Genomic DNA, 111,835 nt, shown 5'->3' with positions numbered 1-111,835 from the left:
GCAGCGCGTCCAGCTCGTCGTGACGGATCACGCGCTCGGCCCCGTACTCCCGCACCCGGTCACGCGCTCAGTCCCGTACGCAGACGAAGATCGCCGTCCCCGGGATCAGGTTCCCGCGCAGGGGCGACCAGCCGCCCCACTCGGACGTGTTCCAGGACGGCCACTCCGGCTCGACCAGGTCCACCAGCCGCAGCCCTGACGCCACCACGTCCCGCACCCGGTCCCCGACGGTACGGTGGTGCTCGACGTACACCGCGCGCCCGTCCTCGTCCTGCTCGACGTACGGCGTGCGGTCGAAGTAGGAGCCGGACACCGACAGCCCCTCCGGGCCGGGCTCGTCCGGGAACGCCCAGCGGATCGGGTGCGTCACCGAGAACACGAACCGCCCGCCCGGCCGCAGCACCCGCCGCACCTCCCGCAGCACCGCGCACGGGTCGGCGACGAACGGCAGCGCCCCGTACGCCGAGCACGCCAGGTCGAAGGAGCCGTCCGCGAACGGCAGCGCGCCCGCGTCGGCGCACACCAGCGGGAACGCGCCGCCGATGCGCAGCGCGTGCTGGAGCTGCCGGTGCGACAGGTCCAGAGCCACCGGGCGCGCGCCGAGACCGGCCAGCCAGCGCGAGCACTGCGCCGCGCCCGCGCCGATCTCCAGGACGTCCTTGTCCTTGAGGTCCTCGGGGTCGCCGAGCAGCCCCGCCTCGATCTCGTCCAGGCCCTCCGGGCACCACACGAAACGGTCGTCGCCGAGGAACGTGCCGTGCTCGATCTGGTACTCGTCCGCGTTGCGGTCCCACCAGCCCCGGTTGGCCCGGGAGCTCTCCGTGGCACCGGCCTCGCGCCGGGTGGCCTCCGGTTCGGCCGGTTCGAACTGTTCGGACGGTGCTGGCTCTTGGATGATCGGCTCCCTCGTACTAATCTGCGGGCTCTCCCGTCCGACCGGTTCCCGCGGTGGTGACCGCGGGGACTCGCTCGGGTCGGCGTGGCCTCGGGAGACGGTTTTTCTGCCGGAAATAGGGCGATTCGCCCCGGCTGTGCGGCTTCGCGCATTGACCCTGTCCGGCTGCCCCCGTATGCTACAAGTTGCGCTGCGGGCCTGCGCGACTCAGACGGAGCAGGCTGCGCTCGCATCTGTTGTATGTCCCCTCGGTTCTCGAGGCGTCACCGTGTTTTGTGTGGCGCTTCCTTGGCTGTCCGGCTTCTGCAGAGCGAAACGGGCTCCCGGCGTAATGCAGTACCTACGACTTCAATGTCCGCACCGGAGCCCTTTCCCACATGACGAGCAGCACCGAGACCACCGCCACCACCCCGCAGGTAGCGGTCAACGACATCGGTAACGAGGAAGCCTTCCTCGCAGCGATCGACGAGACGATCAAGTACTTCAACGACGGCGACATCGTCGACGGCGTCATCGTGAAGGTCGACCGGGACGAGGTCCTGCTCGACATCGGTTACAAGACCGAAGGTGTCATCCCGAGCCGCGAGCTCTCGATCAAGCACGACGTCGACCCGAACGAGGTCGTGGCCGTCGGCGACGAGATCGAGGCCCTTGTTCTCCAGAAGGAGGACAAGGAAGGCCGCCTGATCCTCTCGAAGAAGCGCGCCCAGTACGAGCGTGCCTGGGGCACCATCGAGAAGATCAAGGAAGAGGACGGCATCGTCACCGGTACCGTCATCGAGGTCGTCAAGGGTGGTCTCATCCTCGACATCGGCCTCCGTGGCTTCCTGCCGGCCTCCCTCGTCGAGATGCGCCGTGTCCGCGACCTCCAGCCGTACGTCGGCAAGGAGCTCGAGGCCAAGATCATCGAGCTGGACAAGAACCGCAACAACGTGGTCCTGTCCCGCCGTGCCTGGCTGGAGCAGACCCAGTCCGAGGTCCGCCAGACGTTCCTCACGACCCTCCAGAAGGGTCAGGTCCGCTCCGGCGTGGTCTCCTCGATCGTCAACTTCGGTGCCTTCGTGGACCTGGGTGGCGTCGACGGTCTGGTGCACGTCTCCGAGCTGTCCTGGAAGCACATCGACCACCCGTCCGAGGTCGTCGAGGTGGGCCAGGAGGTCACCGTCGAGGTTCTCGACGTCGACATGGACCGCGAGCGTGTCTCCCTGTCGCTGAAGGCGACGCAGGAAGACCCGTGGCAGCAGTTCGCCCGCACCCACCAGATCGGCCAGGTCGTGCCCGGTAAGGTCACGAAGCTGGTTCCGTTCGGTGCGTTCGTCCGCGTGGACGAGGGCATCGAGGGTCTGGTCCACATCTCCGAGCTGGCCGAGCGCCACGTGGAGATCCCGGAGCAGGTCGTCCAGGTCAACGACGAGATCTTCGTCAAGGTCATCGACATCGACCTCGAGCGTCGTCGCATCAGCCTCTCGCTGAAGCAGGCCAACGAGTCCTTCGGTGCCGACCCGTCGGCGGTCGAGTTCGACCCGACCCTGTACGGCATGGCCGCGTCCTACGACGACCAGGGCAACTACATCTACCCCGAGGGCTTCGACCCCGAGACCAACGACTGGCTCGAGGGCTACGAGAAGCAGCGCGAGGAGTGGGAGCGCCAGTACGCCGAGGCGCAGTCCCGCTTCGAGCAGCACCAGCAGCAGGTCATCAAGTCCCGCGAGGCGGACGCCGCTGCCGCCGCCGAGGGTGGCGAGGCCGCCGCTCCGGCCGCGTCCGGCGGTTCGTACTCCTCCGAGGGTGGCGACACCTCCGGCGCCCTGGCGTCGGACGAGGCGCTGGCTGCGCTCCGCGAGAAGCTGGCCGGCGGCCAGAGCTGAGCTCCCGCACAGGGGCCCAGCCGCTGAGGCTCAGCCGATGACTTGAGGGGCCGCACCCGTTCCGGGTGCGGCCCTTCGAGCTGTTCGGAGGCTCTTGCCGGAACCCGCGTCCGGCGGGGAATGCGAACGTCCCACAGCTCGTTGTGAACCTACGAATACGAGGAGGGGCGGTCACACAGTGCTTGATCCGCAGGGTTTGTACGCATGGGAGCCGAAGGGTCTGGCCGTCGTCGACATGGCGCTCGCCCAGGAGTCGGCCGGCCTTGTCCTGCTCTACCACTTCGACGGATACATCGACGCGGGGGAGACCGGCGACCAGATCGTGGAGCGGCTGCTGGACGCGCAGCCCCACCAGGTCGTGGCGCGCTTCGACCACGACCGGCTCGTGGACTACCGGGCCCGCCGCCCGCTGCTGACCTTCCAGCGGGACCGCTGGACCGACTACGAGGTGCCGGGCATCGAGGTGCGCCTCGTCCAGGACGCCACCGGCGCGCCGTTCCTGCTGCTCTCCGGGCCCGAGCCCGACGTGGAGTGGGAGCGTTTCGCGGCGGCCGTGCGGCAGATCGTCGAGCGTCTCGGCGTACGCCTGTCGGTGAACTTCCACGGCATCCCCATGGGCGTCCCGCACACCCGTCCGGTGGGCCTGACGCCGCACGGCAACCGCAGTGACCTGGTGCCGGGCCACCGGAGCCCCTTCGAGGAGGCGCAGGTGCCGGGCAGCGCCGAGGCGCTGCTGGAGTACCGCCTGATGCAGGCCGGGCACGACGTGCTCGGGGTGGCCGCGCACGTGCCGCACTACATCGCGCGCTCCGCGTACCCGGACGCGGCGCTGACGGCCCTGGAGGCCATCACCTCGGCCACCGGACTCGTCCTGCCGGGCGTCGCCCACTCCCTGCGCAACGAGGCCCACCGCACCCAGACCGAGATCGACCGGCAGATCCGCGAAGGCGACGAGGAACTCACCTCCCTCGTCCAGGGCCTCGAGCACCAGTACGACGCCGCCGCCGGCGCGGAGACCCGGGGCAACATGCTCGCCGAGCCCGTCGAGATCCCGTCGGCGGACGAGATCGGCCGCGAGTTCGAACGCTTCCTCGCGGAGCGGGAGGGCGAGAACTGACGAGGAGAGGCGGGATGTGCCGCCCGCCGGGCGGGCCGCCGCCGACAGGGCCTAAGCTGCCGCTCATGCTGAAAGTGGGCCTCACCGGGGGCATCGGTGCCGGTAAGAGCGAGGTGTCGCGGCTCCTCGTGGAGTGCGGGGCCGTGCTGATCGACGCCGATCGCATCGCGCGCGAGGTCGTCGCCCCGGGCACGCCCGGCCTCGCGGCGATCGTCGACGCCTTCGGTCCGCAGGTGCTGGCCGAGGACGGGAGCCTGGACCGGCCCGGGCTGGGTTCCGTCGTCTTCGCCGACTCCGCGAAGCTGGCCGTCCTGAACGCGATCGTGCACCCCCTGGTGCGCGCCCGCTCCCGCGAACTGGAGCAGGCCGCCGCCGAGGACGCCGTCGTGGTCCACGACGTCCCCCTCCTCGCGGAGAACGGCCTGGCCCCGCTCTACGACCTCGTGATCGTCGTGGACGCGCGCCCGGCGACGCAACTCGACCGGCTCCTGCGGCTGCGCGGGATGACCGAGGAGGACGCACGCGCGCGCATGGCCGCGCAGGCGACCCGGGAGAAGCGCCTGGAGATCGCGGACATCGTCATCGACAACGACGTACCGTTGGACCGCCTCGAGCGGCGGGTGCGGGAGGTGTGGGCGGAGCTGGTCCGGGCGGAGCCGGGCCACAGGGCGCACGGGCCTCGTCGGCCACATGAGCACCAGGGGCCCCAGGAGCAGCAGGGACCGCAGGCATAGAGGGGCGCCGGGAACAGGGCTGGCCCGTCCGGGGCGTTGAACCACTGCGGCGTGGGAAGGAAGCATGAGTGTCCGAACGTACTCCGGAGACCGACATCATCGACTACCGCGCCGCGGAGAAGCTGCTCGCCGCGCGGGATCCGCGGGGCGCGGTGAAGCTGCTCGACCGGGTCATAGGCGCCCACCCGGAGAACACCTCGGCCCGGCTGCTGCGCGCCCGTGCCTTCTTCGCGGCGGCCCAGCTTCGGCCCGCCGAGCTGGAGTTCACCATCGTGCTGGAGCGCGAACCGGACAACGCGTACGCGCACTTCGCGCTCGCCCGCACCTACGAGCGGCAGGGCCGCCCCGACGAGGCCAGGCGCCACTTCCGGCTGGCCGCCGCGCTGGACCCGAACCCGGAGTACCTGCAACGGGCCCGGTTCGACACCTGACGCCCGCGGGCCACCGGCCTCCGGCCTCCGCCGACGGCTACCGTCGCCGGTCGTCCGGCGGCCAGTACGGCGGCACGTCCCGTCCCGGCTGGTAGTGCGGACCCTGCCGCAGATGCCGGACGACCAGCATGAAGTCGACGGCCATCACCAGCCACAGCACACCACAGGCCGCCGCCCATCCGGGCCGTCCGACCAGCACGAACACCACCGTGCCGAAGCACGCCCAGACGAGCCCCCACACGCACAGCCAGAACCGTGCCCGCAGGGCACTGCGCGCGGTGGTGGGTTCACTGCCGGTACGCATCGCCGATCACCACTCCTCCTTGCAACGTACTCTCGCCCGGCCCGCACACCAAGGCGGTGCCGGCCTCACCCCGGCCTCACCTCGGCCTCACTCGAACGGGTGAAGTGCGCCGGGAGGGGAACGGCCGTGCGGAGGTGGGCCGTTGTCCGGGCATGGAGCTGAGAATGCGCGAGGGTCATCAGGGGACGGGTCCGGGAGCGATCACGCCGGACGGCTGCGCGGTGGAGCTGTACACGCGGCTGCCCGTGGGGAGCGAGCCGGACGTCATCGCCGCGGCCGTGCCCGCGGGAGCGCACATCCTGGAGCTGGGCTGCGGTGTGGGCCGCGTGACCCATCCGCTGCTGGAGCGCGGCTTCACCGTCACTGCGGTGGACGAGTCACCGGACATGCTGGAGCGGGTGCGCGGGGCGCGGACCATGTGCGGCCCGATCGAGAAACTGGAGACCGGGGAGACCTTCGACGCGGTGATACTCGCGTCGTTCCTGGTGCACACGGGCGACCCGGAGGTACGGCGAGGGCTGCTGCGCACCTGCGCGCGGCACGTGGCGGAGGACGGCTGCGTACTGATCCAGCGGGAGGGCGGCGACTACCACGTCAATCTGCCGCGCGAGCGAAGCGACACATGGGTCCCCCCGGCCGAGGACGGGGAGAAGGCGGACCCGGTGGACTTCACGGTGCGGATCGTGTCGGCGGACCCGGTCGGTGGTGGGGTGAACGCGGTGCGCGCGGAGTACGTCTTCCCGGACGCGACCTGGACCCAGACCTTCCGCTCCCGGCCGCTGACCAAGGAGCAGTTCGAGGAGGCACTGGGGGAGGCGGGCCTGAGGGTGGACAGGTATCTGACCGAGGACGGGATATGGGTGCGGGCGGTACCGGACAAGCGCCTCTGACGGAGCCGCCCGGACAGCGATGAGTTCGGGAGCGCGGACCGGTCTGCCTCTGTGACAGCACGACGGCCTTTGACTACGACGGCCGTTCCTCATCCCCGCACGCAGGAGACCCACATGTCCGTGTCCGAACGCACCGTGCCCACCGCACCCACCACGTCGCCGGCGTCCGCCTCCGGCCGCCGCGCCGCTCGTGTCGCGCTGCGCGCCGTGCAGGTGCTGCTCGCGCTGTTCTTCGTGTTCGCCGGCGCGTTGCCCAAGCTCATCGCGCATTCGACGGCGGTCGAGACCTTCGAGAGGATGGGCTGGGGCGGCTCGGGCATGTACGGCATCGGGGTGCTGGAGCTGGCCGGGGGCGTGGCGCTGCTGATTCCGGTGCTTCAGTCGGTGTCGGCGGTGGCGCTGAGCGCGCTGATGGTGGGGGCGTTCATCGTGCAGCTCACCGCCTTCGACGGGCAGAACGCGGCGACCCCGGTCGTCCTGATCGTGCCGCTGGCGGTCATCGCCTGGGCGCGGCGGGACCACAACGCCCGGTTGCTGCGGCTGGTGCGGCGACAGCCGTGACGGACGCGACCGCCCGGACCGGTGTCACCGGTCCTTGGGACGGCTGGCCGGTGCGCCTCCGAAGCCGCCCGGGCCGCCCAGGTCCCGCAGGCGCTCCAGCTCGCGGCGGTCGCGCTTGGTGGGGCGGCCGGTGCCGCGGTCGCGGATGCCGATCGGGGCGACGGCCTCGCGGGGCGGGGGCGGCGGGGAGTTGTCGACGTAGCACTGGACGGCGATGGGGGCGCCCACGCGCTTGCGGATCAGCCGCTTGACGACGACGATCCGCTCGCGGCCCTCGTGCCGCAGTCGCACCTCGTCGCCGACGCGCACCGAGTAGGCGGGTTTCACCCGCTCCCCGTTCACGCGCACATGCCCGCCCCGGCACGCGGTGGCGCCGATGGAGCGGGTCTTGACCAGCCGGACGGCCCAGATCCAGCTGTCGATCCGTACGTTCTCCCCGCTCGCCGGCCCGGCCGCCTCGGCGGCGGCGACGGCGGCGGTCGTCTTCGGATCCACGTCTCGGTCCTGGTCGTCCTGCGAAGCCATGCATCCGACCTTAGCGGCCCGACCGCCTCGACCCGGAGGTAATTACCGTGGAGTCATGGACGACAGCAGCCTCGCCGCCCTCGACGGGCGGATCGCCGACTGCCGGGCCTGCCCACGGCTGGTCGCCTGGCGGGAGGAGGTGGCGCGCACCAAGAGGGCCGCGTTCGCCGACTGGACGTACTGGGGCCGCCCGGTGCCGGGATTCGGACCGGCGGACGCCCGTCTGCTGATCGTCGGACTCGCCCCGGCGGCACACGGCGGCAACCGCACCGGCCGCATGTTCACCGGCGACCGTTCCGGCGACGTGCTGTACGAGGCCTTGTACGAGCTGGGGCTGGCCTCCCAGCCCACCTCCACGTCCGCCGACGACGGCCTGGAACTGTACGGGGTACGCGTCACCTCCCCCGTGCACTGCGCACCACCCGCCAACAAACCCACCCCCGGCGAACGCGACACCTGCCGTCCCTGGCTCGTCCAGGAACTCACCCTGCTGCGCCCCACCCTCCGCGCGGTGGTGGTCCTGGGCGCCTTCGGCTGGCAGGCGGCCCTCCCGGCCTTCGCCGAAGCCGGCTGGCCCGTCCCCCGCCCCCGCCCGCCCTTCGCCCACGGCACCCGGGTGTCCCTCGACGGCCTAGACCTCTTCGCCTGCTTCCACGTCAGCCAACGCAACACCTTCACCGGCAGACTCACCCCCACTATGCTCCGAGACGTCCTGCGCACAGCGGCCCGAACGGCAGGACTGCCGGTGAAGCCGCCGACGGGGTAACCCCCGGTCACCTGGAGAAAGGAGACGACGCGGACGCCGTAGAGCCGTTACGGTGCCCCGATGGGCGCGTACCCGGAGATCGAAGCGTACGACCAGGGCCTGCTCGACGTCGGCGACGGCAACCACATGTACTGGGAGGTCTGCGGCAACCCCCGCGGCAAGCCGGCGGTGATGTTGCACGGCGGGCCGGGCTCCGGATGCACAGCAGGCCACCGGCGCTACTGCGACCCCGCCGCGTACCGGATCGTGCTGCTCGACCAGCGCGGCTGCGGCCGATCGACACCGCACGCCAGCGAGTACGGCACCGACATGAGCGTCAACACGACCGCGCACCTGATGGCCGACCTGGAGCTGCTGCGGCGCCACCTGGGCATCGAGCGGTGGCTGGTGTGGGGCGGCTCGTGGGGATCGGTGCTGGCGTTGCGTTACGCGCAGACGCATCCCGGCGTGGTCTCCGAGCTGGTGCTGACAGGGATCGCGACCGGTTCCAACCCGGAGGTGACCCTGCTGACCCACGGCCTGGGGAGGATCTTCCCCGAGGCCTTCGAGCGGTTTCTCGCCGAACTGCCGGAGCTGGACCGCACCGGAAACCTAGCGGCCGCCTACAACCGGCTGATCGAGTCGCCCGACCCAGCCGTGCGCGAGCGGGCCGCGCGGGCCTGGACCGACTGGGAGACGGCGATCATCCCCGCTCCGCCCCGCTCCGTCGGGCGCTACGAGGATCCCGCGTTCCGCATGGGCTTCGCGCGTACGGTCACGCACTACTTCGGCAGCGACCACTTCCTCGGCGAAGGCAATGACCAGGGCGTGGTGCTGGGTGACGCCCGCAGGCTCAGGGGCGTTCCCGGCACCCTCGTCCAGGGCAGCCTCGACTTCGGCAACCTTCTCGGCACCCCCTGGCGCCTCCACCGGGCCTGGCCGGACAGCGAGCTGATCCTCGTGACCGAAGCCGGACACGACTCGGGAGCGCCGGGAGTGGTGGACGCCCTGGTGGCGGCTACGGACAAGTACGCTCGCCGCTAGCCGCCCCGGCGTGGTCTCAGGGCTTCCACACGTATCGCACGTCCGGTTCCCGCTCCTCGTTTCCGCTGCCGTCGGTGTGTTCGGTGGCTACGAAGCCGTGGCGCTCGTAGAAGCGGTGGGCGGGGTGGTTGATCTGGAACGTCCACAGGGAAAGGCCGTGCGGCCTGCGCTCCTTGGCGAGGGTGACGAAGCGGTCGCCGAGGCCGTGGCCGCGCCAGTCCGGGGCGAGGTACAGCTGCTCCAGCACGTCGTCGCCGAGCACCATCAGGCCCACGACTCCGGTGTCACCGCCCGCGTCGGCGACCCAGGTCTCCTCGCGAGGCACCAACACGTCACGGAACCAGGCGCGCACCGCGTCGTCGGAGTGCGGCCGGGCGACACTCGGCAGCGCGGCGGCGAAGGACCGCAGCCAGACGTCGGCGGCGGCCCGGGCGTCCGTGTCACACGCCCGACGCAGAGCGACGGTGCTCTCAGTGCTCATGGGGGCTGTGGCGACGCGTCGGATCACGGCAGTTCCTTGGACGGACGGACGGACGGACGGTCGGGGCCGGGCAACTTTTCCATCCTCCACACGCGTCCCCGATGGCGCAGCCGAATTTCTCGGCCCGGCCCGGCCCCGTCCGCTCACGCCGCCCCGCTCATGACACAGCCGTCAGCCGTCAGCCGTCGGACTCCGGTGAGGGGATGTAGGCGCCAGGTACGTCGTCCGGTGTGAAGATCTTCTTCTCGCCGGGGTACGGCGTCTTCCACCCGTGCGTCTCGTACCAGGTGAAGTGGTTCATCTGAGCCGGGTTCGCGAAGTCGGGCCTGGCGTCGGGTCCGGTCAGGCGCTGCTTCGACTTCCAGGCGTCCCACTTCGCCGCGACCGCCCGCTGGTCCGCCGGTACCGTCACCGACGGTACGGCCGCCGCACGCGGGTTCTGCGGAGCCGGGGTGTCCACCCCGCAGGCGGGCGGGGTCTTCAGGCCTTCCGTCAGCGGGACCCGGTTGGGCACGGCCGTGAACGGCGTGAGGTCCGGCTTCCGCGTGAACGCCCCGGTCATCGGGCTGGCCGCGCTGTCCTTCTGGTTCATCGGGTGGATCCCGAGGATCTGCTCGATGGTGCGGATCATTGTGATCTGCGAGTAGTAGCGACTGTCGACGACTCCGTGCCGGGCCCAGGGGCTGATGATCTGGATCGGGGCCCGGTGGCCGTCGACGTGGTCGAGGCCGGCCTGGGAGTCGTCCTCGACGACGAAGATCGCCGAGTCCTTCCAGTACGGGCTGTGCGAGATCCTGTCGATGATCCTGCCGGTGGCGAGGTCGTTGTCCGCGACCTGGGCGGTCGCGTTCGCCGGTCCGCCGGTGTGGTCGCTGGAGAGCCAGAACATGTTCAGGTTCGCCGGGCCGTTCTTCTCGAAGTCGCGCTTCCAGATCTGGTACCGGTAGAGGTCCGGGACGCTGAGGTCGTACTTCGGGAAGCCGTGCACCGACACGTCGTTGAGCGACGGAATCGGAGAGGACGAGTGCAGGGTGTAGGCGGTGTCCTGCCCGGTCGCGTCCATGTTCCTGGCGTCGCAGTACAGGTTCTGCCAGGTGGCGTCCGCCGGCTTGGTCAGGAACTGCTGGAACTCGCCGAAGTTCCGCACGGACCTGCCCGCGGCCTGCGCGCCGGTCCAGAGGAAGCCGCTTCGCTGGTGGCCGAGGGCGTCGTCCTCGGTGTCGTAACTGCGCGCGTACTCACCGGCGGAGGACTCGGTGTACTCCGGGTTGTCCGCCTGCATCAGCCAGTTGTGGCCCTCGGCGGAGTTCGTGCCGATGTCGTACGTGTTGTCGTACAGCCCGAACTGCTTCGCCAGTGCGTGCTGGTTCGGCGTCACGTTCTCGCCGAACTGCGCGAGGGCGGGGTCGCCGTTGCCCTGCGGAAGGTCACCGAAGACCTGGTCGTAGGTCCGGTTCTCCTTGACGATCAGGAAGACGTGCTTGATCGTCGAGGGGTCGCCGATCCGGTCCGGGACCGGCACGGCCTTCGTCTTGCCGCCGCCCTTGCCCCGGGACAGCTCGACCGAGTTGCCGGTCCAGCCGTTCTGCCGGAAGACCTTCCTGGTCTCGGACTTGATGACGCGGTCGTTCGGCAGCCTGAACCGCTGGAGGCTCGACGTCGTGTCGTGGGTGCCGCGCCCGGCCGCGGTGGTGGGGCGGCGGGCGTCGATGCCACGGGTGTTGGAGACGACCACCTCGTCGCCGACGGTGGCGATCTCGGAGGGGAAGTAGTCCGTCGGGAGCAGGCCGACGTAGCTGACCGGTTCCTGCGGGGTCGTGTACCGGTAGACGGCGACCGCGTTGGCGCGGCCGAGCGTCACCAGCAGACGGCCGTCGTCGGTGAGCGTCACCGCGTCGGGCTCGTAGCCCACCGACGCCTCCGGCCACGGCCGGGTGGCGATGGTCTGCACGACCTTGCCGCGGGCGGTGTCGATGACCGACACGTCGTTGGTGGCGGTGTTGGTGACGAACACCGCCCCCTTCCTGGCGTACAGGGCGGTCGGGTGCAGACCGACGTCGATGCTCTTGACGGCGGAGTCCGGGCGCGCCAGGTCGATGACGCTGACCGTGCCGGTGGTGGTGGCCGCGGTCACCGGGTCGGCCGGCACCTGGGTGCCGTACGAGTTGATCGTGGTGTCACCGGGCTTCGCCGGACGCCCGCCCTCGTTGCTGACGTAGAGCTTGTCGCCGGCCCTGACGATGCCCCGCGGGGCGTTGCCCACGGCCCAGCTGCGCTGGACGGCGCCGGTCGCCGCGTCGATGGCGACCACCCGGTTCTGGCCGTTGACGGCGGAGTACACGGTGGAGCCGTCGGGCGCGAACACCGCCGCACCCACCAGCGCGTGCTTGGACCCGTCCGCCGGGATCCCGATGAACGTCGGGTCCGCGACGCTGCCGTCCGGCCGCACCGTGAACCGGGTGTAGCCGTCGGTCTGACCCAGCCACAGCTGCGAGCCGTCGGGCGAGTACGTGGGGCCTTCCTGGCCCACGTCGTTGCCGCTGATGCGAAGATCCGCCGAGGCGCTGTTGCCGACGAGCTGCTGCACCTTCCAGTTCTTCAGGTTCACGATGGACAGCGCCATCCCGCCGTCGGTGACCGACGCGGCGAGGTGGGTGCCGTCCGGGCTGACCGAGGACGACATGATCTTGCCGTTGTCGATGACGAGGCGGTCGCCGTACGGGGCGATGAACTGGTCGCCGGAGACGACCAGGCCCTGATCGGTCATCTGGCCGACCTGCCGGGTGCCGAACTGGTGTGTCTCGGCGAAAGCGGTACCGGAGACCACCAGCGTGGCCGTGGCGATGCACGCCGTCACCAGCGAGTTCCGGCGGCCGAAGCGTCCGCCGGACAAGCCGGCCCGCTCCTTCTCGACGTGCCGACGGCGCCTGGTCACCTGCATGGATCATCCCTTCGGAGTGGTCGGGAGCAGTTCGACGTTGCCGTCGAACTGCCAGAGGGGGTTCGGTGTGTCCCCGGCCGGGGACCGCACCAGGAAGTAGCCGTTCACTTCCTTCGGCCCGTCGCCGTCGGCCACGAACCGGCCGTCCGCGGTGACGTCGAGCTGGTAGATGGCCGTCCCCGGGGCCTCGACGCCGGGGAGATGCCAGGTGACGACGCAGCGCCAGTCGTTGCCGGGCCCCTGCGCGGCGACCTGGCCGGCGCCCTTGTCGCACGCCGCCGTGGCCCGGAGCTGCGCCTCGGTGACCTCCGGGCGGTTGAGCTGCTCGGTCTGCATGCGGTACAGGTGTGCGAACGCCGTGGCGACCGACCGCTGCACCTTGTCCTGCTCGATCCCGGAGCCCGTCGACGGTGTCGCCATGGCGATGACCGCGACCGTGAGGGCGGTCAGTCCGGCCGGTGGCAGGAGTCCGATGGTGATCGCGCGGCGTCCGGAGCCGTCGTGGGCCGGGTTGGTGAAGTCGCGTCGCAGGAAGAGCAGATACGCCAGGGCCGTGGCGGCCACCGCCCACACCAGGGCGACCGCGACACCGATCAGCAGCGGGCCGAGCTGCGCCGGGCCGGTGAACAGGCCGTTCCAGGCGATGAAGGCGTAGCCGGGCAGGGCGAGGCGCAGGGCGACCGGCAGCGGCAGCATCTGAAGGAGCTGCATCGCGAGCGCGGTGAGCGCGGGCAGCAGCAGCCCCATCGGGGACCGCCCCAGTGCGATGGACCCGAGCAGCCCGATCGCGGCGAGCGCCAGGGTGGGGGCGAGCGCGCAGAGCCAGGCGAGCAGGACCTTGCCGGCGGCGTCCCCCGGCGTCAGCAGGTGGCCGTCGAGGCCGACCAGTGGCCGGTTGCCGGCCGTGAGGACGCCGCCGACCGTGCTGGAACACGCCAGCCCGGCCACGAGCAGCAGGACGACGGTGAGGCCGGCCAGCGCCTTCGCCGCGAAGATCCGCCGGGGCGAGCGGACCGCGACGAGCAGATGGCGCCAGGTGCCGAGCCGGTCCTCGGAGGCGAACACGTCACCCGCGACCACCGAGGTCAGCAGCGGGAGCGCCCAGGTGCCCGCGAAACCGAGCATCACCAGCGGACCGGCCCACCCGGTGGCGTGCATCCAGCGGCCGAAGAGGGTGTCGGAGGGGAGCGTGCTCTGCAGGCTCACCGCGGCGACGAAGAGCCCCGGCACGGTCCAGCAGGCGAGGACCAGCAGACGGATCCGCCACTGCGAGACCAGCTTGACCAGTTCGAAGCGGTAGCAGCGGGCCACCGGGACGCGGCGGGCGACGGTGGCGTGCTCGTGGACGGCGGTGGCGGTCATCGGACGTCCTCCCGCTGCTCGGTGAGGGCGAGGAACGCGGCCTCCAACGGCGACATCACGGGGGCGAGTTCACGCAACGCGACGCCCGCGCCCACGAGCCGCACCACCAGTTCGTCGAGAGCCGGCTCCGGCGCGCGTACGACGAGCGTCCCGGCGCCGTGTCGTGCCACGGCGTCGTCGACGACGCGGATTCCGGGCGTGCCGTCGGCCAGCTGGCGGGCGGCACGCGGATCGGAGGTGAGCAGCCGGTAGTCGAGTTCATGGTTCTGGGCGGCAAGCTTGCTCAACGGGCCGGAGAAGACGACCCGTCCGGTGGCCAGGATGGTGACCTCGGAGCACAGCGCCTCCAGGTCCTCCATGCGGTGGCTCGACAGCACGACGCAGGTGCCGTCCGCCGCGAGCCGGGTGAGCACACCGTGCACGTGCCGCTTGCCGGCCGGGTCGAGGCCGTTGGCGGGCTCGTCGAGCACGAGCAGCCGGGGCCGGGTGAGCAGTGCCGCCGCGAGTCCCAGCCGTTGACGCATCCCGAGGGAGAAGCCCCGGGCCGGGTCGTCGGCGACATCGGTGAGCCCGACCTGGTCGAGCACGTCGTCGATCCCCGCCGTCCGCGTGTCGAGGCCGCGCAGCGCGGCCAGCGCGGCGAGGTTCTGCCGGGCGGTGAGCGAGGGGTAGAGCCCGGGCCCGTCCACGAACCCGGCGACACCGTCGGGGGCAGTGAGCGCCCGCCCGACGGGCGTCCCCAGGATCTCGAGGGAGCCGCTGTCGGCGACGGCCAGCCCCAGCAGGAGCCCGAGCAGTGTCGTCTTCCCGGCGCCGTTCGGTCCGACCAGGCCGTGGATCCTTCCCTGCGCCACGGTCAGGTCGACGCCGTCGAGCGCGACGACGTCGCCGAAACACTTGGTCGTCCCGCGGGCCCGGATCGCGAGGAGTGTGTCCATGAGTCCCTTCCTTCGCAGCCCTCAAGGACCGTAGGGACGGCACACGATGCGCGCAGGACCGGCGAGTTGAACGCTCAGGGAACGAAAGGAAGGTCGTGCTCACGACAACTTCACGCCAAGTCGTGGCGTACGGAGTCGGCTTGGGGCCCGTGCGGCGGTACGGGCGAGCGGCTCAGGTCCGCGTCTCGCGCGGCGGCGGACTCACTGATCGGCCGGCGTGAGGCGGTTGACGCGGTACACGTCCGGGACGCAGAGGTTGAGGACGGTGGTCGCGGCGATCAGCCCTGCGCACGCCAGCAGTACGTCCCGGGTGTCCCACGAGCGGGCCGCGAGGGCGGTGATGAGGTAGCCGAGAGGGATGGCGAGGCGTTCACCGACGCCGTTGAACGCGCTCATGCGGCCCTGTTCGGCCCGGGGCACGTGCTGTTGGAACGCGGTGTTCCAGGCGACGATCGCGATGTCGAGCCCGATCCCGGCCAGCGAGGCGCTCAGCAGGACGAGGAGCAGCGGTGAGCCGCAGGCCATGGCGGTCAGGGGGAGCGCGAGGGCCCCGCCCGCCGCGACCGCGACGGTGAGCAGCCGGTGCGGCTCCCAGCGCAGGCACACGAGGGTCCCCGCCAGCAGTCCGGAGGCGAGGGCCGCCTGGATCAGGCCCCAGTCGCGTGCCCCCGCATACCGCTGAGCGGTGACGAGCGGGCCGAGGAGCTGGAAGCCCGCCAGCCATGCCGCGACGAGGACGGTCCCGGCAGCCGTGTAGGTCCACAGCCAGGTGCGCGACCAGAAGGCGCTCCAGCCCGCACGCAGGTCCACCAGGACGCCGGCGGCCCTGGTGGGCGGGGCGTCCAGACGCAGTCCGAGAAGCAGGACGGCCGCGGTGGCGAACGTGAACGAGTCCCAGGCCAGTGCCCACGCCGCGCCACTGGCCGCGACGATCAACCCGCCGACCACCGGCCCCAGCACCTTGACCGCGTTGCTCGGCAGTCTGAGCAGCGCGTTGGCCTGCTGCAGGTGCTCCGCGGGAACGATCTGGGCGACGGCACCCCGCGTGGCTGGCGCGGTGAAGGACGCCGCGGTTCCCGAGACGAAGCCGCATGCCGCGATCGACGCGGTCGTCGCATGCCCGGTGGCCACGGTGACGGCCAGCGCGCCCTGCGCGCCGGCTGCCAGCAGATTGCCCAGGAACAGGATCCTGCTCCGGGACAGCCGGTCCGCGAAGACGCCTCCCACGAGGAGGAACACGATCGTGGGGACGGTGTTCGTGGCGAGGACCAGGCCGAGGGATCCTGCTCCGCCGCCCTGCTCGATGACCGAGTAGGCCAGTGCGAGCGGGGCCATCGCGGACCCGGTCGCCGAGATGAGGTTGGCCAGCACGAACCGCCGGAAGGCCGCGAGCCTGAGCGGCGTGCGGAGGACCGGCGTCGACTCGGGGGCGGTCTTCATGATCTCCCTGAACACGGGCTGTGCGCGGATCGACGCGGATGGTGCTGGTACTGCCCGGAAATGTGAGGCGCGACGCACCTTCGGCGGTGAACTGGTGTCACGTACGTCTCAGTAGGGTCATCAGAAGGGGCGTTCGCCCCCTGCTTGGCGGTTAAATCTGCACGTACGACATTGAACGTGGAGGTGCAGCGTGAACGGGCGAAAGGTGCTCGAGCGCTTTCCCGCCGGCGGTCCCCGCGGGTCGTGGCCGGCGGAGGAGTTCGCGCATGCGCGACGTCTGGAGGGCTTGCCCGCCGAGGTTGTCATGGACCTCGCGACCGACACGTTCCTGGTGATCGTCCGGAGCGGAGAGCCGGGCGGTGACGCGACGGCGTGAACCGCCCGCCTGCCCGCCCCTCCGGCCTCCTTACGCGTTGACCGTGCTGGACCAGGCCGGGGTCGTCCCCGTGATGCGGCACAGGGCCAGGTAGAGGGGGATCGGCGGGGTGTAGGGGATCGTGCCCGCCGGGCGGTGGACGAGCGTGGGCGCCGTCGGCGAGGCCGGGAGCGTCGCGCCCGGGGAGTAGTGGGCCGGGGCGGGCCAGCGCAGGGCGTAGTCGGAGTCCGCGGGGACGATCCACCACCAGTGCCCGCGGTCGGCGTAGACGCAGCCCACGCGGGGCAGCCGGGGCATCAGCTGTGGACCGAGGTGGGCGGGGACCGCGACCGCGTCGCAGCCCAGGGGTGCGGTCATGCCCTCGGGCAGGGACAGTCGCCGGGGTGTGCCGTGGGTGCGCAGGCGGCGCCCCAGGCGTACGAGCGTGTCCAGGTTGAGCGACTGGCCGGTGCCGCCCAAGGCGCCGGCGTCGGTCACAGCCATGCGGTCCCCGTTTCGTGATGTGCCTGCCGGTGGGTCTGCCGGTGCGCCTGGCCGTGCACCTGCGTGCCGTTCTTGTCGCCGGTGTCGCGGGCCGGTACCGGCTTCGGGCGGGCGCCCCAGCCCAGGTCGCTCCGGGCGGGCGTGGTGCGGCGCGGCAGTTCCGCCCACACCACCAGGCCGGTGCCCTGCTCCTGGGCTCCCCAGGCCAGGCACATGGCGTCGACGAGGAGCAGTCCCCTTCCGTGCTCCTCCTCGGGCTGCCGTGGCGACGGCTGGGGCTCGCCCGGCGCGCATCCCTCGTCCCGTACGGCTATGCGCACCCGCTCGTCCCCGTCGTGCAGCTCGCACACGATCTGCGTGCTGGCGGTGTGCACGATGGCGTTGGTGACCAGCTCCGAGACGACGAGGGCGGCCGCGTCGCAGGTGTCCTCGCACACGGACCAGCCGGTCAGCCGGTTCCGGGTCAGGCGTCTGGCCTGCGCGGGGGAGCCGGGGTGCGCGGCCAGCTCGAAACGGAACCGACGCTCGGCAACGTCCCCGCCGGGGCCCGCGCTCGTACTCGCGCCGTGGCTCGGCGAGCTCGCGGCGGCGTCTGTTCCTAAGGGCGGAGACGGAATCACGCTTGCCACTATCGCCCCGCCGTGAACACTTGGCAAGTGGCACTCTGAAAATTGCAGAGTGTTGGAGTCATGCTCAGGCGCCATGGCACACTGCTCGCAACAGCACGTCGAACGGCGCCAGTTGAGACCGCCGGGCCCCCGGATTTTCGAACAGGCTTTCGAGCGATTGCCGTGGGTCGTGCGGGATTCATGACGGGAACCTCCGGAATCCTCACGTCCGTCCGTACAGTTCGCTCCTGGGTCAGTGGAGGTGGAGTGTGAGTGAGCCGCGGTCCGCGCCGACCGTCGGGCAGGTCGTACTCGGCCGGCGCCTGTGGGACCTGCGGGAGGGGGCGGGGCTCAAGCGTGAGGAAGCCGCTCGCATCCTGCACGTGGCACCCGCCACCGTGCGCCGCATGGAGATGGCCGAGGTCGCCCTCAAGATCCCGTACCTCCAGCTGCTCCTGAAGGCCTACGGCGTCTCCGACGAGGAGGCCGAGGCCTTCACACGGCTGGCCGAGGAGGCCAACCAGCCGGGCTGGTGGCAGCGGTTCCACGACATCCTGCCGGGCTGGTTCTCGATGTACGTCAGCCTGGAGGGCGCCGCCGCGCTCATCCGGTCCTACGAGCCGCACTTCGTCCCCGGACTGCTCCAGACCGAGGACTACGCGCGCGGGGTGCTCAAGTCCGGCGCCGTCGGCCAGACCAGCCCCGAGGACATAGAGCGCCATGTCGCGCTGCGCATGCAACGCCAGGCCCTGCTCACCCGTCCGGACGCCCCCAGGTTCTGGGTGGTGATGGACGAGACCGCGCTGCGCCGCCAGGTCGGCGGCCCCGAGGTGATGCGTGCCCAGATGGACAGGCTGCTGGAGGCCGCGAAGCTGCCCAACGTGACGTTGCAGGTCGCCCCGTTCTCCGCGGGGCCGCACGCCGGCACGTACGGCCCCTTCGTGCTGTTCCGATTCGCCATGCCCGAACTGCCGGACATGGTCTACAGCGAGTACCTGACCGGCGCGGTCTACCTGGACGCGCGTCAGGAGGTGGCGAGCCACCTCGAGGTCATGGACCGCATGGCGGCGCAGGCCGCTACTGCACATCGCACGAAGGAGATCCTCCGGGATTTCCGCAAGGAGCTGTGAATGGAACGCATCACGTACCAGCCCAAGCCGCGGCCGCGCGCAGGCATCTACAACGGCATGCCCGCCCGCGAACTCGGCAGTGAGGGCTGGCACAAGCCGTGGAGCGGGGGCAACGGAGGCAACTGCCTGGAGGCCATGAAGCTGGACGACGGCCGGATCGCGGTCCGTCAGTCGACCGACCCGGACGGACCGGCGCTCATCTACACGACCGACGAGATGACGGCGTTCATCGAGGGCGCGAAGGCGGGAGAGGCGGACTTCCTGCTGGCTTGAACCACCCCTGTCTGTTGACTGTCTCAACTCCCTAATCTTGGTAACGACTTGATCATGACCACTGCTCACTTCAGACGCTTACGAGGTGCCGTATGAGCGAGATCGACACCAGCAAGCCGCATCCGGCGCGGATGTACGACTGGTACCTCGGCGGCAAGGACAACTACCCGGTCGACGAGGAACTGGGCCGGCAGATGCTGGCACTCGACCCGCGGGTGCCGGTGATGGCCAAGGTCAACCGCGCGTTCATGCACCGGGCGACGCGCTGGCTGGCCGGCCGGGGCGTACGGCAGTTCCTGGACATCGGCACCGGCATACCGACCGAGCCGAACCTGCACCAGGTCGCCCAGTCGGTCGCGCCGGACGCCCGTGTCGTCTACTGCGACAACGACCCGATCGTGCTGGCCCACGCGGCGGCCCTGCTGCGCAGCGCGCCCGAGGGCATCACCGAGTACGTGCAGGCCGACGTCCGCGACCCGGCCACGATCCTGGAGGGCTCCGGGAAGGTCCTGGACTTCAGCCGGCCCGTGGCGCTGTCCCTAGTGGCGCTGCTCCACTTCATCACCGACGAGGACGGCGCCCACGACCTGGTCGCCCGTCTCCTCGCCGAACTGCCCTCGGGCAGCTACCTGATGATGACCCACGCCACCTCGGACTTCACTCCGGAGGACTCCGAGAGGGCCACGGCCAAGCTGAAGGCGGCGGGCGTCACCCTCGCCCTGCGCTCCCGCGAGGAGTTCAGCCGCTTCTTCGACGGTCTGGAACTCGTCGAGCCCGGAGTGGAGGTCGTCCACAAGTGGCACCCGGAACTGGGCGACCCGATCCCGGGCCAGGACGACGGAGTCATCCCGGGCTACGGAGCGGTGGCGCGGAAGCCGTGACCGCGAATGCCCTGACCGCGGTGGTCACGACCGCGGCGGTCCTGGCGCAGTGAGGCGTCCGTGGCGCCCCGCCGGCCGGGCGGGGCGCCACGGACGTCACACCCGCATCGGACGGTCGTACGGGCCGATCGGGGACGGGAGGCTCCAGGCGCCCGTCAGATGGTGGTCCACGGACGCCGCGACCGCGCGCCCCTCGGCGATGGCCCAGACGATCAGCGACTGGCCGCGGGCGGCGTCCCCGGCGGCGAACACACCGGGAACGTTCGTCGCGAAGGCGGGGTCCCGGGCGATCGTGCCCCGGGGGGTGAGCCGCAGCCCCAACTGCTCGATGAGGCCGTCCTCCCGGGACGGACCGGAGAAGCCCAGCGCGAGCAGCACCAGATCGGCCGGGATGGCGCGCTCGGTGCCCGGCAGCGGGCGCCGTTCCACGTCCACCTCGGCCAGGTGCAGCTCGCGCACATGCCCGTCGGCGTCGCCCGTGAAGCGGAGCGTCGACGCGGCGAACAGCCGCGCGTCGGCGTCCGCGACCGGCGCGGTGCCCAGGTCGCCCGCCTCCTGGTGCGCGGGCGACAGCCGGTAGATCTTCGGGTACGTCGGCCACGGTTCGAGGTCCTCGTCGCGCTCCACGCCCGGCTGGGCGTAGATGTCGAGCTGGGTCACGGACGCGGCGCCCTGCCGCACCGCCGTGCCCAGGCAGTCGGCTCCCGTGTCCCCGCCGCCCACGATCACGACATGCCGGCCGGCCGCGCACACCGGTGAGGTCTCCACGTCGCCCTCGCACACCCGGTTGGCCAGCGGCAGATACTCCATCGCCTGATGGATGCCGGTCAACTCCCGACCGGGAACGGGTAGTTCACGCCACGCCGTGGCACCCGTGGCGATCACCACGGCGTCGTAGCGCGCCCGCACCTCCCCGGCCCCGACGTCCCGCCCGACCTCCGTCGACGCCCGGAACTTCGTTCCCTCGGCCAGCATCTGCTCCAACCGCCGCTCCAGATGGTGCTTCTCCATCTTGAACGCGGGGATGCCGTACCGCATCAGACCGCCGAGCCGGTCGTCCCGCTCGTACAGGGCGACCGTGTGTCCCGCACGGGTGAGCTGCTGGGCCGCGGCGAGCCCGGTCGGCCCCGACCCGATCACCGCGACGGTCCGCCCGGAGAGCCGGTCCGGCGGGCGCGGCGGGGTGAACCCCTCCTCCCAGGCACGGTCGGCGATCGCGCACTCGACGTTCTTGATGGTGACCGCCGGCTGGTTGATCGCGAGCACGCATCCCGCCTCGCACGGCGCCGGACACAACCGCCCGGTGTACTCGGGGAAGTTGTTCGTCGCGTGCAACCGGTCGGCAGCGGCCCTCCAGTCCTCCCGGGACACCAGGTCGTTCCACTCGGGGATCAGATTGCCCAGCGGACAGGCCTCGTGGCAGAACGGCACCCCGCAGTCCATGCACCGGTCGGCCTGCTTGCTGATGATCGGAAGCAGCCCGCCCGGCACGTACACCTCGTGCCAGTCCCGTACCCGCTCCTCGACCGGCCTGCGGGGCCACTCCTGGCGGGGTGTGGTCATGAAACCCCTGGGATCGGCCATGGCCGTCCCCCTTGCCTCGGGCACCACCTCTTTCCGGCCACGATACGTCCGCCGCCCACCAGGCGCAGAGCCCGGAATCTCCGGGGTACGGGGTCCCCGCTCGGGTGGGTGCTAGGCGTGCGGTCGCCGCTCCCGCCAGCCCAGCAGCACCGAGTTCACCACCGGCCTGATCCGCCGCCGTGCCTCGGGACGAGCCACCCCGCTCATCAGCAGCCGGTCGTAGGGCGTGTCCTGGTGGCGGACGGAGGCCGTGACCGCCGAGGTGATGGCGGTCTCGGACAGGGCGCGCCCCGACGCGCTGCGGCCGACCCGTCCGCTGCCGCGCAGAGAGGCGTGCGCGGCTATGGACCGAGCGCGGTCCGGCGGGCAGGAGGGAAAGAGCCGCAGGACCTCCGCCGCGAACGCGTCCGTGACGCGTATGTCCTCCGCCGCGCGCCGCCGGGCGTCGCGCGCCCGGCGCCGGCGCCGGGCCTCGGCGTCCGCCAGACACCGTTGCTCCGCGCGGGCCAGCGCCGCCTCCTCGACGAGGACGCCCTGCCGCTCGTAACGGCTCCTGCGCCGGTTGAACCGCACCACCACCGCCGACAGCGCGCTCTCCTCCCGCGACCGGCGCGTCAGCGCGGTGTCGCCCCGCGGCAGGAAGACCAGGTGCCCGAGGTCGGCGCAGTCCAGACACCGCGGCACCCCCTCCTCCAGCACGAGCAGCGGCAGCGGGCCGCGCCGGCACGCGGCGCAGTGCTTGCGGCGCACCGGCTGGACGACGAGAAGCCCGTCGGACGGCCGAGGCACGGGCAGCGGGACCGTACGTGAGGCCATGCGCGAGCCCGTGTGTGGGGCCATAGGTCGTACATTCCCGGGCCCGCGCCCGGACGCCCCTCCCGCCGCCTCCCGCTCCCGCCCTGGCGCATCATGGGCCGTGTGCGACTTCAAGCGATCACCTGGGAACGGCTCGGCGACCTCCTCGCGGAGCGCCTGCTCGACCTGAAGCCGGCCGACGGCAGCCCCTGGCCCCGCATCGCCTTCGACGGCGCCCCCGCCGCCCTCCCGGGCGACCTGGCCCACCGCGTCGCCGAGGCACTGCGGCCGCTCGGCCGGCCCGCGGTGGTGGTCGGCACCGAGGGCTTCCTGCGCCCGGCCTCCCTGCGCCTGGAGCACGGCCACCGGGACGAGGAGTCCTACTACAACGGCTGGCTCGACACCGGCGCCCTGTGGCGCGAGGTCTTCGGTCCGCTCGAACCCGGCGGTGACGGACGCGTGCTGCCCGACCTGCGGGACCCGGTGACCGACCGCGCCACCCGCAGCGACTACGTCCAGCTCCCGCCCGGCGCCCTGTTGTTGCTGCACGGCCCCCTCCTGCTGCGGCACTGGTTCCCCTTCGACCTGACCGTCCACGTCCTCCTCTCCCCGGGCGCCCTGCGCCGCCGCACTCCGGAGGCCGAGCACTGGACGCTGCCCGCCTTCGAGCGCTACGACGCCGAGACCGACCCGGCCCGCACCGCCGACGTCCTGGTACGCGCCGACGACCTCAGGCACCCGGCCTGGAACGGCTGAGCCCGGCGCCGCCTCGGGTCAGAGCCAGCCGTTGCGGCGGAAGCCGCGGTACAGCGACAGACAGATGGCGGATATCAGGCAGATGACCAGCGGATAGCCGTAGCGCCAGTGGAGCTCCGGCATCACCTCGAAGTTCATGCCGTACACCCCGCACACCATGGTCGGCACGGCGATCACCGCGGCCCAGGCGGTGATCTTGCGCATGTCCTCGTTCTGCGCCACCGTCACCTGCGCGAGATGGGCCTGCAGAATCGAGTTGAGCAGTTCGTCGAAGGCGGCGATCTGCTCCTTGGCCCGCGTCTGATGGTCGAGGACGTCCCGGAAGTACGCCTGTATCTCCGGGCCGACCACCCGCATCGGACGGGCGGAGAGCTCCTCCAGAGGTCGGCCCAGCGGCACGACGGCCCGCTTCAGCTCCAGCAGCTCCCGCTTGAGCTGGTAGATCCGCCCCGGATCGACACGCTCGCCGTCCTCCGCGAACACCTCGGTCTCCACCTCGTCGATGTCCTCCTGGAAGGAGCCGGTGACGCTCAGATAGTCGTCGACCACGTGATCCGCTATCGCGTGCAACACCGCCGCAGGACCCTTGGCGAGCTGCGCCGGAACGGACTCCAGCTCCTCGCGCAGCGGACCGAGCGAGCCGTGGCGCCCGTGCCGCACGGTGATCACGAAGTCCTGCCCGGTGAACACCATGATCTCGCCGGTGCTCACCACCTCGCTCGTCGCCGTCAGCTTCTCGTGCTCGACGTAGCAGACCGTCTTGAACACCGCGAACAGCGTCTCGCCGTACCGCTCCACCTTCGGGCGCTGATGCGCCTTGACCGTGTCCTCCACCGCCAGCGGGTGCAGGTCGAAGAGGTCCGCGATGCCCGCGAACTCCTCGTCCGTCGGCTCGTGCAGCCCCAGCCAGACGAAACCGTCACGGGCCTTGCGCACCCGCGTCACGGCCTCCACCAGATCGCCGGCGTCCGGGACCCGCTCGCCGTCCTGGTAGGCCACGCAGTTCACCACGGAGGAGCCCAGCGGGGACCGGGCAGGATGGCTCAGGTCGACCCGGCGCCGCCCTCGGGCCAGCCGAGCCACCTTCCGCAGATTCCCCGCCATGGACATCCGGATCTCCTCGCGTGCACCTTTTGCCGCCTGGTCGAGCCAGTCTGCCAGGCTCACATGAGTGCCGGGCAAGCCTGTGGAAACCGCACGTTCCGCTTTGTTCCCGCCTGTGGATGAACGCGGCCGGCGTCGAAGGAGGCTGGGATGATCGCGGTATGAGGAACAGCGACGGGCAGGCGGAGGGGCCTTCGGGCACGGACATGGAGCACGGCGAGGACGGGGGCGAGGGTCGGGACGAGAGCCAGGGCGCGGACCGGGACGGGGGCCGTCACGAGGGCACGGACGGCGGTGGATATCTGCTCGCCAACCGGCAGGCCGAGGCGGGCGAGCGCTTCGACGCCTTCGCGGCCCTCTTCGATCCCACGACGTTCCGCCACCTCGAAGGACTCGGCGTCGGACCCGGGTGGCGCTGCTGGGAGGTCGGCGCCGGCGGAACCTCAGTCGTCTCCTGGCTGGCCGAACGGGTCGGCCCCACCGGCACGGTCGTCGCGACCGACATCGACACCTCGCTGATCGCCGGGTCCGCCCGCCCGCCGGTGGAGGTGAGGGTCCACGACGTGGGCGCGGAGGAGCCGCCGGGGGAGGGCTTCGACCTCGTGCACGCCCGGCTCGTCCTCGTCCACGTGCCGGACCGGGAACGGGCACTGCGGTCCATGATCAAGGCGCTGCGCCCCGGTGGACGGCTGCTGCTGGAGGACGCCGACCCCGCGCTCCAGCCCCTGCTCTGCCCGGACGAGCACGGCCCCGCGGAGGAACTGGCCAACCGGCTGCGCCACGGCTTCCGCCGCCTGCTGGCCGACCGCGGCGCCGACCTCTCCTACGGCCGCAGACTCCCGCGCCTGCTGCGCGAGGCCGGCCTCCAGCAGGTGGAGGCCGACGCCTACTTCCCGGTCACCTCCCCGGCCTGTACCGCCCTGGAGTCCGCCACGGTCCGGCAGATCCGCGCCCGACTCGTCACCGCGGGTCTGGCCACCGATGAGGAGATCGACCAGCACCTGGCCAACGTGGCCTCCGGCACCATGGACCTGACCACGGCGCCGATGATCTCTGCTTGGGGCACCAAGCCGTAGCGCCTCGGGCCCGCCGACCCGAAAAGTCACCGGCTCCGAAGGCCTTCGAAGGTCACAGGGCTCGGAAAACCTCGGAAGAGCACCGGGCTCCCGGAGGCCTCGCGCCCACCTGTGCCACCGCGAGCGCGCCCGCCGCGCAGCCCTGGGCCGCCGCCGTCTCGGGAGTGGCGCCGGCCAGCAGGGCGGCGAGGAAGGCGCCGGTGAAGGCGTCACCCGCGCCCGTGGTGTCCCGAGGGACGGCCGGCACCGCGGGTACATGGGCGCGGACAGTGCCCGTAGACGCCACCCGCGCTCCGGCGGCGCCCTGCTTCACCACCACCAGCGGGACGCGGCGGCTCAGCTCGGCCGCCGCGTCCGCCGGATCGGGCAGGCCCGTCAGCAGGCAGGCCTCGTCGCGGCTCGGCAGCAGCACGTCCACCCCCTCGACGAGCGCGAGGAACCGGTCCACGCCCAGCGTGACGAGGAATCCGGCCGACGCGGGATCCAGGCTCACCGGCACACCACACGCGCGGGCCGCGGTGACGGCCCGCGCCACCAGTGCCCGGCCCGTTCCGGAGAACAGCAGGTAGCCCGACAGATGCAGCCGGGCCACCCCGTCGAGCAGCGGGTCGGACCAGTCGCCCGCCTCCAGGCGAAGCGATGCCCCGCTGTCCGTGAGGAACGTGCGCTCGGCCGCCGCCGAGGAGTCGACGAGGCAGACCGCCGTCCCGGTCGGCGCCCCGGGATCCACCACCAGGTGGGGACGCACCCCCGAGGAGATCAGCGCCCGTTCGTGCCAGCCCGCCGACTCCGCGCCCACCCGCCCCAGCAGCCGGACCTCCCGGCACCCGCTGTGGGCCGCCCAGCAGGCGACGTTGGCCCCCGCCCCGCCCGGCAGCATCCGGACCGCGGCGGAGGTGTCGGTGCCGGTGGCGAGCGGCCCGCGATGCCGTACGACAACATCCGTCACGACGTCCCCGACCACCAGCAGCGCTCCGCCGGCCGTCACGGCAGGGCCCACGCCGCCGCGATCAGCGCCGCCAGCCGTACGTTGCCGCGCACCGCCGCCAGGTTGGCGCGCAGTGAGGCGCCGTCGGTGTGCCGCACCAGGTAGTCGAGCAGGAACGGGGTCACCGCCTGCCCCGTGACGCCCTCCTCCGCGCACGCGTGCAGCGCGTCGGCGAGCACCCGCGCGTGCAGTTCGGGGTCCAACTGCTCCTGAGGCGGTACGGGGTTGGCGACGATCAGCGCCGACTCCGGCGCCCGGAGCGCGTTCTGCGCCCGCATGACCTCGGCCACGTCCTCCGGCGTCCGCAGCGTCCAGTCCACCGGGTGCCCGGAGTCGGACAGGTAGAAGCCGGGGAAGCGGTCCGTGCGGTACCCGGCCACCGCGACCCCCAGCGTCTCCAGCCGCTGCAAGGTCGCCGGAACGTCCAGGATCGACTTGACCCCCGCGCACACGACCGTGATCCGCGTGCGCGCCAGCAGCCCGAGGTCGGCGGACTCGTCCTGCGTCACGGTCCATTCCCGGTGCACACCGCCGAGCCCGCCCGTGGCGAACACACGGATGCCCGCCAGGGAGGCCAGCAGCGCCGTCGCCGACACCGTGGTCGCGCCGCTCGCCCGCGCGGCCGTCGCGAGCGGCAGGTCGCGGTGGCCGAGCTTGCGCATCCCCTCCTCGTTCGCGACCCGCTCCAACTGCCCCTTGTCCAGACCGATATGGGGATGGCCGTCCAGCACCGCGATGGTCGCGGGCACGGCACCCTCCTGCCGTACCGCGTCCTCCAGCTCCAGCGCCACCTGGAGATTGCGTGGGCGCGGCAGCCCATGGGCGATGATCGTGGACTCCAGGGCCACCACGGGTCGACGCGCCGCCAGCGCCTTCCGTACCTCTTCGGACACCACCAGCACGTGCCTGCCTCCCGTCTGTCGGGCTCTCCTCTCATCTCTGGCGGGTGCCGTACCGGGTCAAACCCCTGCAGCCCGCACCGCATGGCATCAGCCCAGGACGCGCGACCGGCAACATGCCTGCGTGAACGTGGTTGCCGGTGCGGCCGGCGTCTCAGAACAGCGGCTCGGGCAGCACGCCTTCCAGTGCGAGCAGCCTGCGCTTGGCCTCCAGGCCGCCGCCGAAGCCGCCTATGCCCCCGTCGCTCTCGACGACCCGATGGCACGGCACGACCACCGGCAGCGGATTGGCGCCCATCGCCGCCCCCACCGCCTGGGCGGCACCCGGCTGCCCCACCCGGTCGGCCAGATCGCCGTACCCGACGACCGAGCCGTACGGCACGCCCGACGCCAGTTCACGCAGCACCTGCCGGTTGAAGCCGGAGATCAGCGACCAGTCCAGCGGCAGCTCGAAGTCCTGCCGCTCGCCGGCGAAGTACGCCCGCACCTGGTGTATCGCCTCCGTGAGCAACGGGGAGTCGGGCGCCTCGACCGGTTCGGTGCCCAGCCGGGACGCCAGCCGGGCCAGCGCGCGCTCCCGTACCGCGTCGGTGGCGTGGAAGACGACGTTGACCAGGCCTTCGGGGGTCGCTGCCAGCAGCAGTGGGCCGATGCCGGTACCGACGACGGCCCATACGACCCGCTGTCCGTCCCGCACGGCCCGCTGCCCGTCCTGCTCGTGGCTGTCCATGCGATTACGGTACGACCCACCACTGACAACGCCCTCCGACCTGCGCCGTCGTGGGATCAGACGGGTTTGAGCGCCGCGCGCACCACTTCCGGCTTGTTCGTGATGATGCCGTCCACGCCGTAGCCGGCGACGGTCCGGGCGTGGGCGGCGTCGTCCACCGTCCAGACGAAGACCCCCAGCGGGGCGCCGTGCGGTCCCCGGTGCGCGCGGACGGCCGCCATGTAATCGGCCGACAGCGTGCCGTACGAAGGGTTGATCAGATCCACGAAGGCCGCGTACCGGTGCAGGTCGGCCGGGTCCGGACGGCCGAGGAGGGCGGTCCGGACAGCGGGCTTCAGCGCGTGCACGATCCGTACGCTGTCGGCGCTGAAGCTCTGCACGATGAGACGGCTCGCCAGGTGCCGTTGGTCGAGCCAGCCGTCGTTGGCGAGCACCTTGAGGGTCTGTGTCTCGATCCCCGGGTACAGCTCGGGGTTCTTGATCTCCAGGAGCAGCTTCTCGTGGTTGTGCTCGAGCCGGCGCATGTACTGGTCGAGCGTCGGCACGCGCGTGCCCGCGAAGGCGGGGGAGAACCAGCTGCCCGCGTCCAGGCGGGCGATCTCGGCGGCGGTGAAGTCCTTCACGTTCCAGGGAGCCCGGCCGGGAAAGAGCTGCTCGACGTTGGTCGTCCGCTTCAAGGTGGCGTCGTGGACGACCACGAGTTCGCCGTCCTTGGTGCGCTGTACGTCGTTCTCCACCCAGGAGAAGCCGAGCGCCTTCGCCTTGTCGACGGCGGGCAGCGTGTTCTCCGGGGCATGCGAGGACGCGCCCCGGTGGGCGACGACCACGGGCTGCGGCCGTTGGGTATCGGCAGCCCGTGCCCCCGAGGCGGGCAGGAACAGGGCGGCGGCCGCCGCGAGAGCGGTGGCCAGGGCGGCGACTGCGCGCGCGTGCATGCGTACTCCTCGCGACGAACGACCACGGTCAGCACAAGACTGACAGCACAGGGTCAACGAGGCGCTCGCAGATGGGCCACGGGTGGGATCGCAGCCCGCACGGATCCGCCCGAGCCCGCTCACGGATGCCGCACATCTGCGGCGAGGCCGTGCTTCTTTGCCGGAAAGTCGTTCGGCCATTCCGGTGGCAGTCATACTCTCAGCGTCAACCCTGACCGCGTGGCGGTCCTGGGACGGGGGCATTCACGATTTCCGGGACTCGAGAGGGCGGAAGGGCGACCGCGCATGCACGGAACCGTCGACGGATTCAGCTACGGGTTCGTCACTCCCCTGGTGGCCTGTCTCATGGCCTGCCTCGGCGGGGCCCTCGGCCTGCGCTGCACCACCCGCGCCCTGCTCGTCGACCGCTCCTGGCGCCCCGGCTGGCTCGCCCTGGGCTCGGCTGCGGTCGGCTCGGGCATCTGGACCATGCACTTCGTCGCGATGACCGGTTTCACCGTAGAAGAGGTGTCGATCGGCTACGACCGGCCGACGACGTACGCGAGTCTGGCCGTCGCCATCGTCATGACGGGGATCGGGATCTTCATCGTCGGCTACCGGGGCGCGACCGGCTCCGCCCTGTTCACCGGCGGCACGATCACCGGCCTCGGCGTCGCCAGCATGCACTACCTGGGCATGGCCGGGATGCGGCTCGACGGCACCGTCGACTACGACATTCCCCTCGTCGTGGCCTCCGTGCTGATCGCCGTCGTCGCCGCGACCGCGTCCCTGTGGGCCGCCGGGCGGGCGAAAGGGTTGCTCTGGAGCGTCGGCGCCGGCCTCGTGATGGGACTCGCCGGCGTCGGCATGCACTACACGAGCATGGCCGCCCTCGACGTCCACCTGCACACCACGGGCGGCGCTGTCGGCGGGGAGTCGTCGGCAGCCCTGCTCACGCCGATGCTGATCGGCCCGCTGATCTTCCTGCTGCTCACCGGTGCCGTCGTACTGTGCGACCCGCTGATGATCACCGGCCGGTCCGGCTGGATACCCGTCGAGCACAAGCCGGGCGTCCCGGCGCGCGAACTCGTCGCCCACTCCGCCCGCCGCTCCCCGGTCCGCGCCCACCGCGACCCCGACCGCGAGACGGTCCGCGAACGCTCCCGCACCCCGCAGAACCGCTGATCAGAACCCGTTGTCAGTGGCAGGTCGTACGGTGGATGTCATGCGGCCCGTCTCTCACATCGAACGCACGGTGGCGCCCTTCGAGGTCGTCAGCCCCTACCAGCCCAGCGGCGACCAGCCGCAGGCCATCGCCGAACTCGCCCAGCGCATCAAGGCGGGGGAGCCGGACGTCGTCCTGCTCGGCGCGACCGGCACCGGCAAGTCCGCCACCACCGCGTGGATGATCGAGAAGCTTCAGCGCCCGACCCTCGTCATGGCGCCGAACAAGACACTCGCCGCCCAGCTGGCCAACGAGTTCCGCGAACTGCTGCCGAACAACGCGGTCGAATACTTCGTCTCGTACTACGACTACTACCAGCCCGAGGCGTACGTCCCGCAGTCGGACACCTACATCGAGAAGGACTCCTCGATCAACGAGGAGGTCGAGCGGCTGCGCCACTCGGCGACCAACTCGCTGCTCACCCGCCGCGACGTCGTCGTGGTCGCCTCCGTCTCCTGCATCTACGGCCTGGGCACTCCGCAGGAGTACGTGGACCGCATGGTCCCCCTCCGGGTCGGCGACGAGATCGACCGCGACGAGCTGCTGCGCCGCTTCGTGGACATCCAGTACACGCGCAACGACATGGCCTTCAGCCGCGGCACCTTCCGGGTGCGCGGCGACACCATCGAGATCTTCCCGGTCTACGAGGAGCTGGCCGTCCGCATCGAGATGTTCGGCGACGAGATCGAGGCGCTGTCGACCCTGCACCCCCTCACCGGCGAGATCATCAGCGACGACCAGCAGCTGTACGTCTTCCCGGCCTCGCACTACATCGCCGGTCCCGAGCGCATGGAGCGGGCGGTCAGCGGCATCGAGAAGGAACTCGAGGAGCGCCTGGCCGAACTGGAGAAGCAGGGCAAGCTGCTGGAGGCCCAGCGGCTGCGGATGCGCACCACCTACGACATCGAGATGCTCCGCCAGATCGGCACCTGCTCCGGCGTGGAGAACTACTCGATGCACTTCGACGACCGCGGGCCCGGCACCCCGCCCAACACCCTGCTCGACTACTTCCCGGACGACTTCCTGCTCGTCATCGACGAGTCGCACGTCACCGTGCCCCAGATCGGCGCGATGTACGAGGGTGACGCCTCCCGCAAGCGCACCCTCGTCGAGCACGGCTTCCGGCTGCCGTCCGCCCTGGACAACCGGCCGCTGAAGTGGGAGGAGTTCCAGGAACGCATCGGCCAGACGGTGTATCTGTCGGCGACCCCCGGCGCATACGAGCTGTCCCGCTCGGACGGTCAGGTGGAGCAGATCATCCGCCCCACCGGCCTGGTCGACCCGCAGGTGGTCGTCAAGCCCACCGAGGGCCAGATCGACGACCTGGTGCACGAGATCCGCGGGCGCGTGGAGAAGGACGAGCGCGTCCTGGTCACCACGCTGACCAAGAAGATGGCCGAGGATCTGACGGACTACTTCCTGGAACTCGGCATCCAGGTGCGCTACCTGCACAGCGACGTCGACACCCTGCGCCGGATCGAGCTGCTGCGCGAACTGCGCAGCGGCGAGTACGACGTCCTGGTCGGCATCAACCTGCTGCGTGAGGGCCTCGACCTGCCCGAGGTGTCACTGGTGGCGATCCTCGACGCCGACAAGGAGGGCTTCCTGCGGTCGGGCACCTCGCTGATCCAGACCATCGGCCGCGCCGCGCGCAATGTCTCCGGCCAGGTCCACATGTACGCCGACAAGATCACCCCGGCGATGGAGAAGGCCATCGAGGAGACCAACCGCCGCCGGGAGAAGCAGATCGCGTACAACAAGGCGAACGGCATCGACCCGCAGCCGCTGCGCAAGAAGATCAACGACATCGTCGCGCAGATCGCCCGCGAGGAGGTCGACACCGAGCAGCTGCTCGGCACCGGCTACCGCAAGGGGAAGGACGGCAAGGGCGCGAAGACCCCCGTGCCGGCCCGCGGTGAGAACGGTGCCAGGGCCGCCGGTGCCGCCAAGTCGGCCACGTCCGCCAAGCCCGCGAAGTCCGCCAGGGGCAAGGCGAAGGAGACGGTGCCCACCGACCGCCCCGCCGCCGAACTCGCCGGGCAGATCGAGGAGATGACGGAGCGGATGCGCGCCGCCGCCGCCGACCTCCAGTTCGAGGTCGCGGCCCGGTTGCGCGACGAGGTCTCGGAGATGAAGAAGGAGCTGCGCCAGATGCGCGAGGCGGGGCTGTCCTGACCGACTGCGCTGTGTTGCAAGACCGACACAAAGTGCGGACCCGTGTGCGGCGTTGTCAGTGCCTCTGCGTAGGGTTCTTGACAGCCGCGGAACCGGCGGCGACAGGGGCGTAGGAGAGGGGAATCAGCCGTGACCGTCAACTTGACCAAGGGTCAGGCCATCAGTCTGCAGAAGAACGACGGGGGCAGCCTGACCGCGGTCCGTATGGGTCTCGGCTGGCAGGCAGCTCCGCGCCGGGGCCTGTTCGGCTCGCGCACGCGTGAGATCGACCTCGACGCTTCCGCCGTGCTCTTCGCCGAGAAGCAGCCGGTCGACGTCGTCTTCTTCCGCCACCTGGTGAGCGACGACGGCTCGGTGCGCCACACCGGCGACAACCTGGTCGGCGGCGCGGGCCAGGGCGGCGACGACGAGTCGATCCTCGTCGACCTCCAGCGCGTCCCCGTCCACATCGACCAGATCGTCTTCACCGTGAACTCCTTCACGGGCCAGACTTTCCAGGAGGTGCAGAACGCGTTCTGCCGTCTGGTCGACGAGACAAACGGCCAGGAGCTCGCCCGCTACACCCTCGCGGGTGGTGGCGACTACACCGCCCAGATCATGGCGAAGGTGCACCGCGTGAACGGCGCCTGGACGATGACGGCCCTCGGCGTCCCCGCCAACGGCCGCACGTTCCAGGACCTGATGCCGACGATCCTGCCGCACCTGTAGAACGGCCCGGACTGTCCGGACGAGTCAGGGCGGTCCGGTGAGTGGCGCACCACGGCACATGACAGCAGGGGGACGAGGGCGATGACGGCCGAGCTGGTGCGGGGGCAGAACCACCCGCTCTCCGAGGTCCGCCTGGAGATCCGGATCTCGGCCGGCCGGCCGGTCGTGGCGGCGGCCGCTCTCAGCGACGACAGCGGCAGGGCAAGGAGCGCCGAGTGGGTGGTGCACCCCGGCGCCCCCGTCCTGCCCGGTCTTGAGGTGTCCCGCCAGGCCGCCGCCGACCACCGGCTCGCCGTCGACCTCGGTGCCATGCCCGAGGCGGTGCACCGCGTCGACGTGCTGCTGGCCCTGCCCGCTTCTGGAGGAGGCCCGACCCGGTTCGGTGCGGTCGCCGCCCCCTTCGTCGCGGTCACCGGCCTGGACGGCACCGAGTTGGCCAGCTACACGATCACCGGCCTGGACGCGGAGTCCGCCGTGATCGCCCTGGAGCTGTACCGCCGCCAGGGCGCGTGGAAAGTGCGCGCCGTCGGCCAGGGCTGCACGGGCGGCCTCACCGCACTCCTCACCGACCTGGGGCTCACCGAGGCCGGTGAACTGGCCGCCGCCGCGGAGGAGGCGGTGGCCCGGGGGCTGGCCCGAGCGGTGGCGACACCCCCGCCCCGCTCGACGGACGACGCCCGTTCGCAGCAGGCCCCGGCGCCGCCCCTGCCGGACCCGGCTGCCGCCGTCTCCTCCTACGACGGCCACTCCCACGACGGCTCCTCCTACGAGGGTTCCTCCCATGAGGGACAGGTCTCCGGCACTGCCGGACCCGCGGTGGCGCAGCCCGCGAGCTCGGTGGGATCCGGGGGCGGGACCCCCACGGCCGGATCACCGCCCTCTCCGCCCGCGGGCGGAACCATCGACTACCGGCACCCGCGGCGACAGCCGGCACCCCCACCCCCGGCCGCTACCGGACAGCCCACCTCCCCGTCCCCGTCAGGACAACCCGCGGCGCCGACGGCGGCGGGCGCCGCGCCTGCCGGCCACGACGGGCAGCCCGCGCGGCCCGTCGCGGGGGACGCGACCGGGTGGTCGATGGGGGAACGGCTCTACAACCAGGTCTGGGGGATGTTCGAGGACCTGGCCCGCACCACGGCCGCCTACCGCAGCGCCGTCGACTTTGCCGACTCGCGCATGGACAGGGAGCTGGACCAGGTCCTGTCCGACCCGCGCAGCCGCATGGGCGGTCAGGGCGACGCCGCCCGGGAGGCGGCCCGCGCCAAGCACGCGCAGCTCGTCGACCAGGCCAGAGCGGTGCTCGACAGAGACCTCGCCCAGCTCACCGACGAGTCCGAGGTCGTCGAGCCGGCCCTGCCACCGGCGTACGCCCGCTGGGACAACCCGGTCTGGCACGGCTACCGCGTGCCGATGGAGAACCCCATGGCGGTCCGCCTCGGCGACCTCCACCTGCCCGAGGACCCGTCCCTGCGGATCCCCATGCTGATCCGGCTGCCGCTGGAGCGCGGTCTGTGGATCGACAGCGGCCGCTGGGCGTCCCCCGACGACTCCTTCGCCGACGCGGGCCAACGGCGCCGTCTGGCGATGGAGGCGGCCGTGGCGCACGCGGCCCGGCTGATCGCCGTCCATCCGCCGGGCGAGTTCGGCATCCATGTCATCGACCCGGCGGGATCCGGAGCACAGGCACTGGCGTCCCTGGTGGGCACGGGTGTGCTCGCGGAACCGCCCGCGGCCGGTGCGGCCGGGGTCGCGGACGTCCTGAGCCGGCTCACGGAGCGTGTCGACCTGGTGCAGATGGCCGTGCGCGGGGGCGCGCCGGACGCGCTGCCGCCCGGCTTCGACGCCGGTGAACGGCTGCTGATCGTCAACGACTTCCCGCACGGGTTCGACGACCGCGCCGTGACCCGGCTGCGCTACCTCGCCGACGAGGGCCCGGCCGTGGGCGTCCACCTGATGATGGTCGCCGACCGTGAGGACGCCGCCGCCTACGGCCCGTTGTTCGACCCGCTGTGGCGTTCGCTGCTGCGACTGACCCCGGTGCCCGACGACCACCTCGCCGACCCCTGGGTCGGACACGCCTGGACGTATGAACCGCCGGTGGTGCCGCCGGGCAGCCAGGTGCTTCAGCTGGTGCTCACCCAGGTCGCGGCGGCCCGTCGTGACTGGAACCGCTGAGCCACGCGACCGCTGAACCGGGGCGTGAGCCCCGGATCACCCATCTTCAAGGAATCGCAAAGCTGTCCTGACCTGCGACTTTGATCTTTTCTTGGCGTTGCTCTTTACCATTCCTTGGTCATTCCGGTACCGTTTTGTCCTGTGAACGTCTCGTTGTCCCTGTGGATCCTGACCATCGCCGGCCTGGCCGCCCTGATCGCTGTCGACTTCCTCATCGGCCGCAAGCCCCATGACGTGTCGATCAAGGAAGCCGGGATCTGGACGGCCGTCTGGGTCGTCCTGGCCGGTCTCTTCGGGCTCGGCCTGCTCGTCTTCGGCGGCGGCCGGCCGGCCGGCGAGTTCTTCGCCGGATTCATCACCGAGAAGTCGCTGAGCGTCGACAATCTCTTCGTCTTCGTCCTGATCATGGCCAAGTTCGCCGTGCCGTCGCAGTACCAGCGACGGGTGCTGATGATCGGCGTGCTCATAGCCCTCGTGCTGCGGGCCGGCTTCATCGCCGCCGGAGCCGCGATCATCGCGAGCTTCTCGTGGGTGTTCTACCTCTTCGGCGCCTTCCTGATCTGGACCGCCTGGAAGCTCATCCAGGAGGCCCGTTCCGGCGGGGACGAGGAAGAGGAGTTCGACGAGAACAAGCTGCTCAAGGCAGCCGAGCGCCGCTTCGGCGTGGCCGACCGCTACCACGGCACCCGGCTGTGGATCCGGCGGAACGGCAAGCGGATCATGACGCCGATGCTGGTCGTGATGCTCGCGATCGGCACCACCGACATCCTCTTCGCCCTCGACTCGATCCCCGCGATCTTCGGCCTCACCCAGGACCCGTACATCGTCTTCACCGCCAACGCCTTCGCGCTGATGGGCCTCCGGCAGCTGTACTTCCTGATAGGCGGCCTGCTCAAGAAGCTGGTCCACCTGTCCTACGGCCTGTCGGTGATCCTCGGCTTCATCGGCGTCAAGCTGGTGCTGCACGCGCTGCACGAGTCCGGCGCACACGTCCCCCAGATCGGCATACCGCTCTCCCTCGGCGTGATCTGCGCGGTCCTGGCCGTCACCACCGTCACCAGCCTGCTGGCCGCCAGGCGGCAGGCCGTGGAGGAGGTGCGCGAGACGCAGGCACGGGACGAGCACCACGGGGACACGGAGAAGGACCGGGTCGATGCCTGAGCGCGAGCGGGTGCGCACCCGCCCTCTGATCGCGCATGCGAACGTTCCGGGACTCTGCGACGATCGCAGCATGATCGCGCGGCTCAGGGGACTCTTGACGGCGTGGACGATCGTCGTGCCGGTGCTCGCGGTCGTCCTGCTGATCCTCACCTGGGGGCGTTCCCTCCCCGGCGCTGCCGTCGGCGTGATCACCCTGGTCCTCGCCGGCTCGGTGCTGGCCGCGGTGCACCACGCGGAGGTGATCGCCCACCGGGTCGGCGAACCCTTCGGGTCCCTGGTCCTCGCCATCGCCGTCACCGTCATCGAGGTCGCGCTCATCGTGACGTTGATGGCGGACGGCGGCGACAAATCCTCGACGCTCGCCAGGGACACGGTGTTCGCGGCGGTGATGATCACCTGCAACGGCGTGGTGGGATTGAGCCTGCTGGTCGGCTCGCTCCGACACGGCACGGCCGTCTTCAACGCCGAGGGCACGGGCGCCGCCCTTGCCACCGTGGCGACCCTGGCCACGCTGAGCCTGGTGCTCCCGGCGTTCACCACCAGCCAGCCGGGGCCGCGGTTCTCCGGAGTGCAGCTCACCTTCGCCGCGATCTCCTCGCTCGTGCTGTACGGCCTGTTCGTGACCACCCAGACCGTGCGGCACCGCGACTACTTCCTGCCGATCACCCGGCAGGGCGAGGTGATCACCTCCGAGGACCACGCGGCGGCACCGTCCGCCCGCACCGCCTGGATCAGCCTGGGACTGCTGGCCATGGCCCTGGTCGGCGTGGTCGGACTGGCCAAGGGCGTGTCGCCCACCGTCGAGTCCGCGGTGCAGGCGGCCGGTCTGCACCATGCGGTCGTCGGCGTGATCATCGCCCTGCTCGTGCTGCTGCCCGAGACCATCGCCGCCCTGCGCTCCGCCCGGCGGGACCGGGTGCAGACCAGCCTCAACCTCGCGCTGGGATCCGCGATGGCCAGCATCGGCCTGACCATCCCTGCCGTCGCGCTGGCGTCGCTGTGGCTGTCCGGGCCGCTCGTCCTCGGCCTCGGCTCCACCCACATGCTGCTGCTCCTGCTCACGGTGCTGGTCAGTTCGCTGACGGTGGTGCCGGGACGGGCCACGCCGCTTCAGGGCGGCGTACACCTGGTGATCTTCGCGGCCTACCTGGAGTTGGCCATCAACCCGTAGGAGGATCAAGGTGTCGTGATAGACCGGGGTTCCGAGCGGCGGTCGCCCATCGGCCGCCGCGGGACGAACGGACCGGAGGAACCGTGCCCCGTACCCTGGCCAACGCCCCGATCATGATTCTCAACGGCCCCAACCTGAACCTGCTCGGGCAGCGGCAACCGGAGATCTACGGTTCCGACACGCTCGCGGACGTCGAGGCGCTGTGCGCGAAGGCGGCCGCCGCGCACGGCGGCACGGTCGACTTCCGCCAGTCCAACCACGAGGGCGAGTTGGTCGACTGGATCCACGAGGCCCGGCTGAACCACTGCGGAATCGTCATCAACCCCGCCGCCTACTCCCACACCTCCGTCGCGATCCTGGATGCGCTCAACACCTGTGACGGGCTGCCGGTGGTGGAGGTGCACATCTCCAACATCCACCAGCGCGAACAGTTCCGGCACCACTCGTACGTCTCGCTGCGGGCCGACGGCGTCATCGCGGGGTGCGGAGTGCAGGGCTACGCGTTCGCGGTGGAGCGGGTCGCGGCACTGGCCGGGGCACGGCGGGCGGACGCGTAGCCGCCCGCCGCGTGCGACCGGGGCCGTCGGCCGAGGGCGGGAACAGGAGACCGGCGGCCCGTACCGTTCACCACCCGCGCGCGTGCCACTCGGGGAGGTGCGGGCGTTCGGCGCCCAGGGTGGTGTCGTTGCCGTGGCCCGGGTAGACCCAGGTCTCGTCCGGCAGGGCGTCGAAGATCCTCGTCTCCACGTCGTGGATCAGGCGGGCGAACGCCTTCGGGTTCTTGTGGGTGTTGCCCACCCCGCCGGGGAAGAGGCAGTCGCCCGTGAACACGTGGGGGTGCCCGTGCGGGTCGTCGTAGACCAGCGCGATCGAGCCGGGGGTGTGGCCGACGAGGTGGCGCGCGGTGAGTTCGACCCGCCCCACCCGGACGGTGTCCCCGTCGTCCAGGAGGACGTCGGTCGGCACTGGGATGCCCTCGGCGTCGTCCCGTCCCGCGTACGTACGCGCGTGTGTGGCCGCCACGACCTCCGCCAGCGCCTGCCAATGGTCGCCGTGCCGGTGGGTGGTGACGACGGAGGCGATGCCGTCGTCACCGATCGAGCCGAGCAGCGTGTGCGCGTCGTTCGCCGCGTCGATCAGCAGTTGCTCGTCCGTGGCCCGGCAGCGCAGCAGATAGGCGTTGTTGTCCATCGGGCCGACCGCGATCTTGGTGATCATCAGGTCCTTCAGCTCGTGCACGTCCGCCGGGCCGCCGACCTTCACCTCTCCGCTGTACGTCATGGCCGTCAGCCTATAGCGGGGGCAGCCGCCCGGGGACCGCGCCCGCGGCTAGCTAGAGCGGGGGCAGCGCCGGGAGCGTTCCGGCCGACGCCGTCAGGGCGGATCCGTCGCGGCGGCCCGCGAGCCAGCCGAGCAGGTCCGCCCGGCCCCCCGTCACGGTGACCGCGGGCTCGTCCGCCTTGCGGCCCGTGTCCCACGCGTGCGTGCCGTCCGTCAGCCGGGTCGGCGGCACGTCCGGGTGTCCGGAGAACCGCTGGGCCAGGAACTCGATCTCCCGCTCGACGAACTCCGCCGGAAGGTCCTCGAGTTCGTAGCCGATGCCGAGGTCCACGTGGTGCAGCTCGACCTCCACCCAGCGCCGGAACGGCACCCGGGACGCGGAGTCGGTGACGCCGTTGCGCAGCTCCACGGTCCGCGACCAGTCCGCGGGCCCGGCCGCAGTCCGCTGGAAGCGGTCCCCGCTCTCGCGCACGTCGGCGAGCTGGACGCCGAGGGGGCGCGGGGCGTCCCGCTCGATGTCGGCGTCCCGGGCCTCGGCGGACGCGTACATGGGGCGGCCCTCGAAGACGTTCACCAGCGCGTCGGCGTTGCGGGCGAGGTGGGCCAGGATGTGACCCCGCGTCCAGCCGGGGAGTCGTGACTCGTCGGTCACAGTCGCGTTGTCCAGCTTGCCGGCAGCGGTCAGCAGTCGTTCGGTTGCGTCCTGCACAGAGGCCAGGTCGCGCGCGTGATCAATCATGACGCCGACCCTAGCCCCGCCACACGTTCGGGTGAAGGCGGCGAAGGACGGCCGTAAATCGAATGTACGTGCTATAAGGTCGGGTGTGGCATCGGGCATGCTGGAGAGCCGGGGATTGTTGTGTATCCGGGCGGCTCCTGGAATCCCGCCCGGCGTTGTCAGTGGCTCCCCCTAGTCTGAGAAAGCACGGGGGCCCCGCCCCTGTCACTTCTCTCAAGAAAGGTGCGGACCGGCGTGGCCGACCGTCTCATCGTCCGTGGCGCGCGCGAGCACAACCTGAAGAACGTCTCGCTCGACCTGCCTCGGGACTCGCTCATCGTCTTCACGGGCCTGTCCGGGTCGGGCAAGTCCTCCCTGGCCTTCGACACCATCTTCGCCGAGGGCCAGCGGCGCTACGTGGAGTCGCTCTCCTCGTACGCCCGCCAGTTCCTCGGCCAGATGGACAAGCCGGACGTCGACTTCATCGAGGGTCTCTCCCCGGCGGTCTCCATCGACCAGAAGTCGACCTCGCGCAACCCGCGCTCGACGGTCGGCACCATCACCGAGGTCTACGACTACCTGCGCCTGCTCTTCGCCCGCATCGGCAAGCCGCACTGCCCCGAGTGCGGCCGCCCGATCTCGCGGCAGTCGCCGCAGGCCATCGTCGACAAGGTGCTGGAGCTGCCGGAGGGCAGCCGCTTCCAGGTCCTCTCGCCGCTGGTGCGCGAGCGCAAGGGGGAGTTCGTCGACCTCTTCGCCGACCTGCAGACCAAGGGCTACTCCCGCGCGCGTGTGGACGGCGAGACCATCCAGCTCTCCCAGCCGCCCACGCTGAAGAAGCAGGAGAAGCACACCATCGAGGTGGTCATCGACCGCCTCACGGTCAAGGACAGCGCCAAGCGCCGCCTCACCGACTCCGTCGAGACCGCGCTCGGCCTGTCCGGCGGCATGGTCGTGCTCGACTTCGTCGACCTGCCCGAGGACGACCCCGAGCGCGAGCGGATGTACTCGGAGCACCTGTACTGCCCGTACGACGACCTGTCCTTCGAGGAGATGGAGCCGCGTTCCTTCTCCTTCAACTCGCCCTTCGGCGCCTGCCCCGAGTGCACCGGCATCGGCACCCGCATGGAGGTCGACCCGGAGCTGATCGTCCCGGACGAGGAGAAGAGCCTCGACGAGGGCGCCATCCACCCCTGGTCGCACGGGCACACCAAGGACTACTTCGGCCGGCTGGTCGGCGCCCTCGCCGACGCCCTGGGCTTCCGCACCGACATCCCCTTCGCGGGCCTGCCGCAGCGCGCCAAGAAGGCCCTGCTCTACGGCCACAGGACGCAGATCGAGGTCCGCTACCGCAACCGGTACGGGCGCGAGCGCGTCTACACCACGCCGTTCGAGGGCGCCGTGCCGTTCGTCAAGCGCCGGCACAGCGAGGCCGAGAGCGACGCCAGCCGTGAGCGCTTCGAGGGGTACATGCGCGAGGTGCCCTGTCCCACCTGTGAGGGCACGCGCCTGAAGCCGGTCGTCCTCGCGGTCACGCTCATGGGCAGGTCGATCGCCGAGATCTCCGCGATGTCCATCAGCGACTGCGCGGAGTTCCTGCGCGGGCTGAAGCTCGACGCCCGCGACAAGAAGATCGCCGAGCGGGTCCTCAAGGAGGTCAACGAGCGGCTGCGGTTCCTGGTCGACGTCGGCCTCGACTACCTCTCGCTGAACCGCGCGGCCGGCACGCTCTCCGGCGGCGAGGCCCAGCGCATCCGGCTGGCCACCCAGATCGGCTCCGGCCTCGTCGGCGTCCTGTACGTCCTCGACGAGCCGTCCATCGGCCTGCACCAGCGCGACAACCACCGGCTGATCGAGACCCTGGTCCGGCTGCGCGACATGGGCAACACGCTCATCGTCGTCGAGCACGACGAGGACACCATCAAGACCGCCGACTGGATCGTCGACATCGGCCCCGGCGCGGGCGAGCACGGCGGCAAGGTCGTGCACAGCGGCTCCCTGAAGGAACTGCTCGCCAACGCCGAGTCGCAGACCGGGCAGTACCTGTCCGGCAGGAAGGCGATCCCGCTGCCCGGCATCAGGCGCCCGCTCGACCCGTCCCGGCAGCTCACCGTGCACGGCGCCCGGGAGAACAACCTGAAGGACATCGACGTGTCCTTCCCGCTCGGCCTGTTCACGGCGGTCACCGGAGTCTCCGGTTCCGGCAAGTCGACGCTGGTCAACGACATCCTGTACACCCACCTGGCCCGCGAGCTGAACGGCGCGCGCAATGTGCCCGGCCGGCACACGCGCGTGGACGGCGACGACCTCGTGGACAAGGTGGTGCACGTCGACCAGTCGCCCATCGGCCGCACTCCGCGCTCCAACCCGGCGACGTACACCGGCGTCTTCGATCACATCCGCAAGCTGTTCGCCGAGACCACCGAGGCGAAGGTCCGCGGCTACCAGCCCGGCCGCTTCTCCTTCAACGTCAAGGGCGGCCGCTGCGAGAACTGCGCGGGCGACGGCACCATCAAGATCGAGATGAACTTCCTGCCCGACGTCTACGTCCCCTGCGAGGTCTGCCACGGCGCCCGCTACAACCGGGAGACGCTGGAGGTGCACTACAAGGGCAAGTCCATCGCCGAGGTGCTCAACATGCCGATCGAGGAGGCGACCGAGTTCTTCGAGGCGGTCCCGGCGATCGCCCGGCACCTCAGGACCCTCAAGGACGTCGGCCTCGGCTATGTCCGGCTGGGCCAGTCCGCGACCACCCTGTCCGGCGGTGAGGCGCAGCGTGTGAAGCTCGCCAGCGAACTGCAGCGCCGTTCCACCGGACGCACGGTCTACGTCCTGGACGAGCCCACCACCGGTCTGCACTTCGAGGACATCAGCAAGCTGCTGAAGGTGCTGTCCGGACTCGTCGACAAGGGCAACACGGTCATCGTCATCGAGCACAACCTCGATGTGATCAAGACCGCCGACTGGGTCGTCGACATGGGCCCCGAGGGCGGCGCCGGCGGCGGTCTGGTCGTCGCCGAGGGCACGCCCGAGCAGGTCGCCGGCGTCCCGACCAGCCACACCGGCAAGTTCCTGCGCGAGATCCTCCAGCCCGACCGGATCAGCGACGCTGCCTCCTCGGTCAAGGCTCCGCGCGCGGCCACCGCCAAGAAGGCCGTCGCGGCCACGTCGGCGACCCGCAGGACGACGGCCAAGGCCGCCAACAGCACGGCGAGCAAGAAGGCGACGCCCGCGAAGAAGACGACGCGGGCCCGCAAGGCCTGAGACGCCGTCCAGCAGCACGAGCGGCGCCCCGCGGACACTCCCGCGGGGCCCCGCTCACGTCTGAGGCCCACAGGAGCCGAAGGCCCGGCGTCCTGGGCTACGGTGCGCCGACCTCCGACGCGTACGGCGGCTCCGCTCCCGCCCGCGAGCAGGTGATCGCCGCTGCGCGGGCCGCGAACCGCAGAAGCCGGGTCCAGCCCGTGGCGCCGAGGTCCGCCAGGGCCTCGGGGGACAGGGCGTCCTGGACGGACAGTCCGTGCAGCAGGGCCGCGTTCACGGTGTCGCCCGCGCCGATGGTGTCGACGACATCGATCTTCTCGCCCGGCACGGAGTGCTCCGCGCCGTCCCGGGTGTACGCGGTGAGCCCGTCGCCGCCGTGGGTGATCACCACCGCAGAGGGCCCGGCGGCCAGCCACTCGTGCGGAGTGCCGCCCAGCCAGCCCGCGTCCTCCTCGGAGAGCTTCAGCAGCGACACCGAGGGCAGCCAGCTCGCGAAGCGCGCCCGGTAGGCGTCCGCGTCCGCTATCAGTCCGGGGCGGATGTTCGGGTCCAGCGCGGTGAACACACCCTGCGAGGACGCCGTCCGCATCAGCTCCTCGTAGGCGCTCGCGCCCGGCTCCAGCACCAGCGAGCAGGTACCGAAGGACACCGCGCGGGTTCCGGCGGGGAGCGCGGCGGGCGCCGTGAACAGACGGTCGGCGGTGCCGTCCACGTAGAACGAGTACGCGGCGGAACCGTCGGCGCCGACCGTGGCGACGGCAAGCGTGGTCGGCTCGGTGCCGCGCTCCACCCCGGACACGTCCACCCCGGCCCCCCGCAGTCCGTCGAGCAGGGCCTCGCCGAAGGCGTCGTACGACGTACGGGAGCAGAAGGCGGTGGGCGAGCCGAGGCGGCCCAGCGCGACGGCCGTGTTGTACGGGCCGCCACCGAGCGCCGGTTGGAGGTCCGCGAGGGCGCCCCTCTCCCGCGGTACCAGGTCGATCAGGGCCTCACCGGCGACGACGATCACGAGTCGGTTCCTCTCTCGGACAGCTCGGGCCGGGAAGCTATCCCATTGCGCGCCGGAGGTAAAACGCCGGCCCGGGTCCTCGGCGTCCGCCCGACCCGCCCCCGCCCGGTCCGGACCCGGTGGGTATCGTCGGCCCTGTCCAGCCCCTTGACCAGTGGAGGACCTCATGTCCGGCCGCCCCTCCGCGAGCCGCCGCACGATCCTGCGGGGAGCGGCCCTCACCCCCGCCGTCGCGCTCGGGCTCACCGCCTGCGGACCGATCGGCGGCGGCACCACGGCCCCGGCCACGCCCACCGCGCCGGTCGACCTCGGCGCCGAGAGCGAGGTCCCCGAGGGCGGCGCCAAGCTGTACCGGGACCACAACGTGGTGGTCAGCCGTGACGCGGACGGCGCCCTGAAGGCCTTCAGCACGATCTGCACGCACGCGCAGTGCCCGATCAACAAGCTCGAGGGTACGAAGCTGATCTGTCCCTGCCACGGCAGCGAGTTCGACGCCACGACCGGCGAGGTCGTGCGCTCCCCGGCCAGTACCCCGCTGCCCGCGCTGCCCGTGCGTGCCGAGGGCGGCAGGCTGGTGGCCGGACCCGGCGCCTGACGGCGGGCCGCCGCCCGCCCGGGCCGATCGCTCCCCGCTCACTCCCATTCCCAGCCGAGCCCCACGGTCCCGGACCGGACACGCGGCTCCACCAGGTGCACCGAGCGGTGCCGCTCGCTCACCGGCAGCTCCCGGCGGCCGCTGCGCGGAGCCGCCGCCGACGCCTGGGTGAACCGGTGGCAGCGCACCGGCAGGGCGCCGGCGTCGAACCGCACCTGAAGCGCGTACTGGCTGCCGGGGGAGGCGAACTCCCGGACGTACTCGCACGTCGTCCCGGCCGTTCCGTCCTCCACGCCGTGCCGGAACAGGAACGTGTCACCGGCCCGCAGCCGGGTGTCGAAGAGCAGCTCGACGACCAGCACCCCGGTGTCGTGGTGCCGGCGTATCCGTCCGGTGCGGCAGTTCTCCAGGGCGTGCACGGTCATCCGCTCCGGCGCGCACCCCGGATCGCCGTGGTGGACGGCCACGAAACGGTCCACGCCGTCCCGGTGGGCGCGCACGATGTGCTCGGACTCGCGGCCCGCGAGCTCGCGCCGCGCCCCGATCAGCACCCGCTCGTGGTGTCCGAGCACGTGCGGCCCGCCGCCGGGCGGGCAGTCCAGCTCCGCCAGCAGCCCGCGCAGCACGTCCGAGGCCCGGACCAGGGAGCGGTAGGAACGGACGGCGGGCCGCCCGGCCGGCACGTGCTCGTCGGCCTCCGCCAGCAGCCGGATCAGCGACTCGTCCGGCAGCCGCAGGATCTCCTCCAGCGCCCGTACCGCCCGCAGCGACTCCGGGCGCTGCGGGCGCCGGGCGCCCTGCTGCCAGTAGCTGAGACTGGTGACGCCGACCTTCACCCCGTAGCGCGTCAGATGGTGCTGCACACGCTGCAACGGCAGTCCGCGGGCGGCGATCGCGGCGCGCAGCGCCACATGGAAGGGGCCGCCCCGCAGGGCCGTGTCCAGTTCCGCGGTGGCGACCTCCGCCTGCTGTGTGGCGTGGGGCATGCGCGGGCCTTTCTGTGAAGGTGCGGGCGGCTCGGCGGACCCTCCACGCGGGTCGTCGGGGCCGCCCCGCGCGAAGGCAGGGCTCTGCACATCCGGACGCCGTCGTTCACGGCCCCGAGTTCCCCCGCATTGAAGCGTGTTGACCAAGTCCCGACAACACCTGAGACCGACAGGCGTGCGTTCCCGGCCGAGGAGGCACCCCCGGCCGGGGCGCGCCGCGGCCGAGGTGGTGGAGGGCCGCCGCGGTGTCAGCGCCCGACAGTAGGGTTGAGTCATGGCCGACCCCTCCAGCTACCGCCCCAAGCCGGGAGACGTCCCGGACTGTCCCGGGGTCTACCGCTTCCGTGACGAGCACCGCCGGGTCATCTACGTCGGAAAGGCCAAGAGCCTGCGGCAGCGCCTGGCGAACTACTTCCAGGACCTCGCGAACCTCCACCCGCGCACGCGCAGCATGGTCACCACGGCCGCGTCCGTGGAGTGGACGGTGGTGTCCACGGAGGTCGAGGCGCTGCAGCTGGAGTACTCCTGGATCAAGGAGTTCGACCCCCGGTTCAACGTCAAGTACCGCGACGACAAGAGCTACCCGTACCTCGCGGTGACGATGAACGAGGAGTTCCCCCGCGTGCAGGTGATGCGCGGCCACAAGAAGAAAGGCGTGCGCTACTTCGGTCCGTACGGGCACGCGTGGGCCATCCGCGACACCGTCGACCTGCTGCTGCGCGTCTTCCCGGTGCGCACCTGCTCGGCCGGTGTCTTCAAGAACGCCGCCCGCACCGGCCGCCCCTGCCTGCTGGGCTACATCGGCAAGTGCTCCGCGCCCTGCGTCGGCCGCGTCTCCGCCGAGGAGCACCGCGAACTGGCCGAGGACTTCAGCGACTTCATGGCCGGCCGCACCGGCACGTATCTGCGCCGCCTGGAGAAGCAGATGACGGAGGCGGCCGAGGAGATGGAGTACGAGCGGGCCGCCCGCCTGCGCGACGACATCGAGGCCCTGAGGAAGGCCATGGAAAAGAGCGCGGTCGTGCTCGCCGACGCGACCGACGCCGACCTCATCGCCGTCGCCGAGGACGAGCTGGAGGCCGCGGTGCAGATCTTCCACGTGCGCGGCGGGCGGGTGCGCGGCCAGCGCGGCTGGGTGACCGACAAGGTGGAGGACGTCACCACCGGCGCCCTCGTCGAGCACGCCCTGCAGCAGCTGTACGGCGAGGAGAGCGGGGACGCCGTGCCCAAGGAGGTCCTCGTCCCGGCCCTGCCCGACCCGGTCGAACCGGTCCAGGAGTGGCTCGCCGAGCGCCGCGGGTCGAACGTCTCGCTGCGCATCCCGCAGCGCGGCGACAAGAAGGCCCTCATGGAGACCGTGCAGCGCAACGCCCAGCAGGGGCTCGTCCTGCACAAGACCAGGCGCGCCTCCGACCTCACCACGCGCTCGCGTGCCCTGGAGGAGATCGCCGAGGCCCTCGACCTGGACAGCGCCCCCCTCCGGATCGAGTGCTACGACATCTCCCACCTCCAGGGCGACGACGTGGTGGCCTCCATGGTCGTCTTCGAGGACGGCCTCCAGCGCAAGAGCGAGTACCGCCGCTTCCAGATCAAGGGCCGCGCCGGGGACACACGGCTCTGGCACGGCGAGGGCCAGGACGACGTCCGCTCCATGCACGAGGTGATCACCCGCCGGTTCAGGCGCTACCTCGCCGAGAAGGAGAAGACCGGCGAGTGGGCCGACGGCGAGGACGTCCCCGTGAACGGATCGCCCGCGGGATCGCCCGACGGTTCGCTCGACGGCGCACCCGAGGGCCCGGTCGACGCCCTCGTCGAGGACGACGGCCGCCCCAAGCGCTTCGCCTATCCGCCCCAGCTCGTCGTCGTCGACGGCGGGCAGCCCCAGGTGGCGGCCGCCCAGCGGGCCCTGGACGAACTCGGCATCGACGACATCGCCGTGTGCGGACTGGCCAAGCGCCTGGAGGAGATCTGGCTGCCCGGCGAGGACGACCCGGTGGTCCTGCCCCGCAGCAGCGAGGGCCTGTACCTGCTGCAGCGGGTGCGCGACGAGGCCCACCGGTTCGCGATCACCTACCAGCGCACCAGACGGGCCAAGCGCTTCCGGGCCGGGCCCCTGGACGACGTGCCGGGCCTCGGAGAGACACGCAAACAGGCGCTGATCAAGCATTTCGGCTCGGTGAAGCGGCTGCGGTCCGCGACAATCGACCAGATCTGCGGGGTACCCGGTATAGGCCGAAAAACGGCCGAGACCATCGCCGCGGCCCTCGCCCAGGCGGTCCCGGCCGGACCCGCCGTCAACACGGCGACTGGAGAGATCATGGAAGACGTGGAAGAAGCGCCAGCGGCGACGACCGCGGGTGACGCGGAGACGCCCGTGCCCACGAGCGTCCCGGACGACCGACGGGGGCAGGAGACATGACCGAGCACGACGCACGGCGAAGCGCCGAGCGAGATCAGTCCCATGAAGGACCGCGCGAGGAACAGCCCGAGCGCGCGTCCACGGAAAACGGAGCACAGGTGAGTACGGGCATCGACACGGCCGGCGTCCCCGACACGGCCATCCCCGAGCTGGTGATCATCTCCGGCATGTCCGGGGCCGGCCGGTCCACGGCCGCCAAGTGTCTGGAGGACCTCGGCTGGTTCGTCGTCGACAACCTGCCGCCGGCCCTGATCCCCACCATGGTGGAACTCGGTGCCCGCTCGCAGGGCAACGTGGCCCGCATCGCGGTCGTCGTCGACGTCCGCGGCCGCCGCTTCTTCGACAACCTGCGCGAGTCCCTGGCCGGCCTGGAGGCCAAGAACGTCACCCGCCGGATCGTGTTCCTGGAGTCCTCCGAAGAGGCCCTGGTGCGACGCTTCGAGTCGGTGCGCAGGCCCCACCCGCTCCAGGGCGACGGCCGCATCGTCGACGGCATCGCCGCCGAGCGCGAGCTGCTGCGCGAACTGCGCGGCGACGCCGACCTGGTGATCGACACCTCCAGCCTCAACGTGCACGAACTGCGGGCCAAGATGGACGCCCAGTTCGCCGGCGAGGAGGAGCCCGAACTGCGGGCCACCGTGATGTCGTTCGGCTTCAAGTACGGCCTGCCGGTCGACGCCGACCTGGTCGCCGACATGCGGTTCCTGCCCAACCCGCACTGGGTGCCCGAACTGCGCCCGTACACCGGTCTGCACGACGAGGTCGCCGCCTACGTCTTCAACCAGCCCGGCGCCAAGGAGTTCCTCGACCGCTACGCCGAGCTGCTGCGGCTCGTCTCGGCCGGCTACCGGCGCGAGGGCAAGCGGTACGTGACCATCGCGATCGGCTGCACGGGCGGCAAGCACCGCTCGGTGGCCGTGTCGGAGAAGCTCGCCGCGCGGCTCGCGGCCGAGGGCGTGGAGACCGTCGTCGTCCACCGGGACATGGGGCGCGAGTGAGAGGACGTACTCCGCGGCTGAGCGGCCTGCGCCGGGTGGTGCCGGAGGGGCGTTCGGCGCGGCAGGCGCTCGCTGCGCGCGCGGGACGCCCGGCCGAGTCCCGGGGCGGCCGGCCGCGCCGCCGCGGCGCCCAGCCCAAGGTGGTCGCACTCGGCGGCGGCATGGGCCTGTCCGCCTCGCTCGCGGCGCTGCGCCGGATCACCGGCGACCTCACCGCCGTCGTCACCGTGGCCGACGACGGGGGCTCCAGCGGGCGCCTGCGCGATGAACTGGGCGTGCTGCCGCCCGGCGACCTGCGCAAGGCGCTGGCCGCGCTGTGCGGTGACGACGACTGGGGCCAGACCTGGGCCCGGGTGATCCAGCACCGTTTCACCTCCCAGGGCGACCTGCACGACCACGCGGTGGGCAACCTGCTGATCGTCGCCCTGTGGGAGCAGCTCGGCGACCACGTCCAGGCCCTTGACCTGGTGGGCAAGCTGCTGGGCGCGCACGGGCGCGTGCTGCCCATGTCCGCCGTGCCCCTGGAGCTCCAGGCGCTGGTCAAGGGGCACGACCCGGAGCGGCCCGAGGACGTCGACACCGTGCGCGGGCAGGCCACCGTCGCGCTCACCCCGGGCGAGGTGCAGTCCGTGCACCTGGTGCCGCACGACCCGCCCGCCGTGCCCGAGGCCGTCGACGCCGTCCTGGACGCGGACTGGGTGGTACTCGGACCCGGCTCCTGGTTCTCCTCGGTCATCCCGCACCTGCTGGTGCCCGAGCTGCTCGACGCGCTCACCGAGACCAGGGCGCGCCGGGTCCTGTCCTTGAACCTCGCGCCGCAGCCGGGAGAAACCGAGGGCTTCTCCCCGCAGCGTCATTTGGAGGTTTTGGGACGACACGCCCCTAAACTCGCCCTGGACGTGGTGCTGGCCGACGAGGCCGCCGTGCCCGACCGCGACGTGCTCACCGAGGCCGCCAAGCGGTTCGGCGCCGCGGTCGAGCTCGCGCCGGTGGCCCGGAGGGACGGAACTCCGCGGCACGACCCGGAGCTGCTGGCCGCCGCGTACGACCGTATTTTTCGGATGCATGGAAGGATCGGCCCATGGCGATGACGGCAGCGGTGAAGGACGAGATCTCCCGGCTCCCCGTCACCCGGACCTGCTGCAGGAAGGCGGAGGTATCCGCCCTTCTGCGGTTCGCCGGCGGCCTCCACCTGGTCAGCGGGCGGATCGTGATCGAGGCGGAGCTGGACACCGCCATGGCTGCGCGGCGCCTGAAGCGGGACATCCTGGAGATCTTCGGTCACAGCTCCGAGCTGATCGTGATGGCGCCGGGCGGGCTGCGCCGCGGCTCGCGCTACGTCGTGCGGGTCGTCGCGGGCGGCGACCAGCTGGCCCGTCAGACCGGTCTGGTCGACGGTCGGGGCCGGCCGATCCGCGGTCTGCCGCCGCAGGTGGTCTCGGGGGCCACCTGTGACGCCGAGGCCGCCTGGCGTGGTGCCTTCCTGGCCCACGGCTCGCTCACCGAGCCGGGGCGCTCCTCCTCCCTGGAGGTGACCTGCCCGGGCCCGGAGGCGGCGCTCGCGCTGGTCGGTGCCGCGCGTCGGCTGTCCATCGCCGCGAAGGCCCGCGAGGTGCGGGGCGTGGACCGGGTGGTGGTCCGCGACGGCGACGCGATCGGGGCCCTGCTGACCCGTCTGGGCGCCCACGAGTCCGTGCTCGCCTGGGAGGAGCGGCGGATGCGCCGCGAGGTCCGCGCCACGGCCAACCGCCTCGCCAACTTCGACGACGCCAACCTGCGCCGGTCGGCGCGCGCGGCCGTCGCGGCCGGTGCGCGGGTGGCCCGGGCGCTGGAGATCCTCGCCGACGACGTCCCCGAGCACCTCGCCGCCGCGGGGCGCCTGCGCATGGAGCACAAGCAGGCCTCCCTGGAAGAGCTCGGCGCCCTCGCCGACCCCCCGCTGACCAAGGACGCCGTCGCGGGCCGGATCCGCCGCCTGCTGGCCATGGCCGACAAGCGGGCCTCCGACCTCGGCATCCCCGGCACCGAGGCGAACCTGTCCGAGGACCTGGCGGACAACCTGGCGGGCTGACCGCCACGGGCCGACCGCCCGCTCACCGCACCCCGACCGGCCACCACCGGCCAACCAGCCGATGCTGGTTGGCCGGTGGTGGCCGCTCGGTTTTACGCGGGGACTACCGACAGTGACCGACTCCGGGCCGTCGACGCCGGTCGACGTCGTGCTTGACAGGCCGCGCCGAGCGGCACGGGACCGTCGCGGGACGAGATGCCGAGGCGTGGACGGGGCGACGGGCGCAGCCTGCGGTCGTGACGGCCCCGTGGGGCAATTGCCCGGTTTGCCGGAAGTCCGGATTGGATGGAGATCGGGGTATTTCACAAGTGAGCTGGGGGGCTCACGAACGAGTGACCAACGTGGTCAATTGGTATGGGCAATCCATAGCGAAATCGGGTGATCCAGGCGACCTGGGCGAGGGGTTCGGACCTTTGGCGAAGCCGAGCTGTCCAGGACGCGTCCGGATGTCACTTCGGGGGCCTTGGAGGGGTAGGGTCGTGGGTGGTCGGGGACATCCCAATACAGCTCGCCGGCGTCGAAACCGGCGTACCAACGAGGAGATCGGTTCGTGACGATCCGCGTAGGCATCAACGGCTTTGGCCGCATCGGTCGTAACTACTTCCGCGCGCTCCTTGAGCAGGGTGCGGACATCGAGATCGTGGCTGTCAATGACCTGGGTGACACCGCGACCACCGCTCACCTGCTGAAGTACGACACCATCCTGGGCCGCCTCAAGCAGGAGGTCTCCCACACCGCCGACACCATCACCGTCGACGGCCACACCATCAAGGTGCTGTCCGAGCGCAACCCCGCCGACATCCCCTGGGGTGAACTCGGCGTCGACATCGTCATCGAGTCCACCGGCATCTTCACCAAGAAGGAAGACGCCGAGAAGCACATCGCCGGCGGCGCCAAGAAGGTCATCATCTCCGCCCCGGCGAAGAACGAAGACGTCACCATCGTGATGGGCGTCAACCAGGACCAGTACGACCCGGCCAACCACCACGTCATCTCCAACGCCTCCTGCACCACCAACTGCGTGGCGCCGATGGCGAAGGTCCTCGACGAGAACTTCGGCATCGTCAAGGGTCTGATGACCACCGTGCACGCGTACACGAACGACCAGCGCATCCTGGACTTCCCGCACAAGGACCTGCGCCGCGCCCGTGCCGCCGCCGAGAACATCATCCCGACCACCACCGGCGCCGCCAAGGCCACCGCCCTGGTCCTGCCGCAGCTCAAGGGCAAGCTGGACGGCATCGCCATGCGCGTCCCGGTGCCCACCGGCTCGGTCACCGACCTCGTCATCGAGCTCTCCCGCGAGGTCACCAAGGAAGAGGTCAACGCCGCCTTCCAGAAGGCCGCCGAGGGCGAGCTGAAGGGCCTCCTGGACTACACCGAGGACCCGATCGTCTCCTCGGACATCGTCAACGCCCCGGCGTCCTGCACGTTCGACTCCTCCCTGACCATGGTTCAGGACGGCAGGAACGTGAAGGTCATCGGCTGGTACGACAACGAGTGGGGCTACTCCAACCGCCTCGTCGACCTCACGGTCTTCGTCGGCAACCAGCTCTGAGCGGCAGGGCAGGCACCTCGATGTGAGTGCAGGGCTCGGGCGGCGCGCGACGCGCCGTCCGAGCCCTGACGCACGTACAGCGGGCCGAACGACCACAACCCGCCCACGTGCGGATCGATCAGCCCTCGTACGATCAAGAGCCCCCTCTTCAGGAGTCCCAACCCAATGAAGACGATCGACGAACTTCTCTCCGAAGGCGTGGACGGCAAGCGGGTCTTCGTCCGCGCCGACCTCAACGTGCCGCTGGCCGACGGTGTCATCACCGACGACGGCCGCATCCGCGCCGTCCTGCCCACCGTCAAGGCCCTCGCCGAGGCCGGCGCCAAGGTGGTCGTCGCCTCGCACCTGGGCCGCCCCAAGGGCGCCCCGGACCCGGCCTTCTCGCTGCTGCCCGCCGCCGAGCGGCTCGGCGAACTCCTTGGCGCGCCCGTGGCGTTCGCCCAGGACACCGTCGGCCCGGCCGCCCACGACGCCGTGGACGGTCTGCAGCCCGGCCAGGTCGCGGTCATCGAGAACCTGCGGTTCAACCCCGGCGAGACGGCCAAGGACGACACCGAGCGCGGCGAGTTCGCCGACCGGCTCGCCGCCCTCGCGGACGTCTACGTCGGCGACGGATTCGGCGCCGTGCACCGCAAGCACGCCTCCGTCTACGACCTGCCGGCCCGCCTCCCGCACTACGCCGGCTACCTCATCACCACCGAGGTCGGCGTCCTGAGGAAGCTCACCGAGGACGTCCGGCGGCCCTACGTCGTCGCGCTCGGCGGCGCCAAGGTCTCCGACAAGCTCGCCGTCATCGACGAGTTGCTCGGCCGGGCCGACCGCCTGCTCATCGGCGGCGGCATGGCGTACACCTTCCTCAAGGCCCAGGGCCACGAGATCGGCAAGTCCCTCGTGCAGGAGGACCAGCTCCCGGTCGTCCTGGAGTACATCGAGCGCGCCGAGAAGACCGGCGTCGAGCTGGTCCTGCCGGTGGACGCGCTGGTCTCGCCCGAATTCCCGGACCTGAAGGCCAAGGCCCCGGTCCACCCCACCGCGGTCGCCGCGGACGCCATGCCGGCCGACCAGCTCGGCCTGGACATCGGCCCGGAGTCCCGCAAGCTGTACGCCGCGAAGCTCGCCGACGCCGCCACCGTCTTCTGGAACGGCCCGATGGGCGTCTTCGAGCACCCCGACTTCGCCGAGGGCACCAGGGCGGTCGCCCAGGCCCTGGTCGACTCGGACGGCTTCACCGTCGTGGGCGGCGGCGACTCCGCCGCCGCCGTCCGTACGCTGGGCTTCGACGAGTCGGCATTCGGCCACATCTCGACCGGCGGCGGCGCCTCCCTCGAATACCTCGAGGGCAAGACGCTCCCCGGCCTCGCCGCACTGGAGGACTGAAACCGTATGAGCACGCGCACGCCGCTGATGGCGGGCAACTGGAAGATGAACCTCAACCACCTCGAGGCCATCGCGCACGTCCAGAAGCTCGCCTTCGCCCTGGCCGACAAGGACTACGACGCCGTCGAGGTCGCCGTCCTGCCGCCCTTCACCGACCTGCGCTCCGTGCAGACGCTGGTCGACGGTGACAAGCTCAAGATCAAGTACGGCGCCCAGGACGTCTCGGCGCACGACTCGGGCGCCTACACCGGCGAGATCTCGGGCCCGATGCTGGCCAAGCTGAAGTGCACCTATGTGGTGATCGGCCACTCCGAGCGCCGGCAGTACCACAACGAGACCGACGAGCTGGTGAACGCCAAGGTCAAGGCCGCCTACAAGCACGGCCTGACCCCGATCCTGTGCGTCGGCGAGGAACTGGACGTCCGTGACGCGGGCAACCACGTCACGCACACGCTCGCCCAGGTCGAGGGGGGTCTGAAGGACCTCCCGGCCGAGCAGGCCGAGTCGATCGTGATCGCCTACGAGCCCGTCTGGGCCATCGGCACCGGCAAGGTCTGCGGAGCGGCGGAGGCCCAGGAGGTCTGCGGCGCCATCCGCGGCAAGCTTGCCGAGCTGTACTCGCAGGAGGTCGCCGACCAGGTGCGCATCCAGTACGGCGGCTCGGTGAAGTCGGGCAACGTCGCCGAGATCATGGCGCAGGAGGACATCGACGGCGCCCTGGTCGGCGGTGCCTCGCTGGACACGGACGAGTTCGTCAAGATCGTCCGCTTCGGCGAGCAGTGAGCCTGGGCCGCCGCGGGCGGTGGGCAGGGCCCGCCGCGCACGGCGGGCCGGGCTGTGAGTATGCGCCGACGGCGATCCGTCGTACTCTTGCGGGGGCATGGTAGGCACGACCTGCCGCACCCTGTCGTCCATCCGAATCCGAGGAAGTTGGTCCAGCCGTGGTTTTGGGGTTCTCGATCGCCCTGATCGTCTTCAGCCTGCTGCTGATGCTGCTGGTGCTGATGCACAAGGGGAAGGGCGGCGGCCTCTCCGACATGTTCGGTGGCGGCATGCAGTCGTCCGTCGGAGGCTCCTCGGTCGCCGAGCGCAACCTCGACCGCATCACCGTGGTGATCGGCCTGCTGTGGCTCGCCTGCATCATCGTGCTCGGCATCCTGATGAAGACGAGCAGCTGACGAGCGGCTGCCCGCCGGTCGGTACCGCACATTCCGTACGTAAGGCCCCATGGTCGGTACGCGCTCCCGGGCGCGGCCTATCATGGGGCTTGCGTCTGTGTGGGAGCGGTAACTCCCATCACTGGACGCGCGTTGGGCCTTACGTAGACTGAGGCGCTCGCGGCGGAGCGGCAGGCCGACCCGCTTCGCGGCACCATCACGCAGGGAGTTACGACCGTGGCAAGTGGCAACGCGATCCGAGGAAGCCGGGTCGGGGCGGGGCCGATGGGCGAGGCCGAGCGTGGCGAGTCCGCGCCGCGTCTGCGCATCTCCTTCTGGTGCTCCAACGGACACGAGACCCAGCCGAGCTTCGCCAGCGACGCGCAGGTTCCCGACACCTGGGACTGCCCGCGCTGTGGTTTCCCGGCCGGTCAGGACCAGGACAACCCGCCGGCCCCGCCGCGCACCGAGCCCTACAAGACGCACCTGGCCTATGTGCGGGAGCGGCGCAGCGACGCGGACGGTGAGGCGATCCTCGCCGAGGCACTCGCCAAACTGCGGGGCGAGATCTAGGACTTGAGATCCGGTCGGCCGCCTTCGGGCGCGGGGCCGGACCTGTTGCGTATCCGGGCGGACCGGCCGTCGCGGACCGATTGTCAGTGGTGCCCTCTACGGTTTGCGTATCGGCGAATCGTGAGCGGAGGGGAAGCCATGACGGGGGCGGAGGCCGGGAGCGAGGCCGTCGGCGCGGGCGCGCCGGCGTGGCGCGGTGGATTCGGACGGCTGTGGAGTGGCGCCGTGCTGTCCAGCTTCGGCGACGCGCTGCGTACGGTCGCACTGCCGCTGCTCGCCCTGTCGCTGACCGACGACCCGCTGCTCATCGCCTCGGTCACGGCCTGCGGTTATCTGCCCTGGATCGTCTTCGGGTTGCTCGGCGGCGCCGTCGCGGACCGCGTGGACCAGCGGCGCGCGATGTGGGCGGCGGACACGGTACGGGGCCTGCTGGTCGCGGGTTTCGCGGTGGCCGTTGCCCTCGGGCACGCCTCGATCGGCCTGCTGATCGCGCTGGCCTTCGCGCTGACCACGCTCCAGACGCTCTTCGACAACGCCGCCACGGCCCTGCTGCCCGTCCTGGTGAAGCCCGAGGCGCTGGGCACCGCCAACGCCCGTCTGATGACCGGGCAGCGCCTCGCGGGCGGGCTGCTGGGCGGCCCGGTCGTGCCCCTGCTGATTACCGCCGGGGCCGCCGCCCCCTTCGCGGCCGACGCGGTCACCTTCCTGGTCGCCGCCGCGCTCGTGGCCTCCCTGCGGGTCCCCGTGCCCGAGCGGAAGCCGAGACCCGCCGGGAGCACGCTGCGGCGGGAGATCGCCGACGGACTGCGCGCCCTCGCGCGGGACAGGGCCCTGCGCGGAATGTGCGCCGCCACCGCGCTGTGCAACGTCGGGATGGGCGCGCTCATCGCCACTCTGGTGGTCGTCGTGACCGGCTGGCTCGGCGCGGGCACCAAGGGGTACGCGATGGTGCTGACGGCGTACACGCTGGGCAGCCTGGCCGGTGGCGTGGCCAACCGGCCGCTCGTGGCCCGGCTCGGGCGGATGCGGGCCGTGCTGCTGGCGGGCACGGTGCAGATCGCCGCGCTGGCGGTCGTGGGACTGGTGCGCAGCCTGGCCGTCGCGGTGGCCGCGCTGGCCGTGTTCGGGCTGATGGGCATGGTGTGGAACGTCAACACGACGACGCTGATGCAGCAGCGCAGCCCCGCCGGGATGCTGGGCCGGGTCAGCGCGGCCTTCCGCACCCTGGCGGTGGCCGGGGCGCCGCTCGGTGCGGTGCTCGGCGGGGCCGTCGCCGCGGTGTGGGGGCCGAACTGGCCGGCGCTGCTCACGGCCGGTTTCTTCGTCCTTTCCGTGGCCGCGCTGATACCCGTGCGCCGCGCCGACGTACTCGTTGTTGCGCCGGACGACGGCGTGACGACGACTCATGTCACCCGCTGATCAACTAGGTTGGAGCGGCAGCGGGGCAAGGACGCAGGACAGCTAGGAAAGAAGGCTGAGGTCCGAATGAACGCAGACGCCCGAACCAGGCTCAACCAGAGGCCGGAGTGGACCGCTCTGGCCAGGCACCGTGAGGAGCTCGCCGACACCGGTCTGCGGGATCTGTTCGCGGCCCACCCGGAGCGCGGCGAGGCGTACGCGCTCCAGGTCGGTGATCTGTACGTCGACTACTCCAAGCATCTCGTCACTGACGAGACGCTGCGGCTGCTGCGGGAGCTGGCCGCCGCGACGGACGTGTTCGGGCTGCGGGACGCCATGTTCCGCGGTGCGAAGATCAACGTCACCGAGGACCGGGCCGTGCTGCACACGGCGTTGCGCGCGCCGCGGGACGCGGTGGTCGAGGTCGACGGGGAGAACGTCGTGCCGGGTGTGCACGCGGTCCTCGACAAGATGAGCGACTTCGCCAACCGGGTGCGGTCGGGGGAGTGGACCGGGCACACCGGCAAGCGGATCCGCAATGTGGTCAACGTCGGCATCGGTGGCTCCGACCTGGGGCCCGCGATGGCGTACGAGGCGCTGCGGGCGTATACCGACCGCGGTCTGACGGTGCGCTTCGTGTCGAACGTAGACGGCGCGGACCTGCACGAGGCCGTGCGGGATCTGGACGCGTCGGAGACGCTGTTCGTCATCGCCTCCAAGACGTTCACCACGATCGAGACGATCACCAACGCCACGTCGGCGCGCAACTGGCTGCTGGGCGAGCTGAAGGCCGGCCCGGAGGCGGTCGCCCGGCACTTCGTGGCGCTGTCCACGAACACGGAGAAGGTGTCCGGGTTCGGCATCGACGTCGAGAACATGTTCGAGTTCTGGGACTGGGTCGGAGGGCGGTACTCGTACGACTCCGCGATCGGCCTGTCCCTGATGATCGCGATCGGGCCGGACCGGTTCCGGGAGATGCTGGACGGCTTCCGTCTCGTCGACGAGCACTTCAGGACCGCGCCGCCCGAGTCCAACGTGCCCTTGCTGCTGGGGCTGTTGGGGATCTGGTACGGCAACTTCCATGACGCGCAGTCGCATGCGGTGCTGCCGTACTCCCACTATCTGTCGAAGTTCACCGCGTATCTCCAGCAGCTGGACATGGAGTCCAACGGGAAGTCCGTGCAGCGGGACGGCGAGCCGGTGCGCTGGCAGACCGGGCCGGTGGTGTGGGGCACGCCGGGCACGAACGGGCAGCACGCGTACTACCAGCTGATCCACCAGGGTACGAAGCTGATCCCGGCGGACTTCATCGGCTTCGCCGAGCCGGTGGCCGAGCTGAGCGGCGAACTGAGGGCGCAGCACGATCTGCTGATGGCCAACTTCTTCGCGCAGACCCAGGCGCTGGCCTTCGGCAAGACGCCGGAGGAGGTACGTGCGGAGGGGGTGCCCGCCGAGCTGGTGCCGCACAAGACCTTCCGCGGGAACCACCCCACGACGACGATCCTCGCGCGCGAGCTGACTCCGTCGGTGCTGGGTCAGCTGATCGCCCTGTACGAGCACAAGGTGTTCGTCCAGGGCGCCGTCTGGAACATCGACTCCTTCGACCAGTGGGGGGTCGAGCTGGGCAAGGTCCTGGCGAAGCGGGTGGAACCGGCGCTGACGGAGGGCGCGCGGGTGGAGGGACTGGACCCCTCCACGACAACGCTGGTCGCCAAGTACCGCGCCCTGCGCTCCCGCTGACCCCTCCTCCCACCCACTCCGTCACACCGGGTCCTCAGGCCACCGCCGACAGCGTGTCCGCCAGACGGTGGCGGGAGGCTCGTGCGGCGGGGAGGGTAGAGAGGGCCGCGGCGCCGAGGGTCGCCGCGGTGATGAAGAGCAGCAGCAGCAGCGGGGAGGGGGGCCGGGCGATCCCGGCGCCGATGCCGCTGGAGTGGCCCTGGGCGTTGATCAGCCAGCCGGACAGCGGGAGGGCCAGAACGGTGGCGGTGACCGCCGCGGCCAGGGCGGTGCAGCTGGTCGAGGTCACCGTGATCGCGGTGATCTGGCGGGGGGAGAGACCGATGGCCTTGAGGGCCAGGAGGTCCCGCTCGCCCTCGCGGATCGTGCCGCCGATCGCGGAGAGCAGCTCGATCAGACCGATCAGGGCCAGGACGCAGATCAGGCCCACGACGACCGCGCGCATCGACGACAGGCCGTCGGCCGGGTTGGTCACCGGGTGGACGTCCAGGTGGCCGTGGGCGGCGGCGGACAGGGCCGTGGCGACGTGACGCGGATCGGCGCCCGGGTCCAGGCGGAGCTGGTAGAAGGTGGGGCTGAGGTTCGGGTCGTTCTCGTGCAGGGTGTCCAGGGACGTGGAGATGACCCGGCCCGCGTTCTCCGGCTCGATGGTGCGGCCGACGATGTGCAGGATCTGCGGCTGGTCGCCCACCGTCATGCGCACCCAGTCACCGACCGTGACGTCGAGCAGGTCCAGCAGGCCCTGCCCGGCCACCGCCTCGTCGGGGCCGTTCGCACGGCGGCCCTCGGCGAGGGCGAACGGGTAGGGGGCCTCGCGGGTGCCCAGGCCCCGCAGGGCGATCGTGGCCGTCTGGCCGGGAACCAGCGCGGCGACCTCCACCCCGGGGTAGACGGCGGCGACCCCGGGCTCCCGCGCCAGCAGCTCCCGCGCCCCGCGGTCGTTCAGGGTGCTGTCGGGGCGGACGGTGAGCGCGGCCGGCAGCCCCAGCTCCTCCGGCCTGCTGTGGAAGCGGTCGATCGTGGTCCAGGCACTCATCGCCACCACCATCAGCAGCAGCGGCAGCGCCAGCCGGCCCACCGTGGCGAAGGTGCGCGGACGGCGGGAGAAGGCCCGGTGCCACCCCAGGACGAGCGCGGGCGGCAGGCGCAGACCCAGCGCCCCGCGGGCGGCCGCGGTCAGTCCGCCGCCCGGCACCGCCGCGGGACGCGGCACCGGGACCGGCGGCACCCGTCCCGCCCGCCACGCGGCGAGCCCGGTCACCGCGCCGATGAACAGCACCGCTCCCACCGGGACCGCGACCATCGCGACCGTGTGACCCGGCAGGCCCTGCCACACCCCGACCGCGTCGCCGAGCCGGCCCGGGATCCGCGCGCCCAGCCCCTCGGTGAGCACCACCGCGGCCACCGCGCCCAGCACGGCGTACGCCACATGCTGGAGCAGGAAGATCCGGACCACCTGGGCGGGTGTGAAACCGATCGCCTTGAGCACCGAGATGTCCCGCAGATGCCCCCGGATACGGGTGCCGATCGCGCCGTGCACCGCCAGCCCGGCCGCGATCAGCGCGCCCAGCCCGAACAGGCCCAGCACCTGCCCGAGCAGCCGGTTGTCGCCCTGTGCCTCGGCCCGCGCCTGCTGCCAGGTGGACACCTCGCCGACCACGCCGGCGCCCAGCACGGTGACGGCGCGCTGCACGGCGTAGTCCGTGTCGTCGGGATCGGTCAGCCGCAGGCCGACCACCCGTCCGCCGGGCTCGCGCACCGCGGACGGTAGCGCCCACACCAGCCCCGGCTGCTCGCCGGGGCCGTAACGGGGCTCGGCGCTGTCGGCGATGCCCACCACGCTCAGCGTGCGCCCGGTGCCGGGCAGGACGAGCGTGTCACCGGGCTCGGCCAGCAGCGCACCGGCCAGGCGGCTCTCCAGGACCACCCCGTCCGGCTCCCCGGCGCCCGGCCAGCGCCCGGCGGTGAGCAGCGGGCGGCCCACGGTGGGCAGCGACGGCGCGCCGCGCAGCTCCACGGTGGCGCGGGTGCCGCGGGAGACGACGGTGGCGGACTCGATGAGGTAGGCGTCGGTGACCGCCTCGACGCCGTCCAGCGCGGCGAGCCGTTCCGTCTCGGCGGACCGCGCCGTGTGGAGCCACACATGGGCGCCGTTGGACTGGGTGAAGACCCGCTGCCAGGGGTTGGTGGCGTACCCGAACAGCGCGGTGGCCAGCAGCAGAGAGGCGACGATGCCGGCCGTGGCCAGCGCGATGAACAGCGCCTCCCCGCGATGGGTGCGCAGATCGGAGTGCGCCCAGCGCAACGTGGCTCGCACGGGCCTCAGCCCTTCGGTCCGGAACGCGGACCCGGGCACGCCCGGCTGCCGTACCCCGAGCACATCAGGTGGTCGTACACCGCATTCAGTCCCTCAGCTCCAGCACGCCCGAGATCCCCGTGCTCCGCGACGGCGTGGTCCCGTCCAGTTCCGCGTCGTCGGCGATCCGGCCGTCGAAGAAACTGATCACCCGGTCCGCGGCGCTGGCCAGCCGGGCGTCATGGGTGACCAGCACGATCGTCTGGCCGCGCCCGTGGAAGCGGGACAGCAGCCGCATCACCTCGCGGGTGCCCTTGCTGTCGAGGCTGCCGGCGGGCTCGTCGGCGAGCAGCAACGGAGGGTGGTTGACCAGCGCGCGGGCCAGTGCCACCCGCTGCTGCTCACCGCCGGACAGCTCGCCCGGCATGCTGCGCTCCTTGCCCTCCAGGCCCAGCTCCGCCAGGAGCTCCTCCCGCTCGGCGCGCGCCTGCCGCGGCGAGCGGCCGGCGAGCAGGGCGGGCAGCTCGACGTTGTCGGCGACGGACAGGTTGGAGACCAGGTTGAAGAACTGGAACACGATCCCGATGCCGTTGCGGCGCTCCTCGGCCCAGCGGGCCTCGCCGTAGGAGTCGGTGCACCGGCCGTCCAGCCAGATGCTGCCCTCGTCCGGCCGCTGCAGTCCGCCGAGCAGGTGCAGCAGCGTCGACTTGCCGGCCCCGGACGGTCCGGTGACCGCCACGAACTCGCCACGGGTCACCGACAGATCCACCCCGCGCACGGCCCGGGCGGGCGCCCCCTGGCCGTGGTGCGTCTTGACCAGGCCCTCGGCCCGCAGCAGCGCCGGAGCTCGGACGTCGCTCACTCCAGCCCCTCCAGTTCCTCCTGGCACCGCTCCAGCCAGTCCAGGTCGGCTTGGAGGTGCAGCATGGCGCCCTCGATCAGCAGTTGGGCGATTCTGTTGTCCCGGTTCTCGGCGGCGGCCAGCTTCGACAGACTGCGCATGGTGTTGAGGTACTGGCGCCGCTGCTTGTTGATGAGGGCGATCTGGTCCGCGAGACCGGTCTGCGGGGCCAGGGCGAGCTTCATGAAGAACTCGTCCCGCACCCGGGGTTCGTCCTCGGGCTCCTCGAACCAGACGCGCAGTTCCTCCCGCCCGGCGTCGGTGAGGTGGTAGATCTTCTTGTTGGGCCGGCTGGACTGCTCGACCTTCTCGCCCTCGATCAGTCCCGACTTCTCGAGGCGGCCGAGGGTCACGTAGATCTGGCCGACGTTCGGCTGAGGGTACGCGGAGCCCAGCAGTTGCTCAAGGTCCTGCTTCAGCTCGTAGCCGTGGGCGGGACCGCGCGCGAGAAGTGCCAGGAGGGGCAGGCGCACGCGTGCTCTCCTCCTAGGTCCTCGTCGGGCGCGTCATGCGGGGGTCTCCGGGGGGACGACGTGAGATTGACGCCAGGCCCTAGTGCCCCGACAGGCGACGTTCGCCCCGTCGCGACGCCCGGCACTCCCCCAAGCTCTTCGAGCAGGGGGACCCCCACTCGCCGCACCGGCCGAAAGCCCAAGTACATCCAGTACGAGGACTTCCGGTCGGCACACCGAGAGTACGCACCGGACGCCGCTCCTTCACGGGCAAACGTTGCCTGCCGCGGCACTAGTATCGCCCATACCTAACAGGTATACATGGCCTGAGCCGGGCGAGGATGCCCGGCGCCGGTGTGCAAGGAGGAACCTATGCGGTGGATCCACGCCGCCGGTAGGGGCCTCCTGGTTCTGGTCGTGGTCATGACCGGCTATATATCCTCGGGCGCGAGGGCGACCGGGGGGAGCGGTGAGGGCCGCGGCCCGCTCACCCTGGCCACCGCGGGCGATCTGACCGGTTACCTCGGCCCGCTTCTGGAGGGCTGGAACCGTACCCATCCCGCCGAGAGGGTCACCCTCGTCGAGCTGCCCGACGCCGCCGACGAGACCCGGGCGCAGATGGCCACCGATCTGCGCGGCGGCAACCGCAGCCGGTTCGACGTGCTCAACATCGACGTGAACTGGACATCGGAGTTCGCCGCGGCCGGCTGGATCCGCCCGCTGCCGCGCGAGCGCTTCCCGCTGGGGACCTTCCTGCCCCCGGTCGTCGACACGGCCACCTACGACGGACGGCTGTACGCGGTCCCTTACGTCACCAACGCCGGCCTGCTGCTGTACCGCAAGGACGTCCTGGACAAGGAGGGCGTCGCGCCGCCGCGCACCTGGGCCGAGCTGGAGCACGCCGCCCGGACCATCGCGCCCAAGTACGGACTGGACGGCTACGCGGGGCAGTTCCTGCCGTACGAGGGCCTGACCGTCAACGCCGCCGAGGCCGTGTACTCGGCGGGCGGCACGATCCTCGGCGACGAGGGCGAGCGCGTCACCGTCGACTCGCGCGCGGCCCGTGAGGGCATCGGCTTCCTGGCACGCGGCTTCCGCGAGGGCTGGATCCCCAGGGAGGCGCTGACGTACAAGGAGGAGGAGTCCAAGCAGGCCTTCCAGGACGGCCGGCTCCTCTTTCTGCGCAACTGGCCCTACGCGTACGCCGTCGCCTCGGCCGAGGGCTCCGAGGTCGCCGGGAGGATCGGCGCCGTGCCGCTGCCCGGACCCGACGGGCCGGGGACCAGTGTCCTCGGCGGCTCCAACCTGGCCGTCAACTCGCACGCGCGGCACCCCGACTCGGCCGCGCGCCTCATCGCGTACCTCACCAGCGAGCCCGTCCAGCGCCAGGTGCTCACCGAGGGCGCGCTGCCGCCCGTGCGCGCCGCGCTCTACGAGGACCCCGCACTCGTGCGGCGGTTCCCGTATCTGCCGACCCTGCGGGCCTCCGTGCTGGCCGCCGCGCCGCGCCCCAAGAGCCCGCACTACGACCAGGTCAGCCTGGTGGTGCAGGCGGTCGTACACGACGCGCTGGCGGGGCGGCAGACCCCCGAGGCGGCCGTGCGGCGCCTGGCGCGCGAGCTCGACGCCATCGCCGGGCGCTCGTAGCACGCGTACCGTCGGCAGCGAAGTGCTAGAACTAGTTACTTGTTAGGTAACGCCGCCATCACATCTGCCCCTGCTCCGTCCTGATAAGTCCGGACATGAGCGGTCAACTGCTCAGTAGCTTCTGTTCCGTTCGTTGACACCTTTCAGACACCGCTACCTAACATGCATGCACAACAGCTGCCTTCACAGGAATAGGTCAATGGATTGAACAGGCACGGTTGGTGGCGCGACGCGGTGATCTACCAGGTGTACGTCCGCAGCTTCCTCGACAGCACCGGCGACGGCATCGGCGATCTGGCCGGGGTCCGCGCGGGGCTGCCGTATCTGAAGAAGCTCGGCGTCGACGGCATCTGGCTGAGCCCCTTCTACCCCTCCCCGCAGCACGACCACGGCTACGACGTGGCCGACTACTGCGGCGTCGACCCGCTCTTCGGCGACCTCGCCGAGTTCGACCTGCTGATGGCCGCCGCCCGTCGGCTGGGGATCAGGGTGCTCCTCGACATCGTCCCCAACCACTGCTCCAGCGAGCACCCGTGGTTCCGCGAGGCGCTCGCCGCCGCGCCGGGCAGCGAGGCCCGCGACCGCTTCCACTTCACCGACGGGCGCGGCCCGGACGGCGCCGAGCCGCCCAACAACTGGCACGCCATGTTCGGCGGCCCCGCCTGGAGCCGGGTCACCGAACCGGACGGCCGCCCCGGCCAGTGGTACCTGCACATGTTCACGCCCGAGCAGCCCGACTGGAACTGGCGCAACCCCGAGATACCCGCCGAGTTCGAGCGTGTCCTGCGCTTCTGGCTCGACCGGGGCGTGGACGGCTTCCGCATCGACGTCGCCGCCGGCCTGTTCAAGCACCCCGAACTGCCCGACTCCCCGGACCCGGAGGCCGACGCCCGCACCCGCGACTCGGTCAACCCGCTCGCCTGGAACCAGCCCGAGGTGCATGACGTGTGGCGGCACTGGCGCGCGGTGTGCGAGGAGTACACCGCACGCGACGGCCGCGAACGCCTGCTGGTCGGCGAGGTCTCCGTGCCCAGCGCCCGCGAACACGCCAAGTACGTCCGCGCGGACGAACTGCACCAGGCCTTCTTCTTCGACCTGCTCGGCGCCCCCTGGGACGCCGACGCCTTCCGCAAGGTCATCTCCGAGGCCATGCTCGACATCGCCGGCACCGGCTCCACGGTCACCTGGGTCCTCAACAATCACGACCAGGTCCGCACCGTCACCCGCTACGGCGAGGCCGCCGTGGAGGGCAGTGGACTCGGAGCCGCCCGCGCCCGCGCCGCCGCGCTGCTGATGCTGGCGCTGCCCGGAGCCGCGTACGTCTACCAGGGCGAGGAACTCGGCCTGCCCGAGGTCGTCGACCTGCCCGACGACGTGCTCACCGACCCCATCTTCCACCGCACCGGAAGCCGCACCCACGTCCGCGACGGCTGCCGGGTGCCGCTGCCCTGGTCGGGACAGGTCTCCCCGTTCGGCTTCACCTCCGGGACCCAGAGCGCCAAGCCCTGGCTGCCGCAGCCCTCGTACTTCGCCGAGTACGTCACCGAACGCGCCCTCGCCGACACCCGCTCCTTCTGGCACCTGTACCGCGACGGCCTGCAACTGCGCTCCGCGCTCCCCCAGTTGGGCGAGGGCTCGCTGCGCTGGCTGGACACCCCGCCGGACGTGCTCGCCTTCGTCCGCGGCGACGGCCTGGTCTGCGCCGTCAACTTCGGTACCTCGCCCACGACCGCACCGGTCCCCGGCACCCCGCTGCTCGCCAGCGCCGACTGCCCGCCCGGAGTGCTCTCCGGGTCCACCGCCGCCTGGTGGATCACCGACGGCATCGATCTCTGAACCTCGTCAATTCCCCACCTTCCGAAGGGACATCAACGATGATGCGACGACGTACCACCCTGCTCACCGGCTGCACCGCCCTCGTCCTCGCCCTCGGCGCCACCGCCTGCGGCGGCGACGACCCCGTCTCCGCCGGTGGCGGCGACAAGACGCTCAGCGGCCAGACGGTCACCGTGGCCGGCGTCTGGTCCGGCAGCGAGCAGAAGAACTTCCAGAAGGTGCTGGACGCGTTCGCCGCGAAGACCGGCGCCAAGACCCAGTTCATGTCGACCGGCGACAACGTCTCCACCGTCGTCGGCAGCAAGATCGAGGGCGGCAACGCCCCCGACGTCGTGATGGTCCCGCAGGTCGGCGTGCTCCAGCAGTTCGCCAGGAAGGGCTGGCTGGAGCCGCTGTCCGACACCACCCAGAAGTCGGTGGACGCCAACTTCGCGCCGGTGTGGAAGAAGTACGGCAGCGTCGACGACACCCTGTACGGCCTCTACTTCAAGGCCGCCCACAAGTCCACCGTCTGGTTCAGCCCCGACGCGCTCGACCAGGCCGGCGTCAAGGCGCCGGCGACGTACGACGAGATGCTCAAGGCCGGACACACCCTCTCCGACTCCGGACTCGCCGCGTTCGCGGTCGCCGGACAGGACGGCTGGACCCTGACCGACTGGTTCGAGAACGTCTACCTCTCCCAGGCCGGCCCCGAGAAGTACGACGCCCTCGCCGCCCACGACCTCAAGTGGACCGACGACAGCGTGGTCAAGGCCCTCACCACGCTCGGCAAGCTGTTCAAGGACAAGCAGCTGATCGCGGGCGGCCAGAAGGGCGCCCTCAACACCGACTTCCCGGGCTCGGTGGAGAAGGTCTTCGGACCCAAGCCCGAGGCCGGCATGGTCTACGAGGGCGACTTCGTCGCGGGCGTCGCCCACGACCAGTTCGACCGGACCATCGGCAAGGACGCGGACTTCTTCCCCTTCCCGCCGGTCGACGGCGGCAACGCGCCGGTCGTCAGCGGCGGTGACGCGGCCGCCGTCCTCAAGGACGGCAAGAACGCCAAGGCCGGTATGAAGCTCCTCGAGTACCTGGCCACCCCGGAGGCCGCGGCCGTGTGGGCCAAGGCCGGCGGATTCCTGTCCCCGAACAAGAACCTCGACCTCGCCTCCTACGGCGACGACACCACCCGCGCCACCGCCAAGTCCCTCATCGCGGCGGGCGACTCCGACGCGGTCCGCTTCGACATGTCCGACCAGGCCCCGGCGGCCTTCGGCGGCACCAGCGGCGTGGGCGAATGGAAGCTGCTCCAGGACTTCCTGCGTGACCCGTCCGACCCGAAGGGCACCGCGGCGAAGCTGGAGGCCGCGGCGGCCAAGGCGTACAAGAACCAGGGCTGACCCGTCATGACCGCCCCCACACTCGCAAAGGAGAAGGGCGCGGGCCCCCCGTCGCCCGCCGCGCGCGCCGAGCAGGTTCGGCGCGCGCGGCGGCGGGGCCGGGTCGTCGCGCTGCTGTTCGTCTTCCCCGCACTGCTGCTGCTCGGCGCCCTCGTCGTCTACCCGGTGCTGTTCTCCGTCGGCCGGAGCTTCTTCGACGCCTCCGGCACCCGGTTCGTCGGCGGGGACAACTACACCGAGATGTTCAGCGACCCGGCGACGCTGAAGGCCGTCCGGAACACCACGATCTGGGTCGTCGTCGCCCCGGCGCTGCTCACCGGGCTCGGACTGATCCTCGCCGTGCTGGTGGAGAAGGTCCGCTGGGCGACGGCGTTCAAGCTGCTGCTGTTCATGCCGATGGCCGTGTCCTTCCTCGCCGCCGGCATCATCTTCCGGCTCGCCTACGACGAGGACCCGGACAAGGGCGTCCTGAACGCCGCCGTGGTCTCCGTGCACGACGCCTTCAAGGGAACCCCGGCCTACCCGAGCGCCCGCGCCCGTGAGGGGTTCGGGCTGACCGAGGGCCGGGACGGCTCCTACCTCACGAACACGAGCCTCTCGCCCGGCTCCACGGTGACCCTGCCCATGGTCGGCGTGCTGCCCAAGGACCTGCCCGGCGACGCCTCGCCCGCCCGCCCGGTGGAGGACGGGAAGACGGCTTCGGACGAACTGCGCGGAGTCGTCTACCTGGACTTCGCACCCGGCGGAGGCGGCACCCAGGGCAAGATCGACCGCGGCGAGAGCGGTATGCCCGGCATGAAGGTCGAGGCGGTGCGCGACGGCCGTACGGTCGCGAGCACCACCACGGGCTCCGACGGCTCCTTCCGCCTCACGGGCCTGAAGGCGGGCTCGTACGAGGTGAAGCTGCCGCAGGCCAACTTCGCCCAGCCCTACCAGGGCGTCTCCTGGCTCGGCCCGACGCTCGTCACCCCGATGATCATCGGCGCCTATCTGTGGATCTGGACCGGGTTCGCGATGGTGCTGATCGGCGCCGGACTGTCCGCGCTGCCGCGTGACGCGCTGGAGGCGGCGCGCATCGACGGGGCCAACGAGTGGCAGATCTTCCGGCGGATCACCGTGCCGCTGCTCGCCCCCGTCCTCACCGTCGTCTTCGTCACCCTCGTGATCAACGTGATGAAGGTCTTCGACCTCGTCTACATCATCGCGCCCGGCCCGGTGCAGCAGGACGCCACCGTGCTGGCGACCCAGATGTGGCTGGTGTCCTTCGGCGGTGGCAACAACCAGGGCCTCGGCAGCGCGCTCGGCGTGCTCCTGCTGCTCCTGGTGATCCCGGCGATGGTGTTCAACGTCCGCCGCTTCCGAAGGAGTCAGTGATGAACGCGGTCAGGCGGGGCCTGGGCAGCGCGCTGGTCCAGGCCGTCCTCGTGGTGATCGGCCTGGTCTGGATGACCCCGCTCGCGGGGCTGTTCCTGTCGTCGCTGCGTTCGGCCAAGGACACCGCGAAGGGCGGCTGGTGGACGGCGCTGGCCAGCCCGCAGCAACTGTCCTTCGACAACTACTCGGCGCTGCTGAGGAACTCGGGCATCACCAAGGCCTTCTGGAACACGGTGCTGATCTCGGTGCCCACGACGTTCCTGGTCGTGGTCATCGCGGCGCTGGCCGGATACGCGTTCGCCTGGCTGGACTTCCCGGCCCGTGAGCCGCTGTTCCTGCTGGTGGTGGCCATGCTGGTGGTGCCCGTGCAGATCGGTCTGCTGCCCGTCGCCAAACTCTTCGGCCGGCTCGGCCTGTTCGGCACGATCCCCGGCGTGGTCCTCTTCCACGTGGCCTACGGACTGCCGTTCGCGGTGTTCCTGCTGCGGAACTACTTCGCCGAGATGCCGAAGGAGATGCTGGAGGCGGCCCGCATGGACGGGGGCAACGAGTGGCGGATCTTCACCCGGCTGGTGCTGCCGGTGGGGCGGCCCGCGATCGCGAGCCTCGCCATCTTCCAGTTCCTGTGGGTGTGGAACGACATGCTGGTGGCGCTGCTGTTCGCCGACACCTCGTCGCAACCGCTGACGGTGGAACTCCAGTCGCAGATCCGCCAGTTCGGCAGCAACATCGATGTGCTGGCGCCGGGGGCGTTCCTGTCGCTGGTCGTGCCGGTGGTCGTGTTCTTCGCCTTCCAGCGGCATTTCGTGCAGGGGGTGATGGCGGGGTCGGTGAAGTGAAGCCGACCTCCGGTCCGGCCTGAACGGCCTCCTCCCCGCATGCCGGACGGGCCGGGAACAAGGTGCGGCGGCGGTGTTCTCACCGCCGCCGCACCTTGCCGTTCACGCCGAGGCCGGCGGATACAGCGATCTCGGCAGCTGCGAGGCCGCCGCCGTGTCCAGGAGCCACAGGGTGCGGGCGCGGCCCCGGGCGCCGGCCGCCGGGGCCTGGATCTCGCCCGCGCCCGACAGGGCCATCGCCACCGCGTTGGCCTTGTCCTCGCCGGCCGCCAGCAGCCAGACCTCACGGGCCGAGCGGATGGCGGGCAGGGTGAGGGAGACGCGGGTGGGCGGCGGCTTGGGGGAGCCGTGCACCCCGATCACCGTACGCTCCGTCTCACGCACCCCCGGATGCTCCGGGAAGAGGGACGCGACATGGGTGTCCGGGCCGACGCCCAGCATCAGGACGTCGAACGCCGGGACCGCGCCGTGGTTCTCGGGGCCGGCCGCGCGGGCCAGCTCCTCGGCGTAGGCCTCCGCCGCCGCCTCGGCGTCCGCGCCATGGGGACCGTCCGACGCGGGCATGGCGTGCACGCGCTTGGGGTCCAGCGGCACGGAGTCCAGCAGGGCCTCGCGGGCCTGCGTGACATTGCGCTCCGGGTCGCCCTCCGGCAGGAACCGCTCGTCGCCCCACCACAGGTCGAGCCGGCCCCAGTCGATCGCGTCGCGGGCGGGCGCGGCCGCCAGCGCGGCCAGCACACCGTTGCCGTTGCGACCACCTGTGAGGACCACGGACGCCGAACCCGTCGAGGCCTGCGCGTCCACGATCCGGGTGATCAGCCGGGCCGCGGCGGCCTGCGCCATCAGCTCCTTGTCGTGGTGGACGACCAGTTGCGGAGTGCTCACTCGGCGGCCTCCTCCTGGGGCACGGGCACCGCGACCGGCTCCGGCGCCGAAGCCTTGGAGACGTCGGACCCGGGGACGTCGGACGCCCGGCGGCCGTCCAGCCGGTCCACGCCGAACCGCAGCGCGGAGGCGTACGTGTCGTCCGGGTCGAGCCGTCGCAGCTCCTCCGCGATCAGCTCGGCCGTCTCCCGCCGCTTCAGCGCCACCGCCCGCTCCGGCTGCCCCTCGATGGACAGGGTCGCCAGCCTGCCGTCGGCCCGGTCCAGGGCGATCGGGCCGCAGCTGGTGTCCATGCGGACCGCGGTCAGACCGGGCCCCGCGGACTGCGAGCGCCTCACCGGTACGTCCAGCCGGTCCGCGAGCCACATCGCCAGCAGCTCGCAGCTCGGGTTGAACTCCTCGCCCTCCACCTCCACGGCCCTGACCTCGCAGGTGACCTGGTCGAGGGCCGCGGCCAGCATCGAGCGCCACGGCGTGATCCGGGTCCAGGACAGGTCCGTGTCGCCGGGCGTGTACGCCTCGGCCCGCGCGGACAGCTCCCGCACCGGCTGCTCGGAGGAGTAGGTGTCGGTGACCCGGCGCTGCGCCAGGGCGCCCAGCGGGTCCTTGGCCGGGTCGAGCGGCGCGTTCACCGGCCACCAGACGACGACGGGCGCGTCGGGCAGCAGCAGCGGCAGCACCACCGACTGGGCGTGGTCGGCCACCTCGCCGTGCAGGCGCAGCACCACCGTCTCGCCGGTGCCGGCGTCCGCGCCCACCCGCACCTCGGCGTCCAGCCGCGAGGACGTGCGGTCGCGCAGGGTCCTGGCGTGCCGCTTGACGACGACCAGCAGGCGCGAGGGATGCTCGCGCGAGGCGTCGCCCGCGGCCTTCAGGGCGTCGTAGGCGTTCTCCTCGTCGGTGACGATGACCAGCGTGAGCACCATGCCCACGGCCGGGGTGCCGATCGCCCGCCGGGCCTGCACCAGCGCCTTGTTGATCTTGCTGGCCGTGGTGTCGGTCAGGTCTATCTTCATGGCCGGCGCCAGCTCCGTCCGTCTCGTGCGAGCATGTCGTCCGCCTCGGCGGGCCCCCATGTCCCGGACGGGTACTGCGCGGGCCTGCCGTGCTTGTCCCAGTACGTCTCGATCGGGTCGAGGATCCGCCAGGACAGCTCGACCTCCTCGGTGCGCGGGAAGAGGTTGGAGTCGCCGAGCAGCACGTCCAGGATCAGCCGCTCGTACGCCTCCGGGCTGGACTCCGTGAAGGACTCGCCGTAGGCGAAGTCCATCGACACGTCCCGGATCTCCATCGACGTGCCGGGCACCTTGGAGCCGAAGCGGACCGTGACACCCTCGTCCGGCTGGACGCGGATGACGATGGCGTTCTGCCCGAGTTCCTCGGTGGCCGAGGTGTCGAAGGGGGAGTGCGGGGCCCGCTGGAAGACGACCGCGATCTCGGTGACCCGGCGGCCCAGGCGCTTTCCGGTGCGCAGATAGAAGGGGACGCCCGCCCAGCGGCGGTTGTCGATCCCCAGCTTGACGGCCGCGTAGGTGTCGGTCTTCGACTTCTTGTCGATGCCCTCTTCCTCGAGGTAGCCGATGACCTTCTCGCCGCCCTGCCAGCCCGCCGCGTACTGCCCGCGCACGGTCGACCTGCCCAGGTCCTTGGGCAGCTTCACCGCGCCGAGCACCTTGGTCTTCTCCGCGGCCAGCGCGTCCGCGTCGAAGGAGGCCGGCTCCTCCATGGCGGTCAGCGCCAGGAGCTGCAGCAGATGGTTCTGGATGACGTCACGGGCGGCGCCGATGCCGTCGTAGTAGCCGGCCCGGCCGCCGATGCCGATGTCCTCGGCCATGGTGATCTGCACATGGTCCACGAAGGACCGGTTCCAGATCGGCTCGAACATCGTGTTGGCGAAGCGCAGCGCCAGGATGTTCTGGACGGTCTCCTTGCCCAGGTAGTGGTCGATGCGGAAGACCTGGTCCGGGGCGAAGACCTCGTGCACGATCGAGTTGAGCTCCTCGGCCGACTTCAGGTCGTGTCCGAAGGGCTTCTCGATGACCGCGCGCCGCCACGAGCCGTGGCTCTGGTCGGCGAGCTGGTGCTTCTTGAGCTGCTGGATGACCACCGGGAAGGACTTCGGCGGCACCGACAGGTAGAAGGCGAAGTTGCCGCCCGTGCCCTGTGCCTTGTCCAGTTCCTCGATCGTGCCGCGCAGCCGCTCGAACGCGTCGTCGTCGTCGAAGGTGCCCTGCACGAAGCGCATCCCCTGGATGAGCTGCTGCCAGACCTCCTCGCGGAACGGCGTGCGGGCGTGCTCCTTGACGGCGTCGTGCACGACCTGCGCGAAGTCCTCGTGCTCCCAGTCGCGGCGGGCGAAGCCGACGAGCGAGAAGCCCGGCGGCAGCAGACCCCGGTTGGCGAGGTCGTACACCGCGGGCATCAGCTTCTTGCGCGACAGGTCGCCCGTGACACCGAAGATGACCAGGCCCGACGGCCCCGCGATACGCGGGAGCCGTCGGTCGGCGGGGTCACGGAGCGGGTTCGCTCCGGTGACGGTAAGGGGCGCCAAGGTTCTCAGCCCTCCGCGGGAGCGAGGCGCTCCAGCTCTGCCTCGGTGGACTTCAGCAGGTCGTTCCAGGACGCCTCGAACTTGTCGACGCCCTCGTCCTCCAGGACCTGGACGACGTCGTCGTAGGAGATCCCGATCCGCTCCAGCGCGTCGATGTCCGCGCGGGCCTGCTCGTAGGTGCCGGTGATCGCGTCGCCGCGGATCGCGCCGTGGTCCTCGGTGGCCTCGAGGGTGGCCTCGGGCATGGTGTTCACCGTGTTCGGCGCCACCAGCTCCTCGACGTACATGGTGTCCTTGTACGCCTTGTCCTTCACTCCGGTGGACGCCCACAGCGGACGCTGCTTGTTGGCGCCCTCCCGCTCCAGCGCGATCCACCGCTCGGAGGAGAAGACCTCCTCGTACGCCTCGTAGGCCAGACGCGCGTTGGCCACGCCCGCCTTGCCGCGCAGCGCCTTGGCCTCGTCGGTGCCGAGCTCGTCGATCCGCCGGTCGATCTCGGTGTCCACGCGGGACACGAAGAAGGACGCCACCGAGTGGATCTTCGACAGGTCCAGGCCGCGCGCCCGGGCCTTCTCCAGGCCGCTCAGGTACGCGTCCATCACCGCGCGGTAGCGCTCCAGCGAGAAGATCAGGGTGACGTTGACGCTGATGCCGTTGCCGATGGTCTCGGCGATCGCCGGCAGGCCCGCCCTGGTGGCAGGGATCTTGATGAGCGTGTTGGGCCGGTCGACCAGCCAGGCGAGCTGGCGGGCCTCGGCGACCGTCGCCTTGGTGTTGTGCGCCAGACGCGGGTCCACCTCGATGGAGACCCGGCCGTCCTTGCCGCCGGTGGCGTCGAAGAGCGGGCGCAGGATGTCGGCGGCGTCACGGACGTCCGCCGTCGTGATCATGCGGATGGCCTCCTCCACCGTGACCCGGCGGGCGGCCAGGTCCGAGACCTGCTGCTCGTAGCCGTCACCGTGCGAGATGGCCTTCTGGAAGATCGTCGGGTTGGTGGTGACGCCCACGACGTGCTGCTGGTCGATCAGCTCGGCGAGGTTGCCGGACGTGATCCGCTTGCGCGACAGGTCGTCCAGCCAGATCGCGACGCCTTCGTCGGAAAGGCGCTTCAGTGCGTCTGTCATGGAAAATGCATCTCCTACAGGTCGTATATGAGCGTCAGCGCTGGGCGGCGGCGATGGATTCCCGGGCCTTGGCGGCCACGTTCTCGGCAGTGAAGCCGAACTCGCGGAACAGCACCTTGGCGTCGGCTGAAGCACCGAAGTGCTCGAGGGAAACGATGCGGCCCGCGTCCCCCACGTACTTGTGCCAGGTCAGACCGATACCTGCCTCGACCGCGACACGCGCCCGCACGGCCGGGGGCAGCACGCTGTCCCGGTACCCCTGGTCCTGCTCCTCGAACCACTCCACGGACGGCATGGACACCACCCGGGTGGGCACGCCCTCGGCCTGGAGCCGTTCACGGGCCTCCACGGCCACGTGCACCTCGGAACCGGTGGCGATCAGGACGACCTGCGCCTCGGCGCTCTGCCCGTCGGACCCCTCCGCCTCGAACATGACGTAACCGCCGCGCGCCGCGTCGTCGTTGGGCTCGTACGTCGGCACGCCCTGGCGGGTCAGCGCCAGTCCGTGCGGGACGCCCTTGCCGAACTCCTTGGTCCAGCGGCGCAGGATCTCGCGCCAGGCGATCGCGGTCTCGTTGGCGTCGGCCGGGCGGACGACGTTGAGGCCCGGGATGGCGCGCAGCGAGGCCAGGTGCTCGACCGGCTGGTGGGTGGGGCCGTCCTCGCCCAGACCGACGGAGTCGTGGGTCCAGACGTACGTGACCGGCAGGTGCATCAGGGACGACAGGCGCACCGCGTTGCGCATGTAGTCGGAGAAGACCAGGAAGGTGCCGCCGTAGACGCGGGTGTTGCCGTGCAGCGTGATGCCGTTCATCGCCGCGGCCATCGCGTGCTCACGGATGCCGAAGTGGATGGTGCGCCCGTACGGGTTCGCCTCCGGCAGCGGGTTGCCCTCGGGCAGGAACGACGAGGTCTTGTCGATGGTGGTGTTGTTCGAGCCGGCGAGGTCCGCCGAGCCGCCCCACAGTTCCGGGACCACGTCGCCGAGCGCCTGGAGCACCTTGCCGGACGCGGCGCGCGTGGCCAGGCCCTTGCCCGCCTCGAACACGGGGATCTTCTCGTCCCAGCCGGCGGGCAGTTCGCCCGCGGCGATCCGGTCGAACTCGGCGGCCCGCTCGGCGTTCGCCTCGCGCCAGACCTGGAGCGTCTTCTCCCACTCGGCCCTGGCCCGGCGGCCCCGCTCGACGGCGGCGCGGGTGTGGTTCAGCACCTCGTCGGAGACCTCGAAGTGCTGCTCGGGGTCGAAGCCGAGGACGCGCTTGGTGGCCGCGACCTCCTCCTCGCCCAGCGCCGAGCCGTGCGCGGCCTCGGTGTTCTGCGCGTGCGGGGCCGGCCAGGCGATGATCGAGCGCATCGCGATGAAGGACGGCCGGTCGGTGACGGCCTTGGCCGCCTCGATGGCCGCGTGGATCGCCTGCGGGTCGAGGTCGCCGTCCTCCTTGGACTCCACGCGCTGCACGTGCCAGCCGTAGGCCTCGTACCGCTTGACGGTGTCCTCGGAGACGGCCGTCTCGGTGTCGCCCTCGATCGAGATGTGGTTGTCGTCCCACAGCAGGATCAGGTTGCCGAGCTTCTGGTGGCCGGCCAGCGAGGACGCCTCGGCGGAGATGCCCTCCTGCAGGCAGCCGTCACCGGCGACGCAGTAGATGAAGTGGTCGAACGGGGACTCGCCCGCGGGGGCCTCCGGGTCGAACAGACCGCGCTCGTAGCGGGCGGCCATCGCCATGCCCACCGCGTTGGCGACACCCTGGCCGAGCGGACCGGTCGTGGTCTCCACGCCCGCCGTGTGCCCGTACTCCGGGTGGCCGGGCGTCTTCGAGCCCCAGGTGCGGAAGGACTTCAGGTCGTCCAGCTCCAGCCCGAAACCGGCCAGGTACAGCTGGGTGTAGAGGGTCAGGGAGGAGTGACCGGCGGACAGTACGAAACGGTCGCGGCCCACCCACTGCGGATCGGCCGGGTCGTGCCGCATCACCTTCTGGAAGAGGGTGTAGGCGACGGGAGCCAGGCTCATCGCCGTGCCGGGATGGCCGTTGCCGACCTTCTGTACGGCATCGGCGGCCAGGACGCGCGCGGTGTCCACGGCACGCTGGTCCAACTCGGTCCAGTCGAGGTCTGTGGTGGTCGGCTTGGTGCTCACCCTGAGTCAGGGCTCCTCTCCACATGTCGGAAGCCGGCGTACGGGGGGACCGCGCACCGGTTTGCCGGCCTTCTCGGCGTCGGCCGGACGTTGTCGAGCCTATCCCGTCAGAACGTGCGTTTTTCCGCGTCGTTCCAGAGTGCCGGGACTCTCTTGGATCCGCCTCCCCGCTGGTCGGAATCGCATTCGGCACATGAATACGGAGCTGCTCATTCGATCGCTCAATCGAGCCGGATCACGCCCTTCCGGAGGGCCCCGCCAACACGATCCGACCCCCGCGAATGTCCGGGTCTGGGCAACGTCTACAGTGGCGTGGTACGCGCGAGTCCTTACCGTCGGTTCACACGGGCGGCTCGCTGGGAGTCTCTGTCAGGGGTGTGCGTGACGGCCGTCGAATCCCGTCCAGCGGGGGTACTCGGTGCGAGCCAGAGCCCGAGCCACCGGCCGTTCGGGGCCCGTGTCAAGGCGTTCGTGGCGCTGACCAAGCCGCGGATCATCGAGCTGCTGCTGATCACCACCGTTCCGGTGATGTTCCTGGCTCAGCGCGGCGTGCCCGACCTGGGTCTGGTCCTGATCACCTGCGTCGGCGGCTATCTGTCGGCGGGCGGCGCCAACGCGCTGAACATGTACATCGACCGCGACATCGACGCGCTCATGGACCGCACCTCGCAGCGCCCGCTGGTCACCGGCATGGTCAGCCCGCGCGAGTGCCTGGCCTTCGGCATCACGCTGGCGGTCGTCTCCACGCTGCTGTTCGGCCTCACCGTCAACTGGCTGTCCGCGTGGCTGGCGCTCGGCGCGCTCCTCTTCTACGTCGTCGTCTACACGATGATCCTCAAGCGCCGCACCTCGCAGAACATCGTGTGGGGCGGCATCGCCGGCTGCATGCCGGTGCTGATCGGCTGGTCCTCGGTCACCGACTCGATGTCCTGGGCGCCCGTCATCCTCTTCCTCGTCATGTTCTTCTGGACGCCGCCGCACTACTGGCCGCTGTCCATGAAGGTGAAGGACGACTACGCGCGCGTGGGCGTGCCGATGCTGCCGGTCGTCGCCTCCAACAAGGTGGTCGCCCGCCAGATCGTGCTCTACAGCTGGGTGATGGTGGGGGTCTCGCTGCTGCTGACCCCGCTCGGCTACACCGGCTGGTTCTACACGGCGGTGGCGCTGGCCGCGGGCGGCTGGTGGCTGTGGGAGGCGCACGCGCTGCAGAACCGGGCCAAGGCCGAGGCGACCGGCACGAAGCTGAAGGAGATGCGTCTGTTCCACTGGTCCATCACCTATGTGTCGCTGCTGTTCGTGGCGGTCGCGGTGGATCCCTTCCTGCGCTGAGCTCTCCTCCGGACGTCACTCGGGCGGGGTACGTGGTCAAGGCCACGCACTCCGCCCGTCGCCGTTTGATCTACTCGTGGGTAGCATCCTGGCCATGGCAGACACGCAGCAGGTTGACCCCAAGGACGAGCGCAGGGCCGCCCGTCTCGCCCGGCGGATCGGCTCCTTCTCCAAGGCCCACGGAGGCGCCGAGGGGCAGGTCGCGTACCTCGGGGAGCGCGGCGCCAGGATCGTCCTGGTCGGCGAGGACGGCACCTGGGGCGACCTCGTTGCCCCCACGTACGCCATCGCCGAGCAGGCGGTGGAGAAGTCCGGGATCACCGTCCACGAGGCGTTCGACGGCGCGCTCGCGGCCAAGGTGCGGACGGGCCCGTACGAGTGGAGCCGTATGGCGGGCCTCCAGGTGGGCGGCCCGTCCAACCGCTGACGGAACACGGAAGCCGGGGCCGGCGGTCATCCGGCCGCCGGCCCCGGCTTCCGAGCGGGAGCGGCCTCAGGCCTTCGCCAGCGTCGCCTCGGTGGCGGGCCCCGGCAGATCGGCCACGGCCTGCGGCCGCTCACGCAGCGACAGCAGCACGCGCAGCACCCAGATCCACATGACGCACGAGCCCAGCATGTGCAGGCCGACCATGGCCTCGGGCAGATGCGTGAAGGACTGGACATAGCCGATGACGCCCTGGCCCAGCAGGATCAGGAACAGTTCACGGGTCCGCGCCAGCGGACCGCGCGGCGCGTCGACGGCCTTGAGGATGAACCACAGCGCGAACGTCAGCGTGATCACGATCCATGCCAGCACGGCGTGCAGCTTGGCGACCGTCTGCCAGTCGATCGGAATGCGGGAGACCTCCTGGGAGTCGCCCGCGTGCGGCCCGGCACCGGTGACCACCGTGCCCACCGCGATCAGCAGCACGCTCGCGAGGACCAGGAACCCGACCAGCTGCCGGATCGGCTTGCCGACCAGCGGGCGCGGCTCGGCGTCGCCCTCGCGGGTGCGCTGCCACATCACCGTGGCGACCGCGATCAGCGCAGAGGAGAGCAGGAAGTGCGCCGCGACGGTGTACGGGTTCAGACCCACCAGGACGACGATGCCGCCGAGCACCGCGTTGCCCATGACCACCCAGAACTGAGCCCAGCCCAGCCGGGTGAGGCTGCGCCGCCACGGCTTCTGGGCGCGCGCGGCGACGATCGCCCAGCCCACGGCCGCACACAGCACGTACGTCAGCATCCGGTTGCCGAACTCGATCACGCCGTGCACACCCATCTCGCGGGTGGTGGTCAGCGAGTCGTCCGTGCAGGTGGGCCAGGTCGGGCAGCCGAGGCCCGAGCCGGTCAGGCGGACGGCGCCGCCGGTGACGACGATGACCACCGCCATCACCAGCGCGGACAGGGCCGCCCGCTGGACGGTCCTCGGATGCGGGGTCCAGCGTTCGGCGATGAGGGCGAGCGGGTTGCGCACGGCGGCTACGGCGTCGGCGCGGGTCAGGTTCGGCACGCGATCCATCGTAGGCGCCCGCTTGTGCATCGTTTCACGAGGGTCCATCGCGCCCTACTCCCAACGGAAGAACTTCCCGGCGGCCGCGAGACCCGCCACCGCCCAGACGGCGAGGATCGCGAGGTCGCCCCACGGCATCCCGGCGCCGTGCTGGAGCACGTCCCGCAGCCCGCCGGAGAGCGCCGAGATGGGCAGCAGGCCGAGCACGTCCTGGGCGACGGGCGGGAACTTGTCCAGCGGCACGACCACCCCGCCGCCGACCAGGAGCAGCAGGAAGACCAGGTTGGCGGCGGCCAGGGTGGCCTCGGCCTTCAGGGTCCCCGCCATCAGCAGGCCGAGACCGGAGAAGGCCGCCGTGCCGAGGACCATCAGCAGGAGCACGGCGAACGGGTTGCCGTGCGGCGACCAGCCGAGCGCGAAGGCGATCACGGTCAGCAGCACGACCTGAAGCACCTCGGTGACCAGCACCGACGCCGTCTTGGCGGTCATCAGACCCCAGCGCGGCAGCGGCGAGGCGGCCAGCCGCTTCAGCACGCCGTAGCGCCGCTCGAAGCCGGTCGCGATGGCCTGCCCGGTGAACGCGGTCGACATCACGGCGAGCGCGAGGACACCGGGGGCGAGGAAGTCCACGGCCCTGCCCGCGCCGGTGTCGACGATGTCCACGGAGCTGAACAGCACCAGCAGCAGCGTCGGGATGACGACGGTGAGCAGCAGCTGCTCCCCGTTGCGCAGCAGCATCCTCGTCTCCAGCGCCGCCTGCGCCGCGATCATGCGGGTCAGCGGCGCCGCGCCCGGCTTCGGGGCGTACGTACCGGTGGCGGTGACGGTGGTCACGAGCGCAGCTCCTTGCCGGTCGGTTCCAGGCTGTTTCTTCCCGGGGGACAGCCCCCGGACCCCCGGCCGTGCTTCAGGTGGACCGGAATCATGAGCGCAGCTCCCTGCCCGTCAGCTCCAGAAAAACGTCCTCCAGCGTGTGCCGCTCGACGGAGATGCTGTCCGGCATCACGCCGTGCTGGGCGCACCAGGACGTCACGGTCGCGAGCAGCTGCGGGTCGACGTTGCCGACGATGCGGTAGGAGCCCGGCGTCAGCTCGGCGGCCGAGGAGTCGGTGGGCAGCGCCTTGAGCAGGGAGGCGACGTCGAGTCCCGGGCGGCCGGTGAAGCGCAGGGTGTTCTCGGCGCCGCCGCGGCACAGCTCCTCCGGGGAGCCCTGGACGACGACCCGGCCGGCGTCGATGATCGCGACGTCGTCGGCGAGCTGCTCGGCCTCCTCCATGTGGTGCGTGGTGAGGATCACCGAGACGCCGTCGGCGCGCAGGTCGCGCACCAGGTCCCAGGTGGCCCGGCGGGCCTGCGGGTCGAGTCCGGCGGTCGGCTCGTCGAGGAAGACCAGTTCGGGCCGCCCGACGACGGCCATGGCGAGCGCGAGCCGCTGCTGCTGGCCGCCGGAGAGCCGGCGGTAGGAGGTCCGGCCGCAGCTTCCGAGCCCGAGCCGTTCGATGAGGGCGTCCACGTCCAGCGGGTGGGCGTGCAGGCCGGCGACGTGCCGCAGCATCTCGTCGGCCCGCGCGCCGGAGTACACGCCACCGGACTGGAGCATCACGCCGATACGGGGCCTGAGCTGCGCGGACTGTCTCACGGGGTCGAGGCCCAGGACGCGTACCGTGCCGGAATCCGGCCGCCTGTACCCCTCGCAGGTCTCGACCGTCGTCGTCTTGCCCGCGCCGTTGGGGCCGAGCACGGCGGTCACGCCCGCCCGGGCCACCAGGTCGAGGCCGTCCACCGCGGTCTTCGTGCCGTACCGCTTCACCAAGGCCTGGACCTGGACCACGGGCTCACTTCGCATGAGGCCAAAGTCTAGGGACGCGCCGGACGGCTCAGGCGGCCGGGTGAGGGAAGTCATCCTCCCGGGGCCGGTGCACCGCGAGCCACCGCTCCGCGTACGCCACCGCGTCCGCCACCGGGAAGAGCCGCGTCCGAGCGGCGCCCACCGCGCCGCGGACCACCGGCCGGTCGCGCTCGAAGTCGTGCCCGAGTTCCTCGAACCCCTCGGAGGTGACGGACACGTCGGTGACGACCTCCCAGCCGCGCGGCCCCGGTCTGCCCTCCCGGGCGAGCGGCGCGGGGATCCGGTACTCGGCCAGGTGGAAGCAGGTGCAGGAGCCGTATCCGGCGCCCAGCATCAGCACCCGGGCGCCGAGCGCCTCCAGCCGGGCGAGCGGGCTCCGCTCACCGAACCGGCAGTCGGCGGCGTGCCCGTCGACCACTTCGGCGGCGCGCGGGCCGATCGCGGCGAACGAGCCGTCCGGATGCGCGCTGCGCAGGGCCCCCGGCCAGGTGCGCACGGTCTCCGGGATCACCCCGACCCCGTAGGAGGGGGAGACGCGGGGGTCGTAGGCGGGCATCGAGGCGCGGATGGTGTCCCACCACTCCTCGGGCACCGGCGGTCTGCTCCAGCGCGCCGGGTCGGACAGATCGCCGCAGTGCGTGGGGACCACGAGCGTGCCGTCGGGACCGAGCACGTCGAGCAGTGCCTGGACGACCGCGACCTGGCCGCCGCAGACCCAGCCGAGCGAACTGAGGGAGGAGTGGACGAGAAGGGTCTCGCCGGGGCGCACGCCGAGGTCGCGCAGTCCCCCGGCGATCGTGTCCCGGGTGACGAGCGGGCCGGTCGGCGGCGGTGTGGGCATGGTCGGGGAGTCTGGCGCATCGCCCCGGAGGGTGCCACCCATTTGATCGACCGGAGATCGTTTCCGCAGGTCGGATTAGGTTTGCCTAAGTGACGCAGGGCACCGCCCGTCCGGATCAAGGCCGCTTGTCAGTCCGTGAGGAATTACGCAACAATGGCGTTGTGAAAAACGTCGGCGAGGTTCGGGAGACCCCCATGGGGGCCCCGCAGGAGGAGTTCGCGACCGGGGAGCGTTCCACGCGCAACCGGGTCGCGCGGTCCATCCTGGACCACGGCCCGTCGACCGTCGCCGAGCTGGCCGGCCGGCTGGGACTCACCCAGGCAGCCGTACGGCGCCACCTGGACGCCCTGGCCGCCGACGACGTGGTGGCGGCGCGGGAGCAGCGGGTGTACGGAGCGCGGACGCGCGGCCGGCCCGCCAAGGTCTTCGCGCTCACCGACTGCGGACGGGACGCCTTCGACCAGTCGTACGACAAGCTCGCCGTGGACGCGCTCCGCTGGATCGCCGAGCGGGAGGGCGGGCCGGAGGCGGTCGCCGCCTTCGCCCGGGCCCGGATCGCCGCGCAGGCGAGCGCGTACCGCGAGGCGGTCGAGGCCGTCACGCCCGACCAGCGCACCGAAGCGCTGGCCAAGGCCTTGAGCGTGGACGGGTACGCTGCTACGGCGCGCAGCGCGCCCCTCCCGCAGCGGGGTGAGCAGCTCTGCCAGCACCACTGCCCGGTCGCCCATGTCGCGGAGCAGTTCCCGCAGCTATGCGAGGCGGAGACGGAGATCTTCGCCGAGTTGCTGGGTACTCACGTCCAGCGACTGGCGACCATCGCGCACGGCGACGGCGTCTGCACGACGTTCATCCCCAAGATTTCCCAGACCGATCACCAAAGCCAGAACGCATCCGCAAGCACGGCCGGGAGGAACCCCGCATGACTCTCCCCACGGAGACTGCCCACCCCGAACTCGAGGGCCTGGGCAAGTACGAATACGGCTGGGCCGACTCCGACACGGCCGGCGCCTCTGCCAGGCGCGGTCTGAACGAGGAGGTCGTCCGTGACATCTCGGCGAAGAAGTCCGAGCCGGAGTGGATGACCAAGCTGCGCCTGAAGGGCCTGCGGCTCTTCGAGAAGAAGCCCATGCCGAACTGGGGCTCGGACCTGTCGGGGATCGACTTCGACAACATCAAGTACTTCGTGCGCTCCACGGAGAAGCAGGCGCAGTCCTGGGAGGACCTGCCCGAGGACATCAAGAACACGTACGACAAGCTCGGCATCCCCGAGGCGGAGAAGCAGCGCCTCGTCGCCGGTGTCGCCGCGCAGTACGAGTCGGAGGTCGTCTACCACCAGATCCGTGAGGACCTGGAGGAGCAGGGCGTCATCTTCCTCGACACGGACACCGCCCTGAAGGAGCACCCGGAGCTCTTCAAGGAGTACTTCGGCACCGTCATCCCCGTCGGCGACAACAAGTTCGCCTCGCTGAACAGCGCGGTGTGGTCCGGCGGCTCCTTCATCTACGTCCCGCCGGGCGTCCACGTGGAGATCCCGCTCCAGGCCTACTTCCGTATCAACACGGAGAACATGGGCCAGTTCGAGCGGACCCTGATCATCGTCGACGAGGGCGCCTACGTGCACTACGTCGAGGGCTGCACCGCGCCGATCTACCAGAGCGACTCCCTGCACAGCGCGGTCGTCGAGATCATCGTCAAGAAGAACGCCCGCTGCCGCTACACGACCATCCAGAACTGGTCGAACAACGTCTACAACCTGGTCACCAAGCGCGCCGTGGCGTACGAGGGCGCGACCATGGAGTGGATCGACGGCAACATCGGCTCCAAGGTGACGATGAAGTACCCGGCCGTCTACCTGATGGGCGAGCACGCCAAGGGCGAGACCCTGTCCATCGCCTTCGCGGGCGAGGGCCAGCACCAGGACGCCGGTTCCAAGATGGTCCACATGGCGCCGAACACCTCGTCCAACATCGTCTCCAAGTCGGTGGCGCGCGGCGGCGGCCGTACCTCCTACCGCGGCCTGGTCGAGATCGGCGAGGGCGCCGCGGGCTCCAAGTCCAACGTGCTCTGCGACGCGCTGCTCGTGGACACCATCTCCCGCTCCGACACGTACCCCTACGTGGACGTCCGCGAGGACGACGTGTCCATGGGCCACGAGGCGACCGTCTCCAAGGTCTCCGAGGACCAGCTCTTCTACCTGATGAGCCGCGGCCTGAGCGAGTTCGAGGCGATGGCGATGATCGTGCGCGGCTTCGTCGAGCCGATCGCCAAGGAGCTGCCCATGGAGTACGCGCTGGAGCTCAACCGGCTGATCGAGCTGCAGATGGAGGGCGCGGTCGGTTAAGCACCGACGCGGGCCGGCGCGAATCGCCGGCCCGCAGTCCGCCGTCCAGCCCATACGCAAGAAAGCGAGCAATACGACAGCCATGGCTGAGGCCCAGAACATCCCGGTCGGTTCGACGACCGCCGGCCAGATCGCGGTCGCCGCCGAGTCGACCGTCGCCACGCGCATGAGCGCCCCGCCCTCCTTCGACGTGGCGGACTTCCCGGTCCCGCACGGCCGCGAGGAGGAGTGGCGCTTCACCCCGCTGGAGCGGCTGCGCGGTCTGCACGACGGCACCGCGACCGCCACCGGCGAGGGCGTCAAGGTGGACGTCCAGGCCCCCGAGGGCGTCACCGTCGAGACCGTCGGCCGCGACGACGCCCGGCTCGGCAAGGCCGGCACCCCGGTGGACCGCGTCGCCGCCCAGGCCTACTCCGCCTTCGAGAAGGCCTCGGTCGTGAGCGTGCCCAAGGAGGCCGTCCTGACCGAGCCGATCCGCATCGCGGTGCACGGCCAGGGCGGGGTCGCCTACGGCCACCAGGTCATCGAACTCGGGGCCTTCGCCGAGGCCGTCGTCGTCATCGACCACACCGGTGACGCGGTGCTCGCCGCCAACGTCGACTTCCTGCTCGGGGACGGCGCCAAGCTGACCGTCGTCTCCATCCAGGACTGGGACGACAAGGCCGTGCACGTCGCCCAGTACAACACCCTGATCGGCCGGGACGCCTCGTTCAAGTCGGTCGTCGTCACCTTCGCCGGTGACCTCGTCCGCCTGAGCCCGCGCGTGACCTACGCCGGCCCCGGCGGCGAGGCCGAGCTGTACGGCCTGTACTTCACCGACGCCGGCCAGCACCAGGAGCACCGCCTCCTGGTCACCCACAACACCCCGCACTGCAAGTCGAACGTCGCCTACAAGGGCGCGCTCCAGGGCGACGACGCGCACGCGGTGTGGATCGGCGACGTGCTGATCGAGGCCAGGGCCGAGGGCACGGACACCTACGAGATGAACCGCAACCTGGTGCTGACCGACGGCGCCCGCGTCGACTCCGTGCCGAACCTGGAGATCGAGACCGGCGAGATCGTCGGCGCCGGCCACGCCTCCGCGACTGGCCGCTTCGACGACGAGCAGCTCTTCTACCTGATGGCCCGCGGCATCCCGGAGCAGGAGGCCCGCCGTCTGGTGGTCCGCGGCTTCTTCGCCGAACTGGTCCAGCAGATCGGTGTCAAGGACATCGAGGAGCGCCTCATCGCCAAGATCGAGGAGGAGCTGGAGGCGGCGGTCGGATGACCCACAGCTTCGTACGCGTTTGCGGGCTGAGCGAGCTGGAGGAGGACACCCCGAAGCGGGTGGAACTCGACGGCACGCCGGTCTCGGTCGTGAAGACCGAGGGGGAGGTGTTCGCCATCAACGACATCTGCTCCCACGCGAACGTCTCGCTCTCCGAGGGCGAGGTCGACGACTGCCACATCGAGTGCTGGCTGCACGGCTCGCGCTTCGACCTCCGTTCCGGCAAGCCCGACGCGCTCCCCGCGACGCGCCCTGTCCCCGTATACCCCGTAAAGATCGAAGGGGACGACGTGCTCGTCTCCCTCACCCAGGAGTCCTGAGGCACCCATGGCAACGCTTGAAATCCGAGACCTGCACGTCACCGTCGAGGCCGACAACGCCACGAAGGAGATCCTCAAGGGCGTCGACCTCACCGTGAAGCAGGGCGAGACGCACGCCATCATGGGCCCCAACGGCTCGGGCAAGTCGACCCTCGCCTACGCCCTGGCGGGCCACCCCAAGTACACCGTGTCCGGCGGCTCCGTCACCCTCGACGGCGAGGACGTCCTGGAGATGTCCGTCGACGAGCGCGCCCGCGCGGGCCTGTTCCTGGCGATGCAGTACCCGGTCGAGGTCCCCGGCGTCTCGGTCTCCAACTTCCTCCGCACCTCCGCCACCGCCGTCCGCGGCGAGGCGCCGAAGCTGCGCACCTGGGTGAAGGAGGTCAAGGAGGCCATGGAGCGGCTCTCCATGGACCCGGCCTTCGCCGAGCGCAACGTCAACGAGGGCTTTTCCGGCGGTGAGAAGAAGCGGCACGAGATCCTCCAGCTGGAGCTGCTCAAGCCGAAGATCGCGATCCTCGACGAGACCGACTCCGGCCTCGACGTCGACGCCCTGCGCATCGTGTCGGAGGGCGTCAACCGGGTCCGCGAGAGCGGCCGGGTCGGCACCCTGCTCATCACCCACTACACGCGCATCCTGCGCTACATCAAGCCCGACCACGTCCACGTGTTCGCCGGCGGCCGGATCGTCGAGTCCGGTGGCGCCGCGCTCGCGGACAAGCTGGAGAACGAGGGCTACGAGGCATACGTGAAGGGTGGCGCATCCGCGTGACACAGCTGCCGGGCCTCCTCGACACAGAGGCGATCCGCAAGGACTTCCCCGTCCTGGACCGGCTGGTCCACGACGGTCAGAAGCTCGTGTACCTGGACAACGCGGCGACCTCGCAGAAACCGCGCCAGGTGCTGGACGCCCTGAGTGAGTACTACGAGCGCTACAACGCCAACGTCCACCGCGGTGTGCATGTGCTCGCCGAGGAGGCCACGGCGCTGTACGAGGGCGCGCGCGACAAGGTCGCCGCGTTCATCAACGCGCCGAGCCGCGACGAGGTGATCTTCACCAAGAACGCCTCCGAGTCGCTCAACCTCGTGGCCAACATGCTCGGCTGGGCCGATGAGCCCTACCGGGTGGACCACGAGACCGAGATCGTCATCACCGAGATGGAGCACCACTCCAACATCGTTCCCTGGCAGCTGCTGGCGCAGCGCACGGGCGCGAAGCTGAAGTGGTTCGGCCTCACCGATGACGGCCGCCTCGACCTGTCGAACATCGACGAGGTCATCACCGAGAAGACGAAGATCGTCTCCTTCGTGCTGGTGTCCAACATCCTCGGCACCGTGAACCCGGTCGAGGCGATAGTGCGCCGCGCCCAGGAGGTCGGCGCGCTGGTCTGCATCGACGCCTCCCAGGCCGCGCCGCACATGCCGCTGGACGTCCAGGCGCTCCAGGCCGACTTCGTGGCCTTCACCGGCCACAAGATGTGCGGCCCGACCGGCATCGGTGTGCTCTGGGGCCGCCAGGAGCTCCTCGAGGACCTGCCTCCGTTCCTCGGCGGCGGCGAGATGATCGAGACCGTGTCGATGCACTCGTCGACGTACGCCCCCGCCCCGCACAAGTTCGAGGCGGGCACGCCGCCGATCGCGCAGGCGGTCGGTCTGGGCGCGGCGATCGACTACCTGAACTCGATCGGGATGGACAGGATCCTCGCCCATGAGCACGCGCTCACGGAGTACGCGGTGCGGCGGCTGGCGGAGGTCCCCGACCTCAGGATCATCGGCCCCACCACGGCCGAGGACCGGGGTGCGGCGATCTCCTTCACGCTGGGTGACATCCACCCGCACGACGTGGGCCAGGTCCTCGACGAGCAGGGCATCGCGGTACGCGTGGGCCACCACTGCGCGCGGCCCGTGTGCCTGCGGTACGGAATTCCTGCGACCACGCGGGCGTCGTTCTATCTGTACTCCACGCCGGCCGAGATCGACGCTCTGGTCGACGGTCTGGAGCACGTACGGAACTTCTTCGGCTGACGGGACGAGCGATCGCATGAAGCTGGATTCGATGTACCAGGAAGTCATCCTGGACCACTACAAGCACCCGCACGGGCGTGGTCTGAGGGATGGCGACGCCGAGGTGCACCATGTGAACCCGACGTGCGGCGACGAGATCACCCTCCGAGTGAAGTACGACGGCACGACGATCAAGGACGTCTCGTACGAGGGCCAGGGCTGCTCGATCAGCCAGGCATCGGCCTCCGTACTGAACGAACTGCTCGTCGGCAGGGAGCTGGCCGAGGCACAGAGGATCCAGGAGACCTTCCTGGAGCTGATGCAGTCCAAGGGCCGGCTCGAACCCGACGACGCGATGGAGGACGTCCTGGAGGACGCGGTCGCGTTCGCCGGGGTGTCCAAGTACCCGGCCCGGGTCAAGTGCGCCCTGTTGAGCTGGATGGCCTGGAAGGACGCGACGGCCCAGGCGCTGGGCGGCGCCGACGCCGAAAGGAAGACCGCATGAGCGAGACCGTGGAGATGAAGCCGGCCTCGGAGGAGGAGCTCCGCGAGGCCCTGATGGACGTCGTCGACCCCGAACTGGGCATCGACGTCGTCAACCTCGGCCTGATCTACGGCATCCACGTCGACGAGTCGAACATCGCGACCATCGACATGACCCTGACGTCCGCGGCCTGCCCGCTCACCGACGTCATCGAGGACCAGGCCAAGTCCGCCACGGACGGCCTCGTCAACGAGCTGCGCATCAACTGGGTCTGGATGCCGCCGTGGGGCCCCGACAAGATCACGGACGACGGCCGCGAGCAGCTGCGGGCGCTCGGCTTCAACGTCTGAGATCAACCGGCGGAACGGCGAACGGCGAGGTCCCCCCCGGGCCTCGCCGTTCGACGTTCGCCGTTCAGTGCGTCATGACCACATGACCACATGACCACATGACCACGTGATCACATGACCGTATGACCCTGACCCCCCTCGATGTGTACGGCCGTACACATCGGTGGATACTCTCGCCCCCATGGGATACGTGTTGCTCGCCGGGGCCATCGCCGCGGAAGTCGCGGCCACGACGGCCATGAAGTACAGCGACGGCTTCAGCAGGTTCGGGCCCTCGCTCGTGACCGTCGTCGGGTACGTCCTCTCCTTCGTGCTCCTTGCCCGGACCCTGCAGACCGTGGCCATCGGCACCGCCTACGCGATCTGGTCCGGCATCGGCACCGCGGCCGTGGCCGCGCTCGGTCTGATGCTGTTCGGGGAGGGGCTCGGCCTCGCCAAGGTTGCCGGGATCGTGCTGATCATCCTCGGAGTGGTCGTCCTCAGCCTGGGCGGGGCCCACTGATGGCCCGGCGGTACGACCCGGAGCGGCGGCAGCGGATCATCGACGCGGCGCTGCGTGTGGTGGGCGCGAAGGGCCTGGGCGGGCTGAGCCACCGCACGGTGGCCGCCGAGGCGGACGTACCGCTGGGCTCCACGACCTACCACTTCCGGACGCTGGACGAGCTGATGGTCGCGGCCCTCGGGCAGGCAAGCGAGGGCTTCGCCAAGGTGATCGCCGCGCGCGGCGGCCTCGACGACCCGCGCACCGACCTCGCGGAGGCACTCGCGGGCTGGATGGGGGAGTGGCTGTCCGGCGACCGCACCGGGGTCGAGCTGGAGTACGAGCTGTACCTCGCCGCCCTGCGCCGCCCCGCGCTCCGCCCCGTCGCCGCCGAATGGGCCGAGGACGTCGCGGCCCTGCTCTCCCGCCGCACCGACCCGACCACCGCCCGCGCCCTGGTGGCCCTGATGGACGGCATCTGCCTTCAGGTGCTGCTGACCGGAACCCCCTACGACGAGGGCTACGCGCGCGAGATGCTGAGGCGGATGATCCCGCCGTCCGCGGACGCCTGAGCCAGCGGCGCGCTCGCCGTGCCGCTCTCCCGCGCGGGCCCCCGACCGGCACATGAGACGCCCACCGGACCGGTTCGCCGGTGCGCGCCGCCTCACGTTAGGTTTCCTTCTATGACCGACACGACTGTTCCCCGCACCACCGGTGCCGTGGCCGCCGGACTCGCCACGATCGCCGCCGACGGCACCGTTCTCGACACCTGGTTCCCCGCCCCCGAGCTGACGGACCAGCCCGGCCCGGCCGGCAGTGAGCGGCTGTCCGCCGAGCGGGCCGCTGAGCTGCTCGGCGACGGCGCCATCGCGGCGATCGGGCCGGACGCGCGCCGGGGCGTCGAGGTGGTCGCGGTCCGCACGGTCATCGCCTCGCTCGACGAGAAGCCGATCGACGCGCACGACGTCTACCTGCGCCTGCACCTGCTCTCGCACCGGCTGGTCAAGCCGCACGGCCAGAACCTGGACGGCATCTTCGGCTTCCTCGCGAACGTCGCCTGGACCTCGCTCGGCCCGGTCGCCGTGGACGAGATCGAGAAGGTGCGGCTCAACGCCCGCGCCGAGGGCCTGCACCTCCAGGTGACCTCGATCGACAAGTTCCCGCGCATGACCGACTACGTCGCCCCGAAGGGCGTCCGCATCGCCGACGCCGACCGGGTGCGGCTCGGCGCGCACCTCGCCGAGGGCACCACCGTGATGCACGAGGGCTTCGTCAACTTCAATGCGGGCACCCTGGGCACCTCCATGGTCGAGGGCCGCATCTCCGCGGGCGTCGTGGTCGGCGACGGCTCCGACATCGGCGGCGGCGCCTCCACCATGGGCACCCTCTCCGGCGGCGGCAACGTGATCATCGCCATCGGCGAGCGCTGCCTGGTCGGTGCCGAGGCGGGCGTGGGCATCGCGCTCGGCGACGAGTGCGTGGTCGAGGCCGGCCTGTACGTCACCGCCGGCACCCGGGTGACGATGCCCGACGGCCAGATCGTCAAGGCACGCGAGCTGTCCGGCGCCTCCAACATCCTCTTCCGCCGCAACTCGGTCACCGGCGCCGTCGAGGCCCGCCCGAACAACGCGGTCTGGGACGGCCTGAACGAGATCCTGCACAGCCACAACTGACCATGGGCGGCCGTAACCTTCGACCGCCTCACCGATCAACGTCCTGACCTGCTGCTGAGCTGTCGGCAGTTGTCGGCGTTGGTCATCGTTGAGCGCCCTTCCACGGCCCTAAGGACGGCCCGGGAGGGCGCTCGCGCTTGAGCACCGCATTGGGAGTTCGATCGGAACGCTGTCCAGACGCGCTTGGTATTGGCCGGACTGGCCTTCGATGTGCAGGCACGACCGCTGATGTGCGGGACGAATGCGCACGCAGGATGTCCGTGCCTCGTGCCATCATCCTCGCGTGCTGAAGATCCCCGGATACGAAGACGGCCCACTGGTTGCGAGGAGCGACTATCTGGACGACCCCTTGTTCTGGCCGGTGCACCTCGGTAGCTGCTTGCGTGGCGAGGACGCGCAGCGGGCCGCGTTCGGAGCCGACTGGGACGCGGCCACGGAGCTGTACCGCGCGCTCTCCGCCGATCATGAGTGGCCAGTGTTCAGTGTGCCGTTGCGCTCCGGCCACACCATCTACGTCGTCTACCGCAACCTCGACGGAGGCCGAGGGGTGGATTACCTGATACATCACCCGGATTGGATCGAGGCGGAAACCCTCGCAGTGGACGACGGCCACTTCATGGGGCCCGGCACAGCCTGGCCGGAACTGTTGTCAGCTGCTCGACAGCCGGCATCAGAGGGCGTGGACGATACCGACGCTCGCCTCTTGCTCCTCTTCCCGACACTCGGCGACATGCAGCTTCCCGACGACGCGGCCATTGCACTCGCCGCCGCGCTTGCCTCTCTCACCTTGATCGAGGAGCCCGTCGAGGTAGCGAGGATGCTCCTGGAGAGCCAGGGCCAGTGGGAGCCTGCGCACTGGAGGTTGACAGACGGCGTCTGGATCAACGACGGCGGGCACTCCTACCGGAATCCCTACAACGCCTTCGCTCTGCGTCAGGATCGCCTGCTGGAGATCAGCGAAGCCCTGAACGACCTGCACTCCAACTAGGCGCTCGCCTGAAGTTCTGAGCTTGAGAAGCTTGGGTGCTCTGGCCCTCGGTTGCCCGGCTAAGAGGTGTCGGATCCCTCGTTGGCCGCCGGTTCAGTACCCGCTGTTCCTCGTGGTTCCCCGCACAACCTGGCACGCGTCTAGCACGAGTTATTCGTCGTCGCACCGCTCCAGGACCAGGCTCGCCGACCCCTCTCCGAGTCCGTTGTTCTCCTCCAGGTGGAGATGAGCGCCATCCGGTGTGCCGTCCTGGGCAAGTGTGAGCAGGTGGCCGGCCAGGCTCCTCAGCCCCGCGGCGTTGGCTTCAATCACGATCTCTCCACCCAGGTCGCGGACCTCGATGCGTGCGCCTTCCTCCCACATGAAGACTCTGGTGATCCCATCGGTCACCGCATTGACTTGAGTGGTCATCGATGGAGCAGCGCTGGGTTCAGTGGCCATAGCCAAGCATCGCGCACTTAGGGGCCGTCAAGCGCCGAGGGCGCACGCTTTCCAGGTCTGTTGGTGGCTCGCGAGGCCGCGTGCGGTAGCGTTCACCTGCGTTCATGGTCGACTGGCCATCGCCGTGGGGATGACTGGGCAACTTGCCTGAACCGCCGTGAACGGGGCTGAATGAGACGGAAACGGAGACGGCGGCGTTCCTCCAGCTTCACGGCGTGAGCCGGTTCTGTTGAGGGTCGAAGCAGGCCAGCCCCATGGAGTTCGCGAGGGCCGCCGCATAGGCGGAGGCCTCCTCAGCCATGCTCCAGCGCATCGCGAAGTAGACGAGCGGGCCGCTGGCCTCTCCGATCAACGGCTCCGTCGACCAGGGCGAGGTGTCGTCCACGTCCTCGGTCAGATCAGACCAGCGCTCCAGGAGCGCGGCGACATAGGCCGCAATGCGCTCGGTCGGTGGGTGCTCCATCTCCGTGTCGAGGTAGTCGTCATAGAGGTCTGTGAAAGTCCGCCCGGCCGCACTGTGGTCCCTCGGGCGCTCACCCTCCCACACTGCCAAGTCGTAGCTCATGCACGGACGTTCTCATGTCGCACTGACAGACCGGCATGCTGGTGGACCAGCAACGTAGGCATCAATGATCGGCCGCGCAGCCCCGCGCGCACGATCAGTTTGGGAAGCTGCGGTCATTTGCAGCCGGTTGGTGCGGTGACCTGGGCGAATGGTCTACGGGGAGCTCTGGCTGGCTATGGTACTTTCCCCGTGATTCCCCGCTGTTCCCTGCCCTATCTGGTGCGGCTGCGGTGCGCGCCTTCGCCGCCCACGCTCCGACGCCGTCTACCGCTTCTGCTCCCTGTAGCGCTTCATTAGTGCGGTGATCCGTACGCGGTCCGCCTGGCCGTTGAGTTCGTCCAGGAGATCGTCAGGGCACAACTCGTAGAGGTCGCCCCACCATCGACGCCCTCGGTTGTCCCAGATCCGGTAACCCCCGAGCGCACCCCTGGCCACGTAGCGTCTCTTGCTCATGGTCCCCCTGTTCCCCGCACGACGTCCTCGCGGAACTCCTTCGGATACGGCTTGGACACTGCAATATCCTTCCAGGCCGCCTCTCAGTAAGCCAGGTCTCACCCACCCCTGCAGCAGACCCGTGGGGTGGCAGGGCGGCGCCCTGCCGTGACCGTGCCGGGCCGCCCAACGCCGTTGCTATCCGTTGTCGTTGCCGTCACTACCGTCGGTACCTCGGCGGTGAAGAGATGACCAGCAACACTCTGCGACGAGGAGCTCCTGTCGCCAGGGGCGCAGTTCGCGGGCGGCTCCGAAGACGATGTTCATGCCTCCGCCTCCGCGTGTGGTGTCCAGCTCGGCGATGGCTTCGGTGAGGCTGGCCACCCCCGCCTCGACATCGCGTTGACGGATAGGGGCGAGCGTAAGGTTCCCAGCACGATTGCGCGTGACTTTCGCCTGTCCCGTAGCTTCTCGGGGCCCGTTCGCAGTCCGAGGTCGACCGCAGCATGGCGTGCGGCGACGTGCAGGAGCGCCGGCCTGGACAGGGCGGGACTCGTGTACTCGGCGATCTCGGCTGCTTGCTTCGCGAGCGCGAGTCCGGCCTGTGCGTCGTGTGCGCCGTACAGCGCGACGTAGCAGGTGCGCAGTACGGCGTGGGCTTCGAAAGTGGTTCCTCGCGTTCCTCGATCCGGCCCTCCCGCACGCCGTACCCTCGAATCATGAGCGCCAGCTTCGGTGAACGGCTCCGGGAAGTCCGCAAGCGTCGGGGCCTGAGCCAGCGCGAGTTGTCAGAGCTCTCGGACGTCTCCCTCTCCCTCATCCGCAAGCTGGAGCAGGGCGAGCGAGACGACACGCGCTTGGAGACGGCGCGTCGGCTCGCGAGCGTCCTGAAGGTGCCCACAACCCGGCTCATCACCGAGCATGCCGAGGCCGCGGCCGACGAGGAGACGGTGAACCGCTGGGCGCCCGTTCACGCTGCTCTGGCGGCTCCCCCAGACCTTGACGGGCTCTCGGAGCAACCCACCTACGACGGCGTACGGGAGGCGCTTGAGGCGGCCGTGCCTCTGTTCGCCCACGACCGCTTCGCCGAGCTCGGCGCGGCTCTCCCGCCCCTCCTGCGTGACGCCGAGGCGCTGACCGAGACCGACCCGCGCGGTCGGCCGCTCCGCGCACGCCTGTTGGAGCTGACTGGCTGGCTGATGACTCAGACGCGTCAGTTCGACGCAGCGGAGTTGGCCTTGGAGCGGGCCCTGGACGACGCAGTCGACCGCGTACAGGGCGCCGCCACCGTCAGCGTCCAATGCTGGCTTCTGCTGCGCCGCGGAAGACTGGCCGACGCCCGCGCACTGGCCGTCGAATGGGCTGACGAGGTCGAGCCCCGCATGTCGCGAGCTACACCGACCGAACTGAGTGCCTGGGGCTGGCTTCTGCTCCGCGTGTCGGCGGCAGCGATCCGAGACAACCGCCCCGGCGAGGCCGCAGACGCCCTGCGGCTCGCTCGGTCGGCTGCCGTGGCCCTTGGGGAGGAGCACACTCCCGAGGGCGACTTCCTACGCACTTTCGGCCCCGTCACCGTGGCGTTGAAGCGTACAGAGAACGCGATGGTGGCCGGCCGCCCCGACGAGGTGCTCTCCCTGGCTGCCAAAATCCCTGCGGACAGCCTGAAGCCGACCTCGAACAACCGGAACAGGCACCTACTCGATGTCGCAAGCGCACAGACGCAGCTACGGCATTACGCGGAAGCCGTCGACACCTTCAACAAGATCCGCGTCGGCTCCCCGCAGTGGCTCCCGAACCAGCGCTACGCACGCGACATCCTCGTCCGCATCGTGAGTAGGCGTCGCACGCTCACGCCGGAGATGCGGGAGCTTGCCGATCTGGTGCGTCTGCCGGTGTGACACCCTGTGGCACTTCGCCTTCGCCGTGCGTCAAAGTGCCATCGACGCAGCGTCAACGCAGCTTCTAGCGTTGCGGTATGGCTATCAGCGACGAGAGAAATCACGGCGCGAACTTCCCCTCTCAGGAGGGGCGGCTCCTCCCGTGGATCGGCGAGGACGGCAAGCCGTGCTATCTGTCCCCGCGAAGTGGGGGCGGGTTCCTCTCCCGCCTCGCGGACGCCATGGAGGCCGAGCAGGTCCGCGACTCGCGGGAGGTCCTGGCCCACTCGAGCGACCTCCTGGAGAAAGAGCGTCTCGGGAACCAAGAGCTTCGGTTCATCGCGGCCCGCCTTGCCGAGTGTCTCGCGACCACGCTCCGCGTCACGGAGTCGCGCGGTCTCCGGTTGGGCGTCATGGAATTGGACGGGGACGAAGACGTCACGGCCGGTACACACAGCATGTTTGGAAGGCCGCCCATCGATGCACCATCGTTGCCCTTCCACGAACCGTACCGGCGGTCCGATTCCGAGAAAGGCGCGACATGAAGCGCATCATCGCCCGTCTGTGGCGGATCATCAGGGGCCCTGTGCAGTGGCGTGTGCTGTGGCTGGCCCACAGCAAATTCATGGTCGGCGTCACTGGCGTCGTTCGCCGCGACGACGGCCGGGTTCTGTTGCTGCGCCACCGTATGTGGCCGCCGGAGCGTCAGTGGGGTCTGCCGACGGGTTACGCCGCGAAGGGCGAGGAGTTCGCCCAGACCGTGGTGCGGGAGGTGCGTGAGGAGACCGGCCTGGAGGTGAAGCCGGGGGCCCTGGTGCACCTGAAGAGTGGCTACAAGCTGCGCGTCGAAGTTGCCTACGAGGCGCACCTCGTAGGCGGCGAGATGAAGATCGATTCCTTCGAGATCCTGGAGGGGAAATGGTTCTCCCCGGACAACCTGCCGAAGGGACTGCAGGAGTCGCACCGGCCCCTCATCCTGGGCAAGGACCCGAACGGCTGACCCGGCCGGTCGGCATCAGTCCGCGGTTACTCGCCCCGAACGAGCATCTGGCCGGTACCAGCAACATGGATTGAGGATTCAACTCGCTTTGCTGGCACGCCATTCCAGGGCCTGGGGTTCTTCCGTGAACTCGACGAGATGCTGGCCAGCGTACCGTTGGAGGGCATCGCGTACCTCGGCCGGGGTGACGCGGAAGAACTCCTTTCGGGCGTTGACGCGGTTGACTCGGTGCTTCGCGAACTCCTTGTGGAGCTGGGACTCCAAGCCGACCGCATCCTTGCTGAAGATCAGCGCGTGGACGTCGAACCGGAACGGCACTGATGCTCCGCTCAGCTCGTATACGCGCTCCAGCGGCTCCAGCCGCCGGGTCATTCCGATCTTGACCATCCGCTCGCCGAAGGCGCCGATGTTGGAGATCACGTACACGTACCCGGCGCGGACATTGGCGGCACGTGCCTCGACGGAGCTCAGGGCCTCTTCGATCTCGGTGAGTCTGGCTTCCATCTCCGCCACGGCATCGGCGTCCCCGCGTTCCCGGAGTCGCTGCAATGCGGACTGGTAATGCCCCAATTCCTTGTGGAGCTTCACTCGTTCACGTTCCAATTCCCGTTGTGCGGCAGCCTCTTCCTTCTCCTGTGCCCGGATCTCCCGCTGGGCTTCCTTCTCCTCTTCCTTCTTCTGCAGGAAGTCGGCTGTCATCTGCAGTTCACGTACGCGCGCGTCGTGGTAGGCGTCGGAGATGCGGATGTGCATGGTCGCGCCGAGCTTCGCGATGGTCTCCCGACTCTTGTAGAGGCGGTCGATGAGCGAGTTCAGACGGTGGGGGCGCATGGACCGCACTGCGTAGTCCGCCTCGGCGTTGTAAGCCCTGAGCATGAGTTTCGAGAAGTCCCGGACCATCTTGCGCCCCGCGCTGGCAGAACCGTTGACGGTCCAGTCCTGGGCTGCGAGTACTGCCCGGTCGGTTCGTGCGAGGCTTTTGATCTTGGCCTGCAGCGAGTCCAGCCGGGTGCGGTAGGCGATGGCATCCTGTAGTTGGTGCCGGTAGGCGTAAATGCCGACCTGTTGAAGCATGGCTGTTTCGTCGGTGGTGACGACCTGGGCCTGGAGTTCGGCGAGCCGGCTGCTCGTCTCGTAGGTCTCCTGCCGAGTCTTCTCCGCCTCTTTCCGAGCCCGGTCGGCGTCCTTGGAGGCCGTCTTCGCCTCTTCCTACTCTCTCTTCACCTCTTCGTGGGCCTTTTGGCGGATCTGCTCTGCGTCCGCTTCCGCGGCTTCGCGCAAGGCGGCGGCTTCCTCGCGCGCCAGGCGAAGGGCATCGAGGACCTGCACGGCGTCCATGCCGTGTGTGTGAGTTATCCAGGCTCGTAGCTGTTCGATCTCTTGGGATTCGTCACGTCGGCGTCTGCCGAACAGCCCACCACGGCGAGCAGAGGGAATGGGAGGTTGTGGGGGAGCAGCGGGCTGTGCGCCGACTACTCGGTCGGCGTCCGAGCCGGACGGCATGGTCGGCGGGCTGTCGACCGACCCGGTTTGGTCCGGCACGACCGTGGGGCCGGTACTGACGCCATTCGTGGTGTCGTGCACCCAAAGCTGCCAACCCGGCGGTGGTGGTGGCCACGACGGGTCCGGGTGCCATCCCGGAGGGGGAGTCCACCCCGGAGGCGGTGCCGGCCAACCCGGCGGCGGATTGAACCGATACGTCATCATCATCCCCCGCCCCGGTCCGTCCCCACAGACCGATACTGTCTCCACACACCGCACTCCCCGGAGTGCGGAGAGTTAGTAGAGGGAGGTTACTACCCCTCGTCGGGCGTCGACCCGCGCACGGAGATTGTGGAACTTGGATCTTCTGGCGGAGTGGCGTGGGCATGGTCACCCCGCCCGCAGCCGTTCGTACGCCGCGCGCAGGGCGGCCGTCGTTTCGGGGGGCGCGGGGCGCAAGGGCGGGCGGACCGGGCCTGCGGGCAGGGTCAGGGCGTTCAGGAGGGCCTTGACGGTGACCGTGCCGGGGAGGCCGGCGGACATCGTCGACTCGACGAGTTCGGTGGCCTGTTGCTGGAGGCGGGCGGCCCGGGCGGTGTCGCCCGCGTCGAACGCGTCGAGGATCGAGCGCAGTCGGCGCGGGACCAGGTTCGCGACCGTGCTGACGTATCCGGTGCCGCCCACCGCGTACAGCGGGAGGATGTGCTCCTCGCAGCCCGCGTAGTAGGCCAACTCGGTGCGGGCCAGCACCTTCTGGGTGCCGAGGAAGTCGTATGAGCAGTCCTTGACCGCCGCGATCCCGGGGTGTGCGGCAAGGCGCAGCATGGTCTCCGGCTCGATGCGCGTGCCGGTGCGGCCGGGGATGTCGTAGAGCATCACCGGCAGCCCGGAGGCGTCCGCCACCGTGCGGAAGTGCTCCTCCACGGCGTCCTGCGGCGGTCTGCTGTAGTACGGCGTCACCACCAGCACGCCGTCCGCGCCCGCCTTCCCGGCCGCCAGTGCCAGCTCGACGGTGTGCCGGGTGTCGGCGGTGCCCACGCCCGCGACGATCGGCACGCTTTCCCCGACCGCCTCGCGCACGGCCCGGACCAGCGCCGACTTCTCGGCGTCCGTCGTGGTCGGCGACTCGCCCGTCGTACCGCTGAGCACGAGGCCGTCGCACCCCTCGGTCACCAGCCGGTCGGCGAGCCGCTGGGCGCCGTCGAGGTCGAGCTCGCCCGAGGCGGTGAAGGGCGTGATCATGGCGCACAGGGCGCGGCCGAAGGGCGGGGCGGGAGTGGCTGTGGTCGTCGTCATGGAAGCAAGTGTCGGCAGAGTTGACAGTGAAGCTCCACTTAATTCTCCTACCGGGTATCGGTAAGCAAGGCTGGAGAGAAGGTGTCCTGTGTCCAAGTCGGCCGTGATGCGTCACCATGGTCAGGAGGTCACCGACGGCAGGGCACGGGAGGCGTCATGAAGCTCGGCAAGGCACTGGCCACCGGCGTGGCGGAGGAACAGCCGACGGTCCGCGAGGAGCAGGCCGGACTCCCCGAGGCGGTCCAGGAGAGCCAGGAGATCCAGGAACCGCGGGCCGCCGCCACGCCCGAAGAGGCACCGGCCGCCCGATGAGGCTGCGGCTGCCCGCGGAACGCCCGACGGAGCCGCCGACCGGATACAAGATCGCCCACCCGGTGCTGTCCCACGACGGCACCCGGGCCCGCTTCACCGGTGTGTCGCTCGGCGGCGCGCTGCCGTACGGCGTCGTCGCCGACGCGGCCTGCGTCTACGGCCGCCGGCACCGGCCACCCGCCCGTCTGTGCGACTGCGGCTTCCACTGCGTGCACGAGCGCGCCGCCGCCGAGGCGCTGCTGTGCACGGCCGAGCACCGTGGAGCCGTCCTCCTGGAGGTCTTCGTCCTCGGCGCCTACATCCGCTACGAACGCGGGTTCCGCTACGCCCGCCAGCGGGTGCGCACGGCGACGGTCGGCCCGTGCGCGTGCGGCGCGCCCGCCTCCACCCTGGCGGACGCCGGCTGGGGCAGGCCCGGCTGGCGGGCGCTGACCGCCGCCTGCGCGGGCTGCCTGCGCGGCCGTACGTCGGTGACCTGCGCCGGCTTCGCCCGGCAGGCCGGGGCCGGGCTGCGGGTCGTGGCGGGCGGCGGCTGGCCGGCGCCGGTCGCCAGGGCGGTCGCCGCCTTTGGGGCGCCGGCCGGGCCGCTCGCCGGACCCGAAGGGCTTGGGGTGCCCGAACTCGCCGCGGAGGCAGCCCTGTTGCAGGCGCGCCTCGACTGGTTCCAGACACAGCTGGCCCGGCTCGGCGAGCGCGGTCCTGGTGGTCCCGGACACGGGTAGTCGCGGAGGTCCCGGGTACCCGGATGGTCCGGACCGAGAGGAGGCGGGCACCGTGACCGGGACTATCGATGTGAGGCCTGCGCCCGACCAGCGCCGCCCAGTGCGCGAGCGCCCGGGCGACCGTGCACCGGATACACGTTCGCTGGACGAACGTCTGCCGGCCGAACCGTCGGTGGGCGACCGTTCACCGGCTGTGCCGGTGGCGGGCGAGCACTCGGTGGGTGAACTCGTCCACCGGGCCACCGAGCAGCTCTCCCAGCTCGTACGGCAGGAAATGGCGCTGGCCAAGGCGGAGCTGACACAGAAGGGGCGCCGCATGGGACGCGGCGGCGGACTGCTCGGCGCGGCGGGCGCCGTCGGCTATGTCGGGCTGATCGCCCTCGCCGGCGCGGCCACCGCCGCCCTCTCGCTGGCGCTGCCCGTGTGGGCCGCGGCGCTTGTCGTGACGGCCTTGCTGTTCGCGATCGCGAGCGTGCTGGCCATCGTCGGCCGCGCCCAGCTGCGCCGCGCCTCACCACCCACGCCGGAGGAGATGCTCGGCAGCGTCAAGGCGGACGTCGAGGCGATCAAGGAAAGGGCACACCACCGATGACGGACAGGACACAGGGGGACGGCGGCGCCACCACGCCGACCGGAGCGAAGGGCCCCGACGAGCTGAGGCAGCAGATCGAGCAGACGAGGAGCCAACTCGGCGACACCGTCGAGGAGCTGGCGGCCAAGGCGGACGTGAAGGGCCGCGCGAAGGCCCGCGCGGCGGACCTGATGGACAAGGCCGGCGCCCTGACGGTCCAGCTGCGCAGCTCGGCCGCGAACGCCGGGCATCGCGTCCAGGAGAAGGCCATCCACGCCGGTCACCGGACCCAGGAGGGGGCGGGCCGGTCCGGGCACACGCTTCAGGAGCGGGCCACGCGGGCGGGTCATCTGGTCCAGGAACAGGCCACGCGTGCCGGGCACACGGTCCAGGAGCAGGCCTCCCGGGCCGGGCAGTCCGCCCCGGTGAGCAACGCGGTCGAGGCGTACCGGCGCAACCCGCGCCCGATGGTGATAGCGCTCGCGGCCGGCGCGGCGGCGCTGGTCGCGACCGGACTGCTGATCCGGCGCAGCCGCCGCTGAGACCGTCCGGTCCGGCACGGCGCACTGGGACCATCGGTACACCCGGACCACGCCACACCGGGACCACCGGCTTCCTCAAGGCCGCCCCCACCCGAGAGGTGGGGGCGGCCCTCCTGTGCGCCGAGGACCGGGCGCGACGACCCACCGAAAACTAGAACCGTCTGGACAAGTAAAGTTTTCGGTGGGAGGGTGAGTCGCATGCTGGACGTCACCGTGATCGAGGACCCCGAGGCCGCAGCCGTCTCCCTGGACCCCATAAGGGCCAGGCTGCTCGCCGAGCTGGCGGCAGGCCCCGCCTCGGCCGCCATGCTGGCCGGCACGGTCGGCCTGCCCCGGCAGAAGGTGAACTACCACCTCAAGGCGCTGGAGCGGCACGGACTGGTCGAGCTGGCCGGCGAGCGCCGCAAGGGCAACGTCACCGAGCGGCTGATGCGCGCCACCGCCGCGTCGTACGTCATCTCCCCGCTGGCCCTGGCCGCCGTGCAGCCCGACCCGGACCGCTTCCGCGACCAGCTCTCCGCGCGCTGGCTGCTTGCCCTCGGTGCCCGGCTGGTGCGCGATGTCGGCTCGCTGATCACCGGCGCGGCCAAGGCCCGCAAGCGGCTGGCGACCTACGCGCTGGACGGCGAGATCCGCCTCGCGTCGGCCGCCGACCGGGCCGCGTTCGTCGAGGAGCTGACGGCCGGCGTCACCGCCCTGATCCGCAAGTACGACGCCCCGGACTCCGAGGGCGGACGCGGCCATCGGATCGTCGTCGCCTTCCATCCCACGGTGAAGGAGCAGGCCGCGCCCGCCGTGGAACCCGAAGCCCGATAACGGCCCAGTACCCCCCGATCATCACCGACCCGACCGTCACCGAGCAGGAGCCCGTCATGTCCAAGGAATTCGAGATCGTCCGTGAGTTTGAGGTCGACGCCACCCCCCAGGAGGTGTGGGAGGCGATCACGACCGGTACCGGTGGATATCTGTGGCCGATGGAGCCGCCGGAGCCCCGGGTGGGCGGCGCCGGACCCTTCGGGTCCACGGTCACCGCCTGGGATCCGCCGCACCGCTACACCAACCGCAGTGAGGACCCGGGGTTCCCGGTCCAGTCGCTCAACCAGCTCGACCACACCATCGAACCGCGCGACGGCGGCCGCCGCGCCTGGGTGCGGTACGTGCACAGCGGCATCTTCACCGACGACTGGGACAACCAGTACGACGGCGCGAACAAGCACACCGACTTCTATCTGCACACCCTGCGCGAGTACCTGACGCACTTCGCGCCGCGCCCGGTGGCCTTCGCGACCCTGGACGGCCCGGAGGCATCCACCGCACCCGATGCCTTCACAACCGTGGGCCGGGCCCTCGGGCTCACCGACGACACGGCCACGGGTGCGCGCGTGACCGTCCAAGGGCCTCGGACGTTCGAGGCCGTACTCGACTACCGCACCCCGTACTTCATCGGGCTGCGCACCGACGACGCCCTCATCCGCCTCTTCGGCCGCAACCGCTGGGGCGCCCCCGTCGGCGTCAGCGTCCACGACTTCGCGCCGGACGCCGACGCGAAGGCCAACGAACTGGCCTGGCGGGAATGGCTGGACGGGGCCTGCGCCTGACGGCCGCCGACCCCGTCCTCAGCACGCGCGGGTGTCACGGGTGGAAGCGCAGCACCTGCGGGTCGTGGTCGCTGGTCTGGTCGTGGAACTCCGCGTTGACGTGCACGCTGTCGTAGTCGAAGTTGCCGCCGCGCTTGATCGCCGGGCTGATCAGGATCTGGTCAAGGACCTGCTGGTTGCCCTGGTAGTCGTAGGTGTAACGCTCGTTCTTGGGCAGCGACTTGATCGCCGACCACAGCTCGCCGTCACCCTCGAGGATCTTCGCGGTGTCGGAGAACTCGAAGTCGTTCATGTCGCCGAGCACGACGACGTCCGCGTTCTTCTCGACCTTCAGGATGTCGTTGACGAAGGAGTTCACCTCGGCCGCCTGGCGGTGGCGCTGGACCTCCGAGCTGCGCGCCGGCGGCTGGTACTGCGCGGTCAGGCCCTGGTCGCCGCCCTTGGAGGCGAAGTGGTTGGCGATCACGACGACCGTGCGGCCGCGGAAGACGAACTCGCCGGCCAGCGGCTTGCGGCTGTTCTTCCAGGCGTCGCTCGTGGGGTCGATCCGGCCCGGGGAGACCGTCAGGGCCGCCTTGTTGCCGTTCACCTTCCTGACGCCGACCGCGGTGGTCGAGTCGCCGCCCGGGCGGTCGGTGAAGGAGACCCGCGCGGGGTTGAACAGGAACACCTGGCGGATGTTGCCGCCCGGCTCGCCGCCGTCCTGGTCGTTGACCGGGTCGATGGAGCGCCAGTCGTACTTCGGGCCGCCGGCCTTGACGACCGCGTCGATCAGCTTGCCCACGGTCACGCTCGCGTCGACCGTGCCGTCGTCCACGGCGCCGTTGTTGTCCTGGATCTCCTCCAGGGACACGATGTCGGGCGACTGCAGGTTGTGCACGATCGCGGCGGCGTGCTCGTCGAAGGTGGCGTCGGACGGGTCGAGGTTCTCGACGTTGTAGGTGGCCACCGAGAGCTCGCCGGGGGACTGCTTGGCGGTCGTCTCGCGCTGCAGGCCGCCGCTCTTGAGCGTGCCGAGCCGGCCGGCGACGAGCGTGTAGCCGCCGTAGGAGTTGTAGTCCATCGGTCCGGTGGTGGTGCCGGCGAGGGTGTCGCCGACGTTCGCCACGGGGAAGTCGGCGGTGGAGCCGAGCGACTCGACCTGGAGGCGGCCGGTGTTCTGGGAGTCGTAGGAGCCGTAGACCGTGCCGCCGCGGGAGCTGCGGTTCTCGTCCGGCTTCACCGTGACCCACAGCTCGCTGTAGGGGTTGGTCGCGGTGACCACGCGGGCGTCGGCGATCTGGACGTTCATGCCCTCCAGGGACTCGTAGTAGTCCAGGGCGTACTTCGTCGGCTCCAGGGTCAGGCCGTTGACCGAGCCCTTCGCGGCGGGGTCGCCGGCCGGGGAGTAGACGGCGGGAACCGACTCGGCGTCTATCACGACCGGGGCCGGGACCGGGTTGCCCTTGGAGACGACGGTGACCACCGGCTTGGTGATCTCGGTGACCGACTGGTTGCCGGAGGTGGCGCCGCCCGGGACGTACTCGGAGACGGTTCCGGTCACCGTGACGGAGTCGCCGACCGCGACCGTCGGGGTGGAGCTGGTGAAGACGAAGATGCCCTCGCTGGTGGCGGGGTTGTTGTCCGGATTGGCGTCCTGCATCCAGAAGCCTCTGGTGGAGCCGTAGGTGCGCACGGCGGTGACGATGCCGGGCACGGCGGTGACCTGCTGGTTCGCGTAGGGGGATATCCGGGTGGTGCCCTGGATGTCGTGGATGCGCACGGTGTCCGCGTGCGCGGGAGAGGTGAGGACGACGGCGGACGCGGCCGAGCAGACGGCGGCGATGGTCAGCGCGGCGAGACGGGCGGAGGACTTGCTGGGCACGGTGGATCCCTTCGGGCATGACGGAGTACGGCGACGGGGGTGCGACGCGAAAACGCGGGACGTGGGCGGGAGGCACCGGTCGACGCGCGTAGAGCGTGACGGGAACGAGCCGCCTCCGCATTTCTACGCGCGTCAATCTGCTGCGCGGCCCAGTTGGTTGTCAAGGTTTCCGCCATGGACGGGAGATGACGGAAAGGTGAACCGGACGGGATGGGGCGAAATCCGTCTAGGCTGAGCTTTTGAGTCGTCAGGCTTGCCGGCCCGTGGGCTTCCCACCCTCCGGGCCCCGGTCCGCTAGGAGAAACCAGCCGATGTCAGACAGGTCCTCGTTCCCGCCGGTGCGGATCGCCTCCGAACCGGAGCTGGCCCGGTACGCGCTCGCCACACCGCTGCTGTCCCGCGCCGCGCGGCTCGCGCGCTGGGCCGGGGGCGGGACACGGGTCGACGCGGACGGCGGGCTCGCGCAGGAGCAACTGCCCGCCGCAGCGGAGGTGCTCGGTCTGACCGGCGACGACGCGGCGGCCGCCGCGGGCGAGGCCTGGCGGGTCGCCCTGGACACCGGGCTCGTCCGCGTCGCCGACGAGGACGAGGGCGCCGTCGCGCCCGGCCCCGGCCTGGAGCTGCTGACCGGCGGCTCGCCGCACGACGTGCTCGCGGTCTGGTCGAACGCCCTCGAGACCGCGCTGGCCGACGCGAGCGTGCCCGACCTGGACGTGCTGGTCGAAGCGGTGGGGCAGGGTGGCGCGGTCGACCTCTCCGGGCTGGACTGGGACCCCGGGGCGGAGGCGGAGTTCCTCGACGGGGTGCTCGCCAATCTCTACCGGCTGACGGCCGGTGCGGAGGGGGCCGGCGGCGTTCCGGTGCCGCTGCCCGTGCTCGCCGCTTCCATGATCGTGCCCAGCGACATGGGGGAGCCCACCAACGACATACTGGAGCAGGTCTCCGAGGCGATGATGCGGCTGGACGACCAGTTCCGGCTGCTGGAGACGGCGGGTCTGGTCGAGTACCGGCCGGTGGACGAGGAGTTGATGGCGGAGGCCGAGAGCGAGTCGTCCACGCCGGTCGAGGAGGTGGACGTCGCCCGCTACGGCATGGTGCGGCTGACCCCGCTCGGACTGCACGGGCTGCGGACCCGGCTGCTCGAGGCCGGCTGCCGGGCGCCGGTGATCGGCGAGCTCGCGGACAAGGGTGCCGACGCGCTGCTCGACGGTACCGCCGGTTTTCCGCCCGCGGCCACGCACGCGGAGACCGAGCAGTGGCTGGCGAGCCGTGAACCGCTGTCCGCCGCACGGGAGTTGCTTGCCGCGGCGCGCGGCACGGACGCGGGTGCGCCGCTGCGGCGGCTGCGCTGCCAGCAGGCGCTGTCCCTGGTCGGCGCGGAGGCCGAACCGGCGCTGCGGGAGGTGCTCGACGACGCCGAACTGGGCGGTCTTTCCAGGGTCTGGCTGACCGAGCGTGGCCTGGCCGACGTGCCGGCGCCGTCCCAGGAGATGATCTTCTGGCTGACCATCGACACGGTGGCAGCGCAACTGGCCGCCGAGGGCGACTCCGAGGAACTGCACGCCCTCGTCGAGGGTCTCGCCGAACAGCACAGCGGCTTCTTCGCGGCCGCGTGGCGGGTGGACCACCCGCAGACGGCGGACGTACTGGAGGCGATGGGCCGCCTGCACCCGGACAAGAAGACCGCCAAGGAGGCCCGCAAGGCAGCCTTCAAGGCACGCTCCGCGCACGGCGGCTGAGCGAAGAAGTGACCGGCCGCGGCCCGCGTTCACCGCGCGGGCCGCGGCCGTTCGGTCATGGGGCGCGGTACGTCAATTGCTGACGGCGAAGCGCATCAGGGCGTGCTCGTCGCCCTGCTTGATCTTGCCCGTCTCGTTGATCACTTCGAGTTTCCAGGAGCCGCCGACACGCATGGCCTTGGCCACGGCGCAGCCGTTGTCCTGGGTGAGCAGGCTCGGCCAGATGTCGGCGACCTGCTGGGAGGTGCCCCCGGTCGCGTCGTAGACCTTGAAGCTGATGTTGCGCGCCTTCTGGAAGGAGCTGCCCTTCTTGAACGCGGCGGCGATGAACACGATCGAGGTGATGTTCTGCGGTATCCGCGCGAACTCCACCGTCACCGTCTCGTCGTCGCCGTCCCCGCGGCCGGTCTGGTTGTCGCCGCTGTGCTGCAACGAGCCGTTGCCCATGGGGTCCAGCGAGTCCAGGCCCGCCAGGCGCACCGGGTCCGCGCCCTGCATGGCGACGGCGATCAGGTCGAGGTCGGTGCCCATCTTGCGGCGGAGCATGCCCATCACCCCGCCGGAGGTGCCCCCGGTGGGGTCCCAGGACACACCGATGGACATGTGGGTCACCCCGTCCAGGTCCGCCGGTCCGTCTTCTTTCGTCAGCGTGATCATGTGTGGTTCATCCTCTGGTGAAAATGACTTCGACAGGCGAATTGTGTCCTACAGCGCCTGGGCCGCGGGCTTCACCATGTTCCGCACGGTGCGCGCCTTGACGAAGTCGCCCATGGCCGTCATCTCCCACTCGCCGGTGAACTGACGGATGAGCTTGGCCATCAACACCCCGGTCTGCGGCTCGGCGTTGGTGAGGTCGAAACGGACCAGCTCCTCCTCGGTGGTGGCGTCCACCAGGCGGCAGTAGGCCTTGGCGACCTCGGTGAACTTCTGGCCCGAGAAGGAGTTCACGGTGAAGACCAGACCGCTCACCTCCTGGGGCAGGCGCCCGAGGTCGACCACGATCACCTCGTCGTCGCCCGCGCCCTCGCCGGTGAGGTTGTCGCCGGAGTGCTTCACCGCGCCGTTCAGGATGGTGAGTTTGCCGAAGTAGCAGCTGTCGATGTGGTTGCGCTGCGGGCCGTAGGCGATGACCGAGGCGTCAAGGTCGATGTCGGCGCCGCGGTACGCCGGTTCCCAGCCGAGGCCCATCTTGACCCGGGCGAGCAACGGACGGCCGCCCTTGACCAGGGACACGGTCTGGTTCTTCCGGAGACTGACCCGGCCCTTGTCCAGGTTGACCTTCCCGGTGCCCGGGGCGGGAGCGGCGGCAGGCGGGGCCGGGGGAGCCGGAGGGGCGGCAGGCGTCTGCGCGGCGGGCGCCGGGGGCGGCGGGGCGAGCGGCCGGGGCGGGACGGACGGCTGCGGCGGGACCGCCGGGGCGGGGGCGGGTTCCTCCACCGTCACGCCGAAGTCGGTGGCGATGCCCGCGAGTCCGTCGGCGTACCCCTGGCCGACGGCCCGCGCCTTCCACTGTCCGCCGCGCAGATAGATCTCCACGACCACCAGCGCCGTCTCGGTGCCGAGCCGCGGCGGGGTGAACGTGGCCAGCACCGAGCCGGTGTCCGCGTCGCGGACGGTGGCCGTGGGCTCGATGCCCTGGAAGGTCTGCCCGGCGGCGTCCGGGCTCGCGGTGACCACGATCTTCTCGATGCCCGCCGGCACCGCGGCGGTGTCCACGGTGATCGCGTCGGGCGCGCCGCCGCCGCCCGAACGGTGGGTCACGCCCGGCCCGGAGGGCTGGTTGTAGAAGATGAAGTCGTCGTCCGAGCGCACCTTGCCGTCGGCGGTGAGCAGCAGGCCCGATACGTCCAGCCGCACCGGAGCGGCGACGTCGACCGTCACACGCGCGGCGGCCAGCGGGATGTTCGAGCCGGGGGTCATAGCTGTCATGTGGGAGGTAACGAGCGAGGGCGCTTTACCGTTCCCTTACCCGGCAAACGGGTGAGGCGGCGCGGCGCCCGCGCCGGCCGGGCCCGCGAGCCCGGCCTGATCCGAACGAGAGACCCGCTACGGGACCACCACGATCTTCCGGCCCACGCCGGAGGCGAACTGGTCGAGCGCCTCCGGGTACCGCTCCAGCGGGATCCGGTCGCTGATGAAGACCTGGGGGTCCAGCACCCCGGCCGCGAACAGATCGGCGGCCCGCTCGAAGCTGTGCAGCACCGCCATGGAGCCGGTGATGGTGATCTCCTGGTTGTAGATCCGGTACGGGTCGATCATCACCCGGGTCGCGTAGTCGGCCACGCCGAACTGGAGGAACGTTCCCGCCTTGGCCACCCGGTCCAGGCCGTCCTGGATCGCCGCCGCGTTGCCGGTCGCGTCCACCACGACGTCCCAGCCCTGCGGCCGGTCCAGTTCGTCGGCGTTCGCCGCGGACCCCGACACGCCGAGCTGCCGGGCCGTCTCCAGGCGGGCCGGGTTCACGTCGACCACGTCCACGCTGGCCGCGCCGGTCCGCTTGGCCAGTTCCAGCATCATCAGGCCCATGGTCCCGGAGCCGTAGATCAGCACGCGCGAGCCCAGGCGCGTGCGCAGTACGTCGTAGCCGCGGACCGCGCACGACAGCGGCTCGATCAGGGCCGCGTCCTCGGTGCGGATGTGCTCGGGCAGCTTGACGCAGTTGGCGACCGGGGCCACGGCGTACTGGGCGGCGCCGCCCGCGGTGGTCACGCCGATCGCGGCCCACCGCTCGCACATGTTGTTGTGCCCGTCGCGGCAGTAGCGGCACTCGTAGCAGTACAGCGACGGGTCGACGGCCACCCGGTCGCCGACCGACACCTCCGTGACCTGTGTGCCGACCGCGGCCACTTCGCCGGCGAACTCGTGCCCGGGCACGATCGGCAGCTTGGGCGCGAACTCGCCCTGGAGGATGTGCAGATCGGTGCCGCACAGCCCGCAGGCCGCCACCTCGACGACGACCTCGCGGGGCCCCGGCGTCGGGTCGGGGACCTCCGTGACGACGGCGCGGCCCACGGACTCGATGACGGCGGCCTTCATTTGACGGCTCCCAACGACAGGCCCTGGACCAGTTTGTCCTGGGCGGCGAACCCCGCGGCGAGCACCGGCAGGGAGATGACGAGCGACGCGGCGCACACCTTGGCCAGGAACAGGCCCTGGCTGGTGATGAAGGTGGTGAGGAACACCGGGGCGGTCTCGGCGACCACACCCGTGAGGACCCGCGCGAACATCAGCTCGTTCCAGCTGAAGATGAAGCAGATCAGGGCGGTCGCCGCGATGCCGGGCAGGGCGATCGGGGCGACCACGCGGCCCAGCACGGTCGGTAGTTTGGCGCCGTCGATCTGGGCGGCCTCGATGATCGCGACCGGGACCTCGGAGAGGAAGGACTGCATCATCCAGACCGCGATCGGCAGGTTCATGGCCGTGTAGAGGATGACCAGCGCCCAGATGTTGTCGAGCAGGCCGGTGTTCTTCGCGAACAGGTAGATCGGCAGCAGACCGGCCACCAGCGGCAGCATCTTGGTGGACAGGAAGAAGAACAGGACGTCGGTCCACTTCTTCACCGGCCGGATGGACAGCGCGTACGCGGCGGGCAGCGCGAGGAGGAGGGTCAGCAGGGTGGAGACCAGCGAGGCGGTCATGGAGTTGATCAGCGCGGGCCAGGGACTGGCCCCGCCGGTCAGCCCGAAGAACTGCCGGTAGCCGTCCAGCGTCAGCGCGGCGGCCACCGACGGCGGGTTGGTCGCCGCGTCCGCCTCGGAGTGGAAGGACGTCAGGACCATCCAGAGCAGCGGCAGCACGAATACGAGTCCGGCCAGCCAGGCGACGACGCCCAGGGCCGCGCCCCGGAACCGGCCGCGCGGTTTGCCGTACCGCGGGGCGGTGGTGGCGACGGTGGCCATCAGCGGGACACCTCCTCACGGAACAGCGACGACACCACGCGCAGCGCGAAGGTCGCCAGGATGATCGAGCCGATCACGACGATGACGCCGGCCGCGGAGGCGAGGCCGTTCTCGTGCGCCTGGTAGAAGGTCTGGTAGATCGTGTACGGCAGGTTCGCGGTGCCCAGGCCGCCCGAGGTGATGGTGAACACCGCGTCGAAGTTCTGCACGATGTAGATCGAGCCGAGCAGCACGCCGAGTTCGAGGTAGCGGCGCAGATGCGGCAGGGTGATGTGCACGAAGATCTGCCAGTCGCTCGCCCCGTCCATCCTCGCCGCTTCGAGCAGTTGGGAATCGCGGCTCTGCAGTCCGGCCAGCAGGATCAGCATCATGAACGGGGTCCACTGCCAGATCAGCGCGGCCTCCACCGCCATCAGCGGCATCTCGGAGATCCAGTCCGGCTGGATCGCCCCGTCCCCGCCGATGGCGTTCAGGATGCCGTTGAACAGCCCGTACTCCGGGTTGAACAGCAGGTGCTTCCACATCAGCGCGGCGGCGATCGGCACCAGCAGGAACGGCGCGATGAGCATGGTGCGCACGGCGGCCCGGCCGCGGAAGCGGCGGTCGAGGAGCAGCGCGAGCAGCAGGCCGAGCAGCAGGCTGACCAGCACCACGGTGACGGTCAGCAGGATGGTCGTCCACACCGAACTGCGCAGCTCGGGGTCGCTCAGCACCTCGCCGTAGTTGGCGAATCCGGCGAAGTGGCGCCGGTCGGGGTAGAGCGCGTTCCAGTCGAGGAACGAGATCACCAGGGTGGCCACGAAGGGCAGCTGGGTGACGACGATCATGAAGACCAGCGCCGGCAGCAGGGGGGCCCGGGTGGCCCAGGCACGCATGCGGTTCGAGCGCCGGGCCGCCGGCCGTCCGGAGACGGCGGCGGCGCGGGCCGGGGACGTCAAGGTCATGACCCCTCGTACTTCTGGGCGACGGCCTCGGCGAGCTTCTGGGCCTTCTTCAGAGCGCTGTCCACCGACTGGCGTCCGGCGATGGCGGAGCTGATCTCCTGGGAGACCTTGGTGCCCAGGTCGGTGAACTCGGGGATGCCGACGAACTGGATGCCGGGCGCGGGCCGCGGCTGCACGCCCGGGTCGTCGGGCCTGGCGTTCGCGATGGCGTCGCGCGTGACGTCCGCGAACGCGGCGGCCTCCTTGCGGTACTGCGGGATGTCGTACGTCGAGGCGCGCTTGCCGGCCGGGACGTTGGACCAGCCGGCCTCCTCGCCGGCGAGCTTCTCGTAGTCCTTGCTGGAGGCCCAGGAGATGAACTTCCAGGCGTTCTCGGAGTTCTTGGACGCCTTCTGGATGCCCCACGCCCAGGTGTAGAGCCAGCCCGAGCCGGCGGTCTTCTCGACCGGGGCCGGGGCGTAGCCGATCTTGCCCTTGACCGGAGAGCCGTCGGCCTCCAGGGAGCCGGCGCCGGCGGTGGCGTCGTACCACATGGCCGTCTTGCCCTGGGTCATGTTGTTCAGGCACTCCGCGTAGCCGGACTGGGCGGCACCGGCCTCGCCGTGCTTGCGGACCAGGTCGACGTAGAACTGGGTGGCCTCCTTGAACTCCTTGGAGTCGAGGCGTGCCGTCCAGTCCTTGTCGAACCAGGTGCCGCCGAAGGTGTTCACCACCGTGGTCAGCGGCGCCATGACCTCGCCCCAGCCCGGCAGTCCGCGCAGGCAGATGCCCTTCATGCCGGAGCCGTCGATCTTGGCGGCCAGGTCGGCGACCTGCTTCCAGGTGGGCTTGTCCGGCATGGTCAGGCCCTTCTTCTCCAGGACGTCCTTGCGGTACATCAGGAAGGAGGACTCGCCGTAGAACGGCTCGCCGTACAGCTTGCCGTCCCCGGCGGTGAGCGCCCGGGTCATCGGGGGGAGGATGTCGGCCTGGTCGAAGGCGGTGTCCTTCTTGACGTAGGCGTCCAGGGGGTGCAGCCACCCGTTCTTGGCGTAGATCGGGATCTCGTAGTTGCTCAGGGTGGCGACGTCGTACTGCCC

General features: G+C 70.7%; 109 protein-coding genes and 2 pseudogenes (2 of these 111 only partly in view). 63 read left to right on the top strand and 48 right to left on the bottom strand.

Translation table 11 applies throughout. The features are described 5' to 3' along the window. Both ACIP4X_RS01090 and ACIP4X_RS01085 read right to left on the bottom strand, forming a co-directional pair. Positions 1-31 carry the 5' portion of an ATP-dependent RNA helicase gene (locus tag ACIP4X_RS01090; RefSeq protein ID WP_401346028.1) on the bottom strand. 2,897 nt of this gene lie to the left of the window's left edge, so 31 of the gene's 2,928 nt are visible here — the first part of the coding sequence; its start codon is at positions 29-31; its stop codon lies beyond the left edge, outside the window. Positions 32-67: 36 nt separating this feature from the next. Next, positions 68-916: a class I SAM-dependent methyltransferase gene (locus tag ACIP4X_RS01085; RefSeq protein WP_401346434.1), complete on the bottom strand. Its 849-nt coding sequence runs from the start codon at positions 914-916 to the stop codon at positions 68-70. 356 nt (positions 917-1,272) lie between these two features. Here ACIP4X_RS01085 and rpsA point away from each other — a divergent pair, with 356 nt between their 5' ends. The 4 genes from rpsA (at position 1,273) to ACIP4X_RS01065 (ending at position 5,045) form a co-directional block, all read left to right on the top strand. After that, a complete protein-coding gene (rpsA, locus tag ACIP4X_RS01080; RefSeq protein WP_358732746.1) occupies positions 1,273-2,763 on the top strand; it encodes a 30S ribosomal protein S1 in 1,491 nt (496 codons plus the stop codon). A gap of 178 nt (positions 2,764-2,941) precedes the next feature. After that, positions 2,942-3,880, top strand: coding sequence for a PAC2 family protein (locus tag ACIP4X_RS01075; protein WP_358732744.1), 939 nt, complete (start codon positions 2,942-2,944; stop codon positions 3,878-3,880). A gap of 65 nt (positions 3,881-3,945) precedes the next feature. Then, on the top strand, positions 3,946-4,614 hold the full coding sequence (coaE, locus tag ACIP4X_RS01070) for a dephospho-CoA kinase (RefSeq protein WP_358732742.1): 669 nt from the start codon (positions 3,946-3,948) through the stop codon (positions 4,612-4,614). A gap of 68 nt (positions 4,615-4,682) precedes the next feature. Further along, entirely contained in the window at positions 4,683-5,045 is a 363-nt protein-coding gene (locus tag ACIP4X_RS01065; protein ID WP_358732740.1) for a tetratricopeptide repeat protein, read from the top strand. Positions 5,046-5,082: 37 nt separating this feature from the next. On the opposite strand, the gene ACIP4X_RS01060 is transcribed toward ACIP4X_RS01065, so the two are convergent. Further along, entirely contained in the window at positions 5,083-5,349 is a 267-nt protein-coding gene (locus ACIP4X_RS01060; protein WP_358732738.1) for a DUF6343 family protein, read from the bottom strand. A gap of 152 nt (positions 5,350-5,501) precedes the next feature. On the opposite strand from ACIP4X_RS01060, the gene ACIP4X_RS01055 reads away from it, so the two are divergent. Further along, positions 5,502-6,239: a class I SAM-dependent methyltransferase gene (locus ACIP4X_RS01055; RefSeq protein ID WP_358732736.1), complete on the top strand. Its 738-nt coding sequence runs from the start codon at positions 5,502-5,504 to the stop codon at positions 6,237-6,239. A 114-nt stretch (positions 6,240-6,353) separates the two neighbouring features. Next, positions 6,354-6,800, top strand: coding sequence for a DoxX family protein (locus tag ACIP4X_RS01050; protein ID WP_401346025.1), 447 nt, complete (start codon positions 6,354-6,356; stop codon positions 6,798-6,800). A 24-nt stretch (positions 6,801-6,824) separates the two neighbouring features. Here the strand turns inward: ACIP4X_RS01050 and ACIP4X_RS01045 are convergent, their stop codons facing one another. Continuing rightward, positions 6,825-7,325 (bottom strand): RNA-binding S4 domain-containing protein, encoded by a 501-nt coding sequence (locus tag ACIP4X_RS01045; RefSeq protein WP_358732732.1) that lies wholly within the window; start codon positions 7,323-7,325, stop codon positions 6,825-6,827. A 55-nt stretch (positions 7,326-7,380) separates the two neighbouring features. Between ACIP4X_RS01045 and ACIP4X_RS01040 the strand changes: the two genes are divergently transcribed. Together ACIP4X_RS01040 and pip are read left to right on the top strand one after the other, a co-directional pair. Further along, the gene (locus ACIP4X_RS01040) at positions 7,381-8,091 is read left to right on the top strand and encodes a uracil-DNA glycosylase (RefSeq protein ID WP_358732730.1); all 711 of its coding nucleotides are present in this window, start codon (positions 7,381-7,383) and stop codon (positions 8,089-8,091) included. Between the two features lie 60 nt (positions 8,092-8,151). Beyond that, complete coding sequence (pip, locus tag ACIP4X_RS01035) at positions 8,152-9,114, top strand: prolyl aminopeptidase (protein ID WP_401346023.1); 963 nt, start codon at positions 8,152-8,154, stop codon at positions 9,112-9,114. 16 nt (positions 9,115-9,130) lie between these two features. On the opposite strand, the gene ACIP4X_RS01030 is transcribed toward pip, so the two are convergent. The 5 genes from ACIP4X_RS01030 to ACIP4X_RS01010 form a co-directional block, all read right to left on the bottom strand. After that, positions 9,131-9,595 (bottom strand): GNAT family N-acetyltransferase, encoded by a 465-nt coding sequence (locus ACIP4X_RS01030; RefSeq protein WP_391453611.1) that lies wholly within the window; start codon positions 9,593-9,595, stop codon positions 9,131-9,133. Positions 9,596-9,773: 178 nt separating this feature from the next. After that, positions 9,774-12,536, bottom strand: a complete 2,763-nt coding sequence (locus tag ACIP4X_RS01025) for an alkaline phosphatase family protein (protein WP_401346020.1) — start codon at positions 12,534-12,536, stop codon at positions 9,774-9,776. Between the two features lie 3 nt (positions 12,537-12,539). Beyond that, a complete protein-coding gene (locus ACIP4X_RS01020) occupies positions 12,540-13,898 on the bottom strand; it encodes an ABC transporter permease (protein ID WP_391453615.1) in 1,359 nt (452 codons plus the stop codon). Next, positions 13,895-14,836: an ABC transporter ATP-binding protein gene (locus tag ACIP4X_RS01015; RefSeq protein ID WP_401346017.1), complete on the bottom strand. Its 942-nt coding sequence runs from the start codon at positions 14,834-14,836 to the stop codon at positions 13,895-13,897. Before ACIP4X_RS01015 ends, ACIP4X_RS01020 begins: the two co-directional genes overlap by 4 nt. A gap of 201 nt (positions 14,837-15,037) precedes the next feature. Then, positions 15,038-16,276 carry an MFS transporter gene (locus tag ACIP4X_RS01010; RefSeq protein WP_401346015.1) on the bottom strand — a complete coding sequence of 413 codons (1,239 nt, stop codon included), beginning with the start codon at positions 16,274-16,276 and terminating at the stop codon, positions 15,038-15,040. A gap of 190 nt (positions 16,277-16,466) precedes the next feature. Here ACIP4X_RS01010 and ACIP4X_RS01005 point away from each other — a divergent pair, with 190 nt between their 5' ends. Further along, the gene (locus ACIP4X_RS01005) at positions 16,467-16,652 is read left to right on the top strand and encodes a hypothetical protein (RefSeq protein ID WP_358732716.1); all 186 of its coding nucleotides are present in this window, start codon (positions 16,467-16,469) and stop codon (positions 16,650-16,652) included. Between the two features lie 30 nt (positions 16,653-16,682). Here ACIP4X_RS01005 and ACIP4X_RS01000 read toward each other — a convergent pair whose 3' ends face one another. After that, entirely contained in the window at positions 16,683-17,135 is a 453-nt protein-coding gene (locus ACIP4X_RS01000) for a hypothetical protein (RefSeq protein ID WP_358732714.1), read from the bottom strand. Continuing rightward, entirely contained in the window at positions 17,126-17,764 is a 639-nt protein-coding gene (locus ACIP4X_RS00995; RefSeq protein ID WP_401346012.1) for an ATP-binding protein, read from the bottom strand. The genes ACIP4X_RS01000 and ACIP4X_RS00995 overlap by 10 nt, the downstream gene beginning before the upstream one ends. A 248-nt stretch (positions 17,765-18,012) precedes the next feature. Here ACIP4X_RS00995 and ACIP4X_RS00990 point away from each other — a divergent pair, with 248 nt between their 5' ends. From ACIP4X_RS00990 to ACIP4X_RS00980, 3 genes are all read left to right on the top strand, one after another. Next, entirely contained in the window at positions 18,013-18,873 is an 861-nt protein-coding gene (locus tag ACIP4X_RS00990) for a helix-turn-helix transcriptional regulator (protein WP_358732712.1), read from the top strand. Then, entirely contained in the window at positions 18,874-19,146 is a 273-nt protein-coding gene (locus ACIP4X_RS00985; RefSeq protein WP_358732711.1) for a DUF397 domain-containing protein, read from the top strand. Between the two features lie 92 nt (positions 19,147-19,238). Next, the gene (locus ACIP4X_RS00980) at positions 19,239-20,027 is read left to right on the top strand and encodes an SAM-dependent methyltransferase (RefSeq protein WP_391453624.1); all 789 of its coding nucleotides are present in this window, start codon (positions 19,239-19,241) and stop codon (positions 20,025-20,027) included. Between the two features lie 96 nt (positions 20,028-20,123). Here the strand turns inward: ACIP4X_RS00980 and ACIP4X_RS00975 are convergent, their stop codons facing one another. Both ACIP4X_RS00975 and ACIP4X_RS00970 read right to left on the bottom strand, forming a co-directional pair. Further along, positions 20,124-21,611, bottom strand: coding sequence for a glutamate synthase subunit beta (locus ACIP4X_RS00975; RefSeq protein ID WP_358732707.1), 1,488 nt, complete (start codon positions 21,609-21,611; stop codon positions 20,124-20,126). A gap of 111 nt (positions 21,612-21,722) precedes the next feature. Beyond that, complete coding sequence (locus ACIP4X_RS00970) at positions 21,723-22,427, bottom strand: DUF2293 domain-containing protein (protein ID WP_358732705.1); 705 nt, start codon at positions 22,425-22,427, stop codon at positions 21,723-21,725. A gap of 93 nt (positions 22,428-22,520) precedes the next feature. Here ACIP4X_RS00970 and ACIP4X_RS00965 point away from each other — a divergent pair, with 93 nt between their 5' ends. Further along, on the top strand, positions 22,521-23,162 hold the full coding sequence (locus tag ACIP4X_RS00965) for a uridine kinase (RefSeq protein WP_358732703.1): 642 nt from the start codon (positions 22,521-22,523) through the stop codon (positions 23,160-23,162). Positions 23,163-23,180: 18 nt separating this feature from the next. Here the strand turns inward: ACIP4X_RS00965 and ACIP4X_RS00960 are convergent, their stop codons facing one another. Then, positions 23,181-24,272 (bottom strand): magnesium and cobalt transport protein CorA, encoded by a 1,092-nt coding sequence (locus ACIP4X_RS00960; RefSeq protein ID WP_401346007.1) that lies wholly within the window; start codon positions 24,270-24,272, stop codon positions 23,181-23,183. 155 nt (positions 24,273-24,427) lie between these two features. On the opposite strand from ACIP4X_RS00960, the gene ACIP4X_RS00955 reads away from it, so the two are divergent. Continuing rightward, positions 24,428-25,342 (top strand): methyltransferase domain-containing protein, encoded by a 915-nt coding sequence (locus tag ACIP4X_RS00955; protein WP_401346006.1) that lies wholly within the window; start codon positions 24,428-24,430, stop codon positions 25,340-25,342. A gap of 52 nt (positions 25,343-25,394) precedes the next feature. Here ACIP4X_RS00955 and ACIP4X_RS00950 read toward each other — a convergent pair whose 3' ends face one another. From ACIP4X_RS00950 to ACIP4X_RS00935, 4 genes are all read right to left on the bottom strand, one after another. Continuing rightward, entirely contained in the window at positions 25,395-26,342 is a 948-nt protein-coding gene (locus tag ACIP4X_RS00950; protein ID WP_401346004.1) for a carbohydrate kinase family protein, read from the bottom strand. Beyond that, entirely contained in the window at positions 26,327-27,232 is a 906-nt protein-coding gene (locus ACIP4X_RS00945) for a pseudouridine-5'-phosphate glycosidase (protein WP_401346001.1), read from the bottom strand. Before ACIP4X_RS00945 ends, ACIP4X_RS00950 begins: the two co-directional genes overlap by 16 nt. A gap of 151 nt (positions 27,233-27,383) precedes the next feature. Continuing rightward, positions 27,384-27,959: a methylated-DNA--[protein]-cysteine S-methyltransferase gene (locus ACIP4X_RS00940; RefSeq protein ID WP_358732694.1), complete on the bottom strand. Its 576-nt coding sequence runs from the start codon at positions 27,957-27,959 to the stop codon at positions 27,384-27,386. Positions 27,960-28,015: 56 nt separating this feature from the next. Beyond that, positions 28,016-28,894, bottom strand: coding sequence for a glycerophosphodiester phosphodiesterase family protein (locus ACIP4X_RS00935; RefSeq protein ID WP_358732692.1), 879 nt, complete (start codon positions 28,892-28,894; stop codon positions 28,016-28,018). Between the two features lie 285 nt (positions 28,895-29,179). On the opposite strand from ACIP4X_RS00935, the gene ACIP4X_RS00930 reads away from it, so the two are divergent. The 7 genes from ACIP4X_RS00930 (at position 29,180) to aroQ (ending at position 38,045) form a co-directional block, all read left to right on the top strand. After that, the gene (locus ACIP4X_RS00930; protein WP_358732691.1) at positions 29,180-30,058 is read left to right on the top strand and encodes an MHYT domain-containing protein; all 879 of its coding nucleotides are present in this window, start codon (positions 29,180-29,182) and stop codon (positions 30,056-30,058) included. Between the two features lie 40 nt (positions 30,059-30,098). Beyond that, complete coding sequence (uvrB, locus tag ACIP4X_RS00925) at positions 30,099-32,273, top strand: excinuclease ABC subunit UvrB (RefSeq protein WP_358732689.1); 2,175 nt, start codon at positions 30,099-30,101, stop codon at positions 32,271-32,273. A gap of 129 nt (positions 32,274-32,402) precedes the next feature. Then, a complete protein-coding gene (locus ACIP4X_RS00920) occupies positions 32,403-32,981 on the top strand; it encodes a TerD family protein (protein ID WP_358732688.1) in 579 nt (192 codons plus the stop codon). Between the two features lie 81 nt (positions 32,982-33,062). Further along, positions 33,063-35,156 carry a TerD family protein gene (locus tag ACIP4X_RS00915; protein WP_401345996.1) on the top strand — a complete coding sequence of 698 codons (2,094 nt, stop codon included), beginning with the start codon at positions 33,063-33,065 and terminating at the stop codon, positions 35,154-35,156. Between the two features lie 141 nt (positions 35,157-35,297). Continuing rightward, positions 35,298-36,317, top strand: coding sequence for a TerC family protein (locus tag ACIP4X_RS00910; RefSeq protein ID WP_358732684.1), 1,020 nt, complete (start codon positions 35,298-35,300; stop codon positions 36,315-36,317). A 70-nt stretch (positions 36,318-36,387) separates the two neighbouring features. Continuing rightward, complete coding sequence (locus ACIP4X_RS00905) at positions 36,388-37,488, top strand: ionic transporter y4hA (protein ID WP_358732760.1); 1,101 nt, start codon at positions 36,388-36,390, stop codon at positions 37,486-37,488. 83 nt (positions 37,489-37,571) lie between these two features. After that, positions 37,572-38,045, top strand: coding sequence for a type II 3-dehydroquinate dehydratase (gene aroQ, locus ACIP4X_RS00900; protein WP_358732682.1), 474 nt, complete (start codon positions 37,572-37,574; stop codon positions 38,043-38,045). A gap of 67 nt (positions 38,046-38,112) precedes the next feature. On the opposite strand, the gene ACIP4X_RS00895 is transcribed toward aroQ, so the two are convergent. After that, positions 38,113-38,769, bottom strand: coding sequence for an MBL fold metallo-hydrolase (locus ACIP4X_RS00895; protein WP_401345992.1), 657 nt, complete (start codon positions 38,767-38,769; stop codon positions 38,113-38,115). A 52-nt stretch (positions 38,770-38,821) separates the two neighbouring features. Beyond that, positions 38,822-39,508 carry a maleylpyruvate isomerase family mycothiol-dependent enzyme gene (locus ACIP4X_RS00890; protein WP_391453637.1) on the bottom strand — a complete coding sequence of 229 codons (687 nt, stop codon included), beginning with the start codon at positions 39,506-39,508 and terminating at the stop codon, positions 38,822-38,824. 234 nt (positions 39,509-39,742) lie between these two features. On the opposite strand from ACIP4X_RS00890, the gene uvrA reads away from it, so the two are divergent. Next, positions 39,743-42,751: an excinuclease ABC subunit UvrA gene (gene uvrA, locus ACIP4X_RS00885; RefSeq protein ID WP_401345989.1), complete on the top strand. Its 3,009-nt coding sequence runs from the start codon at positions 39,743-39,745 to the stop codon at positions 42,749-42,751. Positions 42,752-42,848: 97 nt separating this feature from the next. Here uvrA and ACIP4X_RS00880 read toward each other — a convergent pair whose 3' ends face one another. After that, on the bottom strand, positions 42,849-43,760 hold the full coding sequence (locus ACIP4X_RS00880) for a carbohydrate kinase (protein ID WP_358732676.1): 912 nt from the start codon (positions 43,758-43,760) through the stop codon (positions 42,849-42,851). A gap of 166 nt (positions 43,761-43,926) precedes the next feature. Here ACIP4X_RS00880 and ACIP4X_RS00875 point away from each other — a divergent pair, with 166 nt between their 5' ends. Beyond that, positions 43,927-44,355 (top strand): Rieske (2Fe-2S) protein, encoded by a 429-nt coding sequence (locus tag ACIP4X_RS00875; protein ID WP_401345987.1) that lies wholly within the window; start codon positions 43,927-43,929, stop codon positions 44,353-44,355. A 38-nt stretch (positions 44,356-44,393) separates the two neighbouring features. On the opposite strand, the gene ACIP4X_RS00870 is transcribed toward ACIP4X_RS00875, so the two are convergent. Then, the gene (locus ACIP4X_RS00870) at positions 44,394-45,341 is read right to left on the bottom strand and encodes a hypothetical protein (protein WP_391453644.1); all 948 of its coding nucleotides are present in this window, start codon (positions 45,339-45,341) and stop codon (positions 44,394-44,396) included. A gap of 274 nt (positions 45,342-45,615) precedes the next feature. Here ACIP4X_RS00870 and uvrC point away from each other — a divergent pair, with 274 nt between their 5' ends. The 11 genes from uvrC to pgi all read left to right on the top strand — a co-directional run bounded on the left by uvrC (position 45,616) and on the right by pgi (position 58,632). Next, entirely contained in the window at positions 45,616-47,760 is a 2,145-nt protein-coding gene (gene uvrC / locus ACIP4X_RS00865; RefSeq protein WP_401345984.1) for an excinuclease ABC subunit UvrC, read from the top strand. Further along, positions 47,757-48,758, top strand: coding sequence for an RNase adapter RapZ (gene rapZ / locus ACIP4X_RS00860; protein WP_401345983.1), 1,002 nt, complete (start codon positions 47,757-47,759; stop codon positions 48,756-48,758). Before uvrC ends, rapZ begins: the two co-directional genes overlap by 4 nt. Continuing rightward, positions 48,755-49,849 carry a uridine diphosphate-N-acetylglucosamine-binding protein YvcK gene (yvcK, locus tag ACIP4X_RS00855; RefSeq protein ID WP_358732671.1) on the top strand — a complete coding sequence of 365 codons (1,095 nt, stop codon included), beginning with the start codon at positions 48,755-48,757 and terminating at the stop codon, positions 49,847-49,849. Before rapZ ends, yvcK begins: the two co-directional genes overlap by 4 nt. Next, on the top strand, positions 49,840-50,829 hold the full coding sequence (whiA, locus tag ACIP4X_RS00850) for a DNA-binding protein WhiA (RefSeq protein WP_326802010.1): 990 nt from the start codon (positions 49,840-49,842) through the stop codon (positions 50,827-50,829). The genes yvcK and whiA overlap by 10 nt, the downstream gene beginning before the upstream one ends. Before the next feature lie 550 nt (positions 50,830-51,379). After that, positions 51,380-52,387: a type I glyceraldehyde-3-phosphate dehydrogenase gene (gene gap, locus ACIP4X_RS00845; protein ID WP_358732670.1), complete on the top strand. Its 1,008-nt coding sequence runs from the start codon at positions 51,380-51,382 to the stop codon at positions 52,385-52,387. 165 nt (positions 52,388-52,552) lie between these two features. Beyond that, positions 52,553-53,764, top strand: coding sequence for a phosphoglycerate kinase (locus ACIP4X_RS00840; protein ID WP_391453650.1), 1,212 nt, complete (start codon positions 52,553-52,555; stop codon positions 53,762-53,764). A gap of 6 nt (positions 53,765-53,770) precedes the next feature. Further along, on the top strand, positions 53,771-54,547 hold the full coding sequence (gene tpiA / locus ACIP4X_RS00835; protein ID WP_358732666.1) for a triose-phosphate isomerase: 777 nt from the start codon (positions 53,771-53,773) through the stop codon (positions 54,545-54,547). Between the two features lie 158 nt (positions 54,548-54,705). After that, positions 54,706-54,942, top strand: coding sequence for a preprotein translocase subunit SecG (gene secG / locus ACIP4X_RS00830; RefSeq protein WP_100569504.1), 237 nt, complete (start codon positions 54,706-54,708; stop codon positions 54,940-54,942). A 216-nt stretch (positions 54,943-55,158) separates the two neighbouring features. Next, positions 55,159-55,494 (top strand): RNA polymerase-binding protein RbpA, encoded by a 336-nt coding sequence (locus ACIP4X_RS00825; protein WP_073952427.1) that lies wholly within the window; start codon positions 55,159-55,161, stop codon positions 55,492-55,494. A gap of 138 nt (positions 55,495-55,632) precedes the next feature. Beyond that, entirely contained in the window at positions 55,633-56,913 is a 1,281-nt protein-coding gene (locus tag ACIP4X_RS00820; RefSeq protein WP_391453654.1) for an MFS transporter, read from the top strand. 66 nt (positions 56,914-56,979) lie between these two features. After that, positions 56,980-58,632, top strand: a complete 1,653-nt coding sequence (pgi, locus tag ACIP4X_RS00815) for a glucose-6-phosphate isomerase (RefSeq protein ID WP_358732662.1) — start codon at positions 56,980-56,982, stop codon at positions 58,630-58,632. A 34-nt stretch (positions 58,633-58,666) separates the two neighbouring features. Here pgi and ACIP4X_RS00810 read toward each other — a convergent pair whose 3' ends face one another. The 3 genes from ACIP4X_RS00810 to ACIP4X_RS00800 form a co-directional block, all read right to left on the bottom strand. Next, the gene (locus ACIP4X_RS00810; protein WP_401345976.1) at positions 58,667-60,949 is read right to left on the bottom strand and encodes an FtsX-like permease family protein; all 2,283 of its coding nucleotides are present in this window, start codon (positions 60,947-60,949) and stop codon (positions 58,667-58,669) included. Between the two features lie 85 nt (positions 60,950-61,034). Next, positions 61,035-61,790 (bottom strand): ABC transporter ATP-binding protein, encoded by a 756-nt coding sequence (locus tag ACIP4X_RS00805; protein ID WP_100569501.1) that lies wholly within the window; start codon positions 61,788-61,790, stop codon positions 61,035-61,037. Continuing rightward, entirely contained in the window at positions 61,787-62,302 is a 516-nt protein-coding gene (locus ACIP4X_RS00800) for a PadR family transcriptional regulator (RefSeq protein ID WP_358732658.1), read from the bottom strand. Before ACIP4X_RS00800 ends, ACIP4X_RS00805 begins: the two co-directional genes overlap by 4 nt. A 351-nt stretch (positions 62,303-62,653) precedes the next feature. Between ACIP4X_RS00800 and ACIP4X_RS00795 the strand changes: the two genes are divergently transcribed. The 5 genes from ACIP4X_RS00795 to ACIP4X_RS00775 all read left to right on the top strand — a co-directional run bounded on the left by ACIP4X_RS00795 (position 62,654) and on the right by ACIP4X_RS00775 (position 69,356). Then, the gene (locus tag ACIP4X_RS00795; protein ID WP_358732656.1) at positions 62,654-63,928 is read left to right on the top strand and encodes an ABC transporter substrate-binding protein; all 1,275 of its coding nucleotides are present in this window, start codon (positions 62,654-62,656) and stop codon (positions 63,926-63,928) included. Positions 63,929-64,132: 204 nt separating this feature from the next. Next, positions 64,133-65,764: a glycoside hydrolase family 13 protein gene (locus tag ACIP4X_RS00790; protein ID WP_401345971.1), complete on the top strand. Its 1,632-nt coding sequence runs from the start codon at positions 64,133-64,135 to the stop codon at positions 65,762-65,764. 38 nt (positions 65,765-65,802) lie between these two features. Further along, positions 65,803-67,143, top strand: coding sequence for an ABC transporter substrate-binding protein (locus ACIP4X_RS00785; protein ID WP_358732652.1), 1,341 nt, complete (start codon positions 65,803-65,805; stop codon positions 67,141-67,143). A 6-nt stretch (positions 67,144-67,149) separates the two neighbouring features. Next, a complete protein-coding gene (locus ACIP4X_RS00780) occupies positions 67,150-68,517 on the top strand; it encodes an ABC transporter permease subunit (RefSeq protein WP_391453660.1) in 1,368 nt (455 codons plus the stop codon). Next, positions 68,517-69,356 carry an ABC transporter permease subunit gene (locus ACIP4X_RS00775; protein WP_391453662.1) on the top strand — a complete coding sequence of 280 codons (840 nt, stop codon included), beginning with the start codon at positions 68,517-68,519 and terminating at the stop codon, positions 69,354-69,356. Before ACIP4X_RS00780 ends, ACIP4X_RS00775 begins: the two co-directional genes overlap by 1 nt. Before the next feature lie 102 nt (positions 69,357-69,458). Here ACIP4X_RS00775 and pgl read toward each other — a convergent pair whose 3' ends face one another. The 5 genes from pgl to tkt are packed head-to-tail and all read right to left on the bottom strand — an operon-like array spanning position 69,459 to position 76,053. Next, positions 69,459-70,199 carry a 6-phosphogluconolactonase gene (gene pgl / locus ACIP4X_RS00770; protein WP_234375630.1) on the bottom strand — a complete coding sequence of 247 codons (741 nt, stop codon included), beginning with the start codon at positions 70,197-70,199 and terminating at the stop codon, positions 69,459-69,461. A gap of 38 nt (positions 70,200-70,237) precedes the next feature. Next, positions 70,238-71,257 carry a glucose-6-phosphate dehydrogenase assembly protein OpcA gene (gene opcA, locus ACIP4X_RS00765; RefSeq protein ID WP_358732648.1) on the bottom strand — a complete coding sequence of 340 codons (1,020 nt, stop codon included), beginning with the start codon at positions 71,255-71,257 and terminating at the stop codon, positions 70,238-70,240. Continuing rightward, positions 71,254-72,792 carry a glucose-6-phosphate dehydrogenase gene (gene zwf / locus ACIP4X_RS00760; RefSeq protein ID WP_358732646.1) on the bottom strand — a complete coding sequence of 513 codons (1,539 nt, stop codon included), beginning with the start codon at positions 72,790-72,792 and terminating at the stop codon, positions 71,254-71,256. The genes opcA and zwf overlap by 4 nt, the downstream gene beginning before the upstream one ends. Before the next feature lie 5 nt (positions 72,793-72,797). Beyond that, entirely contained in the window at positions 72,798-73,916 is a 1,119-nt protein-coding gene (tal, locus tag ACIP4X_RS00755; protein ID WP_391453665.1) for a transaldolase, read from the bottom strand. A gap of 34 nt (positions 73,917-73,950) precedes the next feature. Beyond that, on the bottom strand, positions 73,951-76,053 hold the full coding sequence (gene tkt, locus ACIP4X_RS00750) for a transketolase (protein ID WP_401345966.1): 2,103 nt from the start codon (positions 76,051-76,053) through the stop codon (positions 73,951-73,953). Between the two features lie 375 nt (positions 76,054-76,428). Between tkt and ACIP4X_RS00745 the strand changes: the two genes are divergently transcribed. After that, on the top strand, positions 76,429-77,382 hold the full coding sequence (locus ACIP4X_RS00745; protein ID WP_358732641.1) for a heme o synthase: 954 nt from the start codon (positions 76,429-76,431) through the stop codon (positions 77,380-77,382). Positions 77,383-77,476: 94 nt separating this feature from the next. Further along, positions 77,477-77,809: a hypothetical protein gene (locus tag ACIP4X_RS00740; RefSeq protein ID WP_358732639.1), complete on the top strand. Its 333-nt coding sequence runs from the start codon at positions 77,477-77,479 to the stop codon at positions 77,807-77,809. 66 nt (positions 77,810-77,875) lie between these two features. Here ACIP4X_RS00740 and ACIP4X_RS00735 read toward each other — a convergent pair whose 3' ends face one another. The 4 genes from ACIP4X_RS00735 to ACIP4X_RS00720 all read right to left on the bottom strand — a co-directional run bounded on the left by ACIP4X_RS00735 (position 77,876) and on the right by ACIP4X_RS00720 (position 81,564). After that, the gene (locus tag ACIP4X_RS00735) at positions 77,876-78,883 is read right to left on the bottom strand and encodes a COX15/CtaA family protein (RefSeq protein ID WP_391453669.1); all 1,008 of its coding nucleotides are present in this window, start codon (positions 78,881-78,883) and stop codon (positions 77,876-77,878) included. A 45-nt stretch (positions 78,884-78,928) separates the two neighbouring features. Further along, entirely contained in the window at positions 78,929-79,645 is a 717-nt protein-coding gene (locus ACIP4X_RS00730; RefSeq protein ID WP_391453841.1) for an ABC transporter permease, read from the bottom strand. 151 nt (positions 79,646-79,796) lie between these two features. Beyond that, positions 79,797-80,720, bottom strand: coding sequence for an ABC transporter ATP-binding protein (locus ACIP4X_RS00725; RefSeq protein ID WP_401345963.1), 924 nt, complete (start codon positions 80,718-80,720; stop codon positions 79,797-79,799). Positions 80,721-80,751: 31 nt separating this feature from the next. After that, positions 80,752-81,564 carry an aminoglycoside N(3)-acetyltransferase gene (locus ACIP4X_RS00720; protein WP_401345960.1) on the bottom strand — a complete coding sequence of 271 codons (813 nt, stop codon included), beginning with the start codon at positions 81,562-81,564 and terminating at the stop codon, positions 80,752-80,754. A gap of 161 nt (positions 81,565-81,725) precedes the next feature. Here ACIP4X_RS00720 and ACIP4X_RS00715 point away from each other — a divergent pair, with 161 nt between their 5' ends. From ACIP4X_RS00715 to ACIP4X_RS00660, 12 genes are all read left to right on the top strand, one after another. Continuing rightward, the gene (locus ACIP4X_RS00715; RefSeq protein WP_358732632.1) at positions 81,726-82,487 is read left to right on the top strand and encodes an ArsR family transcriptional regulator; all 762 of its coding nucleotides are present in this window, start codon (positions 81,726-81,728) and stop codon (positions 82,485-82,487) included. After that, positions 82,484-83,905 (top strand): Fe-S cluster assembly protein SufB, encoded by a 1,422-nt coding sequence (gene sufB / locus ACIP4X_RS00710; RefSeq protein ID WP_358732630.1) that lies wholly within the window; start codon positions 82,484-82,486, stop codon positions 83,903-83,905. The genes ACIP4X_RS00715 and sufB overlap by 4 nt, the downstream gene beginning before the upstream one ends. An 82-nt stretch (positions 83,906-83,987) precedes the next feature. Then, a complete protein-coding gene (sufD, locus tag ACIP4X_RS00705) occupies positions 83,988-85,172 on the top strand; it encodes a Fe-S cluster assembly protein SufD (RefSeq protein WP_358732628.1) in 1,185 nt (394 codons plus the stop codon). Beyond that, complete coding sequence (locus ACIP4X_RS00700; RefSeq protein ID WP_358732626.1) at positions 85,169-85,492, top strand: non-heme iron oxygenase ferredoxin subunit; 324 nt, start codon at positions 85,169-85,171, stop codon at positions 85,490-85,492. Before sufD ends, ACIP4X_RS00700 begins: the two co-directional genes overlap by 4 nt. A gap of 7 nt (positions 85,493-85,499) precedes the next feature. Further along, complete coding sequence (gene sufC / locus ACIP4X_RS00695; RefSeq protein WP_358732625.1) at positions 85,500-86,264, top strand: Fe-S cluster assembly ATPase SufC; 765 nt, start codon at positions 85,500-85,502, stop codon at positions 86,262-86,264. Next, positions 86,261-87,517 (top strand): SufS family cysteine desulfurase, encoded by a 1,257-nt coding sequence (locus ACIP4X_RS00690; RefSeq protein WP_391453677.1) that lies wholly within the window; start codon positions 86,261-86,263, stop codon positions 87,515-87,517. Before sufC ends, ACIP4X_RS00690 begins: the two co-directional genes overlap by 4 nt. A 16-nt stretch (positions 87,518-87,533) precedes the next feature. Beyond that, the gene (sufU, locus tag ACIP4X_RS00685; RefSeq protein ID WP_358732621.1) at positions 87,534-88,001 is read left to right on the top strand and encodes a Fe-S cluster assembly sulfur transfer protein SufU; all 468 of its coding nucleotides are present in this window, start codon (positions 87,534-87,536) and stop codon (positions 87,999-88,001) included. Beyond that, entirely contained in the window at positions 87,998-88,330 is a 333-nt protein-coding gene (locus ACIP4X_RS00680) for a metal-sulfur cluster assembly factor (protein ID WP_100569477.1), read from the top strand. The genes sufU and ACIP4X_RS00680 overlap by 4 nt, the downstream gene beginning before the upstream one ends. 181 nt (positions 88,331-88,511) lie before the next feature. After that, positions 88,512-88,832: a multidrug efflux SMR transporter gene (locus ACIP4X_RS00675; RefSeq protein ID WP_326801986.1), complete on the top strand. Its 321-nt coding sequence runs from the start codon at positions 88,512-88,514 to the stop codon at positions 88,830-88,832. Continuing rightward, entirely contained in the window at positions 88,832-89,383 is a 552-nt protein-coding gene (locus ACIP4X_RS00670) for a TetR family transcriptional regulator (RefSeq protein ID WP_391453680.1), read from the top strand. The genes ACIP4X_RS00675 and ACIP4X_RS00670 overlap by 1 nt, the downstream gene beginning before the upstream one ends. A 111-nt stretch (positions 89,384-89,494) precedes the next feature. Next, entirely contained in the window at positions 89,495-90,484 is a 990-nt protein-coding gene (dapD, locus tag ACIP4X_RS00665) for a 2,3,4,5-tetrahydropyridine-2,6-dicarboxylate N-succinyltransferase (RefSeq protein ID WP_358732617.1), read from the top strand. Positions 90,485-90,767: 283 nt separating this feature from the next. Next, positions 90,768-91,472 (top strand): hypothetical protein, encoded by a 705-nt coding sequence (locus ACIP4X_RS00660; RefSeq protein ID WP_358732615.1) that lies wholly within the window; start codon positions 90,768-90,770, stop codon positions 91,470-91,472. A 150-nt stretch (positions 91,473-91,622) separates the two neighbouring features. Here the strand turns inward: ACIP4X_RS00660 and ACIP4X_RS00655 are convergent, their stop codons facing one another. From ACIP4X_RS00655 to ACIP4X_RS00645, 3 genes are all read right to left on the bottom strand, one after another. Next, on the bottom strand, positions 91,623-91,883 hold the full coding sequence (locus tag ACIP4X_RS00655) for a hypothetical protein (protein WP_358732614.1): 261 nt from the start codon (positions 91,881-91,883) through the stop codon (positions 91,623-91,625). 238 nt (positions 91,884-92,121) lie between these two features. Next, positions 92,122-92,478 carry a hypothetical protein gene (locus ACIP4X_RS00650; RefSeq protein WP_391453683.1) on the bottom strand — a complete coding sequence of 119 codons (357 nt, stop codon included), beginning with the start codon at positions 92,476-92,478 and terminating at the stop codon, positions 92,122-92,124. A gap of 264 nt (positions 92,479-92,742) precedes the next feature. Further along, positions 92,743-92,931, bottom strand: coding sequence for a hypothetical protein (locus ACIP4X_RS00645; protein ID WP_358732611.1), 189 nt, complete (start codon positions 92,929-92,931; stop codon positions 92,743-92,745). 698 nt (positions 92,932-93,629) lie between these two features. On the opposite strand from ACIP4X_RS00645, the gene ACIP4X_RS00640 reads away from it, so the two are divergent. The 3 genes from ACIP4X_RS00640 (at position 93,630) to ACIP4X_RS00630 (ending at position 95,787) form a co-directional block, all read left to right on the top strand. After that, positions 93,630-94,808 (top strand): helix-turn-helix transcriptional regulator, encoded by a 1,179-nt coding sequence (locus ACIP4X_RS00640; protein WP_358732610.1) that lies wholly within the window; start codon positions 93,630-93,632, stop codon positions 94,806-94,808. Between the two features lie 77 nt (positions 94,809-94,885). Beyond that, positions 94,886-95,332 (top strand): hypothetical protein, encoded by a 447-nt coding sequence (locus ACIP4X_RS00635; protein ID WP_358732608.1) that lies wholly within the window; start codon positions 94,886-94,888, stop codon positions 95,330-95,332. Beyond that, the gene (locus ACIP4X_RS00630; RefSeq protein WP_391453686.1) at positions 95,329-95,787 is read left to right on the top strand and encodes an NUDIX domain-containing protein; all 459 of its coding nucleotides are present in this window, start codon (positions 95,329-95,331) and stop codon (positions 95,785-95,787) included. The genes ACIP4X_RS00635 and ACIP4X_RS00630 overlap by 4 nt, the downstream gene beginning before the upstream one ends. Before the next feature lie 78 nt (positions 95,788-95,865). On the opposite strand, the pseudogene ACIP4X_RS00625 reads toward ACIP4X_RS00630, so the two are convergent. The 4 genes and pseudogenes from ACIP4X_RS00625 to dapA all read right to left on the bottom strand — a co-directional run. Next, positions 95,866-96,207, bottom strand: a pseudogene (locus ACIP4X_RS00625) (GIY-YIG nuclease family protein); the annotation flags it as partial. A gap of 306 nt (positions 96,208-96,513) precedes the next feature. Then, positions 96,514-96,663: pseudogene (locus ACIP4X_RS00620) on the bottom strand (DUF4041 domain-containing protein); the annotation flags it as partial. Between the two features lie 333 nt (positions 96,664-96,996). After that, on the bottom strand, positions 96,997-97,125 hold the full coding sequence (locus ACIP4X_RS00615; protein ID WP_358732603.1) for a hypothetical protein: 129 nt from the start codon (positions 97,123-97,125) through the stop codon (positions 96,997-96,999). Positions 97,126-97,659: 534 nt separating this feature from the next. Continuing rightward, a complete protein-coding gene (gene dapA, locus ACIP4X_RS00610; RefSeq protein WP_391453688.1) occupies positions 97,660-98,565 on the bottom strand; it encodes a 4-hydroxy-tetrahydrodipicolinate synthase in 906 nt (301 codons plus the stop codon). A 156-nt stretch (positions 98,566-98,721) separates the two neighbouring features. On the opposite strand from dapA, the gene ACIP4X_RS00605 reads away from it, so the two are divergent. From ACIP4X_RS00605 to ACIP4X_RS00580, 6 genes are all read left to right on the top strand, one after another. Continuing rightward, complete coding sequence (locus tag ACIP4X_RS00605; protein WP_358732600.1) at positions 98,722-98,877, top strand: hypothetical protein; 156 nt, start codon at positions 98,722-98,724, stop codon at positions 98,875-98,877. Next, the gene (locus ACIP4X_RS00600) at positions 98,874-99,599 is read left to right on the top strand and encodes a hypothetical protein (protein WP_391453690.1); all 726 of its coding nucleotides are present in this window, start codon (positions 98,874-98,876) and stop codon (positions 99,597-99,599) included. Before ACIP4X_RS00605 ends, ACIP4X_RS00600 begins: the two co-directional genes overlap by 4 nt. A gap of 172 nt (positions 99,600-99,771) precedes the next feature. Continuing rightward, a complete protein-coding gene (locus tag ACIP4X_RS00595; protein ID WP_234375629.1) occupies positions 99,772-100,191 on the top strand; it encodes a phage holin family protein in 420 nt (139 codons plus the stop codon). Further along, positions 100,188-100,712, top strand: a complete 525-nt coding sequence (locus tag ACIP4X_RS00590; RefSeq protein ID WP_391453692.1) for a DUF3618 domain-containing protein — start codon at positions 100,188-100,190, stop codon at positions 100,710-100,712. Before ACIP4X_RS00595 ends, ACIP4X_RS00590 begins: the two co-directional genes overlap by 4 nt. A 198-nt stretch (positions 100,713-100,910) precedes the next feature. Next, positions 100,911-101,528, top strand: coding sequence for a helix-turn-helix domain-containing protein (locus ACIP4X_RS00585; protein WP_358732594.1), 618 nt, complete (start codon positions 100,911-100,913; stop codon positions 101,526-101,528). A 56-nt stretch (positions 101,529-101,584) separates the two neighbouring features. Continuing rightward, a complete protein-coding gene (locus ACIP4X_RS00580) occupies positions 101,585-102,310 on the top strand; it encodes an SRPBCC domain-containing protein (RefSeq protein WP_358732593.1) in 726 nt (241 codons plus the stop codon). Positions 102,311-102,344: 34 nt separating this feature from the next. Here the strand turns inward: ACIP4X_RS00580 and ACIP4X_RS00575 are convergent, their stop codons facing one another. Further along, positions 102,345-104,174 carry an endonuclease/exonuclease/phosphatase family protein gene (locus tag ACIP4X_RS00575; RefSeq protein ID WP_358732591.1) on the bottom strand — a complete coding sequence of 610 codons (1,830 nt, stop codon included), beginning with the start codon at positions 104,172-104,174 and terminating at the stop codon, positions 102,345-102,347. Positions 104,175-104,485: 311 nt separating this feature from the next. On the opposite strand from ACIP4X_RS00575, the gene ACIP4X_RS00570 reads away from it, so the two are divergent. Then, the gene (locus ACIP4X_RS00570) at positions 104,486-105,913 is read left to right on the top strand and encodes a hypothetical protein (protein WP_358732589.1); all 1,428 of its coding nucleotides are present in this window, start codon (positions 104,486-104,488) and stop codon (positions 105,911-105,913) included. A 72-nt stretch (positions 105,914-105,985) separates the two neighbouring features. Here the strand turns inward: ACIP4X_RS00570 and ACIP4X_RS00565 are convergent, their stop codons facing one another. From ACIP4X_RS00565 to ACIP4X_RS00540, 6 genes are all read right to left on the bottom strand, one after another. Further along, a complete protein-coding gene (locus tag ACIP4X_RS00565) occupies positions 105,986-106,570 on the bottom strand; it encodes a TerD family protein (protein WP_391453696.1) in 585 nt (194 codons plus the stop codon). Between the two features lie 48 nt (positions 106,571-106,618). Continuing rightward, on the bottom strand, positions 106,619-107,833 hold the full coding sequence (locus ACIP4X_RS00560; protein ID WP_358732756.1) for a TerD family protein: 1,215 nt from the start codon (positions 107,831-107,833) through the stop codon (positions 106,619-106,621). 126 nt (positions 107,834-107,959) lie between these two features. Beyond that, a complete protein-coding gene (locus tag ACIP4X_RS00555) occupies positions 107,960-108,949 on the bottom strand; it encodes a zinc-dependent alcohol dehydrogenase family protein (RefSeq protein WP_358732585.1) in 990 nt (329 codons plus the stop codon). Further along, complete coding sequence (locus tag ACIP4X_RS00550; RefSeq protein ID WP_358732583.1) at positions 108,946-109,812, bottom strand: carbohydrate ABC transporter permease; 867 nt, start codon at positions 109,810-109,812, stop codon at positions 108,946-108,948. Before ACIP4X_RS00550 ends, ACIP4X_RS00555 begins: the two co-directional genes overlap by 4 nt. Further along, complete coding sequence (locus ACIP4X_RS00545) at positions 109,812-110,756, bottom strand: sugar ABC transporter permease (RefSeq protein ID WP_358732581.1); 945 nt, start codon at positions 110,754-110,756, stop codon at positions 109,812-109,814. Before ACIP4X_RS00545 ends, ACIP4X_RS00550 begins: the two co-directional genes overlap by 1 nt. Then, on the bottom strand, positions 110,753-111,835 hold the 3' portion of the coding sequence (locus ACIP4X_RS00540; RefSeq protein ID WP_358732580.1) for a sugar ABC transporter substrate-binding protein. The gene runs 279 nt beyond the window's last position; 1,083 of the gene's 1,362 nt are visible here — the last part of the coding sequence; the start codon falls outside the window, past its right edge — the gene reads right to left on this strand; the stop codon is at positions 110,753-110,755. The genes ACIP4X_RS00545 and ACIP4X_RS00540 overlap by 4 nt, the downstream gene beginning before the upstream one ends.

Source organism: Streptomyces sp. NPDC088817 (assembly GCF_044750345.1).
Taxonomy (GTDB): Bacteria; Actinomycetota; Actinomycetes; order Streptomycetales; family Streptomycetaceae; genus Streptomyces.
Note: the sequence above shows the minus strand (reverse complement) of the source record. Positions and strands in the feature narration are given on the sequence as shown.

Excerpts from the sequence above, each read along its gene's own strand:
- ACIP4X_RS01000 (WP_358732714.1), bottom strand. The coding sequence starts at position 17,135 with ATGGCTGTGACCGACGCCGGCGCCTTGGGCGGCACCGGCCAGTCGCTC.
- ACIP4X_RS00725 (WP_401345963.1), bottom strand. The coding sequence starts at position 80,720 with ATGCGAAGTGAGCCCGTGGTCCAGGTCCAGGCCTTGGTGAAGCGGTAC.
- opcA (WP_358732648.1), bottom strand. The coding sequence starts at position 71,257 with ATGAAGATAGACCTGACCGACACCACGGCCAGCAAGATCAACAAGGCG.
- ACIP4X_RS01050 (WP_401346025.1), top strand. The coding sequence starts at position 6,354 with ATGTCCGTGTCCGAACGCACCGTGCCCACCGCACCCACCACGTCGCCG.
- ACIP4X_RS00930 (WP_358732691.1), top strand. The coding sequence starts at position 29,180 with ATGCACGGAACCGTCGACGGATTCAGCTACGGGTTCGTCACTCCCCTG.
- ACIP4X_RS00700 (WP_358732626.1), top strand. The coding sequence starts at position 85,169 with ATGACCCACAGCTTCGTACGCGTTTGCGGGCTGAGCGAGCTGGAGGAG.
- ACIP4X_RS00730 (WP_391453841.1), bottom strand. The coding sequence starts at position 79,645 with ATGATCGCGGCGCAGGCGGCGCTGGAGACGAGGATGCTGCTGCGCAAC.
- ACIP4X_RS00600 (WP_391453690.1), top strand. The coding sequence starts at position 98,874 with ATGAGGCTGCGGCTGCCCGCGGAACGCCCGACGGAGCCGCCGACCGGA.
- ACIP4X_RS00940 (WP_358732694.1), bottom strand. The coding sequence starts at position 27,959 with ATGGACAGCCACGAGCAGGACGGGCAGCGGGCCGTGCGGGACGGACAG.
- ACIP4X_RS01045 (WP_358732732.1), bottom strand. The coding sequence starts at position 7,325 with ATGGCTTCGCAGGACGACCAGGACCGAGACGTGGATCCGAAGACGACC.
- ACIP4X_RS00890 (WP_391453637.1), bottom strand. The coding sequence starts at position 39,508 with ATGATTGATCACGCGCGCGACCTGGCCTCTGTGCAGGACGCAACCGAA.
- ACIP4X_RS00775 (WP_391453662.1), top strand. The coding sequence starts at position 68,517 with ATGAACGCGGTCAGGCGGGGCCTGGGCAGCGCGCTGGTCCAGGCCGTC.
- ACIP4X_RS00955 (WP_401346006.1), top strand. The coding sequence starts at position 24,428 with ATGAGGAACAGCGACGGGCAGGCGGAGGGGCCTTCGGGCACGGACATG.
- ACIP4X_RS00560 (WP_358732756.1), bottom strand. The coding sequence starts at position 107,833 with ATGACCCCCGGCTCGAACATCCCGCTGGCCGCCGCGCGTGTGACGGTC.
- ACIP4X_RS00655 (WP_358732614.1), bottom strand. The coding sequence starts at position 91,883 with ATGACCACTCAAGTCAATGCGGTGACCGATGGGATCACCAGAGTCTTC.
- tpiA (WP_358732666.1), top strand. The coding sequence starts at position 53,771 with ATGAGCACGCGCACGCCGCTGATGGCGGGCAACTGGAAGATGAACCTC.
- ACIP4X_RS00720 (WP_401345960.1), bottom strand. The coding sequence starts at position 81,564 with ATGCCCACACCGCCGCCGACCGGCCCGCTCGTCACCCGGGACACGATC.
- uvrC (WP_401345984.1), top strand. The coding sequence starts at position 45,616 with ATGGCCGACCCCTCCAGCTACCGCCCCAAGCCGGGAGACGTCCCGGAC.
- whiA (WP_326802010.1), top strand. The coding sequence starts at position 49,840 with ATGGCGATGACGGCAGCGGTGAAGGACGAGATCTCCCGGCTCCCCGTC.
- ACIP4X_RS00870 (WP_391453644.1), bottom strand. The coding sequence starts at position 45,341 with ATGCCCCACGCCACACAGCAGGCGGAGGTCGCCACCGCGGAACTGGAC.
- ACIP4X_RS00590 (WP_391453692.1), top strand. The coding sequence starts at position 100,188 with ATGACGGACAGGACACAGGGGGACGGCGGCGCCACCACGCCGACCGGA.
- ACIP4X_RS00635 (WP_358732608.1), top strand. The coding sequence starts at position 94,886 with ATGGCTATCAGCGACGAGAGAAATCACGGCGCGAACTTCCCCTCTCAG.
- ACIP4X_RS01055 (WP_358732736.1), top strand. The coding sequence starts at position 5,502 with ATGGAGCTGAGAATGCGCGAGGGTCATCAGGGGACGGGTCCGGGAGCG.
- ACIP4X_RS00965 (WP_358732703.1), top strand. The coding sequence starts at position 22,521 with ATGGGCCGTGTGCGACTTCAAGCGATCACCTGGGAACGGCTCGGCGAC.
- ACIP4X_RS01060 (WP_358732738.1), bottom strand. The coding sequence starts at position 5,349 with ATGCGTACCGGCAGTGAACCCACCACCGCGCGCAGTGCCCTGCGGGCA.
- ACIP4X_RS00645 (WP_358732611.1), bottom strand. The coding sequence starts at position 92,931 with ATGAGCAAGAGACGCTACGTGGCCAGGGGTGCGCTCGGGGGTTACCGG.
- ACIP4X_RS00580 (WP_358732593.1), top strand. The coding sequence starts at position 101,585 with ATGTCCAAGGAATTCGAGATCGTCCGTGAGTTTGAGGTCGACGCCACC.
- ACIP4X_RS00980 (WP_391453624.1), top strand. The coding sequence starts at position 19,239 with ATGAGCGAGATCGACACCAGCAAGCCGCATCCGGCGCGGATGTACGAC.
- ACIP4X_RS00585 (WP_358732594.1), top strand. The coding sequence starts at position 100,911 with ATGCTGGACGTCACCGTGATCGAGGACCCCGAGGCCGCAGCCGTCTCC.
- ACIP4X_RS00960 (WP_401346007.1), bottom strand. The coding sequence starts at position 24,272 with ATGTCCATGGCGGGGAATCTGCGGAAGGTGGCTCGGCTGGCCCGAGGG.
- ACIP4X_RS00740 (WP_358732639.1), top strand. The coding sequence starts at position 77,477 with ATGGCAGACACGCAGCAGGTTGACCCCAAGGACGAGCGCAGGGCCGCC.
- tal (WP_391453665.1), bottom strand. The coding sequence starts at position 73,916 with ATGACAGACGCACTGAAGCGCCTTTCCGACGAAGGCGTCGCGATCTGG.
- rapZ (WP_401345983.1), top strand. The coding sequence starts at position 47,757 with ATGACCGAGCACGACGCACGGCGAAGCGCCGAGCGAGATCAGTCCCAT.
- ACIP4X_RS01010 (WP_401346015.1), bottom strand. The coding sequence starts at position 16,276 with ATGAAGACCGCCCCCGAGTCGACGCCGGTCCTCCGCACGCCGCTCAGG.
- ACIP4X_RS01040 (WP_358732730.1), top strand. The coding sequence starts at position 7,381 with ATGGACGACAGCAGCCTCGCCGCCCTCGACGGGCGGATCGCCGACTGC.
- ACIP4X_RS00570 (WP_358732589.1), top strand. The coding sequence starts at position 104,486 with ATGTCAGACAGGTCCTCGTTCCCGCCGGTGCGGATCGCCTCCGAACCG.
- ACIP4X_RS00820 (WP_391453654.1), top strand. The coding sequence starts at position 55,633 with ATGACGGGGGCGGAGGCCGGGAGCGAGGCCGTCGGCGCGGGCGCGCCG.
- pgl (WP_234375630.1), bottom strand. The coding sequence starts at position 70,199 with ATGGCGCAGGCCGCCGCGGCCCGGCTGATCACCCGGATCGTGGACGCG.
- ACIP4X_RS00905 (WP_358732760.1), top strand. The coding sequence starts at position 36,388 with ATGATCGCGCGGCTCAGGGGACTCTTGACGGCGTGGACGATCGTCGTG.
- ACIP4X_RS00630 (WP_391453686.1), top strand. The coding sequence starts at position 95,329 with ATGAAGCGCATCATCGCCCGTCTGTGGCGGATCATCAGGGGCCCTGTG.
- ACIP4X_RS00985 (WP_358732711.1), top strand. The coding sequence starts at position 18,874 with ATGGAACGCATCACGTACCAGCCCAAGCCGCGGCCGCGCGCAGGCATC.
- sufU (WP_358732621.1), top strand. The coding sequence starts at position 87,534 with ATGAAGCTGGATTCGATGTACCAGGAAGTCATCCTGGACCACTACAAG.
- ACIP4X_RS00650 (WP_391453683.1), bottom strand. The coding sequence starts at position 92,478 with ATGAGCTACGACTTGGCAGTGTGGGAGGGTGAGCGCCCGAGGGACCAC.
- ACIP4X_RS01030 (WP_391453611.1), bottom strand. The coding sequence starts at position 9,595 with ATGAGCACTGAGAGCACCGTCGCTCTGCGTCGGGCGTGTGACACGGAC.
- coaE (WP_358732742.1), top strand. The coding sequence starts at position 3,946 with ATGCTGAAAGTGGGCCTCACCGGGGGCATCGGTGCCGGTAAGAGCGAG.
- ACIP4X_RS00780 (WP_391453660.1), top strand. The coding sequence starts at position 67,150 with ATGACCGCCCCCACACTCGCAAAGGAGAAGGGCGCGGGCCCCCCGTCG.
- ACIP4X_RS00915 (WP_401345996.1), top strand. The coding sequence starts at position 33,063 with ATGACGGCCGAGCTGGTGCGGGGGCAGAACCACCCGCTCTCCGAGGTC.
- pgi (WP_358732662.1), top strand. The coding sequence starts at position 56,980 with ATGAACGCAGACGCCCGAACCAGGCTCAACCAGAGGCCGGAGTGGACC.
- ACIP4X_RS00975 (WP_358732707.1), bottom strand. The coding sequence starts at position 21,611 with ATGGCCGATCCCAGGGGTTTCATGACCACACCCCGCCAGGAGTGGCCC.
- sufC (WP_358732625.1), top strand. The coding sequence starts at position 85,500 with ATGGCAACGCTTGAAATCCGAGACCTGCACGTCACCGTCGAGGCCGAC.
- dapA (WP_391453688.1), bottom strand. The coding sequence starts at position 98,565 with ATGACGACGACCACAGCCACTCCCGCCCCGCCCTTCGGCCGCGCCCTG.
- pip (WP_401346023.1), top strand. The coding sequence starts at position 8,152 with ATGGGCGCGTACCCGGAGATCGAAGCGTACGACCAGGGCCTGCTCGAC.
- ACIP4X_RS01025 (WP_401346020.1), bottom strand. The coding sequence starts at position 12,536 with ATGCAGGTGACCAGGCGCCGTCGGCACGTCGAGAAGGAGCGGGCCGGC.
- ACIP4X_RS00615 (WP_358732603.1), bottom strand. The coding sequence starts at position 97,125 with ATGGACGCCGTGCAGGTCCTCGATGCCCTTCGCCTGGCGCGCGAGGAA.
- ACIP4X_RS00565 (WP_391453696.1), bottom strand. The coding sequence starts at position 106,570 with ATGATCACGCTGACGAAAGAAGACGGACCGGCGGACCTGGACGGGGTG.
- uvrB (WP_358732689.1), top strand. The coding sequence starts at position 30,099 with ATGCGGCCCGTCTCTCACATCGAACGCACGGTGGCGCCCTTCGAGGTC.
- ACIP4X_RS00675 (WP_326801986.1), top strand. The coding sequence starts at position 88,512 with ATGGGATACGTGTTGCTCGCCGGGGCCATCGCCGCGGAAGTCGCGGCC.
- ACIP4X_RS00935 (WP_358732692.1), bottom strand. The coding sequence starts at position 28,894 with ATGCACGCGCGCGCAGTCGCCGCCCTGGCCACCGCTCTCGCGGCGGCC.
- ACIP4X_RS00785 (WP_358732652.1), top strand. The coding sequence starts at position 65,803 with ATGATGCGACGACGTACCACCCTGCTCACCGGCTGCACCGCCCTCGTC.
- ACIP4X_RS00670 (WP_391453680.1), top strand. The coding sequence starts at position 88,832 with ATGGCCCGGCGGTACGACCCGGAGCGGCGGCAGCGGATCATCGACGCG.
- ACIP4X_RS00680 (WP_100569477.1), top strand. The coding sequence starts at position 87,998 with ATGAGCGAGACCGTGGAGATGAAGCCGGCCTCGGAGGAGGAGCTCCGC.
- ACIP4X_RS00550 (WP_358732583.1), bottom strand. The coding sequence starts at position 109,812 with ATGGCCACCGTCGCCACCACCGCCCCGCGGTACGGCAAACCGCGCGGC.
- ACIP4X_RS00840 (WP_391453650.1), top strand. The coding sequence starts at position 52,553 with ATGAAGACGATCGACGAACTTCTCTCCGAAGGCGTGGACGGCAAGCGG.
- ACIP4X_RS00735 (WP_391453669.1), bottom strand. The coding sequence starts at position 78,883 with ATGGATCGCGTGCCGAACCTGACCCGCGCCGACGCCGTAGCCGCCGTG.
- ACIP4X_RS00875 (WP_401345987.1), top strand. The coding sequence starts at position 43,927 with ATGTCCGGCCGCCCCTCCGCGAGCCGCCGCACGATCCTGCGGGGAGCG.
- ACIP4X_RS00895 (WP_401345992.1), bottom strand. The coding sequence starts at position 38,769 with ATGACGTACAGCGGAGAGGTGAAGGTCGGCGGCCCGGCGGACGTGCAC.
- ACIP4X_RS00640 (WP_358732610.1), top strand. The coding sequence starts at position 93,630 with ATGAGCGCCAGCTTCGGTGAACGGCTCCGGGAAGTCCGCAAGCGTCGG.
- ACIP4X_RS00545 (WP_358732581.1), bottom strand. The coding sequence starts at position 110,756 with ATGACCTTGACGTCCCCGGCCCGCGCCGCCGCCGTCTCCGGACGGCCG.
- sufB (WP_358732630.1), top strand. The coding sequence starts at position 82,484 with ATGACTCTCCCCACGGAGACTGCCCACCCCGAACTCGAGGGCCTGGGC.
- ACIP4X_RS01015 (WP_401346017.1), bottom strand. The coding sequence starts at position 14,836 with ATGGACACACTCCTCGCGATCCGGGCCCGCGGGACGACCAAGTGTTTC.
- ACIP4X_RS00555 (WP_358732585.1), bottom strand. The coding sequence starts at position 108,949 with ATGAAGGCCGCCGTCATCGAGTCCGTGGGCCGCGCCGTCGTCACGGAG.
- ACIP4X_RS00605 (WP_358732600.1), top strand. The coding sequence starts at position 98,722 with ATGAAGCTCGGCAAGGCACTGGCCACCGGCGTGGCGGAGGAACAGCCG.
- ACIP4X_RS01020 (WP_391453615.1), bottom strand. The coding sequence starts at position 13,898 with ATGACCGCCACCGCCGTCCACGAGCACGCCACCGTCGCCCGCCGCGTC.
- rpsA (WP_358732746.1), top strand. The coding sequence starts at position 1,273 with ATGACGAGCAGCACCGAGACCACCGCCACCACCCCGCAGGTAGCGGTC.
- ACIP4X_RS00795 (WP_358732656.1), top strand. The coding sequence starts at position 62,654 with ATGCGGTGGATCCACGCCGCCGGTAGGGGCCTCCTGGTTCTGGTCGTG.
- dapD (WP_358732617.1), top strand. The coding sequence starts at position 89,495 with ATGACCGACACGACTGTTCCCCGCACCACCGGTGCCGTGGCCGCCGGA.
- ACIP4X_RS00970 (WP_358732705.1), bottom strand. The coding sequence starts at position 22,427 with ATGGCCTCACGTACGGTCCCGCTGCCCGTGCCTCGGCCGTCCGACGGG.
- sufD (WP_358732628.1), top strand. The coding sequence starts at position 83,988 with ATGGCTGAGGCCCAGAACATCCCGGTCGGTTCGACGACCGCCGGCCAG.